We start from the raw sequence: 85,275 nt of genomic DNA, 5'->3' as shown, positions 1-85,275 counted from the left end.
TGGTTAACGATTTCCCCGAGATAGCTGGTGCTTTCGCCGTGTTGGTTAACGATTTTCTCAAGATAGCTTATGCTTTCGATGTGTTAGCTAATGATTTCCACAAGATAGCTTATGCTTTCGACGTGATAGTGGACTCTCAGAATTACTACATTTGTTTGGAGAGCTGAGGCACTCGAAGTATTGGGGGCTGAGGTTCTCGAAATACTGGGGGCTGAGATTCTCGACATACTGGGGGCTGAGGTTCTCGAAGCCCATCTTTTTGAGTAACCTCAGGGTTCGGGGAATAATTATATACTGGGAGTATATGGAGGATTATAAAACGATAAAAGCAATACTCGATAAACATTAGTTTATGGTTTTTTAAATTCTTGAGGGAAATAAGAAGGATCAAAATCCCAAAAAAAAGGTAACAGATAGTAGGTAATTAATACTATAAAAACAACAGATATAATATTTAACCAAAATCCTTTTTTCATCATATCCGGTATGGTTAAATACCCGGAACCAAATACCACTGCATTTGGTGGAGTGGCTACAGGAAGCATAAATGCACAAGATGCTGCTATGGTTGCACCTGCCATTAAAATAAAAGGGTGCACATCCAGAGATAATGACATAGATGCCAACACGGGTAATAGCATAGATGTGGTGGCGACGTTAGAGGTAATCTCGGTTAAAAAATTTACTGCGGTTACTATAAAAATTAATAACGTAATTAAATGTACTCCTTGCAATAAAGACATTTGTGTACCTATCCATACGGCTAGTCCGGATTCTTTAAAACCGGCAGCAAGGGCAAGTCCCCCGCCAAAAAGCAACAATACCCCCCAAGGCAGCTTTACGGCAGTTTCCCAATTCATTAAAGGTTTCCCTTTTTTGGTGCTTGGCAAGATAAAAAGGAGTAGTGCCGCCGTTATTGCGATTATGGTATCATCTATAGCAGAAAATATAGGCTGTAATAAAAAAGATCTGGTGATCCAGGCAAAGGCAGTAACTATAAAGACAGCAAGAACCAGTTTTTCTTCAAAAGATATTTTACCCAATGCTTGTAATTGTTTTTTAACTTCTTGTTTTCCTCCCGGAAATTCTTTTTGCGGAAATGAAAATGCTATGTGTACCAAATAATACCAGCATACAAAAAGTAATAGCAGGGCAATTGGTAATCCTATTACAATCCAATCGGTAAAAGTTATTTCAAATCCATAAATCTCTTTTACCACACCTGCCAGAATAAGATTGGTAGGGGTGCCAATAAGTGTGGCAATACCCCCGATAGATGCACTGTATGCAATACTTAACATTAATGCTTTTCCGAAAATTTTATTTTCATCGGCTATGGTATTGGGATTATCGGTAAGCTGTGTTATAATTGCAATTCCTATTGGTAGCATCATTACCGAAGTTGCCGTATTAGAAATCCACATAGATAAAAAAGCAGTGGCTACCATAAAACCAAGGATCATGGTTTTAACATTGGTGCCGATTATGGTGATAATACGCAGGGCAATACGTTTATGAAGATTCCATCTCTCTATCCCTATGGCTAAAATAAATCCACCAGCATATAAAAAAACATTAGGATTGCCAAATGCAGCAGTAGTGGTTTTTATATCCAGCCCACCAGATAACGGAAAAAGAATAATTGGTAGTAATGAAGTAGCAGCAATTGGTATGGCTTCTGTAATCCACCATACCGCAATCCATAAGGTACTTGCCAGTATTGCATTGGCTTCTTTGCTCAATCCTTCCGGGTGAAAAAACAATAATACCAAAACAAAAATTGCTGGGCCAGATACGAGCCCTGTTTTTTTAATATTTACAAACATATATAACAAATGTAAGTTAATGTATTACAGATTCTATAATGAATTTATGAGTAATTCTGATGAAAAGAACTGTACATCCAAAAGTACTAGAAAACTTTTAAATATATATACTACATAAATTTTGAAAAGTATATGCGGATAGTATTTAAAAACTATTTCGCTTATAATACCATTTTAGCTTTGAAATCGTGCGTATAGAAATTGAATTTATTTTTTAAATATTCAAGGTAAAAAGCTAGTGCCAGACTTGATGTGGTATTAAGCATAGCCGTAGCTCAACGCTATTAAGTTAAGAATTTAAACTATTGACTTAAAGTTTGTTAATGGTGAGTTCCGTTCTTCAACGGAATGACAAAATAACCAAAACACAATGCTTTCTGCTTATCATTCCAGCCCTTCAACAAGTTCAGGATAAACTAAAGGCTGGAATCCATTTTTAATCAAAAAGTCATATTGAGCGTAGCCAAATAGTAATCAAAGGGGAAAACATAGTATTGACTCCGCCCAAAATGACCTATAGATTTTTTATTGTACCTTAAAAAGGTAAAAACAATTTTATATAAAGTGTTTATTGCATTAAACAATATACTATGTTATGGTATTAGCGTTTTAGAATTATCTGCACTTCGTATAGAGATAAGCTTAAAGTTTTTATCTACTTTAATAATAAAAATCTTACCGGTACTTAGATTAACCATTTTCCATCGAAAACCATAAGATGTTTCGAAGATTTCAGATCTTGCTGTTTTTCGCAAATCTACTTCATCGATATTTTCGATAATTTGATTTGCCATAAGATCAATACCCCTTTGTTTTACTTCTTCAGCAGAAAGTTTGCGATCTCGGGGATTTTGATCAGATACAGATATAGTATAATTCTGCTTTTGAACGATATTTGGGTATGCTAAAAAAGAAGAAAATACTAATAGAAGGAGTATACAATTTTTCATAATCTAACGATTTTTTACAATTGTATACTATGTTACTTACATATTATACAATTACATAAGGGTTTACGTTTATTTTCATATATGTATATGCTATGTGCTTAAACAATTAAATATTCTTAAAAAGAGGGGTACTATAAAGTTAGCGTTTAAATCTCCTTATATACTTAATTATTATGTTAAAAAAAACATAATAAATCTTAAAATTTTGTGCTTTGTTTCTTTTCGAAGCTTAGTTTTTTTGAAATAACGAATAATTCTCTGTGAGAAAGAAAAAAGATATGAAAGGTTGGTAATGGTGCTAATTATTACTATTAGATTATCAAAAACTAACAGAATCAGTGTAAAGCTTTTACATTACATTTCGATAAATGTAATGTAAAAGCTTTACACTATGATTAAGATCTTTTCTTTTTATAGTCCTGCTTTGTCATCTTATATATTTTTTATTTAATTTTTAGATTTACCATTAACATCCCTCTAAATCTATCTTCAAAGGGAGACTTTTACTCCTTCCTTTGAAGGAAGGTTGGGATGGATGTATTTTTAAATCTAAGATGACAAAAGGAATAGGTTACTTATTATTTTTGATATAATTTCTTGCCTGCATCATAATATTTATCCCCTTCTGTCCAGAACGGAGTTTCTGGGTTATTAGCAATATTTCTGCAAGCTAAAACATAAGATTGAAAAAATTTGAAGAGGTATTCATAATCTAAAGTATCCGGATTATCGGTTACCTGATGGTAATATTTGGTTATTTCTTCGTCAAATGCTGTAAACCCCATACTAAAAGTAGGAGCAGGAATGCCTTTTGCCGCAAAGTGCACATTATCTGAGCGATCAAATAATCCTTGCTCTGGTGCAGGGTCATCTATAGCTTTAAGTCCAAAAGCAGCAGCAGCATCGACAATATCTTTTTGTGCAGTGGTTCTGCCCAAACCAACAATAGTAGCTATCGAGGTATCATTATAACCACCATTGTCACTATTAAAACAATATACCATTTGATGAAGCGGTAATACAGGATGGTTTACGTACCATTTACTACCTAAAAGTCCTTTTTCTTCTCCGGTAAAAAGAATAAATAAAGCAGATCTTTTGGTAGGGTATTTAGCAATATTTTCTGCGGCAGAAAGCACAGTAACTGTTCCTACTGCATTATCTCTGGCACCATTGTAAATAGAATCATTATTTACAGCTTTACCAATACCTACGTGATCGTAGTGTGCAGAGTAAATAACATATTCGTTTTTAAGAACCGGATCAGAACCTTCAATATATCCCACTACATTTTGTGAGAGAACATCCCTTTTTTGAATCCCTTCTACAACTATTTCCATATCGATCTCGTTTTTTTTATCAAAGGCAGCACTAATTTCTTCCTTTTGGTCATTAATCCAAGTGTGAGAAAAAGTACCAGAATCTTCATTTTCCCCTGCAACATCCATTTTATCTCCATTAAAGTAATGTTCCATTCTACCCCAGGTAGCATCATCCACGTTACAAATTTCGATAAATCCAACAGCACCTTTTTCTTTGGCCAATGCCATTTTTTCTTTTGTTTTAGAAAAAGCAGATCTAATATCTTTATTGTCCTTGGTACCAACAATAGAGATTACATATTTTCCAGTAACGTCTATATTTTTATAATCTTCTTCCAGTCCGTGATTTAAAAAAACAGCTTTTCCTGTATAGTTGGTATTTACCGATGCAATGGTTAGTATTTTATCCAGATGTAAGGTACCTGCTTTAAAAATGGTTTTTGTTGCGGCAGAAGTTTTTTTAAGTAGTACTGTTTGAAAATAACTGTTAGTATCTTTAATTTGTTTTACTCCATAACCACGTAACATATTGGCTAGGTATTGTGCAGCAATTTTATTTTCGGCAGACCCGGTTTGTCTTCCCTTTAATTCATCTGAAGCAAGAAAATAAATGTGCCCTTCGATTTCACTTTTTGAAACAGTAGATTTCACTTTGTCTACCTCAGATTGAGCAGAAATAGAGATTGTAAATATCAAAAATAATGCAGATAGAATAGATTTTTTCATAGATAAGATCGGATATAAATTGTAATAAAAAAGTCTTTTGGATGGTAGGTTACGGTTTTCCATCCTTATCAAAGATAGTAATTAGTGATTTTATACAATAACAAATGTAACAAGGGTTGGGTTTTCTCCAAAACAAATGTTAATTCTAATTTCTTATACATGGTATAAGTTCCTATCTTATGCAAAATGTGCTAACTTTATCTAGTAAAATCTATATGCGTTTTTTTTTAAAAGAAAAGTAAGGACTTAAAAAAGAATGACACTATTAAGTGTATAGAAAACATATAGCTAATGGAAAAAGAAAAAAGAGTGTTTAAAAAAGGTTTTGCGTTTAAAGTATTTGAGGCTCCTGAGCAGTCTCCTTTTGATAAACTTTTTGATATTTTTCAAGAAATTATTACACATACTTCTGGAGATTTGGATGAGGCTTTAGATTGGATGAAAGAGCTGGATAAAGAATATCAATTAACCGATGAAGAATATACATTAGACGATTTCGTAGAGGATTTAAAAAAGAAAGGATATATAAGGGAAGAAATAAAGCCAGATGGTAAAGGAAGTATGGCTATTACAGCTAAAACCGAACAAGCTATTCGTAAAAGAGCATTAGATCAAATATTTGGAAAATTAAAACGTAGCGGATCGGGAAACCACAGAACCAATTATATTGGTAAAGGCGATGAACACTCCGGAGAGTTTCGGAATTATCAATACGGGGATTCTTTAGAACGAATATCCATGACAGAAAGCTTTAAAAATGCACAAATTAATCATGGTATCGGGGATTTTAATTTAACAGAAGAGGATCTTGTAGTCGAAGAAACCCGTTTTAAAGCACAAATGAGTACCGTTTTAATGATCGATATTAGCCATAGTATGATATTATATGGCGAGGATCGTATTACTCCTGCCAAAAAGGTAGCAATGGCGCTGGTAGAACTTATTACTACCAAATACCCAAAAGATACTCTGGATATATTGGTGTTTGGTAACGATGCATGGCCTATAGAGATCAAAGATTTACCATATCTGCAAGTCGGGCCTTACCATACCAATACCGTAGCGGGATTGCAATTAGCCATGGATATGCTGCGCAGAAAACGTAACACCAATAAGCAAATTTTTATGATTACCGATGGTAAACCAAGTTGTCTTAGATTACCAGACGGGCAATACTATAAAAACAGTAATGGTTTGGATCGCCATATTGTAAACAAATGCAATATGATGGCACAACAGGCCAGAAAACTACATATACCAATAACTACTTTTATGATTGCAAAAGATCCTTATTTAATGCAGTTTGTAAGAGAGTTTACCTATGCAAATCAGGGCAAAGCATTTTACACAGGTCTAAAAGGGCTTGGTGAAATGATTTTTGAGGATTATGAAACCAATCGAAAAAAAAGAATTAAAGGATAAATTAATTTCAAAATTTTGAACAGGAAGCTTACATGACTTCTGTTTAGAAATAAAAGAAAATATGAAGGAACAAATAGATATTAAAAGCATAAAAACATTAGGTCAGTTAAAAAAATCGGGATATAAAAGTATATCTATAAAAGATGAGCTAAGAAATAATTTAAGGACTAAAATAAGTAATAAAGAAAAAACTTTTACAGGAATTCATGGATATGAAAACACCGTAATTCCAGAGTTAGAGAGAGCTATTCTGTCTCGTCATAATATTAATCTATTAGGATTAAGAGGGCAGGCAAAAACACGATTGGCAAGACAAATGATTACCCTTCTGGATGAATGGATACCGGTAATTGAAGGGTCTGAAATTAATGATGATCCTTTTCATCCAATTTCCAGATATGCAAGTAATTTAATACAAGAAAAAGGAGAAGATACACCTGTAGCATGGGTGCACAGATCCCAGCGTTTTGCAGAAAAATTAGCAACACCAGATGTAACGGTAGCAGATATTATAGGAGATGTAGACCCAATTAAAGCAGCCAACTTAAAGTTAAGTTATGCAGACGATCGTGTTATTCATTTTGGAATGATCCCCAGAGCTAATCGCTGTATTTTTGTAATTAATGAATTACCAGATTTACAAGCCCGAATACAAGTGGCATTGTTTAATATATTACAAGAAGGAGATATCCAGATTAGGGGATTCAAATTACGGTTACCATTAGATATGCAGTTTGTGTTTACTGCAAACCCCGAAGATTATACCAATAGAGGTAGTATTGTTACCCCGCTAAAGGACAGAATAGGGTCACAAATCTTAACACACTATCCCGAAACTATACAAACAGCAAAAACGATTACCCAACAAGAAGCAAAATTAGACTCCAGACAAACCGATCTGGTTTATGTTCCTGATTTGGCAAAGGATTTATTAGAACAAATTAGTTTTGAGGCCAGAGAAAGTGAATTTATAGACCATAAAAGTGGTATAAGCGCAAGAATGAGTATTACTGCTTATCAAAATTTATTGAGTACAGCAGAGTACAGGGTATTGCGGTCTGGCGAAGATAAAACAACCTTGCGATTAAGCGATTTTATAGGCGTTATACCTGCTATAACCGGTAAAGTAGAACTTGTGTATGAAGGAGAGCAGGAGGGAGCTGCATCTGTAGCATACTCTTTGATTGCAGATGCAATTAAGACACTTTTTGAAGACTATTTTCCAAAGATAGAAAAACTACAAAAAGAAGAGTATCAAGATCCATATCAGGATTTGACAAATTGGTTTTTTGAAGAAAGTGGATTTGAACTGTTGGAAGATATTACAGACAAAGAGTATAAAGAAAAACTGGAAACAATAATACCGCTTAAGGTTTTGATAAAGAAGTACCAACCAGAAGCTAATCCTGAAGATCAGTATTTTATGATGGAGTTTTTGTTATGGGGATTGGTAGAATATAAAAAACTAAGTAAATACAGACTGTCTGAAGGTTTTCGGTTTAAAGATTTGTACGGGAGCTATATAAGTGATTTGTAAATTAAAAATAATCCGGGTTTAAAGAGTGCTAAAGGTTTTTTGATGATATTCTGTTTTAGTCATCAAAATGACCTGAAAATGTGTTATTTCATGCTATTAATATAATTTTTTTTATAGATTTTTTGTCTATCCATATCTTGCTTAAGGATTCATAAATGATATACAAAATATTTGTATTCTTAAAACTTAACATCATGAAACACAAACTCAATTTTTTACTCACAGCATTTTTATTGCTTAATTTTTTTGTTTATTCCCAAACGTTTATTCGGGATTTTGGAGGCGAAACCACAAAACACCAGATTAAAATGAGTTTTGCCCCAAAATCATGGGGAGTTGTAGATCTTTTGATCGAAGTAAAAAACACCGGTCAAAATAATATTAGTGCTAGAGGGGCTAAAATTCAATTTCTATCCAACCAAGTGCCCAGTTTGGTCAATTTTATTCCCAACGGAAGTATATCGTATCCCAAAGCTGTAAATATGAAATCAAATCCTGATGGAAGTAATTACTTAAATACGATTACTATAGATCTTGCCAATGAACCCTGGGTAGATTATAAATTATCTGCAGGAGAGAGTTTTAAAGCTCAAATTGATCTTAAAGCAGTAACCTCATCACTAGAGGATATAGCAAATACTTTTCGGTTTTATCCAGAAAATGGAGAACCTTCCTTATTTACAAATGTAACTACTACTATAACTGGTAACGACTCTAATGCTGTTGAGGTTACTTATAAAAACGCAGAATTTAATACCGAAGTAACAAAAACAATTACTACAACAGAGACTGGTTTATTGCGAATTAATAAAGAATATACTATATGGGCAAACGATTTTATCTCGGGCACTTCTATATACAAAAGCGCATACCCAGAAACAGCGCCTTTATCTTTTGTGCCATCAAGTACCAACACCACAATTTCGATACCATATACTAAGTCTGTTATTAAAAAAGAAAATCTAACAGTCAATGTAAAAGGACTTCCCGATGGAGTATCGACAACCATAGATTTAAAAAATAAAGACATAAATACCGTTACCAAAAATGAAAAAATTGTAAATGGAAAAAATACTATTGCCGAAGTTATGGCAGGAAATTATTTGGTAACCATTTCTACTTATACAGATACTGCCAATGATATAATATATGTGCCAAGGTATAATAGCAATATTACCATAGTAGAAGATAAAACAAACACATTTGATGTTTCTTTTGCAGGTTATCCTGTTAAAGAGTTTACCGTAAAAGGATTTCCAAAATATTTATCTCATGGAACTGTGACCAGTGCTTCAGATGCTATTGATAAAGATTTGAAGAAGGCTGAGCTAAATGTATTGTTTAAGTATTCTGGTTTGGATGGAGCAGGGGACAGAGGAAAAATCCCTGATATGACCGCTACTATCAATACCATTAAGCAGGCAAGACGGTTAGAGGCATTTCAGGACGGAAAAACTATACTTCCCGTAATGGTTCATTATACAGCTAATGCAAGTGGTGGTGGATCAGGAGAAGCTATAAAAGATATGACAGAAAATAAAAACCTGTATTATCATTACAGAAACTTGATTCAGGAAATTAAAGTAATGTTAAGTTATGAAGATGCAGATCACCCTAATCCGGGAGCTTTTGTTATAAGTCCGGATCTTATAGGAGCGATTCAACAAGATGTTGTTTTTGGGCATGATCTTAATATAAGAACTATAAAAATTGAAGTGAATAAAGATATTAAAAAAGCTTTTGCAGATGAAAACTTAAACAATACCGATCTTCCTGCTTTTTCTGAAGACTTAAAAGGATATTTTCAATCCATTAATTTTTTGATCCATCATGTAGGAGAGTGTAAAATCCCGTTTGGTTATCAACAAAATGTGTGGGCTGCCGGATCTGCAAGATGGGTATATGAAAAGGCAAACGAATTTAATAGCCCTGTTAATGAGGCTATAGAAGTAGCAGACTTTATGAATGAATTAGAGCTGTACACAGGAGATTGGAAACCTGATTTTATTGCTTTTGACAGATATGAGCGTGATTGTTTTGGTCCGGTTTCTATAGATAGCTACGCATGGACTGCAAAACATTGGGATAAATATTTGATTTTTTGTAAAGAAATAGCACAACGAATAGGAAATGCACCTATCATGCTATGGCAAATTCCCGGGGGGCACATGCCAACTGTAGATGAAAATATAGTAAATTTTGATGTTGCCAATCATTCTTCTGCTTCTGCACCTTACTTTTTTGGAGATAGCAGAATAGGAACAGATCTTGGTAAAATACATTCTGATGTAAAAAATATAAAACTAACACAACCCCATTATGCTGCCAAAAATATAGGAGAGCATCTTAGCAATGATAATGGGTATGACTGGGGTACTTCTAATATGCAAAAACTGGCAGATATGAATGTTTTTAGTATTTTATGGGGCGGGGGGTCTACAACAGGCGCAGCTCCTATAGGTACTAATGGAGATGACGACGGGTGGCTGGCTTCAAAAATAGCTGAATATTCTAAAAAACCGGTATTTAAGACTATTTCGATAGTACCATATCAGGATGCATCGTATTGCCAGAGTACCTCTTCTTCAGTAAATAATAAAAATAATAGAAATAATACAATAAACTTAGAAATATATCCTGTTCCCGCAATCAATCAATTGCATATAGAAAGCTCTTCATTGAATAGTCAATTTATGATAATTGTCTATGACCTGCATGGCAAAAAAATAACAGAGTATAAAAATCAAAAAACCCTGGATATTTCGGGTTTATCCAAAGGTGCTTATATATTAAAAGTACAAGATCTAAATGCTTCTGGTAAAACAGCGTCTAAGCTATTTTATAAAAAATAATACATAGTTTTTACCACCAAACGATAAAAAATCGTTGATAAAAATCTTCGTTACTTTTCATCCAGAGTAACGGAGATTTTTTTTGAGATAATAATACCTCTATAGGTTCAATAATATCCTTAAAAGAGAACCAGGTATCACAATGTTTAGGAGCAATCACCCAATCTTTTTTTTGTGGTATATAAAATTGGTAAGAACCATATTCAATTAAAGTAAAAGCCTTTATGGGTATCCAATAGCCCACTATACATTGGTTGTTGATGTATGGAAAAGTAGTTTTTTTAAGAGAAAGAGGAACAAAAAGATTGGCAAGATAGCATACTTGTTGCTCTATGGTATATGGATCGATTTGTGTTTTTTGTAATATAGCAAGTGTTTCTTCCTGATATAAGAGAGGGAATTGTTTATGTATAAGTTTTTGTATTTTTTGGAATAAAGAATCTTTTCGGTTTGGTCCTGTCCATTGTTGCAATTCTCCATGTATAGCAGGATCCAACAGATAAAATTTATACACAAGTTCTACATGGATCACTTTGTTTTTATGTAGATCTTTTAATAAAAAATCCAATTCTCCGATGGTTGTTTTATCTTTAAATATCTGTATGTTTTTTGCAATAATACTATACTGCCCCGAGTTTGTAATACAGTATTCAAAAAAGCGCTCTGCCCGTTTACCAAGGACTTCATTTTTTGAGATGTTTATTTTTATGTGTTGATCTATACAATAATCGGATTTTGCTAAATCTACAAAGTTAAATGGTATTATGGGCAAAAATTTTTTGTTGATATATAAAGAATTGCTTTCCAAAAAACCCAGATATTCATTTATAATTGGCATTTAGGTAAGTTTGGATTTAGAAAAGACAGAAAAATATTTGTTGATGATAGGTTTTAATATTTTTCTATCTATAGGTTTGGATACAAAGTCATCACAACCAGCATCCAGTGCTTTTTGTATATCTTCTTCTGTAGAGTAAGCAGTTTGTGCTACAATAGGCAAGCCGGGCCTTATTTTTTTTATCTTTTTTGTAGCAGTATATCCATCCATTATAGGCATTCTTATATCCATTAGTACTAAATCAATTCCTTTGTTTTTTTTGCATATTTCCACAGCTTCTTTACCATTTTCTGCACGATAAATTACAAACTTAAATTCTTTCATATTATGCAGAATAGTTTTTAAGTACAAAAAGTTTATTTCCCCATCTTCAACAATAAGGATTACTTGTTTAATAGAAGAGGTATACGGTATTATGTCTGTGTCTATAGATATATCCCGGGGTATAGTCGTAAAAACCGGATTATATGGTATGGTTAAGATAAAGCTGGAACCTTTGTCGGGCATAGAAGAAAAAGAGATGTTACCACCAATTAGCTTGGCATTTTTTTGAGCTATAGATAAACCTAATCCTAGCCCGTCATAGCTTTTGGTTACTTCTTTCTCAGATTGCGTAAAGTTTTTGAATATTAATTCCTGGTCTTCCGGTTTTATTCCTATTCCGGTATCTTTTATGCTAATAACCAAAAAACTTCCTTTTACTTCGCAATAAATTTCGACCATGCCTTTGGTAGTAAATTTAATAGCATTGTCGATGAGGTTACGTAATATTTTAGTAATTTTTAATTTATCTATTAATATAAGACCCTGTTTATTTGTTAGTTGACTGTCAAGATGTATAGCTATATTTTTACTAATCGCTTTGTTTTGAAAATCTGAAAACAGTATATCCAATATCGTATTAAGATTTACTTCTTCAAATCTAACTTCTACCTGATTGGTTTCCAGTTGAGAAATTTCTATAATATCATCTATAATATTTATTAATTGATTACTGCTTTCAATAATAATTTTAGAATATTTTTTTTGATCTTCGCGAGTAATTTTCGGATCATTTAGTAATTCAGAAAACCCTATAATACCATTCATAGGAGTTCTTACTTCGTGGGATATGTTATGGATAAAGGCTGTTTTAAGCTTATTGCTTTCTTCTGCTTTTTTTTTAGCAAAGTTAAGCTCTCTTGTTTTTTGTTGGATTAAATACTGTAAATACCTGTTAAGGGAAAGAATTATTATTAGTAATAGTAATGCCATTGCGGTAAGGGTAATCCAAAAGTTGGTTTTTTTATAATACGGAACTACAGGATTATACAACCAATTATCAAAAATAACTTGTTTTTCGCGATCCGTAATACTACTGGTAGATTTTAAAATAATTTGGTTAAGATATGCGTTACTTTTTTGAACGGCTAAACTTGGAGTATAGCTATATTTTATTTCTGAAACAATTTTAAGACCGTCCAGTTTTTCTGTTTTTATAAGATAATTGGCCACGGCTTTTGGCCCGATATATGCGTGGTATTTTCCAGAAAGAACTTGTCTTAAACAGGTAATGTCATCTATTTCGGTAGATATACTAAGGTTTTTTTCTTTTTCTTTTAATACATCATGTATGGCATAATCCTTAGGTACAGTTATTATTTTATCGTAGTAATCCTTCAGGGTTTTTCCATAATCAACATCTTTTCGGGTAACAATAGTATGACTGGATTCAAAAAGTTGGGAGTAGAAGTTAAGATAAGAATCCCGTGGTGCAGTTTTTTGTATTTCTAATATAATTTCAATTTTATTGTTTTTTGCATCATTTAGCAAATCTTCCCAATTGGTATATAATTTTTGTTGAAACTTATGATTTGTTTTTTTTTCGATAAGAGAAAGGTAATCAATTAAAATACCGTCTATTTTTTCATTTTCATTGATAAATTGATACGGTGCATAGTAAGGAAAAACACCAACAGTAATGCTATCGTTGTTTTGAAGCCATTTTTTTTGTTGATCGGTAAGTGTTGCAGAATTGGAGCAAGAAAAAAAACCTAACGTTAAAATAAGTGCAAAGGAGATATAAAGTAGTCTTTTTACCATAGCTTTTACTGGTTATCCTTTACTTTTTTATCCCCTATTAATAAAGATAGTATATAAAAGCTACACTTTCAAGAAACAACCTTCTTATTTTTAGAATTTATTAAGATTTTAAATAAGTTTTTAAAGTTGGATTAACTGTTTTGAACAGAATGAGTGGGTAAATATTTATGTAGTATTGTTTTTATTGCTTTTGGATCTATAGGTTTTGAAACAACGTCATCACATCCTGCATTAAAAGCATTTTGGATATCCTTATCATTAGTATATGCTGTTTGTGCGATTACAGGAAGATCAGGGTGTATGTTTTTGATCCGTTTGGTGGCGTCATAGCCATTCATTTCAGGCATTTTGATATCCATAAACACCAGATCTACAGCATTATTGTCTTCGCAAAAAAGAGTAGCTTCTTTACCATTATTAGCCCGATGGATAATCAAATTATAATCTTCTGTTTTGAGTAAGATGGTTTTTAATACTAAAAAATTCACATCACCATCTTCGGCAATTAAAATAGTGTAGGGTTTTGCTTTTGCAGTATATAACGTAAGGATTGGGGGATCGTTGTAGTTTTTAGCGATAAATGCGGTAAAAGGTATTTCGAGCCGAAAAGTGGATCCTTTATCAGGAATAGAAGAAAAAGATAATTTGCCGTTCATTAATTTAGTATTTTCTTTTGCTATGGTTAACCCAACCCCAAGCCCACCATATTTTTTTGATATTTGGTTTTCAGATTGCAAGAAACTTTTGAATATAAGTTCTTGATCTTCTGGTTTTATTCCTATACCAGAGTCTCTTACTGTTACCATTAAAGAACCTTTATGAATTGCACAAGAAATAAGTATAGCTCCTCTTTTTGTATACTTGATAGCATTTTCAACCAGTCTTTGGATTATTTTATTAAGCTTTGATTTATCTATATATATAAAGCGATGATGATCTGCAATGCTGTTGTTGAGCAATATTACTATTCCTTTTTCTTTGGCTTTGGTTTCATATATAGAAAAAATGGTATCAAAGAGTTCATGTAAATCAGTTTTTTCAGGGTTAAGTATAACTAGTTTGGTTTGTAGTTCTGAAATTTCAAGTATATCATTCATAGTATTCATTAATTGTTTACTACTTTTTGATATAATTTCAGAATATTTTATTTTTTCCAGGGCATTCATTTTTTCTTCATTTAAAAATTTAGAAAACCCAATAATACCATTCATAGGTGTTCGAATCTCGTGGGAGATATTCTGGATAAATGCAGATTTTAATTCATTGTCTTTTTCGGCTTCTTCTTTGGCTATTTTTAGCGACTTTGTTTTTTGTTTTACGACATAACCCAAATAAAAATTCATACTTAATATAGTAACCAATACGGATAGCACAAAAAGCACAGAAGGTATCAAAAAACCGGCTCTTTTATAAAAGGGTTTTGTTTCTGTATAAAGCCAGTTTTCCAGAATGTTCTGGTTTTCAGAATCAGAAATAGTAAGGATAGCCTTTTTAATAATGTCATTAAGAACCTTGTTTTTTTTATCTACAGCAATTAAGGGTTTATAGGGTATATCTGTTTCTGAGGATATTTGCAGGTTATTTAATTTTTTGGCATTAATAAGATAGTTAGCAATTGATTTAGGACCAATATAAGCATCATATTTTCCTGAATTCAGGTTTTGAAGACAAACCAAATCATTTTTATTATCTGTAAAAATAATATTGGGATATTTTTTTTCTAAAAGTTCTAAAATGGCAAAATCTTTTGGAACTACTATTTGTTGTTTATTAAAATCAGTAATTTGTTTGTTATGGGTAGCATCTTTTCGGGTAACAATAACATGATTAGATTCAAAGAGGCGAGAATAAAAATTGAGGTAGGTATCTCTGGATGGAGTACTTTCTATTTCTATAATTATATCTATCTTATTACTTCTGGCATCCTCCATTAATTTTGGCCATTCAGAATAGTATTTCCTTTTAAACTTATGGTCTATTTTGTCTTCAATTAAGCTTAAGTATTCAATAAAAATACCTTCGATAGAATTATTATCATCTATAAACTGATAGGGAGGATAATAAGGACATAATGCAACAATAATAGAATCATTTTGTTTTAGCCAATTTGCTTCTGTATCTGTTAAAATCTTTTTCTTTACACACGAAAAGGACAGAACAATATACAGAAAACACAGAAGAGGTAAAAGAAATGTTTTTCTATTACACATTTGTATTGAATAAAATAATTATAGAACTATAATGATGTTAAAAATGTTTTATATAATTATATATTGAAATTAAAGTTAATGATTATTTGCTTTTAATAAGGAAGTTGTGTGTTATTTTTTTATTTCGGTGCCATCCGGATAAAGAGCGAACCTACCTATATAGGGATCATGAACATGATCATAACCAGACCATGGCCAACCACCAAATTCTGTTTGTTGGTATTCATGTATGGCTTCTCTGATTTCTATTTGGCTATTCATAACAAAAGGACCTTGTTTTACTACAGGCTCGTTAATTGGTCTGCCTTGTAAAAGTAAAAAATGTGCTTCGGCACTTCCATTTTTTATGGTTAGTTCCTTATCGGCGTTTAGTATTATTTCATGGTTAACGGGTATGGTATATCCTTCGCTAATTAGGTCGTTCCCTTTAAAAAAATATAAAGATCTGTTTATTCCTTTGGATGCGCCAGAAAAAGTAAATGTTGCATCGGGATCCATTTTTATGGTCCAGATAGCTATTTCATTTTTGGGATCTGCAGCCCAGGAATCTGGTGCAGGTGCGGGGGCTGTTTTATCCTTAAATTTTCCTGCAATTAAGGTAATTTGAGTGATTTTTTCAGAATCATCTTTAGTTTTAATGATCGGAATTTCGTCACTCCATAACATCTTAAAATGTGGATCTGTCATTTTTTTATCTCTTGGTAGATTAAGCCAGATCTGAAACAATAAAAAGGGATTTTCTTTTTTGGTATCCAATAGTGGAAACATTTCAGAGTGTTGTACGCCTTTACCAGCGGTCATCCATTGCACATCTCCATTGCCAAAACGTCCTGCAGCACCCAAAGAATCTGAATGATCTACTAATCCTTTTTGCACAATTGTAACGGTTTCAAAACCACGATGGGGATGTGCAGGAAATCCGGGTACATTGGTGCCATGATACATTCGCCAACCATCTTTTAAAGTAAAATCCTGACCTATATTTCTTCCTTCGAGTGAGGCATCTGGCCCTAATTTTCCATTTCCTTTTGGATATTGATCTTCGTGATATGCACAAAACAAAAAGGGATCACTGGTTTCCCAAGTAAAACCTAAAGGTCTAATTTTAATAATTGCAGACATAGTTTAGTATTTTGATCCTTTGCTAATATTAGCAGAAGATTTTGTTATAAATGCTCTAATATCATCGTTGGCTTTAATTAAATCTTCGTTACGCAAATACATCATGTGTCCGCTACGATATCCCTTAAAACTAAGGCGATCTGTAAGTTTACCATTGGCATTAAGCTGCCACATCACATATTTTGCATTAAAATAAGTAGTAGCACCATCATAATAACCAGATTGTATCATGGTATGCAGATTAGCATTCATAGCCATCGCTTTTCTTAGGTTTTCTCCTGTTTGGTTACCTTTTGTTCTATCCCATGGTCTTACAGGTCCAAACATATTATATTTAAGATCTGTTTTAAAGTTAAGTTCTTGACTGTAATAATAATTTATAGCAGGAGTAAATGCATGTAACCATGAGGTTAACTCACTATTGTAATCTGGTGTGTCTCCTGCTTCTTTTATATCCATTCCTTTATAGCGGGAATCTAGTCTGCCAATAGTATGTCCATCTTTATCTCTTAAAAGATCTTTCCAAAAATAAGCTTTTGGTACTTCGAGGTTATGTTGGCGTATTGTTTTTTTAGAAAGTCCGGAGTAGTATGCCATTTTATCAATAACATTTTCCTTTTTGTCTTTTTCAAGATATCCGCTTTTTACAATCGCAGGTAATAATTCATTAATAGTATAGTTCTCCACTTCTGGTAATATTTCGCTTAGATCTTTATTTTGTAGTTCTGGAGGAAGCATTTTATGATACCATGCTGCTGCTGTAAAATATGGTAACCTGTTAGCGACCTCTACGGGGCCATCAAACTTAAATCCAATTTCCGTTGGTGAGACTAATATTACCCCGTTAAGGTACATCCAGTGTTGGTCTTGTAACTCTAATGCCAAGCCAGATACTCTGGTTGTTCCATAACTCTCACCAATAAGGTATTTAGGAGATCTCCATCGATTATTTCTGGATACAAAAGTGTTAATCCAACCTGCCAGATATTTTACATCTGCTTGTACTCCAAAAAATAGTTCTTTGTCAGGCATTTTTCCATCACTGCCCGGGATCATTCTGGAATATCCGGTATTAACAGGGTTTACAAAAACGATATCTGCAATGTCTAAAATAGAATTAGGATTTGCTTTGATACCGTAGGGTTGTACAGGAAACCCTTCGTCATCAATTTTAAGAATGCGGGGCCCTGTATATGCAATATGCATCCATACAGAGGCAGAGCCGGGACCACCATTAAATGAAATTACCAAAGGTCGCTTTTCATCATTTTTAATATCAGACCTTTTGTAGTAGGTATAAGATAAAGAGGCAATAGGTGTGCCAGATTCATCCCAAACGGGTTGAAACCCCGTAGTAGCTCTGTAAGGAATTGTTTGTTGCTTTATAGTAGTAGTATGATTAGTAACTATAGTAGTATCTATAGGAACTTTTACATTTTGAGCTTTTAAAGAAAGTACAAAGGCAAAAACCAAAATTAATAAAGAAAATATTTTTTTCATCTGTTCAGGATTAGGATACTACTGGATTTTAATTCCTTAATTAAGGGATATAGTTGATTTTACTTTTTAGGATACATACCTCACAGGTTTGTAAAGCCTGCAAGGTATGTATTGAATTTATATTTTTTAATTATGCCCGATATGACATCCACATCCTGGTTGCATAAAACTATTGGATTCCTGATGCCAGGGAAATGCTTGACTATAGTTAACATTCTCCCACCAAAATTTTGTTCTGTTTTTTTGGGTGTTACCTATTTCGTTCATGGTAGCGGTGTCAAATAATCGTCCGTTAACCATGGTATATTTTACGGTTTCTGTATTTCTAATATCTTCCAGAGGGTTTTTATCCAGAAGGATTAAATCTGCCAGTTTCCCTTCTTTAAGAGATCCTATATCGTTTCCTGCCCCAATATATTGTGCGCCATTAATAGTCGCAGCTCTTAAGGCTTCCATATTGGTCATCCCTCCTTGTTGCAACAGCCATAACTCCCAATGTGCTCCCAAGCCTTGTAGTTGTCCATGAGCTCCCAAATTTACTTTAACTCCTGCATCAGTTAATGCTTTACAGGTTTTTGAAACCAATATATGCCCGTTTTCATATTCTTCATCAGGTATCATTGTTCTGTGTCTGGAGTTGGCATCAATAATGGCTCTTGGGGTGTATTTAAGTAGTTTTTCATTTTCCCAAACATTATCATTTTGGTAGAAATAGTATTCTCCATTTACTCCTCCATAATTTACAATAAGTGTAGGTGTGTATCCGGTATTACTGGTTTTCCATAATTCATTTACATCTTTATATACTGGAGCCACAGGGATATTGTGCTCTACACCAGTATGCCCATCCATAATCATGCTCATATTATGGTAAAAAGTGGATCCTCCTTCAGGAACTACATTAATCTCTAATTCTCTGGCGGCTTGTAGTATTTGTTGGCGTTGATCCCTACGTGGCTGGTTATAACTTTTTACAGATTTAGCTCCAAACGCTTTGGTTCTTCTAATAGAGGATCGCGCATCTTCTAAATTATTTACCACAGCTTTAAAGTCACCGTCTGCTCCATATAAAATAATACCAGTAGAGTAGAGTCGTGGTCCTACCATTTCTCCTTTTTTAATCATCTCGGACATTGCAAATACAGACTCTGTATTTGCAGATGGATCATGAGATGTCGTTACCCCAAATGCCAGATTCGTATATAGCTGCCAATGTTTTTGAGTAGTTAAACCATCTCTAAAAGCACCTATATGTGCATGTGCGTCTACAATACCGGGCATAATTGTTTTGCCTTCTGCATTATATACTTTTGCGTCTTCTGGTACAGATATATCAGAGGTGTTTCCTATTTTTTCGATACGATTGTCTTTAATAATTATCGTTCCGTTTTCAATTACCTGATCTCCCTCCATAGTAATTATTCTTGCATTGGTAAAAGCAATTCTACCTTGTGGTTTGTCTGTTTTTACCTTTAAATCAATTGTAATGCCTTTGGTAGTAATTTCTCCTACTTTTTCTGGTGAGTTTGGTAAAAATGTAAAACGATCTTTTATGTTATTTACAAAGTATTCCTCCCCAAGGGTCCAAAATATTTTTTTGCTATCTACAGACCAATGCAGATTAATTCCTGCATCTTTAGAGATTTGAGAAACAGGTACAGATTTAGTACTGTTATCCAAATCTATTTCTGTGCCGTTAAGTACCAATGGTGCTATAAAAGCTTTATGCAGGTTGGTAAAAGCAATCCATTTATTATCCGGACTTGGAACTAAACGATTGGCATATTTAGATTTGATATGTGTTTTTTGATCTTTTCCGTTAAGGTCCACAGATTTTAATTCTTTGGTTAGTGTACCAAAATATGTGCCTCCTGTTTGGTAAAAGATTCGGGTATTATCTGCCGAGAACATTGGGTATTCTCCTTCTTCTGTTACCAGTTTGTTATTTTCTCCGGAAGAGGACATGGTATAAATACCTGTATTTTTACTAAAACTAAGCCCTTGGTCGCTATTTCCTTCTTCTTTTTTATATATTATTAAAGTATTAGAAGAGTTAAAGGAAGGGGTTCGGTAAATTCCTTTTTGAGTGGTCAATTTGGTGGCAGTACCTCCCGTTGCGGGTATTTTATATATTGCTCCCAGGTTTTCATCATTCCAGGTTACATATACAATTTGTTTACCATCGTTAGAAAAACCAGGTTCGAACTCTAAGTCGTTAGATTGTGAGGTAAGTCGTTGTGGTTTACCATTGGGTAAAGATTTGCTCCAGATATATCCCAGAGCACTAAATATAACTGTTTTACCATCCGGAGAGGTAACAGCATTACGGATTACTTTGGCGGTAAATTCCTCTGGAGCTACAGGGGAATTAAAATGTACGGTTTCTGCTATTTTAATAGTTGCATCTACGGTAAAAGGTATATTGGTTACTTGCTGGTTTTCAATATTTATTTTATTTATTTTTCCGCCAGACCAGAATATAATTTCTTTATTATCAGGCATCCAGTTATAGTTTGGGTATACACCAAATATAGCCCAGGCTTCTTGCTGATCTTTATTTAAGGCATCATAGATTGGCCACTCTTCACCTGTTTCCAGATTATGTATATATAATACTGTTTTGGTACGTACTCTTTTTACAAATGCAAGCATTTTACCATCTCTGGATACTTGCGGTCTTGCCGCTCCACCGGGACCGCCTGTTATAGTAGTCGTTTTGCCAGTTTTAAACTCATATCGTTTAATAACATAGATTTGTTTATTTGGGTCTTTGTTATATTGAAAAAAACCTCCGGGGTACATATCCTCTGCATAGTACAGGTATTTGCCATCGGCAGAGATATTGGGTTCGTTAACATCTTGTTGGTCGTTTTTTCTTTTGGTTAATTGTACACCAGATCCTCCTGTAATATGATATTGCCATATTTCGCCTGCTCCAAGAGAGCGTTCTGAAGTAAAGTGTTTTCTGGCTACCAGATAATTACCATCTGGCATCCACACAGCATTGTTTAATAGTCTAAAATCTTCTTTAGTTATTTGTGTGGCAGAGGAGCCGTCGATATTCATAGTCCAGATATTGTCTCCTCCAGTTGCATCGCTGGTAAAAGATATTTTTTTTCCGTCCGGACTAAATCGTGGTTGTATTTCAAAAGGAATACCGGTACGCAGCGCTTTTGCTTTTCCACCAGATACAGGGATGCTGTAGATATCTCCCAAAAGATCAAATACAATCGTTTTACCATCCGGACTAACATCCAGGTTCATCCAGGTTCCCTGATCGGTACTAAAGGTATGAGCTTTATAATTAAATCCGCCTTTAGGATTAGAAATATCCCATTTCTCCTCTTCCTTTTTATTTGTCTTTTGAGAATTAAGATTAAAAGTTAAAAATACCCCGATTAAAAGGGTAATGACAATATGTTTATGCATGTTGAGTGAATTTAGATGCTACCAAAATAAGGATTTATCTCATAATATATCTTAAAGTGATGTTAAGGGTAATTTGCTGTGTTTTTGCAGAAACAAGATATTATATACGGATTGTTTTACCTTATAAAACGTTTTACTCTTAATTATGGAAGCCTTGTTGTATAATAGGGTAAGATATATCCAAAAGGTCTAAATGTTTATAAATTTGAAATTTAAAGGATTTCAATAAAAAAGCGGAGAAAACTCCCCGCTTTGTATTTAAAATTATAAGATACTTGTTTGTATTAATATACAAATCGTAATGCTGTTCTGTCTGAAGCTGTAAATGGTCTGTCATTTCCGTTGCTACAAGCTAACATCCATGAACCGGCTTCTGCTCCTCTTGGCGTTCCTGGTACATATAATGCGCCAAGACGATCTTCACTATCAAATCTTCCTCCACAACTAAAGGAACGGTCTTGATAATCTGTGTGACGAAAACCTATGGCATGTCCGATTTCATGTGCTATAACGGTAGCAGTGTCTGCTCGCAAATTAGCACCACCAAATACACGAGAGTTAAGTACTATTGGTGTAGCAGGTCTGTTATTTCTGGGAAAACCGGCACTACGACCTAAAACAACTCCACCTTGTGGTGTATTAGGAATGTTTTCTGAAAGGATAGCTATATCAGAATTAGCGCGTTGAAAAGTTCTTCTAAAAGAAACATTTAGATTTAATTCGTTGTAACGATTTAGTGCATCATTAAAAGCAGCTCCCATAGTGGCATTAAATGCATTATCCAGATATACATCTATAACAACCGCCCGGTCTCTGGGCAATAAATTAGGGGTTACATAATGTTTTGATGATATTTCATCTGGGCCTCCTTCTTTGTTGTTTAATAAATCACTAATCATTTCTTTGTCCAGAAAAATATCCCCTTCTACTACAAAGCCATTTTTTCCGTTCATTTCGGCTTCATACATGTAATCTGTACTAAAACCTAAAGATTTAATCTGAGTGTTAATTAAAGATTGTTCTGTTTCTTGCTGAAGATCATTTTCTGATTGACAAGAAGTTAAACCTAGCACAGCAATGCTCAGGCATGTGTAAAAAACATTTCGTTTCATAATGTATAAGTTGAGTTTGTTATTTCAAATGTATATTAAACTTTGGTGAACAAAATTTAATAATTGACTTAACGCACAGTTTTTAAGCACGTTGTAATAACTTAATGATGTTATGGTTAATACGTAATTCAGTTTGCGGTATTGTACTTACTTAGGTATGGTTATAAAAAAAATATCTATTTGATTATAACTATACTAACTTGTTAAAAAAACATCTTTTTAGTGTTAAATAATTTTTATTTTTTTTGAAGGAAAAAAAGCACAAAAACTAAATCTAAGTTTGCTTTTTGAACCTTAAATTTTAACATTTAAGCCTTAAATTTAACTTTTCATTATGTTAATTATTGTGAAAATGAAGTAGCCTATGAAAGAGGATTTGGTATTTTAAGGGGGTTACTATTCAATATTAAAAGATTTAATATGGTTAAAATACTTAGATTTTAGAGGTTTACCTTAAAACAATATATATTGAGAGCAGGTTTTGTTTTCACTTATTTTAGGGTTATTGATTTTACCAATTATTTCTGGACTTTACATTAGCAATACAGAGTTTAATGATTTCATCGATACGTTTATCCCTTGTTTCTTGCCGTTTGGCCTGATTAAGCCAATACAAGTAACTTTTGCGATATCCCTGGGCAAAACTTTGGTAGTTTTTAAATGCATTTGGAGTTTTATCAAATACATCTTGAAGGTCTTTTGGTATAATTCCGTTTTCTACATCGTCTATAGCAATCCAGGAGCCATTTTTTTTTGCAATTTCAATACTAAGCAAACCACTGCTGTGCATAAGATCGTTTTGTATAAGATCTGTGATATAGGTTTTATTGACTTTGCTCCAAACACTTTTAGGTTTGCGCGGACAGAAATATTGCCTACGGCGTTGTTCGTCGATTTTTTTTACGGTAGAGTCTATCCATCCATAGCATAAAGCTACTTTTACTGCTTCTTCCCAACGCATACTGGGTTCAGCGCTTTCCACCTTATAAAATATAAGATATACACCTTGGTATTGATCGTGGTTTTTATGTAGCCACACACGCCACTCCTGATCGTTTTTAAAATATAACTCTGGTTTATGGATCATATTTTTCTGGAAACTATCTTTTCGGTTTTATTTATTTATTTTTTGAATTTTATATCATTTTCTTTAACCGCAAAATAAAAGGTATTTTCAACATTTTGATGCCCTTCCCAAATTAATTTAACCTTATTAGCTTTTAATGCATTGGCGCATAAAAAATCGGGTACAAGCGCCATTCCTTTATTATGGCTTATACATCGTATGATAGAAAGGATATCGGGAACAATATAGTTGGGTTTAAATACTTGCTTTTTATTAAAATTATAAGACCAAAAAGTTTTTGAATACTCCATAACGTTATATGAGCAATACCAAGTCTGATTGGCAAGCTGTTCTTCGAGTTTTTTCCATTCTTTATTTTAGATAGATAGTTCCAGATTTGAAGTATTTGTTTCTGTACCTGCAATGAGCTGGATTTTTTCTTTAAAAAATGGAGTATATATAATAGCAGTAGTATTAATTTTTTTGGAGTTATCACCAAATCCAAAATACCTTCGTTTAATTCCTTTATCATCTGTGGATATTCTCCAAAATGTGCTATAATATCAAAACCTAATTCTGCTATATAGGGCTCAAAAAAGTACTGAAAAACCTCAGAGCACATCCCAATACTTACTGTAGGGGTGTTATCCAAACCTTTTTTTCTAAAATGTTGTTCTGCTTTTTCTAATTTTTTTAACGCATCAATAATATAATCATACATCATTACCCCTCTAACTGTAGGAATCATTTTTCTAGAAGTCCTTTCAAACAATTTATATCCTACATAAGATTCTAAAGAGCTTATATGTAGACTAACCCCGGGTTGGGAAGAGTATAATACCTCAGGCTTTTGTTAAGTTGCCTTCTTCATAAACAGCCTTAAATGTTCTGTACCATTCTAGATTAACCATGCTATTATGATACTAATGTATGATTTGTATTATTTATATAATATAAAAAAGCAAAATACTTTTACATACTAATTTAAAAACGAATACAATGAAAAATATTTTGATAATTAATGGTTGGCACTCTTTTTCAGATTCTAAAGGTTTGTTTAATAAGTCTTTGTTTAATATTACAAAAAACTTTTTTATAAGGTTAGATTATTATTCTGTAAAAGAAACACACATAGATAAAAGGTATAAGATAAAAGAAGAGGTATCTAAATATATTTGGGCAGATATTATAATCTATCACACCCCTGTATGGTGGTTTTCAATACCATTTAAGTTTAAAAAGTACTTTGACGAAATCTTAGCAGCAGGTTATCATAACGGGATTTGGATGAGTGATGGAAGGAATCCTGAGAATCCTGAAATGAATTATGGAACAGGCGGACTGTTGCATGGCAAAAAGTACATACTTATATCAATTATACTTTGAATTTACCGCAATAAAACACCCTTTTTCCCTTTCTGTTTCATCATAAAATGAAACCGTAACTAAGGCTATGCTTTAATTTTCTAATTTATAAAAAGAAAAAAATCATTATTTTCTTTTACGGTAAATTCAAAGTATAATTGGTATTACTATAAGTTGGAATGTCCCAAAAGGTACTTTTGCTTTATCGGGTGAATTTTTTAAGGAAACTGATTCTGACCAAAGTGTCTTATCGGGTTTTCATGCAATGAATAGATATATAGGATTGGGTTTAATAAAATCTATACCATTTTAGGATATAGAAAAAAATGCGGATATACCTAAAGAACTAAAAAAATATACCACATTTTTAGATAATGAATTTAAAAAAGAAGAAAGTTTTTATAAAGGAAGATAAAAAAATGGGCTAAGAGAGATAGTCAGTGTTGTTTTATAAATCTGTATTATAATTTATTCAACAAGATTCGGGTTTTATAGAAATAATGCCAACACTACTTTTACGGTCATAAAATTTGATTTTGATGAACGAGCAAGCATACCTTAATTACAATCGCATAGCAGAAGCTATTCAATATATACAACAAAATTTTAAAGAGCAACCTGGTCTTAAAGAGATCGCTGATAAAATTAATCTAAGTCCGCATCACTTTCAGCGTCTTTTTACCGATTGGGCAGGAGTAAGCCCAAAAAAGTTTTTGCAATATATTAGTATTCAACATGCAAAACAAATTCTGAGCAATTCACAAGCTACTTTGTTTGAAGCAGCTTATGAAACAGGACTTTCAGGCACAGGAAGATTACACGATTTATTTATAAAAATTGAAGGAATGACTCCTGGAGAATACAAAAACAAAGGAGAAAACCTTTCTATCAATTATAGTTACTATGATACCTTATTTGGAAAAATATTAATTGCATCTACTCATAAAGGAGTCTGCTATATGGGGTTTTCAGATAAGAACAATGAAGCTTTGTCTGAATTAAAAGAACGTTTTCAAAAAGCTAAACTTGTTTTTCAAACAGATGATATTCAAGAAAATGCGATGATATTTTATACTAAAGACTGGAGTAAGATGAAACAAATAAAATTACATTTAAAAGGAACAGATTTTCAGCTAAAAGTTTGGGAAGCTCTTTTGAAAATTCCAACAGGAAATTTAACTACCTATGGTAGAATTGCTAATACTATTCAAAAACCAAAAGCTTTTCGCGCAGTAGGTACTGCTATAGGAAATAACCCTATCGCCTTTATAATTCCCTGCCATAGGGTTATTCAATCATCAGGAGTGTTTGGTGGTTATATGTGGGGAGTAACGCGTAAAACTGCCCTTATTGGTTGGGAAGCTTCTAATAGTATGATCCAAAATACAGGCGTAAAATAATGAAAGAGCTGATTACTAAACTCAATAAGGTTGATTGGCAATTGGTAACAGAATCCGTGAACAAAAAAGGCTATGCCCTTATTGCACATATAATATCAGATAACCAATGCCTGCAACTTATCAACGAATACAATATGGAAGATTTATACCGAAAAAAAGTAGTCATGGAGCGTTACCGTTTTGGTTTTGGAGAATACAAATATTTTGCATATCCCTTACCAGAAATGATTCAGGCTATTAGAAAAACAGTATATCCCAAACTGGTGCCCCTAGCGAACCTTTGGATGAAAGTTTTGAAAATAGACAAAATCTTTCCGGATATATTTGATGAGTTACAAACACTTTGCCATCAAAATAATCAATCAAAACCAACACCCTTAATCTTAAAATATGGCAGGGGAGGTTTTAATACCTTGCATCAGGATTTATATGGAGAGGTGTTTTTTCCTGTACAAGCTGTTTTGTTTTTGAATGAACCAGATAAAGAGTATACAGGTGGCGAATTTGTACTCACCGAGCAGGCTCCAAGAGCACAATCCAAAGTTATTGTATTAAAACCAAAAAAAGGTGAGATGCTTATTTTTACTACCAATTTTAGACCTGTTAGGGGAGTAAAAGGATACTACAGGATGAATATAAAACACGGAGTTAGTGAAATACATAGTGGAAAACGGCATACATTGGGAATCATTTTTCATGACGCAGCAAATTAATTAACAGGAATAATAAAACTATGGGTAGACAAAAAAAGAATAGAGTGTATTACCAAATTTATTAATGGTGATGATGAAAAGTGACATACTGTTTTTTTTTGGTTCATTACTTAGTAAAGGATTGCTCTTCTTTATATAGCACAGGTATAAATACCCTGCCAATAAGTAATTGAAAACAATAAATAACAGCAGATAGTATGACAGAAATTAAAACAGTGTAGTCCTTTACCAAAACAGATGTTAAACAGTGTTTTATATATCCTGAAATCCCGTTATAGGCATCCACATGTTTCAGATTATGAATATACTCGAACACCAAAAAAGATAAAATCAATATCCAGTAAAAGGCAAGGAGCACATAAAAATGTTTTTTATAGTTTTTTATTTTATGAATCATAAAGGGAGCTACCCACGAAATAATAAATGCAGAAATAAGGTACATCAAATCAAAATATACAGGAATCCTGATAAGGAATAAATAGTCGATATTTTCAGCAATTAAGCTATGTATAATCATAAGCACTCCTATAATAGAAGCGTTTAAAATACTACTGGCAATATGAAACTTAATTATGCTTTTCATCAAATATAAAAATAGGTGTTCCCTTTATCCTCTAATTCGCGTCGTCCTTCAATAAACCATTTATGACTGTCGCACTTAATCATCCCTAAATCGTTCTTTTCTTGCCCTCTGCCAGCACCGATAGAACAAAATCCATCATCTGCAAAACGATTTTTTTGTATTTCTGTTATAATTTCTACATGTTTAGGGATTCCTGCATATTTAAACACAACAATATCCCCGGCTTTCACTTCTTTATAACTATTTCTTTTTCTTAAAAAAGATTGCCCACTATGTATCTGGCAGGGATCAAAGTAGTGTTTGTTCCCCGAAGTAAAATCACTGCCATTGTACAGGTATATGGCATCTCCTATAAAAACATTACAAAGCCACAGCCTTCCACTTCCCTCATTTGCCAAAAAAACACTGTATAAATCATCTCTCCATGTACTAAGGCCATCTTTCAATTTTGATAAATGCGAAGTATTGCGGATAACATCGGTAGCATCGTTTTTAAAACCTGCCAAGGTAGACAGGGTCATTTTTTGTTTTACAGATAACCTGTCCCAGCTATTCCAGCTATCCAAAGAAGAAGGTTTTCTGGTTGCCTGATCCAGGTTGGGATTTGGAGAAAAAAACCAATTTTGTTCCCGCTGCTGATACTTCCAATAGGAGTCGATAATATCGGGATCCCGACCCAATTTTTTAGCTGCGGTGATTAAAAGTAGATTCATTTTGTGTTGAGTTCATTTGCGGCATCTAAGCTAGGTAAATTATATCTTTTTTGTTTACGGTAAAACCACAATATTTTTGCATTGTTTTGTTAAGCTATTTGATAATTAGTAATGTAAACCATATTACAAAGATTGTTTTTGAACAACACCTCTGTGACATCCCCTTGAAACTCTCCTGACTCCTGACTTTGATCCCGCGATAATAGTGAGAACAAGAATATTCCTCCGACCTCCGACTCCCGACCCCCTAACTCTTTGATAATCTATATACAGGTAGTAACCCTTATAGTATGAGAGCTTCTGCTAGCGTTACCACCAGTTATTGTACTGCAACATATATTTCTGCTTCTCCGTTGGTTGGGTCGGCAGCCTTTATGCCATACATTTCAAAATCGGTAGTGTAGGCTCTTTGTATATTCATTGCACAAATTTCTTCCCATTTATTAATAACCGCAGTGTCGGTTAGATCTCCTTTGGCAATAAATTTATGATACGTTGCAGGTTCTATCGTTATACCTACCAGACCTTCTGGTATTTTGTCTAAACTGTGTACCCTGTAGCCTATAATGGTAGTGTAAGGCTGAGTATGGTCTCCCTCATAATCGGTATAAACGGCATAGATGGTTTCATCTGTTATATTCGGGATTTTTTCGAGTATATTTTCAGACATAAACTTACCCCAAAGTTCTCCTATATCTTTTTTTGATTTTTCATTCTGGTTAGTGGTTCGTACCGAAATCCCGATTACCTTAAAAGAATGCATTTGTAGTTTTTCCATTTTGTATGATTTTAGTTTTACAATTTTTTCAAAAGTAGAATTGCATAATGACAGGAGTATGTCAGGAGAGCCTTTTTTATTATTTCATTATTTTAGTAGGTGAGTATTTTTTATACCTGCAAGGACAAGTAATGTGTTAAAGATTAAAACGTTCTTTTAATGCAGTTTTTACTCGTTCTAATCCTGCCAAAATGTATTCTTTACGTTCACCTATACCAATTCTAAAGTGATAATCCATACCATAGCAGTCTCCTGCAAGTATAAATACACTTTTTTCGGTGCGCAGCCATTCTGCTAATTCGGTAGAGTTTATATCCAGATTATATTTTATGAATAACATTCCGCCACTTTTTGGAGGTACATATTCAAATAAATTTCCATATTGGTCAAGCCATTTTTTTACTACTACCAGATTTTCATTAAGCATAGTTCTGTTTCTGGTTAGTATTTCTTTACGTTTTTCGGGTTGCAAAGCTATCTCCCCGATGTAGTGACTCATAATTCCGGCGGTTATAGAGGTATAATCATGATATGCCCAAGTATCTGCAATGATTTTTTCCGGGCCAATTAGCCATCCTAAGCGTAAACCTGGTAAAGCATAGGCTTTGGATAAACCACCGTTTACCATAACTTTATCATACATACCTATAAAGCTTTCTATGATTTTACCGTCCAGTTCTGCTCCGCGATATACCTCATCACAATACACCCAGGCATCTACACTTTTTGCAATGGCTACAATTTGTTGCATTTCTTGGGTAGATAGTGTATATCCTGTTGGATTATTAGGATTGCATAATGCGATCATTTTTGTGTTTGTACTAACCAAAGATTTTAGTTCTTCGATATCTGGTTTCCATTGGTTTTCCTCACGTAAGTGAAATGCTTTTGGGATGCACCCCATTTCTTCAGCAATACCCCAGATCTGCATATAGTTGGGTACCATCATTACGACTTCGTCTCCTTTTTCTAAAAGGGTATGACAGGCAATAAAATTAGCTTCAGATGAGCCATTGGTGACTAATACATTTTCTTGATTAGTGCCATTGTACATAGCACTAATTCTATTACGCAAAGGTATAGAACCGTTGGTTTGACCGTATCCTAATACGGTATTGGTTAAGGTGTTTATCTGGTCTTTATCTAGTAACTCTTTAAGAGTATAAGGGTGAAAACCACTTTCGGTTAGGTTATAATCTACAGTGTTTTCGAATAACGATTGTACTCTTTCGAGTTCAAAAATTGGAATGTTCATAAGGTTATGTTTTATTTAATGTTGTTAATTTTATAGTGTTGGTATACTGCGGTTGCGATTTTAATATCTTGTACAGCAACACCTGTAAGGTCTACTATGGTTATTTGAGTATCGTTGGTGCGTTGTAAATTGGGATTTTGAATGGCAGTCCCCAGTTCGGTTATTTTTTTTACAGAAATAGCTCCATCTTTGACCGCATGATATATTTCGCCCCGACTTTTGCTTTGTGATATGCTATCTGCAATTACCAGATCTGCTTTTTGCAGTATACTACTTTCTAACTCTTGTTTGTTTGGGGTATCTGATCCTACTGCTGTAATATGAGTACCTGGTTGTATTTCTGTTGAAGTAAGCAGTACAGTATCAGATGGGGTAGTAGTTACTATTAGATTACAATGTTTTGCTACCTCTACCGGAGTTTTGGCAATATGAACATTAAAATCATTGTTTAGTTCAGTTTTAAATTTTTCTGCATTTTTAAGTGTTCTTCCCCATACCCAAACAGTTTTACACGGGGTGTTTTTTTGTAAAAATTGTAATTGTAATTTGGCTTGAATCCCTGTGCCTAATATACCAATTGCATTTACTTTTTTGGGAGCAAAGTATTTGGCCGCTACTGCTCCGGCTGCGGCGGTACGAATGTCGGTTAGGTACCCCTCGTCTAATAGTATTGCGGTTGGCTGCCCTGTTTTTTGATTAAAAAGTAACATCATGCCCTGACTGGAAGCAATACCAAGCTTTGGGTTATTATAAAAACCAGATGCTATTTTGATGACATAAAACTCTTCTTTTTTTATATAACCATATTTAATATGTACATCTCCGGGCGGATCTTCAAATAATAGTTCCCCTACTGGCGGGACTACCGTTTGCTGATTACTATAGGCTACAAAACCATTTTCTATAGCTGCTATTACATCTATGTTTTTTATACTATTTTTTATGTCTGTTAGATTAATAATAGTTGCCATATTGTGTTGTTATTTGATGTATTAATTCTTTATTCACCTTTTTACCGGTTAATACCAAAACCACATTTTTACCTTGGTAACGATTATTTTGAAGAATTGCAGCTATTGGTAGCGCGGCGGTAGGTTCAATTTGTATTTGGTGGTGTTTTATCATAAAGGCTACTGCTTTTTTTAGATCTTCTTCTTCAATAATTTCAAAACCAGAAAGGTGTTTTTTACAGAGGTCAAAAGTGATTGCATTTTCTTCAATCCCACCTGCTGCTGCATCTGCAATGGTAGATAGTGTACTGGGTGCTACGATAGTATTTTGTAATATAGATTGGTACATCTCTGAAGCATTTTTAGGTTGGCACCCAATTACGGAGACTGTATTGTTATTTTTAAAATAACTACTTATTCCTGAAGCCAGACCACCGCCTCCAACAGGAACCAGGATGATATCTGTTTGGGGTAGTTGTTCCTGGATTTCGATAGCGATAGTGCCTTGCCCTTTTATTATTTCTATATCGTTATAGGGGTGTATTAAAACGCCGTCGATTTGTTTGGCATACATAGTGGCTTTTGCTTCGGTTTCTGCACTGTTTGTACCATAAAAGATAATTTGTAAGGGGTATTGCTCTATAGCCTTAATTTTTACCAAGCTAATGGTCTTTGGAAGAAATAAAACACCATTGAACCCAAATTTTTGAGAGGCATAGCCAAATGCAGCAGCATGATTACCGGTAGAGGCCGCAACAAAGGTTTTATCAAAATCGCTTTTGGTTATACTATTTAGTTTACTTAAAACACCACGTATTTTGAAGGTGCCGGTATATTGCAAAAATTCCATTTTAAGATATACGTTTGCCCCAGAAATTATACTTAATTCAGGAGCGTATACCAAAGGTGTTTTTTGTACCCCTTTTATTATGGTAGCATAAGTGTTTTGTATATCTGTAGGGTCTATCATTATTTTGTAACCGGAAAATTTTGATCTATTTTTTCAATAGATTGTTGAATTAGTAGCACTACATTTTTATAAAACTCGGGGTTGATTTTTTCAAAATCATCGGTTGCTTTGTGATAATCGGGGTGATCCTCTTCGCTAAAAGTGATGTTAGGGATTCCTTTTTTGAAAAACGGGCCGTTATCAGAGGAGTTCATCCAATAATCCTTTGTTTTGTCTTTTGGATTATCATGCCCGTATAAAACGGTTAAGGGGCTGTCTTTTGCAAGCTCTTCTATAAAAGGTTTAAATTGAGGGTAGGGATGGGTACCTACAACATAGATTTCGTTATTGGGGTTACGGCTTATCATATCCATATTGATGTTAAGGATAATGTTAGATAATAAAACGGGTGGGTTGTCCACAAAGTGTTTAGAGCCAAACAATCCACATTCTTCGGCATCAAAGGCAGCAAAGATGATAGAATGTACGGGAGGATTTTTAGAAAAATGTTTTGCCAAAACAAGCAGGGCTGCAGTACCAGAGGCGTTATCATCTGCACCGTTATAAATAGTATCATTTATAATACCAAGATGATCATAATGCGCCCCGATAACAATATATTTTTCAGGATTGGTTTTACCTTTTATATATCCCACAAGATTGGTTCCTGTTCTTGGTTTTTTAAGTATAAAGGTAAAAGGAAAATCATAGTCCCTGTCTATTTTTTTTAGGTTAAGGGTTTTAAAATAAGATCTTATAAAATGTTGTGTTTTATGATTATTTCCTACACCTCGTCCTGAATATTCATTAGAGGATATTTGTTTTTGAATCTCTAATAATTCTGGTGTTTCCATTCCAGAATTGGTAATGATACCATATTTTTCTATTTCGTTTGCGGTCATCCAATATATACTATCTGCTGGTGCAGCTTTCATAGTATACCAGTAAAACTCTGTTTGAATATTGATTTTTGAATAATAGTCCAGATATTTTTTATGTTTCTGGTGGTTTTCAGGAAAATACAAAGCCATACTATCTTTGCTTATCCAAGAGTGTATACCTATTTTTGCAGTAGGGTGTATATCTCGTTTTTTACCTGCCAAAAACATATTTGTTCCACCAGATGTAACTATTCCATTTTTTGGAATATAGGTATTGATATTATGTTTTTTTATCTCTAAGGAAGCTAAAATATTGATATCATTGTCTATAGATCCCGAAACATTTTCCATAACCAATGTAGTTATTTGTGGATTTTGCTGTATAGTTTGTTTAATATCTTTTAGGGTATTAGAACAAATAACCCCTTTCATATAAATACTATCTCTGGCGGTTTGTTTTTTTTTAAAGTAAAATCTGGCTACTTTGTTCTTATCTGTTTTTATGAGTGCTTTTTGTTTGAAAGGTGTATTGGATAATACTTCGGGATACAAAAAAGGAGTAGCAACAGAAACTATAATAACTATTATTAAAGCAATACTAATTTTTTTCATGATTGTATTTATAAATTAATAATTAGTGTAACAAAAAAACCTCCGTATACCTTAATCAACTACTGTTGATTAAGGTATACGGAGGTTTTCCGTAAGAAATGCACTTGTTTTTCCGATGTTCTTCCTTAAGTTAAAAAACAAGCGTGTAACATACTGTTACTATATTTCTACTTTTACAAATATATAAAAAATAATATATTAGAATGTTCATTTTTAAGTATAGTATTAAGCGTCCCGAAACTTCAAGAGAAATAATAAGAGCGGCTAACTAATATAAATTTTCTCTTTAATGTTTCGAGACGCTTAACAATATACAATATTTGTATATAGTATTAAGACGTATTATATCTTAAGGTGTTACAGTAAATTAATTTTTACTCTTAAGGGACTTATCCCGAAAATAAAATATGTTTTTAGAAGAAAACCTGAAGAGCTAGCTCTTAGAATATTGTTTTTTTAGAGTCTGGAGTCATCCTTAAATATCGTTCGGGCGATTATTTTTTTCAAGAATTTCGTTTTTTAATTTAATGATTTCTAAAAGAGTGTGCATTTCTTTTTGGATGCTTTTTCTTATACTAATAAAAGGGATAATTGCGCCAATAATGTAAGAACCATCTATTAAAATCATTTGCCAGATAGAAAAATGTATACTAAACTCTGGAGTAATCATATAAAAACCAATAGTATACAGAGCTATTATTGTAAGAGTAACAGGACCATGTATTTTTTTTCTGAAAGTATAAAAAGCTAATGTATTATTGGTAGTTTTTAAAGCATCATCAACAATATCTATTTTTTTAGATTTTAAAATACTTATGTATTCTATTAATATCCTTAAAGACAGGCTGCCTATCATTAAAAAGACACCAATCCTGCTTATTGTTTCCTTTACTGGTGCGATATAGTAAAAAAAGGATACAATACCTAATACAACAATAGACAGGACAGTAATGTTTCCGTATAGAAAACGGATGTTTGACTTTTTTTTTGCAGTTATGCTAGCAAGCATTTTATCTGTTGCTTCGAGATCATTTTTAATACCCTGCTTACTTTTTTGCCATTTACGTTGCAATTCTTCAAATTCATGATTCATGTTCCATTATTTTTTTAAGACGTTTCTTAATTCGGTGAATTTTTACTCTAACATTAGTGGGTTGAATACCTATAATATTAGATATAGTGTCATAATCCTGTCTTTCTAAAACCATCATTATAATTAATCTATCTAATTTTTCTAGTTTACCAATTGCTGCATATAACTCTTGTTGAGGATTGTTTTCCGGATTATGATTTTCTTGTACTAATGCATATTCTATTTTTTCAACAGATAGATTGGTTTTCTTTTTTTCTTTTCTAATGTATTGCAGACAGGTATTTACTGTGATTCTATACACCCATGTTTTTGGAGTTGATTTCCCTTTAAAATTCCCAATAGCATTCCAAATATTTATAAATACTTCTTGAGAAAGGTCATTAGCTAAATCTTTATCTCCTTTCATAAAACCCATACATATTTGTAATACCATAGGATATGATTGCTGGTATATTGTTTCAAACAATTGCTGGTTCTTTTTACTCATTGGTTAGAAAAGCATTTATTTTTTTATAAAACCACTCTGGCTGATCAAACATGATAAAGTGTTTGCTATCCGGTACCATTTCTATTGTTTTGTTGGTCAGATTGGTGTATTGTTTTTCATAATTAGACTTTGCAATTTCTGTGTCAGGAAAAGAGGCTCCTAAAATTAATGTTTTTGCGGTTACTTTATTTAATATAGGTCTTAGATCTAATTTTAATAAGTCGGTATATCCATATACATAAGTTTTTCTATCTGCTTCTAGAATCCACTGTATAAGGGTGCCTACTTTATCGTTGGTATTTGTCATGTTTTGTGCCATCATAGTTGCATTTTGCTTAAATTGCTCTTCTGGCATTGCCAACATTTGTTTGTTATAAGGATTGTCGTATTGTATTTGGCTATCAGGTACTCCTGGCATCATTAATTCGCGCATACATGGTATGGCATCTACAATTAGTATTTCTGTTATTGTATCTGGTAATTCTGCGGCAAGATCGACAGCTATATTTCCGCCCATACTATGTCCTACTATTTTTAAGTTGGTTAGTTGTTTATTTTTAATGTAGGTTAATAGTTCTTTTTTAATAGTAGCATACCATGGCATTTCTATGGGAGGGATGCTATTAAATCCTGCATAGGAGATTAAATGTGCTTCGACTTTTGGATTTATGTTGTTTATAGTTTCTTTCCATATAGATCCCGGAGTAGTAAAACCTGGTAAAAATAATACGGGATTTCCTTTTCCTATTATTTCAGTTTTAAATGCAGGCTTTTGTGCATACCCTAAACTTACTATTACTACGATTAATACAAATGTGATTTTAAATGTTTTCATGTTCTTGTTTTTCCCTTTGATGCATAAGTTTGTAAATTGTTACAAGAGGGATAAAAAAAGAAGCTTCTTTATTTTTTATAAGAAGTAGTATAGACTGAACTCATCTTGACTTTTTGTTTTTAACCGAAAATGAGTTGAAATTTGACCAGATGAGGCACTTTTTGAAAGCCATAGCAGCGCTACGGGTAAGAAAAGTAACGAAATATGGGTGAATTTCAGCCATTTTTTTTAGGAAATAGAAAAAGTCAAGATGAGTTCACTAAAAAGAAGTTTCTTTAGATTGTCAATAAGGAACTTTTTTTTATAAAATTTAAAATAATTCTAAAGAAAAAATGCTATTGTCCGGATTGTCGTTATCTGTTCTGTATTCTATATGATGAAAACCATTATTAAGTAATAAATTTATGGAAGCTTCATTGTTTTTATGGGTATATGCTTCTATAGTTTTCAGATTAAGTGATTTAAGTCCATAATTAATAATACAGGATAAAGCTTCATTCATAATACCTTTTTTATGAAATTCAGGGTGAAGATCATATCCTATTTCGGCAATTTTTCGATCTTTAGAAAAATTCCATAAACAAATAGTTCCTATTACATTTGGGGAATCTTCTAAAGTAATTCCCCAAAAAATCCAATCTTTTTCTATAATCCCGGTATTAATTTTATTTATAAAATCGATAGCATCTTGTATAGTATCTGTTTGTGGTCGTTTAACATACTTGTTCACTGTAGCATCAGATCGTAAAAAGAAAATGGCATTAGCATCTTTTTTATCTAATTGTCTTAGTAGTAATCTATCGGTTTGTAGGTTAGGGAAAGGAATAAAATTCATTTAATGTTAGATTTAATCTCTTAATAAACTTTTTATAACACAATTTCCACTAGCATCTGAAAGTTTTTATTTACTTTCCTCTTAGATGTCAAACTGAGCTTGTCGAAGTTCTTAAGCCTATGATTTTCAATTGGATTTCGACAAGCTCAATCTGACAATAGAAATTATATAGAAAAACAGGAACAATACCTATCTAAGTAATAATACCTTTATAATTAACTGTTTATAATGTTTAGGTATCAATTTTATGTAAACTTTCGGGTGCTAGTGACACATTTCAGGAATATTTTATTGTGTTTGTCAAAATCATAGAGCATTTATATTTATATAAAAATTAGGGTCGACAGTAATTTTATCTCCTTTAAAATCTATCGTTTGCCAGGAAGCATTTGGTTGTATCCACTGTGAACTATCATTTGTAAAAACACGTATTGGCATATCAAACCCTTGTATACTATTTGTATATCTGTATTTTAGTTTTCCTTTCTCTAAGCTATATTCCAGGGTAGGAATTTTTATAGTTCTAAGATATTGATCAAAAAAAGTAGTAAGATCGATTTTAGTTTTAGTGCAAAGATATTCTTCGATTTGTTTTGTGGTTACTGTTTGATGATAAAACTCTTTGTTGAGGCCTCTTAAGATAGCTCTCCATTTTTCATCATCATCTACAAGTTGACGAAGTGTATGTAGCATATTTGCTCCTTTATAGTACATATCTCCGGAGCCTTCTTTATTTACATTATAGGTACCAATAATAGGGATATCGTTTTGAATAATTTTTCTGGTTCCTATTACATATTCTGAGGAGGCTTTTTTACCATAGTAATAATCCAAAAACAGGTTTTCAGAATATGCGGTAAAACTTTCATGCACCCACATGTCTGCAATGTCCTTATTAGTGATATTATTTGCGAACCATTCGTGACCGGATTCATGGATAATTATAAAATCAAATTTCATGCCCCATCCTGATCCTGACAGGTCGTTTCCTAAATATCCGTTACCATATTTGTTTCCGTAGGTAACAGAACTTTGGTGCTCCATCCCGAGATAAGGTACTTCAACCAGTTTAAAACTATCTTCATAAAAAGGGTAGGGGCCAAACCAATGCTCAAAAGCTTTCATCATTTTTGGGGCATCTTTAAATTGTTTTTTAGCTTTTTCCAGATTGTCTCTAAGTACATAGTAATCCATGTCCAAAATTCCTTTTTCCCCTTTATATTTTTCTCCAAAACGCACATAATCTCCAATATTAATATTTACGCCATAATTATTAATGGGGTTACTTACAAACCAATGATATGTTTTGGTATTATCATTATGATCTTCCGTTTTGCGTAATCTTCCATTAGAAACGTTTATTAAATCTTTAGGGACATTAACACTTATCAAAAGGCTGTCTACTTCATCATACATGTGGTCTTTATTGGGCCACCATACACTGGCACCCAATCCTTGGCAGGAAGAGGCAATAAAATGCTTGTTATTTGTGTCTTTTTTCCAGGAAATACCTCCATCCCAAGGAGCATTAACTGCTTCACGAGGTTTACCACTATAATAAACATCTACTGTATGTATAGCGTCTTTTTTTTGAAGTTCTGTAAGTTTTATAAAATAGGCGTTACCGATAGAGGTTATTTCGAGTTTTTTATCATTTTGTAGTGCTTTTTCAATCTTTAAAGGAGATTGAAGGTCAATTTGTAGCACATTATGCTCTTTTAAAACTTTGTATTGTATAGTGTTTTTTCCTGATATTGTTTTTTTATCCGGATCTACTTTGATATCCAGATGATAATAGATTAGATCCCACCATTCTCGTTCTGGAGTTATAGATCCGCGCAGGGAGTCTTGTTTTGTAAATTGTAGTTCCTGGGCAAATAAAAATTGTATTTGAGTTGTGAGAAATAAAAAAAGGAAAAATTTATGCATTGTTTTTAATATGTTTATTTTGTTTTTGTATTGAATTAGTATAATTTATATTTTGTTTGTCAAATTAGCTTTTGTGCTAAACTAGTAAATAATTTAATGTATTTAGTTAACGTTTTTTACAATTAGTTAATAGTTTCTACAGCTTAGTTGGTGCTTTCGCCATGATAGTTGATACTTTCTCTAACTTAGTTAATAGTTTTTACAGCTTAGTTGGTGCTTTCGCCATGACAGTTGATACTTTCTCTAACTTAGTTCATAGTTTCTACTAAATAAGAGGATGTTTTTTATCAAAAACAAAACATCTTTTATTGTGATTGTTTTAAAATACTTCTGAGGGGAATACTACAGGGCTTTCATGTCCATTTTTTCCTACAGTGGCAATTCCGAAAAAGAAATTATCAATAACAATACCATCTAATATAAAATTATCAACATTACCTACAAACCTGCTATGATCCCAGATAGGAGAGGTGGTATCCCTCCAATATATTTTATATCCTAAAATATTGGGGTCATTAATTTTTTTCCATGTAAACTTTACAGAAGGTTCTACAATTCCCCCAATTTTAACTTCGGAAGGAGCAGGAGGGGCCCATGCTATGCTGGCAAGATTAATAGCGTTAACAGCAGTTAATTTTGCGGCATAGTCAAAATTAACATGTTCTACGACATCCCCGTATTGGATTCCGTTTTCTTCTCTTATGTTTTGGTGTTGCTGGGTATAGTTTTCATGTGCTTCCATAATTCTTATGCCTGCATACCCGGCATCATTAAATGGTCTGTGATGCCCACCCCGCCCAAAACGATCTAATCGGTATACCATCATGGGGTTCATTTCTGGCATATAGGTTTTTACATTTTTGTGGATATATCTGGCTAGTTGTCTGGAAATACCGTCTACTTCGCCACCATAAAATCGTCGTGATTTTCTTTGTTTTTCGGTTTCTGAGGCAGGAACCGGCTCAGAAAAAATTCTAAAAGTTCTATTATCAATAACCCCATCTACTCCTTTAATATTACCGATCATATCGTTATTCATAATCCCAATGACATCCCAATTTTTTTGTTTGGCATACTTTGCCAAGCCTTGACCACCAAATAAGCCTTGTTCTTCTCCGGATAAGCCTACATAAATGATACTGTTTTCGAATTTATATCTGGATAGTACTCTTGCGGCTTCAATAGCTCCTGCCATACCTGTGGCATTATCATTGGCTCCCGGAGAATCTGAAGTGTAATCTGCAGGGTCTGTAACCCTGGAGTCTATGTCCCCACTCATCATGATAAATCTATTTGGGTATTTTGTTCCTCGTTGTATGGCAACAACATTTACTACCCATACATCTTTTGTAATACGTTGGTTTGTACCTTGCTTAACCAGGTCTTTTTGATAAAAAACTTCTAAGCAATTATTACATTCGTTAGATATTTTATCGAGTTCTGATTTTATCCATCGTCTGGCAGCACCAATCCCCCTTGTAGTGGAAAGCGTATCACTAAGTGTATGACGGGTACCAAAACCGGCTAATATTTTTATGTCTTTTTCTATACGTTTTGAAGAGACATTCTTAACAATATCATATATTTTAGAGTCTGTTTGTGCTATTAAGGCAGTAGAAAGCAGGAATAGGGTAGTAGTAAAAAATATTTTCATTACAAGTGATTTAATTTCTCATTAAGAGTTCTAATTACCAGAGGTATACTCTCGAAAATGAGATATATTTTTAAGAGAATATTAGTTATTGATTTGTCGAATTTAATTAAAAGAGGTAATTAATATACTAGTATTAACATATTTATAAGAATAGGGGTTATCTTATAAAAGTTACTTTAGTAATTTTATTGTTTACTACTTCGTAAATAGCAATGGCACTATGATTTTCTCCATTAATGGTTAAAAATTCTTTATCTATAACTGTATTGCCCATCACAATTCTATTTTTAATTTGACAATGTAGATCAGGAGTATTTTTAAAGAAACCGGCATACTGTTTTTTCATTTTTTCTTGACCTTCATATAAAAGTTTGTTTGGGAAATCATACACTTTTACATCCTTAGCATACGTATTCATAAATCCATCAATATCCCTGTTGTTATATCTGTCTAATTGCTTTTGGACTATTTTTTCGGCATTTTTTTCGATATCATCGTTAGCGTTTTCTTGCGGTCTTATAAAAGTTACTTTAGCAATTTTTCCATTTTCTACTTCATAGATGGGAGCTACTTTTACATTTTTATCTTTGTAGGTAACATATTCTTCATCGATCACTTTATTTTGATATACGATACGTTGTTTTATTTCACAATTCAAATTAGGTTCTTCTTTGAATTTTTTTTCATAATAAGGATGCATAGCTTCCTTATTTTCATACCGAGGAGTATTAGGAAAGGTATAAATAGAAGTTTCTTTAGTATAAGTAGCCATAAAAGCTTCAATATCACGAGAGTTGTATGCTTCTATTTGTTTTTGCACAATATGCTCAGGAGAAATTTCAGATACTACCGTGAGCTTATTTCCATTGCTGTTTGTTGCCATTCTTGAAATGTTTCCGATTTCATTATCCATAAAAGTATAAAAAGTACTCCATCCTGAATCTGTTTTTGGAGTAAATTTGAATATCCTGTTTCCTTTTCCCATTAAGATAGTGCCATCTGGTAGCCAACACATATCTTCTGCTTTGGGAATTGTATGTATAATCGTCTTTGTAGACTTTGCAACAGGGTCTAAAGATTTAATTTCCCAAATTTCATTTTCTTTACTAATGTAGCTAATCAAATTTGAATTTGGAATTTTATGTAGCGACCTGCCAACTTGTTTTTGAATGGTATCGTTTGTATTGTTGTTTAAGTTAGATATTACTAATGATAACCCATCCTTTTCCAGAACCGAAGAAATAACTATATTATTTGAAAACCAGGTATGGTATCCTACTTTTAGATCAGGTAATAGTACTTTAGAATCCCCTGTTTTATAATTGTACCTATAGAGTAATTGTTTGCCGTCTTTGTCAAGACGAATGGCAGAAATATCATTTGTATCAGGGATTTTTACAGGAGAGTACTCGCTTCCGGTTTTAGTATTTGTAATCCAGTTTAATTTTGTCTGTTGGATATTATATGCGGCTATATCTGTTTGGTTGTTTCTGGTAGAGGAAAATAAAACGATAGAGTCCCCTATAATGTATGGTTGATTATCATACCCATTGTTATTAGATATATTTTTTTTATTAAGCAGGATCTGTTTTTTTCCTTCTTTAAGGATATCAAAAAGATATATTTCTGTATTGGTTTGCGCTAGAGAAGTAAAGGTTATTAGAGTAATTAAAAAAACTAAAATATTTTTCATTGTTTTTATTTTCTAAAGTACAAGGAAATATAGATTTTATTCTTAAGTAAATGTTAATGTGATATTTGTTTTTATACTGTGGTATTATAAAAAATGAAAAACCCAGAGAGTTACCTCTGGGTTTTCGCAAGTTGAGTTAGAAAGGCTATTGTGGGGAACAATAGTTTTTTGTCTGTTTATGGTTACTTTATGAATTTAAAATGTAATTTCATAAAGTCTTCTTAAGAGTTACATTAATTTCCAAAGAAAAGACCATAAATTCTTAAAGTAGGATTCTCTAAACTGGTAAATGAAGCTGAAGTATTTGTAAAATTGCTAGTATTAGTTTCAAAACGTCCATGGTTTTCAAAGTACAATCCATTAGAACTTGCAAAAAAATCAAGCATTGGCTGTACTTTAGCTTCATAATAATTACCATTGCCATTTCCTGTTCCTAAATAGGTTAGATATAAAATTTTATCTCTTATAATGGCTCCAAACCGATAATTGGCCCAAAAGCCAGTATTTGTATTATTACCACGCATATTAATCCAAAGGTTGATAATTCCCGGATTACCAGTTCCTGTTGTGTTCGTATTTTCTAATTGTATTTCAAATCTATTGTAACTCTCATCATCAGGTATTAGGTTATTATTAACTTGTTCTATTAGATTGTTGAAGCCTAAAGACGTACGAGGACTTGTCCCCCATGAAACACGGTGTGAGAATGTTCTAAATCCAACAGTTGTTAATTTATCAATATCATCACGAATAAATGGAGGTTGATTAATAAAACCAATTATTGCTTTATTTCCACCTACTACAGAAACATAAGATCCCGATGTGGTGTCAAAAATAAAGTTTTCATAAGTATTTCCTCCAATTTCTATTGCGGGGCTTACTACAAGCCCTTCTGTAGTATAAGCTATTCCATAAGAAACTTCTTTAATACTACCATCTGATTGATTTTGGGATTTAGCATAAAGACGCAAGCTATCGTAATCAAACGTATATACTGTTTTATTACCTGAAGCATCTTCAATGGTTAAGGCTTGATAAACTGAAGTAGTTGATGTAGGTAAAAGGCTTGATCTTCTCCCTAAAGTAATATTAACGTTGTCCCATTCTGCTGCTGTTACTGGTTCGAAAACTATAATAGCATCGTGTCGAGGTTCTTTAAATATAATTTTTCCACCTTCATTTTTAATGTATTGGAAATTTGAGTTTCCTTCAAATCCAGATCCGATAAGACCAGGGGTGTTACTATCTGATACTTTATGGATGTGATTACGTGTAGAAAAAAACAATTCTGTGGTAGACCCCATCTTTATTTCGTATTTACTAGAAGTAATTGCAGTTTCAATATCAACATCAGAGGTCATATCTACAGTGCCATTACTATTAAATTTCATATAAAAAGTAAATCCACCATATTTATCATTTTTAGTGAAATAAACAGCTTTATATCCATCAGGAGATGTTAGAAGTAAATTTTGAAGCTCTGTTATGCGTCCTTCAATTCTACTACTAGGTGTTCCTTCAAATAATACTTCATTGTCATCATTACTACAAGAGAAAAAAACTAGTAGCAATGACCAAAACCATATTTTATTTAATGCTTTTATAACCATTTTTTCTTTATTTTATTAATTAACAATGTCTAAAGTATTTTGATTTACTAACTCTTGCAGTTCATATATATCTATATTAAATTCATCGTTAAAATATTTAACAACAAATTGTTCTTTTGTTCTTATAAAAGCTTTGCCTTCAGCACTTGTAATACCATCAACAATGGCATCAAATTCAGTTTTTGAAGTTGTTAACATAGTAGCTACCATTTCTGCAAAATCTTCAGTGTCAGAACTAGATGCATAATCGGTAATATATCCTAGTTCTCTTGCTTGAGCAATACTTCTGTTAAACCATTGAGCAGTATAATTTTGAGGATTTACCTGTCCATAGTCAGGATCAAACGGTTTTGTTTGATTTAAAATGTGCGCATATTCATGTTGGATAGTTTTAAAGTATCTTCTTGTAAGAGCAAGATTTGTTAAATCTAATTGATCTACATTAAACAATGTGATTTTAGTTCCTGCTTCTGCAATACCCAGAGTAATTGTTCCGGTCTGATTATAATTAAAACCACCAATTAGAGTGAACTGTCTTGGTGAAATAAATTTAATAAAATTATCTCCTCCTAAAGTTGTATAAGGATCAATCCATACAGCTTTAACAACTTCTAATAGAGGTTGTACATTTTCTTCTGTTGGAGGGTATAAATATCGATTTAAGTCTATCTCATTTTCATTCCACTTATATTGGATATCTATATTATACGGATCAACAAAATTTTCTTTTATCCAAGAATCCAGACTAGATAATTCTGGAGCTTGTGTACTGATTTGAGAAGATCCAACACTATCACCTTTGTCGCAACTTATAACTATTACTATGATTGCAACTATGGTTATCCATTTTACTATTTTTTTCATAATCATATATTCTTAAAATTATTTAATATTATCTAGGATTTGGTTGCAAACCAAAGCTTTGAGCATCTACAGGAATCTGTAATTGTTTTCTGTTATCCGTTTTAGTAAGAGTGCTTTTATTGTCAAAGAAATCTTCATGAACGACTGATAGATTAAATCTTCTAATGTCAAACCAACGTAATCCTTCATTCTGAAATTCTCTTCTTCTGTATTCTGATATACCATTTATTAGGGCAAGTTTTTCTGCTTCAATAGTATAAAAAGGAGTATAAATACCTTCTGCAACAGAATGTATGGTATTAAGTTGATCTAATGTCAATACATCGGTAGAAGCATCATAATTTCTCACTTTTTTTGATAAAAACACATTAATATCATTTACAGCATTATCCATTTGACCAAGCATAGTGTATGCTTCTGCTCTATTTAATAAAACTTCATCTGTAGTTAATAGTACAGAATTAAGAAAAGCAAATCCAATATTAGCTGCTGCATTAGTTGTTCTGAAATATTCAACATATTTAGGAAGGTTAAGAAATAAGTCATTACCAAATACACGGTAACCCCATCCTTTACCATTAACCTGAGATCCATTAAAGAAAAGATTGGTAGCCAAGTCTGATGATAACTGATATCTGGAACCAGAATAATTTCTTGCATATAGTGAATTTCCTGATACAATTAATAGGTTTGCAACTTCTGTTGTTGAAGAATACTCATTACCGATCTGAGCAAAAGTTAAACTTCTGTATTTACCATTCCAGTCTCTTAAAAGATCTGCTGGGGCATCACCTAATACCTCATTACTATGTTTTACCACTTTCTCCCAGTCTCCTTTATATAAATAAAATCTAGAAGCAAAAGCATTTGCTGCTTTTTTTGTAAAGTGAAATTTAGGGATTTTATAAGCATTAGTAACCAAAGGTAATCCTGCTTCGATATCAGCTTCTATTTTTTCATAAACCTCTTTTACAGTTCCTCTTTTATAGTCTTTAATTACTATGTTTTCTGGTTCTATAACATAAGGGATTCCCAAATCAGATCCTGCTGTTGCAGGGTCATACGTTTTGGACCAGATATTCACTAGCATAAAATGAGCATATGCTCTAGCTATTAAAGCTTCTCCTTTTAAATGATTAAACTCACTACCACCTCCTAAATCTTCGATAGCCTGTAAAGCATGATTAGCTTGTGATATGGCTTCATAGCACTCATTCCAATAATCGGTAGGAAAATCTGTATCGTTATCATTTACATCTCTCCAAAAATACATTTCTGTATTTACTCTTCGTTCATTTGCTGTAGGGCCTTTATCATCTGCATTATCGGTCATTGGGGCTAAAAAAGGCGCATAGGTACCTGCTGGATAAGCAAGTGTAATTAATTCTGCAATTTTTTCAGCAGTATCAATTTGTGTTCTATTATCTGGTATTTCATCTAATGAATCCTCACAAGAAGATATTATAAATAATGTTAATAGACTTATACCAATTAATTTGATGTTTGTTTTCATAATCATTTCTTTTTAAAATCCAAGATTTAATGATACAGTATATTGTTTAGCAATTGGGTAAGCAACACCTCCCGCTCTAAAGAATTCAGGATCCTGACCTTTTAATGCGTCATCAGAATAAATCAAGAATGGATTTGTTGACTGAAACGTCATTTTTAGATTTGATAACCCAATTCTATCAATAGCAGTTTTTGGAAAAGTATAGGATAAAGAAATGTTTTTCATTCTTATAAAATCCCCATCAGCAATTCTTTCTGTAGAGAAATTATATGCATTATATGCTCTCCCAATTTGATTAATTCCAACTTCATTTGCCAATCTTCTTGACGGTATAACTGGGATGTTTGTAGTGTTTTCATCTCCAGGGGATAGCCATCTATTCGCAAATTCTGTAGGGAAAACAGATAAATCATTATAAGTAGATGAATAGTAAGGATCTAATCTGATTTTGTTTCCAGCAGAGAATGTAACGAAGAAACTTAAATCCCAATTCTGATAAGTGAAATTGTTAGCAAGTCCACCTGTTAAGTTTGGCTCAACAGATCCTTCAAACTTAAGATATTCCTGAATGTCTTCTACTTCTTGGAAATCAACACCAGAAACTGGATCTCTATCATCATTAAAAACATAAGTTGGTAACCCTCTATCATCTAGTTTGTCAAACTGAAACGAAAATAAAGATCCTCTTGGAAAACCAATAGCATTACCTCCTGTGCTTGATACTAAATCAAATACATTTGGTTTTTGTTCTAATTCAGTAATTTCCTGTTCAAAATAAGCAACATTAAGAGTTGTTTCCCACTTGAAATTAGGAGTAATAATGTTCTGAGTATTTAGCTGGAATTCTATACCATTAGTATTCATAGAGGCGTTGTTGGCAAGTTTAATTGATTGCCCGCCAATTCCTGAAGTTCTGATTTCATCAATTAGGTCTTCACCTTTTCTAAAATATACATCCGTAACCAAAGAAATTCTATTGTTAAAGAAACCAGCTTCTAAACCAAGGTTAAGCTCGAATGTCTTTTCCCAAGTTAATTCTGTGTTTTGTAAAGCATCTATATTTATTGCATTTTCACGTGTATTAGGATTTAAACGATCCGTAACTACATTTTTGAAAACGGCTAAGTTATTACTAACATTATCGGCAAGTAATCCAACAAGTCCATAACTAGGTCTAAAAGCAAGTTTTGAAATCCAATCTATTTTTTGAATAACAGGTTCTTGATCAATATTCCATTTAGCACCAATATTATAAGTAGGTAGCCATCTAGCACTAGATGATTTACCAGCTCTGTTTGACCCTTCATAGTTACCTGTAAGATTTAAAACGTACTTTTCATTAAAAGAATATGTTGCTGTAGCAAAGAAAGTAGCTCCTCTTTCTCTGGTCTGTTCTAAACCAAAATAGTTACCACCGTCTAATATTACTTTATCAATTATATTAGGATTTGTAAATGGGGTACCGCCTTTATCGAACTGATAACCAAATCCACGACTAAGGCTTTCTTCTCTGTTGGTAAATCTAAATTCTTGTCCTAGATATACTCTAATATCACTTTTTTCGGTTATATTTTTTGTATAATCTAGTGTGTTTCTGAAATTGTAAGAGATGATCTTATTGTCTCTTCTGGTATAAATACCCCCATAAGGTAATACTACCTGCGGTCTTGCATTAGGTTGATCAGGGTCTTGAAATAGAAAAGTGTTGGCATCCTCTACAATTGTAGTTTCATTAGCTCTGTATGCAGCTGCAACGTTAGAATTTTCTGTTGCTTTATGCTCATTTGCAGAAGTTGCATATCTTGATGTACCTAAAAAGTTATACTTTAGATTGTCATTGATTTTGGCTTCAAACTCTCCTTGAATTTTTAAATCAAGTACTGTTAATTCTGTAGTATTATTTTCAATTTCATTTATGATATTAAACGGAGCCCAGTTATATCTGAAAAATTCAAGATTCCCATCATTATCTCTTGGCCTAAGGGCACGACTCGTATTAAGTGCATAACTGAATGGGTTAATGTCAAAATCTCTATCAAACCCACCATTTACAACATCAGACAACCTGTCAAATGCACCTGGTGCATTTTGATCTCTATATGATCCCTGTACCAAAGTAGTTACTTTATATCTGTTTCCAAGATAATATGTGTTTCTGATGTTTCCAGTAAGTCTTCTTACACGATCGGCAATGGTCCATCCTGGATCAGTAAAATATCCGATAGAAGAATAATGAGAAGAACTTTCACCACCTCCTGAAAAACTTATGGAGTGATTTTGAGTTAAGCTTTCTCTAAATAATGTTTTAAACCAATCTGTATTGGCTAACTCATATTGTTGTAAAAATTGAGATTTAGCTTGAGAAGTATTGGCAAGTAGAAAAGAGTTAGTTTCTGGATTAAAAGTATTAATCGCTCTATACATTTGATTATATACACCCCCAAATCTTCCTTGTAAACTGGATGCAAGACTTAAATATCCTTTAGATTCTAGTTCTCTGTAAATAGAAACGGTTTCCTGAGAATTTAGTAAATCAAATTGCCCATAGGTTGGTCGTGACCTTACAGAATATTCGGCAGAGTAGCTAACAGTTGTTTTTTCATTTCTCTTCCCTGATTTTGTAGTGATTACCACAACACCATTTAATGCCCGAGCTCCATATAATGCAGTTGCAGATGCATCTTTTAATATTTCTATGCTTGCAATATCAGAACCATTTAATCCAGCAACTGCGGAACTTAATAATGTACTTGAATCTCCTGATACTAGATCATTTAAAGATACATTTACTATTTCTTCCTGAATAGCGCCATCTATAATCCAAATTGGTTTTGTATCTCCAAGAATAGACGATGATCCCCTGATTGTTATTCTTGGTGTAGCACCAAAAGTACCAGTAACGTTTTGTATTGTAACACCCGCTGCTCGTCCTTCTAAAGATCTAGAAATATCTGGTACACCTTCTAGTTTAATCTCTTCAGCTTTTAGAGATTGAGAAGCACCAGTGAAAAATTTCTTTTGAATGTTTTGATACCCAGTTATCACTATTTCTTCAAGATCTTCAATATTTTGAGTTAATACTATATTGAAATCATTTTTGCTTTTATCTTTGATAGTAATAGTTTGTGTTTCAAAACCAAGACTTTCTATTTTAAGAACATCTGCTACAGAAACCCGCATGTTAAAATTACCATCAAAATCGGTAACTACACCTTTTGTTGTACCCTGTATAGATACAGTAGCACCAGGAATAGGTAGTCCGTTTTTATCTACAACTTGTCCTTTAATCTCAATACCTTCTTGTGGTTTTACAAGAGCAGTTTGAGGTTGCTTTTTAATAGGAATAGTATAATTAGTATCGATAGGTTTTTTTATTAATACAATTTGTTTATCTACTATTTTATAGGAAACATCCGTGTTTTTAAAAATTTTATCTAAAATATATTCTACTCTCTTGTTAGAAACCTTAAGAGATATTTTTCGCTGAGTATTTACCTCGGCACCTTTAAAAAACACCTTGAATTCTGTTTTTTTCTGAATTAAATCAAACACTTTTTCGATTGTAAAATCTTTTACATCCAAGGTTATCTTAGTGTTTTGAGAATAAGTATTTGCATTTATTCTAAATAGAGACAAAATAATAAGTAGTATCGTGAGCCTCATTTTTAAATTAAATATTAATTTTACCGCACCATTTGTACGGTTCTGTCTATTTTTTTTCATATTTTTAATATGATTTAATGATTGAACCATTGTTAAATTACGCTTACTCTAAAATCGGGAGATGTTGCAGCATTTCTCGATTTTTATTCTTATAGTTATTCTATAACCATTCTTTTTTGATTTTTAAGGGTTAATAATTATTTCATTTTCTTTGATATTAAAGTTAAAGAAAGTGTTGCTTTTAAATGTTTTTAGCACATCTTCTATACCCTCTATATCGAACCGACCTGTGAACTTTTCCGTTTTTATTTTTTGATAATTGATGATTATTTTTTTGTCATAAGCTCTTTCCAGTTTTTTCATAATATTTTCAAAACTCTCGTTTTTAAATAATAATACTCCATCTACCCAGGCTATATAATTTTCTGTTTTTACTTCAGAAATCGCTAAGTCTTTATTTGATTTTAAAAGGCTGGCTTTTTGATTAGGTTTAAGAAAAGTATCATTTTTCTTATCAAACCTCTTCTTATCTTTAAAGACCCCAACACTACCCTCTACAAGAACAACTTCAGAAAAAGGATCATTTGCATAAGAGGAAACATTAAACTTTGTTCCAAAAACTTCTGTCTTAATTCCATTGGTAGATACAATAAACGGATCTTTTTCATTTCTAGTGACTTCAAAGTATGCCTCCCCGGATAATTCAACTTCACGAACTCTTCCAGAAATGAACTGTGTAGGGAATTTTAATGTAGAACCAGCGTTTACATGAACAATTGTGCCATCAGACAATACCAATTGAAATTTTTTACCGTAAGGAACTTTTAAAGTATTGATACTTAATTTTGTTTTGGCTAAACTATCTTTTTCATTTTTGTAAACGATTTTGTTTTTTTTCTGAACTCCTAAAACAACTCCGTTTTCATTCTTGATCTCTTTAAATAAATCATTTTCTTTAATGGTTTCCATACTTCCATTGTCTTGTTGCAATGTAACCTCATTAATAATTTGATTATTGTCTAATAAAATATTGTTATAAAAATATAAAGAGGTGCTAATTAAAATCCCCACAAAAACAGCTGCATATTTTAAGTAATTATTACGTTTATTTTTATGAGTATTAGTAATGGTTTTTGTATTTTGTATTTGCTCGTGAAGTAACAAGGATGCTTTTTGATAATCAAAATCTTTTTTGCTTAATTGAATATAATGATCCGTAATGGTATACTCTTTTAACAGGTCTAGATTTTTTTTATCTTTAAGAAGTTTCTCAAACTCGATTTTTTCGAGTTGAGACATCTCATTATTTATGTATTTTAGTATTTGATCTGTATCCAAACCTTTATTTTTTATTTTGAATTATTGGCTTATTTATAGGTAAGACTTAAAAAAAATGAAATACCCTTACACTAGAGAGTGTTTTTTTTATTATTTATGCAAAGTTTGTGTTAATTATTATAGGATAGAGTTTAAAAATGAGTTAAAAAAAGGTTGCTATAAAGAATACTACCCAAATAGAAGAACTTAAAAAAGGAAACGAATTTGTATATAGGTATTTATATGAAATGCACTATAACGAGTTGTGTAGCTATGTCTTTACTTTATCCAGAGATAAACTGCTGGCAGAAGATATAGTTCAAAATGTTATGCTTAAGATTTGGAAAAACAGAGAAAAATTGAATATTACTACCTCTGTAAAAAATTACCTGTACAAATCTTGTTATAATGAATTGATAGACACATATAAAAAAAACAAAAAAGAGTTTAATTATATACAACAAGTTCAAAAAGAAGCTTTAGATGTTTTTATAGAAGAAGATGAAGATTTTGTTGCTTCTCAAATCAATCGCGTCCAGGTAGAAATTGATAAGCTTCCTCCCAAATGCAAAGAGATTTTTTTACTTAATAAAATTCAGGGGTTTAAGTATCGGGAAGTAGCAGAACAGTTGGATATATCTGTTAAAACTGTAGAAGCACAGATGTCAAAAGCCATGTCTAGAATTAAAGAAGCATTAGAAAAAGCATAACTTCTTGAGAAATTAAAATTTACTTCGTAAAGCATATACACCTAAAATAGGACCTATACATAAAATTATGTAAACTAAGGGATTATCAAATATTTCTGTTAAAAAAGAGAGAAGCTGAATACTTATAATAGTTATAGCAAATCCAATACAATTAACTATGGTTAATGCAGTACCTCTTAGTTCTGGAGGAGCAGAAGCGGCTACCATGGTAGAAAACTGAGGAGAATCTGAAATTACAAGCATACCCCATATACACAATGAAGCCAGAAACAATTCAGGAGGCAATTGAAAAAGCAGGGGAGAAATAAGACAAAATAATCCAGAAATTAATAACGAATTGTACGCTATTTTTTTACTTCCTGTTTTTAAAGAAATCAATCCGCCAAGTATACAAGAAACTACTCCGCCAGCTATTATAATAAATGACCAGAAAGAAATTTGAAGCTCTATAAATTGGTTATTTGCATAGGTTTTAAGCATTAAAGGAACAAATCCCCAAAAGGCATATAGCTCCCACATGTGACCAAAATATCCAAAGGCAGCCTTTTTAAAACTAGATATATTAAAAAGCTGGGTTACGATACCAAGTTGAAATTTTGAAATTAATTTTCTGTAAGGACCATCAGGAACCAAAAGCCACATGGTTAAACCACCTGTAAATGCTAATACAGATGTGCTTATGATAACAGCTCTATAATCACTACTCCAGGAAAACTCATTTATTAGGTGAGGAAATGCAGTTCCTAAAACTAAAGCCCCAACCAGATAACCCAACGCTTTTCCTAAACCATCTTTATAATAATCTGAAGCTATTTTCATACCAATAGGGTATATTCCTGCCAGAAAAAAACCAGTGCCAAATCTGGCAGTCAATAAGTTAAATACGGTTATGTCGGGAATCAACAAAAATAAATTAGATAATCCACCCAAAAAAGCACAAATCATAAATATCCTGGATGGAGAAAACCGATCGGCAAGTGAGGATAAAGCAAAAGTAAGCGTACCTGTTATAAAACCAAATTGTACAAACGATAAAAGATACCCAAGTATATTAAAACCAACATTAAATTGAGAAGCGAGATCATCAATTACCGCATTGCCTGCAAACCAAAGTGATGTGCAAAAAAATTGCGAAATAATGATTACAGGTAATATGTAAAATTTAGGCTTCAATAGGTTATTCTTTTAAGATTATAGTACCAAAAACATCTGCATTAATGCCTGCTAAATTTTTTTCTTCTCCGGGAATAAAAACAGAGCCAATATAATTTTCTCTTTCATTACTGCCATCATTATCATTATAAGCAATAGCAAACCCCATTTTTTGATCTTTTTTTAGTATAAGAGGGTCATTTATTTTTTCTTCGGTATACGTATCATCATAAATAACAACTTCAAACTCCCATACCGATACATCATCATTGGTTTTTCTTTTAGAATTTACATGATTGTTAAGCAGTATAGGTTTTTTATTTTTGTCTGAGTCTACTACATTACCATCTAGAGCGATGTGATAAGCAAATGCATTGTTAGAGTATTGGTGGTTTCCGCCAGAATTATCTGCATCAATAAATATATCTATGCAATCATCGTCCCACCATAATTTTAAAGGATCTTTATATTGATCGTATAAAACATCATCTTTAATTTCAACAAGTATATATAAAGCTTCAGGAGTCCAGGTTATTTTATATCTCCCAAAAAAATCATTAAAAGTATAGGCTTCTCCTAACCATTTTTGATCAAAACTATACCAAATAGCTTCTTTCCATGCAGGATCGTTCATTTCACCATCAAGTTTAGGTACAATTATCGCCTGATGGATTTCTCTAATCTGATGATCCACTTTTTTAATAGGCACTACTGCTTTTGTATCAGAAATTGCAAGTAGGTTTTGTGTAAATGGAGGTTGATTTTTTTTACAACTGAAAGTAATACATAATAAAACACAAAAAAAAGATATTCTTTTCATAGGTAAGATGTAATCTTATAATCCAGATAAAAGTAAGGAACATAATTTAGAAATAAGATATAGAGGGTAAATAACTAATTGATATTTATTAAACTCATCTTGACTTTTTCTATTTCCTAAAAAAATGGCTGAAATTTACCCATATTTCGTTACTTTTCTTACCCGTAGCGCTGCTATGGCTTTCAAAAAGTGCCTCATCTGGTCAAATTTCAACTCATTTTCGGTTAAAAACAAAAAGTTAAGATGAGTTCATTATTATAATTAATAATTTCTGGGGTAAATCCAAAATAACTGTTTCTTGATCTACTGTATAGAATATCTCGTTAAAGGAGGCTTGGATTGAAGAAAAAATATTTTTAGAAGTGTATTTTAAACTAAGGAACAATTTTTTTTACAGCATAATAAATTTCATACTTCATTATAGAATGAAATGAATAAAAACGATCTGTTTTACTTTTACAATAAGAAAATCAAAAAAACATTCAAAATCCATAGAAATCTAAATGAAGCATTCAGCAAAAATATTTTGGAAGAAACAAAAGCAGGAAATATTTAAAGATGGAAAATATAGCAGAGTACATAAGTGGTTTTTTGATGGAGGGATAGAATTGGCAGCTTCTTCTTCTCCAGAAATTGTTCCTGTTCCTATGTCTAATGCCTCTGCGGTAGATCCAGAAGAAGCTTTTTTAGCATCTGTTTCGAGTTGCCACATGTTGTTTTTTCTTTCTATTGCGGCACATAAAAATTATAGTGTCGAGTCGTATACAGATACCGTTATAGGGACTACAGGTCAAAACAAAAAAGGAAAAATGGCAATTCACCAAATTATATTAAATCCAAAGGTTGTTTTTTCAAGCTTAGAAATACCTTCTTCAGATCAAATAGAAAAAATGCATCACGTAGCTCATTCCAGATGTTATATAGCAAATTCGATACAATCAAAAATTAGTATACATCCAATAATTAAATAAATATATTTTAAAGTATGAAAGATTTAGAAATACAATTAGAAAACCATCCCGGAGCTTTAGCAAAAATGGGAGAGGTATTAGCAAGTGCCCGGATAAGTGTTGAGGGAGGAGGTGCATGGATAGCTGGTGACTCGGGAACAGCTCACTTTCTTTTTGAAGATGCAGCTAAAGCAAGAAAGGTTTTAGAAAATAACAATATTAAAGTTATAAAAGAAAATAAAATATTGATACAACGATTAAAACAGGACCAACCAGGGCAATTAGGAAAAATAACTCGTATCATGCAACAGGCAGGGATTAATATACAAGTTTTATATAGCGATCATGATAACCAATTAATACTTGTGGTAGATGATTATGAAAAAGGGAAAGTTGTTTCTGATAATTGGAGTAAAGGAATATATAACTAATATCTGATCGGAAATACAGCAAAACCAAATTGGATTCTTTTTGCAAAATTTATGCTTTTTTAGTTATTTGATAATAAAGTATTTACTTTCAGAAATAAAATAAAAATTTTATCAAAAATCTTTCAAATCCTGAAATTCGTCTATTTCCGACCAAACACTAAATAAGAAATTTTATGAATTCTATTCAAGTTATAGTATTAAATTTTACCGAGACAAGAAGACGAAGTATTAAACTATGGAAAAAAATACCAAAAGATTATTTATACTGGAAACCGGATAAAGATGCATTTACTAGTATCCAAATGATAAGACATGTGCTTGAAAGTGAACATTTATTTCATAAAATAATTGATAATAGAGGTAATTTGGGCGATTATATATCCCCGTGGACTGACTTAAAGTATATAGACTTAGAGTTTGAATTAGAAATGGCTGAAAAATATAGAAATAGTTTTTTACAAATGATATATGGGCTTGCAGAATCTGATCTCGAAAATATAAAGATAGAAAGAACAGAAGTAGGGCAGAGTAAAAAGCTTGGAGATTACCTTAATAGAATTGCATTTCATGAATCTGTGCATATCGGGCAGATGTTAGGATATTTAAGGACGTTAAGGATGGAATGTTCTGTAATATGGGATTAATAATAGGATAGAGAAGGAACTAAACTTACTGTGGATCATTTTGCACCTTTAGTGGAAGATCCGAAGTTACTGTGGGTCATTCTGCACCTTTAGTGGAACATCAAAAGTTGCTGTGGATGATTCTGGGGCTCTAGTGGAACATCAAAAGTTACTGTGGATCATTCTGCACCTTTAGTGGAAGATCTGAATTTACTGTGGATCATTCTGCACCTTTAGTGGAACATCAAAAGTTACTGTGGATCATTCTGCACCTTTAGTGGAACATCAAAAGTTACTGTGGATCATTCTGGGGTTCTAGTGGAAGATCTGAAGTTACTATTAATAATTCAAAGAATCTATAAGGGTTGTATATCTGTTTTTAGGTATTAATGAAGTAAAAAATATTAAATTACTTAGGTACTTTATAATAAATACTATAGGTTTAATATATGGAAGAATTTGAAATCAAATTTTCTGAAATAGCTTCTCTTTTGGGAGATAAGTCTCGTTCTGCCATGCTTTGGTGCTTACTAGATGGCAGAGCATATACAGCAATGGAACTTTCTACCTGTGCAAATGTTTCAGCACAAGCTGCGAGTAATCATCTTAAAAAGTTAATAGAAGCAAATATATTACAGGTAGAAAAACAAGGAAGGCACAGATATTATAGATATGCAAGTTCTGAAGTTGCTCAGGTTATCGAATCTATGGCAAGTTTAGTATCTGTGAGTGAAAAGGTTAAAAAAACTAAAAAACCAGAACAAAATGATATTACTTATGCCAGAACCTGTTATGATCATTTAGCAGGGGAGGTTGGTGTTAAAATTACAGATGCTTTACTTGCTAATGGAATCATAGACCTTTTTGAAAAAACATACAAAGTAACTTCCTTAGGAAAATCTTGGTTTGATTCTGTAGGTATTGATATGGATCAATTAATTTTACAAAAACGATCTTTTGCTCACCCTTGTATGGATTGGAGTGAACGTAGGCATCATATCGCGGGAGCAGTAGGAGCATCATTACTAACTATTATGATAGAAAAAGACTGGATACGTAAAATAAAAAATTCTAGAGGAGTAGTGTTTACAGCAAAAGGAAGAGCAGAGATTAAGAAATATTTGGATTTAGAAATTTAAAACTTGTCTTAGAAGAATTCTTTTATACTCTCTATAAAATAAATACAGAGGTTGAAAAACCTCTGTATTTATTTTTAACTATTGTGATTTGAAAATTTATTTCTTAATTATTTTTTTCACTATAACTTTATTATCTACTATAATTTTAACAAAATAAACTCCTTTAGGAATTTTATTTAAATCAAAACTTAATGACTCATTATCAATTATTGTTTTTTCAACAGAGAATTGTTTTCCACTTGCTGAATATATATATATTCTGGAATCATTTTGGTTTTCTACTCCTTTAATAGTCAGCTTATCTATAAATGGGACTGGGTGTATTTTAACAATGTTTTTTAAATCATTATCATTAGAACCTTTGTTGCAAAAACTTGTGAAATAAGTAAGAGTATCTTTGTTAGTGAAATTTTGGTTAGCATAAGCTATGTCATCTACACATATTTTAGCATTAGGAGCGATATTTCTCATATAAAACCCAATAACCCTTGTGTTGTTGGTATTTTTAAAATTTACAAATGCCAGGTTTTTATTATTATCACCATGTAAATAAATTAGCTTATTTTGTTTGGACAGGTCTAATTCTTTAAGAAGGTTAAATCCGCAGGTTAAAGAAGTTAAAAGGATGTTTTTAGAGATATCTAAATCGGTTAGTTTGTTAGAAGAACAAGTTAATACTTCTAAATTTGTAAGTGCAGTAATATCAATAGATGATAAAGAATTATTATTACAGCTCAATTTTTTTAAACTATTTGAGGAAGGTAATATTAAAGAAGTTATACTATTATATTCGCATCCTAAAGTTTCTAACAGTGTATTTTTTGAAACATCTAATTTAGTAATCATATTCTGATTACATAACAGATATGTTAAACTAATATTTTTGGATAGATCCAAATCTACTATTAGATTGTTATAAATTACTAAACTTTTTAGACTAGTTAATTTGGTAACATCTAGACTACTTATTTTGTTTTTGGCAGCATAAATATATTCTAAAGAAATAGTATTAGATAGGTCTAAGTTTTTGATATTATTATTATCACAAGAAAACACCTTTAAGGCAGTGTTTTTTGAAAGATCAATATTTATAATATTATTATCATTTATATGTAATGAAGTTAACTTTGTATTATTTGTGATATCAATAATAGAAAGATTATTTTGATTTAATCCTAGTCCTGTTAATGCAGTGTTTTTAGAAATATCGATTTTAGAAATATGATTCGAAGAAGCATTTATACTCGTGATATTGGTAAAAGCTTCAATCCCTGTTAAATCGTAAATATCTTTATTATATAAATTTAACCCTCCTGTAAAAGCAATGGCTTCTTGTACCTGTATTTCGGTATCTCCATTAGTGTTTATTTTTACATTATCAAGAAGAGCTTTTTTAAATTTAGCATCAGGGATATTTACAATATCTTCTTTTATACATAAATCAACAAAAGTTGTTGTTATATCAATATTTGTAAAATTTTGGTTAGCATAAGCTATGTCATCTACACATATTTTAGCATTAGGGTCAATATTTCTTAGATAAAATCCAGTAACTCCAGTGTTGTTGGTATTTTTAAAATTTACAAATGCCAGGTTTTTATTATTATCACCATGTAAATAAATTAGCTTATTTTGTTTGGACAGGTCTAATTCTTTAAGAAGGTTAAATCCGCAGGTTAAAGAAGTTAAAAGGATGTTTTTAGAGATATCTAAATCGGTTAGTTTGTTAGAAGAACAAGTTAATACTTCTAAATTTGTAAGTGCAGTAATATCAATAGATGATAAAGAATTATTATTACAGCTCAATTTTTTTAAACTATTTGAGGAAGGTAATATTAAAGAAGTTATACTATTATATTCGCATCCTAAAGTTTCTAACAGTGTATTTTTTGAAACATCTAATTTAGTAATCATATTCTGATTACATAACAGATATGTTAAACTAATATTTTTGGATAGATCCAAATCTACTATTAGATTGTTATAAATTACTAAACTTTTTAGACTAGTTAATTTGGTAACATCTAGACTACTTATTTTGTTTTTGGCAGCATAAATATATTCTAAAGAAATAGTATTAGATAGGTCTAAGTTTTTGATATTATTATTATCACAAGAAAACACCTTTAAGGCAGTGTTTTTTGAAAGATCAATATTTATAATATTATTATCATTTATATGTAATGAAGTTAACTTTGTATTATTTGTGATATCAATAATAGAAAGATTATTTTGATTTAATCCTAGTCCTGTTAATGCAGTGTTTTTAGAAATATCGATTTTAGAAATATGATTCGAAGAAGCATTTATACTCGTGATATTGGTAAAAGCTTCAATCCCTGTTAAATCGTAAATATCTTTATTATATAAATTTAACCCTCCTGTAAAAGCAATGGCTTCTTGTACCTGTATTTCGGTATCTCCATTAGTGTTTATTTTTACATTATCAAGAAGAGCTTTTTTAAATTTAGCATCAGGGATATTTACTGTTTGAGAGAAAATAGGAAATGCAAACAGTACTAAGGTTAATAAAAGATAGGTTTTTTTCATGTAGGAATTTTTTAGTGTATATAGCAAATGTACAATTATTCCTGTAGTACTTTGTTTTTTTTATAGTTATGATAAGTTTAAAACAATAGTTGAAAGGGAGGACTACAAAATGATAATAATTTGTAATGAGAAAATTTAAAAAATGAATGATAATAAAAAATGAATTTTTGAAGGGTATTTACATATAGAAATTTAAAAAACCGCCTTTACACATTAAAAGGCGGTTTCTAAATGAAATTTAAACAACTCCCTGGTTTAAAGCCTTAGGGAGGGCTATTCATAAAGTATATACTACTTTATATAGAATTATTGACCAATGAAATACCCATTTTCTTTGGCAATTTTATCTGCTATTTTAGTTCGTAAAGCAACTACGTTTGGTTGATTAGCATACTTCGTAAAACGCTTAAGACCCATTAACATCATTCTTTGCTCATCTCCTTCAGCAAAAGAAACAATTGCTTCTTTTCCTTTTTTAATAATAATATCTACAGCATTGTATAGGTATAATTGAGACATTGCAATTTGAGTTTCTTGTTTATCCTCACCAAAACGCTTTGCATTTTTTTCGGTACGTAAGATGGTAGACTCTGCCATATATATCTCAATTAATATATCGGATGCAGCAAGTAATAATTGTTGGTGATCTTCTAATTGAGGACCAAATTTTTGCACAGCAGATCCAGCAACCATTAAGAATACTTTTTTAAGTTTAGCAAGAAGTTCTTTTTCTTCAGAAAATAATACAGAATAATCTGGAGTATCAAAAGAAGGAATCCCTGTAAGTTCATCTGCAACTTTCATAGCAGGCCCTAGTAAGTCTACATGACCTTTCATTGCTTTTTTAACCAACATTCCTACAGCCAACATACGGTTGATCTCATTGGTTCCTTCATAAATACGAGAAATACGGGCATCTCTCCATGCAGATTCCATTGGGGTATCTGCAGAGAATCCCATACCACCAAATATTTGTATACCCTCATCGGTACAACTTTGTACATCTTCAGAAACGGCAACTTTAAGAATCGAACATTCGATAGCATATTCTTCTACTCCTTTAAGCTCAGCTTCCTGGTGTGTGTTTCCTTCTGCCTGGCGGATAGCAATTCTGTCTTCGATATTTTTTGCAGCTCTATAACTTGCAGATTCATCTGCATACGTATTTGTTGCCATTTCTGCGATTTTAGCTTTAATGGCTCCAAAGTTCATAATCGGAGTTTTAAACTGTATGCGCTCATTTGCGTATTTAGTAGCTTCTCCAATTACTCTACGTTGTGCATCTAAACAAGCTGCGGCAAGTTTGATACGACCTACGTTTAAAGCATTCATTGCAATTTTAAAACCATTACCTCTTTCAGATAACATATTTTCTACAGGTACTTTAGTTTCACTAAAGAACACCTGGCGAGTAGAAGAGGAGTGGATACCTAATTTTTTTTCTTCATCCCCCAGAGTAATACCGTTAGAAGGATCGTTTTCTACAATAAATCCTGTAATATTTTTATCATCTTCGATACGTGCAAAAACAATAAATAGGCTACAGAATCCTGCATTAGAAATCCACATTTTTTGACCAGAAATAGAGTAATGTTTTCCATCGTCAGAAAGAACCGCTTTTGTTTTTCCAGAATTTGCATCAGATCCTGCTCCTGGTTCTGTTAAGCAATATGCTCCAAACCACTCTCCGGTAGCTAGTTTAGGAACATATTTTTTCTTTTGCTCTTCATTACCATACAGGGTAATTGGCATGGTGCCAATACCAGTATGTGCTCCAAAAGCAGTACTAAAGGATCCGGTAGCTCCAGATATGTAATCACATACCAACATGGTAGATACAAATCCCATACCTAAACCATCATACGCTTCTGGTACAGCAACTCCTAAAAGTCCAAGTTCTCCGGCTTTACGCATACATTCTTCTGTATATGCATAATCTTTATGTTCAAATCTTTCCCAATTAGCCCATAATTCGCGATCTACAAACTCTTTGGTGCTATCTCGCATCATTTTTTGCTCCTCAGAAAAATCTTCTGGAGTAAACACATCTTCACTTTTAGTTTCTTTAACAAGGAATTGTCCTCCTCTAAGAATATCTTTGTTTTTTATTTCTGTACTCATTTTTTTATAAGATTTTAGTTTTAAATAGAAAATAGAAGAAAGAAAAAAGAAACTTTATGAGTTTAATCCATTTTGGAATCCCATCGTCATTCTCTGCCATTCTTCAATTTTTTCTTCTAGTTTTATTAATGTATAATTGTCAATATATTCTCTATGATGTGCAATCAAAAGTTGTGTTCCTAATTCGAAAGAAGAACTCAGAGAATAATCAATAAAATTATTAAATGACTTATTGGTTCTACCTGAGCCTTCAGCTATATTACTTGGTATTGAAACAGAACATCTACTTATTTGTGAACTTAAATCATATCTTTCATGCTTAGGAAAAGAGAGCAAAATATCGGATATATCATTAGCGATTTCTAATCCTAATTTCCAAATTTTTAGATTTTTATAATTGTGTCTTTTCCTCAAAATTGGATTTTCTTTGTTCTTTCTTCTAAAATCTGTTTTCTTATTTCAGGAACTCATAAATTCCCGCAGCTCCTTGTCCGGTACCTACACACATGGTTACCATTCCATATTTACCTTTCATGTCACGTTTACGCATCTCATCGAACAATTGAACAGAAAGTTTAGCACCAGTACATCCCAGAGGATGGCCCAATGCAATGGCTCCTCCATTAACATTCACAATATCCTGATTAAGACCTAACTCTCGCATTACTGCCAGAGATTGAGACGCAAAAGCTTCATTAAGTTCTATTAACTCAATATCTCCTTGTTTTAAACCTGCTTGTTTAAGGGCTTTTGGGATTGCTTTTACTGGTCCGATACCCATAATTCTTGGTTCTACACCTGCTGCTGCATAGTTTACAAGTCTTGCGATTGGTTCCAGATTTAATTCTTTAACCATTTCTTCGCTCATTACCATTACAAAGGCAGCACCATCACTCATTTGTGAGGAGTTACCGGCAGTAACGCTACCGCCTGCTTCAAATACTGGTCTAAGACTAGCCAAAGCCTCTATACTGGTTCCTGCACGAGGACCTTCGTCTTTGGTTACTGTATACGATTTGGATGCTTTTTTTCCATTTTCATCTACATATATTTGCTCTACATTTATGGGTACAATTTGATCCGCAAACTTACCTTCGGCTTGTGCTTTTAATGCTTTCATGTGGGAGTTATATGCAAACTCATCCTGATCTTCACGAGATACTTTAAATTGATGTGCTACTGCCTCGGCAGTATTACCCATCCCCCAGTAATAATCTTCGTGACCAGATTTTGCTAAATCATAGTTCAATTCGGTTTTATACCCTGTCATAGGAACAGAACTCATGCTCTCTGCACCACCAGCGATAATACAATCTGCCATACCTGCTTGTATTTTTGCAGTTGCAATACCTATAGTCTCAATCCCTGAAGAGCAAAACCGGTTAACGGTTACCCCAGGTACATCTACAGAGTTTAATCCCATAAGTGAAATTAAACGTGCCATGTTTAATCCTTGAGATCCTTCTGGCATAGCATTACCAACAATAACATCGTCGATACGGGACTTATCAAAATCCGGAAGTTCCTTCATCATATACTCGATAGTCTCGGCAGCTAATTCATCTGTTCTTTTAAATCTGAACACACCGCGGGGAGCTTTTCCTACGGCGGTTCTGTATGCTTTTACTATATATGCTGTTTTCATTGTTTTATAGTATTGAGTATTGAGATGTTAGTATTGAGATTTATAATCTTTTTTGAAATGAATAATTCATTTTCTGTATTTCAATACAAAATTCAATTACTGGTTGTACTTTTTCTTTACTTATTATATTTAATTCTATTACTAATATTAATTGTGTATGAAGTTCATAACAGGAACCATTAGCAATACTCAAAAAATGTTTAAATTCTTTATTTGAATTTCTTCCTGCACCTTCAGCTATATTTGGAAGAAACAGAAATAGAACTACGTTTTATCTGAGAAATTAATCCGTATTTTTCATTAGATGGAAGTTCTGCGGCAAGTTGGTATACAGCTTTAGCCAAGTCAATTGACTTTTTCCATATTTTTAAATCCTCAACTTTGTGCATGATTTATCTAATTACTCAATACTAAATTCTCAATACTAATTACGTAACGGTTTTCCTTTTTTAAGCATGTGTTCGATACGCTCTAAAGTTTTACGTTCTGTACAAAGGGATAAAAAAGCTTCACGTTCCAGATCCAATAAGTATTGTTCTGTAACCAGGGTGGGTTCTGATAAATCTCCACCTGCCATAACATATCCTAGCTTATTCGCAATTTTGTGATCGTGTTCAGAAATATATTTACTGGCTTCCATAGAGTCTGTTCCTACCAAAAACATTCCCAGAGCTTGTTTACCTAATACTTTTATATCTTTACGGCGTACAGGTTGTGTATATCCCTGTTCTGCCATTAACATAGCATGCGCTTTTGCGGTAGCAATCTGGCGATCTTTATTTACTACAACGATATCTTTTCCTTTTTGAAGTATATTGGTATCGTAGGCTTCATAAGCCGAAGTGGAGACTTTTGCCATACCAATGGTTAAAAAATGTTCTTGAAGCACATTAAGTTCTACATCATCTTTCTTAAAGGTGTCTGAAGCTCGTAATGCCATCTCTTTGGATCCACCACCACCAGGAATAACACCAACTCCAAACTCTACCAGTCCTATATAGGTTTCTGCGGCAGCAACAACTTTGTCTGCATGCATAGATAGTTCACAACCTCCGCCAAGTGTCATGCCATGAGGAGCAGCAATGGTAGGGATTGCAGAATAGCGCATGCGCATCATAGAATCCTGAAAGTATTTAATAGCCATATTAAGCTCGTCGTACTCTTGCTCTACAGCCATCATAAATATCATTCCGATATTTGCTCCTACAGAAAAGTTTGCAGCTTGATTACCAACGACTAGTCCTTGAAAATCTTTTTCGGCAATATCAATAGCTTTATTCAGGCCTGCTAATACATCGCCTCCAATAGTGTTCATTTTACTTTGAAACTCTACATTAAGAATCCCGTCACCAAGATCCTCTACTACAACGCCGCTATTTTTAAATACTTCTGAAGATTTACGTATATTATCTAAAATAATAAAGGCATCTTGTCCTGGTATCTTTACTTGCTCTTTTTTGGGAATATCATAAAAATAAGTTGCCCCGTTTTTAACGGTATAAAAGGAGGTCCTTCCAGAAGCAATCATGTCTTTTACCCATGCAGCAGGTTCATAGCCTTCGGTTTTCATTATTTCTATCCCTTTTTCGACACCTACAGCGTCCCATATTTGAAAAGGGCCATGCTCCCAGCCAAAACCAGCTTTCATTGCATCATCAATCTTATACAGATCGTCTGTAATTTCTGGAATACGGTTGGATACATAAGCAAATAAAGCAGATAAGTTTTTACGATAAAATTCTCCTGCTTTGTCTTTTCCGGATACAAGTACCTTAAAACGATCTACTACTTTGTCTATCGTTTTTGTCATTTCTAAAGTAGCAAAAGATGCTCTTTTGTTAGCTCTGTATTCTAAAGTATTTAGATCTAAAGAAAGAATTTCTCTTTGTCCATCTGCCCCTACATTTTTTTTATAAAATCCTTGTCCTGTTTTGCTTCCTAACCATTTGTTATCCATCATGGTACCTATAAAATCAGGAAGTTTAAATAATTCCAGGCGCTCATCATTAGAACAGTTATCGGCAATACCATTAGCTACATGTACCAGAGTGTCCAGACCAACCACATCTACTGTGCGGAAGGTTGCCGATTTTGGGCGGCCAATTACAGGTCCTGTAAGTTTATCTACTTCTTCTATGGTTAAGCCCATATCTTTTACTACATGAAATAAACTCATAATGCTAAAAATACCAATTCTGTTTCCTATAAAGGCAGGGGTATCTTTTGCTACTACAGAAGTTTTTCCAAGGTATTGTTCTCCATACCCATTAAGAAAATCCAAAACTTCCTGAGATGTGTTTGGACCAGGGATAATTTCAAATAATTTCAGATAACGCGCCGGGTTAAAGAAGTGTGTTCCACAAAAATGTTTTTGAAAATCATCACTTCTTCCTTCGCTCATAAAATGAATAGGGATACCAGAAGTGTTAGAGGTAATTAATGTACCTGGAGTTCTGTGTTTTTCCAGATTTTCAAAAACCATCTTTTTGATATCCAGTCTTTCAACAACCACTTCTATAATCCAATCTGCATTTGCAACCTTTGCAATATCATCTTCCAGATTTCCGGTAGTGATACGGTTGGCAAATTTTTGATGGTAAATAGGAGAAGGTTTAGATTTAAGAGCAGTTGTAAGGGAATCATTTACTAATCGATTACGAACTACTTTGTCCTCAAGTGTTAGTCCACTTGCTTTTTCTTTGTCGTTTAGTTCTCTGGGAACTATATCTAATAATAGCACTTCGACTCCGATATTAGCGAAATGACAGGCAATACCAGATCCCATAATTCCTGAGCCGACAACAGCAACTTTTTTAATGATTCTTTTCATTTTTTAACTTCGAGTTGTTAAGGTGTTATAGATTCTTGTTTTGAGTAAATTTTTTTGGATGATATTAAATCATTTATGGTTTGAAATACTTCTAAAAAAACATCCAGTTTTTCTTTTGGAACGTGTTTTTTTACCATATTATCAAAAGTAAAGACTACTTCTTTAGAGAAATTTCTCATTTCTACTCCAAAGGGGGTAAGATAAATTAATACACCACGACCGTCCTGAGGATTTTTTTTTCTATAGATCAACCCTTTTTCTTCCATGGTTTTTAAAGTACGTGATAAACTTGTTGCTTCCATTCCCATTTTGGGGCCTAATGAAGTAGAAGCCGTACCATTTTCCGGATCTATACTTATAAGGGCAAATCCTGTAGCCATTGTACTGCCTTTTTTACTAGCTTCTTCATTATACATCTTAGCTACAGCCATCCAGGTAGCCCTAAGTGCATAATCTATTGTCTTTTCTCTCATTTAAAATAATTATGAAGGTAAAGATAATGAAATTTATTATGCACGCATAGCAAATAAAGTGAAATTTTTTAGAAAGGATGACGAAATGTACGGTTTTATATTTGATTAATAAAAAAACTCCCCATAAAATGAGGAGTTTACTGATTAACAGTTAAAACTTATCGCGTTTAGTAATGCAATAAGTACATTGAATTAGCCATAAATCTTTGTATATAAGTCTTTATATTTTTCTTTAATTATTTTTCTTTTTAATTTCATGGTAGGGGTTAGATGGCCGGCATCAATACTCCACTCATCTGGAGTTAATTCAAATCTTTTTACACGTTCCCATTTCCCGAATTTTTCATTATGAATATCTATTTCTTCTTGAAAACGATTGATTATTTCGGGATTATTAATTAGTTCCTGATTAGAAGTTCCTGTTTTGATTTTTTTACGATCTGCCCATTCCTTCAAAAATTCAAAATTTGGTTGTATAAATGCTGCTGGCATTTTTTCGCCTTCACCAATGACCATAATCTGTTCAATAAAGCGAGATTGTTTCATTGCATTTTCAATTAACTGTGGTGCAACGTATTTACCTCCAGAAGTTTTAAACATTTCTTTTTTACGATCTGTAATACATAAAAAACCATCTTTATCCACTTCGCCAATATCACCAGTATGAAAATACCCATTTTTTAGGACTTCATTGGTTTTTTCTTCATCTTTATAGTACCCAAGCATTACCTGGGGTCCTTTTACCAGTATTTCCCCGTCTTCGGCAATTTTTACTTCGGTATAAGGAATCATTCTTCCTACTGTTCCTATTTTAAAACCTTTATTTTCTTTTTCGTTTACAGAGATCACAGGAGAGGTTTCGGTTAGACCGTATCCTTCCATTACTCCAATCCCTGCGGCATTAAATATTCTGGCTAATCTGGGTTGTAATGCAGCACTTCCAGAAGCAATAAGTTTTAAGTTGCCTCCTAATGCTTCTTGCCATTTACTAAAAATAAGCTTTTTTGCAATACCCAGCTTTTTTTCATACCACCAACCGTTAGCTCCATACGGCTCGTATTGTAAACCAAGATTTACTGCCCAAAAAAATAGCTTCTTTTTAATTCCTGTTAAGTCTGTACCTTTGGCAATAATTTTGTCATAAACTTTTTCTAATAACCTGGGTACTGCTGTCATAACCTCAGGTTTAATTTCTTTTAAGTTATCGCTAATAGTTTCTAAGGATTCAGCAAAATAAATACTTACTCCTCTGTATTGATACAGATACATTAGCATTCGTTCATAAATATGACAAACAGGTAAAAAGCTTAATGCTTTTGTTTCTCCATCCACAATAGGAAATCTGGTCGAGCTGTTTATGGCATTACTTACTACATTTTTATGACTTAGCATAACACCTTTGGGTCTTCCTGTGGTGCCAGAAGTGTATATAAGAGTAGCAAGGTCATCTTCTTTTACAGAAGCCATAATAGTCTCTACTTCTGGTTGATTACTATCGTCTTTACCTAGTTCTAATACTTCATTCCAACTCTTGCACCCCGAAATATCATCATAAGAATAGACTTCTTTTAGCGAAGGGACATTGTGTTTAATGTTATTAACTTTTTGAAATACTTCTTCATCTGAAACAAAACAATATGTTGCTTCTGAGTGGTTTAAGACATATTCATAGTCTTCTTGAGAAATAGTTGGATAAATAGGAACATTTTGTGCTCCAATTTGAAGAACACCAATATCGGTTATGTTCCATTCGGTTCGATTATTTGAGGAAATAATAGCTACTTTGTCATTAGGTTTAACTCCTAATCTAAGTAGTCCCCGGCTAATTTGATTTGCCTTTTGTACATACTCTTTGGTAGATGTAGCAATCCATTCGCCATTATATTTAGTTATTAAGGCCTTGTCTAAATTAAATTTTTTTAGTTGATAATGTGGAAAATCAAAAAGTCGAGTAATTGTCGTCATACGTTATTTTAAAATATTTTTTATAGTCTCTAAATATTCTTTACCAAAATAATATCTAATTTTTCTAAAAAGAAACACTTAACAAAATTAAATATGTCATTACTTAAGAACTAAAAAAACTATTATGCGTGCATAGTTTGGCAAAATATAAAAATTATTATAATATGTAACCCTAATATATAAAAAAAAGGCTCTGTAATTTGTTAACTCCTCACTATTTTATTGTTTTTGTTGAAAGATTTTTTGTTTAACTATATAAAAACGGTTGTTGTTGTATTTGTTTAGATCTTATAACAAGTTGCCTCTTACTATGTCTTATGTGTTTTTTACACATGTTACATTTGTACTGTATTATGTTACATCTGTCCTGCTGGTTTTAGATCCTACCATCTAATTTTACTTCGATAATTTGATGTTTGTGATAAAATAATGCCCAAAAAAAGAATCTATAGTTACGAGGGGAAGTTGAGAGAATTTTCTTCAAAAAAAATATATCTCAATGTAAACTATCTTCAAGAAGGGAAATATGAACTCAATATTATTCATAAGGAAAAATTGATCAAAAAAATAACATTTAAAAAAAAGTAATCATGAAAAAAGTAAAGGGCTTTTCTATTTCAATTATGTGTATCGTGACAATGATGGTCATAGTTATATCGTGTGATAAAGATAAAGATGAGGATCCGGTAATGGTTCCAAATGTAGATTTAAAAGCAGAAGGTATTTCTTACGAACTGGCTCCAAATGGAGAAGATTGCCAATGCTCCGGATTAGTGCGCCTTACAGGAAGGGTAAAGAATATTGGCAAGGATAACTTTAGTTCCTCTAATGGTCAACAAGTTATTTATCTTATTAAAAAACCTTTGGGTTCTACACAAGAAACCATTTTGGCAGAAGTACGGTTTAACGAATTGGCAGCGGGTCAGGAATTAACAGTTACTACTGTAATACGATGGGATGTAGCTATAGAGTTTCAACCTGAATTTATTTTGAGAATTGCGTATGATCCGGATATCCTTATTGATGGTAATCTTAATAATGATGATGGGGTATCAAACAATAATTCTTTTACACTTTCGGGCTTTGATATCAATCAGTTATTCGAAAAACTTTCAATATAAGAAGAAAGCACAGATATGAAACAGTTATATATAATACCAGCAATTTTTTTTGTTTTGGTTATTTTATCTTGCAGTAAAGATGATGATAGTCAAACCCCTGTAACTCCATTAGGTTCGGCTAAGCAAATTACTCAATTCAGGTTTCTGGCAGCAGACAATACGGCACTTGCCGAAGATATAACAGGAACTATTAATGAAACAGCAAAGACTATTGCCGTTACCGTGCCCCATGGTACAGATGTTACTAATCTGACAGCAAAGACAAGCATGTCTGATGCAGCCACCATATCCCCAACAGAGGCACAAAATTTTACAGAACCTGTAACGTATACAGTAACTGCTCAAGATGGCAGTACAACATCATATTTGGTAACGGTAACCATTAAACCTGTACTTCTTACCGGTTTTCAAATAGGGGAAATGTTATTTTCGTATACCTATAATGAGAACTACCAATTGACTTCTTTTGAAGGCTTTGGAGGAGGAAGTATAATCGATATACCTGTTGCCAGAAACCCTAACGGCACAATTGCCAGTATAGGAGGGGTAACATATACTTATAATTCAAATAATATGCCTGTTATGATTGATGATGGTTCCGGACATGGATCTACCATATTAGGATATGACGATGCAGGAAAACTGGTGCGCCAACATACACTTAACAATACCCTGCCGGGAGGGCCTTTTAATGAGATTAAAAACTTTACCTACGATTCTAACGCAAGATTGATCCAAGTGGATATGACTACATCATCCCCAACAAATATTGGCTATACAAGGGTTTTTGTATATTATAACGCTCAAGGCAATATCAGGGAGTTGGTTTTTTCTCAAAGCAATGACGGGGTAACCTACTCTTTGGTCGAAAGAAGAAATTATGTATATGATGATAAAATAAACCCCTTCAAAAAGATTACCAGCGAACAACTGGGGCTTGCAGATTACTATATAGACACTTCGTTGCGATATTTATATTCTACTACAGAGATAAAATCTTTTGTTAAATATCCTTTACGATGGATTAGTAACAACAATGTATTGAGTGAAGAGGTTATTTCAACTTTAGGGACTTCAACATATACCTATACCTATACATATAATAGATTTAATCTGCCGGTAAGTATTGAGCAGAGAGGGATTTTGGCATCAGGAGGGGGAACACCAACTATTTATAGCACGTTAACCTATAATCTTTAAATAATAAAAACATGAAAAAGATACAATTTGTAATAACCCTATCATTATTCTTTTCGATTACGATTGGTAATGCCCAATTCCTGGAGAAGTTGGGAAAAAAAGCAGAAGAGGCAGCAAAAAGAACGGTAGAACGCAGGGTAGAAAAAGAATCTTCCAAAAAAACAGATAAGGCTATTGATGGTATTTTCAACAAAAAGGAAAAGAAGAAAAAAGATAAAAAAAACACGGCAATTATTTCTTCCAAAAAAGATGGGGCAGAGGCAGGTTATGGTAATACACAAGATATTGTTAGTGGTAGTAGCTTTTTTCCGGATGGCACAACCATGTATGAAGAAAAATTTGTAGAAGATGCACAAGGTGATTTTCCTGCAAATTGGGAAACTACCTCGGGTGGGGAAATCATTTTGATAGGCAAGGAAAAAGCACTTAAATTTTATCCTAACAGCCTTTGTATGGCAAAGACTGGCGAACTGCCAGAAAATTATGCTTTGGAATTTGATTTTACAACTGCCAATCTGGATTATAAAGAGTTAAGCGGTTCAGAATTCAGGCTGCAATTTGTAAATGAGAATAAATGGAATAAAGATCTCAAACAACGTTCTGAATTTCATTTTTCTCTTTGGGAAGGAAGTGCCCTGCCCAAAAAAATACATGTCGAAAACTTTGGAACCAGCTCCAAAATCAATAATAATATCGATTTCGACATGAACCAAAAGTTTAACAAAACTGTTCATTTTACCTGTGTGGTAAACGGAAAACGCTTAAGGGTTTATATAGATAATGAAAAAATAATAGATCTTCCTTCATTTTTACAAGATAATGTTGGGCGTTATGTACAGTTTTATTTAAAAGGGACAAAACCCCAGATGGGGCATACCATGGCAATATCCAATATCAAAATAACCGAAGAAGGCGAGGATATTCGTTCTATGATATTAAAAGGAGGGTTTAGCACTACCAAAATCTTATTTGATAGTGGGTCTGATACCTTAAAAAAGGAATCTTTTATTTTTTTGGACAAAGTAGGAAAGGCTTTAGAGAGTGATACTTCTCTAAAAGTCATGGTTATCGGGCATACAGATAGTGATGGGGACAGTAAAGCAAATCTTTTGCTTTCTCAAAAAAGGGCGGTATCTGTAAAAACGTATTTAATAACCAATTTTAATATAAAATCTGGCAATCTTCAAACCAATGGAAAAGGGGAGAACGATCCTGTAGCAGATAACAATACTTTTGACGGGAAAGCTAAAAACAGAAGGGTAGAGTTTAAAAAAGTGTAAATATGGTAAGGTATTTAAGTATTATAACCCTGTTTTTTACATCCAGAGATACATTATACCATTTTAACTTTGAAATAGTGCGTATAGAAATTGAATTTATTTTTTAAGTATTCAAGGCAAAAAGCTTGTGCCTGACTTGATCTGGTATCAAGCATAGCTGTAGTTACGGTTATATTTTTTAACGTAGAAATTCGATTTTTTACTAGTAAGATTAATGTTATTTTATGCTGATTTAGCTATAGTTATCCGTATAGAAAATGATAATGGTACGGCAGAGCTAGAACGTATTGAAAACATAAATATCTCTTTCCGGGGAAATGCCTATCGTAAAAGGGAGGATGTTTTGCAAGAAGAGGAACACCAAAACCGATCTGTCAAAGAAGATGTATTTGAAAAAAAACAAGAATATATCCATAGGATGACCAATAATAACAGAAGTACACGCAACAAGGAACAGGAAATCCTGAATTTGGAAAAGGAAAGAGAAGACAAGCGTAAGCGAGCTATGAACAAATATATTGAAGATGGCGCTCCGGAAGAGAAAAATTCTAAACTATGCATTAGAGGGATATGATCCTAAAGATGAAATTGTTGTTCAGAAATTAGAATGTGAAAAACGTACCCTGCAAATCAATAAAAGCCTGGAACGAATGTCTGGCAATAACAGGGATTATTCGAGATTAACAGAGGATAAAAAATGTCAGGAAGAAAAAATAATAGCATATAAAAATGCAGAAAACGAAATGATTGCTATCCAAGACCGTTTTGGAGACAATCTACTTGCCACCAATAAAGATAAAATGAATTATTATTTTACAGAGGTCGTACCTAATATAATTGGTAAAAGGTGCTCATTTTTTAATAATTGATTTAATGAGATTAAATTTTTATATCATTTTTTTGTTCTTCCAAAACCATAAATAATTTGTTTCCAAAAGTGTTTGGGGATTTGTTCGTCTCCGGGAAAACCAATCTCGATAGTACCACTGTCTTCGGGTATATAATTGGTTTTGAATATATAATCCCATATACTCAGGCTAATACCAAAATTTACCCCATAAGAGTTTTTTGGTAAAATGTAGGCATGATGATAAAGGTGCATTACAGGATTGTTTAGAAGATATTTTAAGGGACCCCAGGTAATTTTAATATTAGCATGATTAAAATGTCCAATCATAATTGAAAAAAAGTGCACTATATAAGCTTGTTCTGGTTCAAAACCGCCCAAAACCATTACCCCAATGGTTTTTAAGGGTTTATAAAAAATATTTTCCATCCAGTGATACCGTAAATGCGCTGCAAATCCCATTTCTTTAACAGAGTGGTGTATTTTATGAAACCTCCACAAAAAAGGATATTTATGAAGCAAAACATGTGTAAACCATTGTACAAAATCCAGAACAATAAAAAATACAAGGAGTTGTACCCACATTGGTAAAGTAGAAATATCAATAATTGTCAGGCTTTTTACTGAAACCCCAATGTTTTTAAGAAAAATTTCCAAGAGTTTGTAAAACCCGCTAATGACAATAGCAAAAACAAAAAAATTGAAATACATATAAAAGCTATCCAACCAAAAGTCTTTTCTGAAAACAGACTGGTTTTTTCTCCAGGGAAAAGCAATTTCTAATCCCCAAACTAACAGAGATATAATAGTCAAACCCCAAAAATAGTTGGTAAACCAAGGGACTTCAAAAATTATAGATTTTACAGTCCAATCTATGCTATCTGTAAAGGCATCTATAAATGCAATACTATATTTTTTCATCAATAATTATATTTCTGTTTTTTTAAATAATGCCTTGCACATAGAGCTTGTTTTTTAATCAAGCTCTATAGATAGCAATGCTTTTATGCAAAGTAAGGAACTTTTTTTGGTTATAATCAATAACCATAGAGCAAGCTTACAAGGTATGTTTTTGAAAAATACATTTTGTTTTGGATACAAGTGCTTGGTAACAATATCTTTAATAAAGAGATTTAAAAACCTGTTTCACACTTCTTTTCCTTTCAGTAATTTATTCCAATATAAATAAGGTAATATATACTTTTTCAAAATCCAAAGTCTCCAGTGCTCTTTTGAAGAATCTTTGATCCACATTTTTTTTAATTTGGGATCCGGGATAAACTTTTTGGTATAGTCAAATTCTGCTAATACCATTTTGCCATATCCTGTAATAAAGGGACAAGAAGAATAACCATCGTACTTTGTAGTGCCCAGTTTTTGAGATGTAATCAATTCCAGAATATTGTTTACAACAACAGGAGCTTGTTTTCTTATAGAAGCTCCGGTTTTGGATGTGGGTACATTGGTAACATCCCCCAAGCCAAATATATTAGGATACTCTTTGTGTTGCAAGGTATATTGGTCTACATCCATCCAACCGGTTGAATCACTTAATACAGAGTTTTTTATAAAATCAGGAGGCGTATTTGGGGGCACAAGATGTAACATATCATACCGGATTCCAATTAATTCGTTTTCTTGAAGAATATCCAATTCTACAGGGTTATGTTCTATATAACCGGCACTTACTTTAAACCAGGCTATTTGTTTATCGCTTTCTATTTTTTTAAGCTCGTGGTTAAATTTTATACCAATCCCTTTTCTGTCGATAACCTTCATCAGGGTTTTGGCAATTTCTGACACTTCAAAAATACTATCTGAGGCACTTGCATATACTACCTTAGTGTTTTTTTTAACGCCATTTTTTGCAAAATAATCATCAGCCAGGTACATTATTTTTTGTGGAGCTCCACCACATTTATATGGTTTTGGAGGTTGTGTAAATAAAGCAACGCCTCCTTTAAAATTTTTTATAACATTCCAGGTATGATTAGGATTGGTATAGTTACTACAAACCACTCCTTTATCGATACTTTTGGGCAATCCTTCGACCAGAGAGGTGTCTAATTTTAATCCCGGAGCAACAATTAGATAGTCATACGTATATTTTTTGTTAGATTTTGTAACCACGCTATTTTGCACAGGATCTACAGAAACGACCCTGTCTTTTATCCATGTTGCATTTTTGGGAATTACAGATTGCATGGATCGTTTGGTTTTGTCAAAGTTGTAAGTCCCTCCGCCAACAAGTGTCCATGCTGGTTGATACCAATGTGTTTGCGAGGGTTCTATAATCCCTATGTTAAGTTTTGAGTTCTTTTTAAGAAGACTACTTGCGGTCATGATCCCCGCAGTTCCTCCTCCAATAACAAGTATTTGATAGTGTATATCCATTAGTCCAGTTTTAGATCTTTTTTTGCCAGATAAAAGTCTATTTTTTCACAAGAGGTATCTTCGATTCTATTTTTCATTTCGGTTAAGGTTTTTGGAGGAGGAACAATTACTTTATCGCCTTTTTTCCAGTTTAGGGGTAAAGCTACTTTGTGCTTGTCAGATACTTGTAAGGCTTCTAATACTCTTAAGATTTCATTCATGTTTCTGCCAACATTAAGCGGGTAGTACATGATAAGTCTTATTTTCATATTTGGGTCTATAAAAAATACGGCTCTTACTGCAGCGGTTTCACTTTCATTAGGTTGTAGCATACCATATAATTTAGCAACTTTCATATCGATGTCTGCTATTATCGGAAAATCAAAGTATACATTGGTTTTTTCGTGTACATTATTTACCCAAGCCAAATGTGAGTGGATACTATCGATACTAAGACCGATAAGTTTTGTGTTTAAAGAGGTAAACTCTGGTTTTTTTTCAGCAAAACCACTTAATTCGGTAGTACATACGGGAGTAAAATCTGCGGGGTGAGAAAATAGAACCACCCATTTTCCTTCTGCAAATTCAGATAATTTTAATTTACCGTGTGTTGTAATTGCTTCAAAATCCGGAGCATCATCTCCTATTCTTGGCATTGTGTATATATCTGTTGGTGTAGTTTCCATAATTTTATTTTTTAAAATGGTTTGTTATAGCATTGTTGTAGGAGAGGTATATTCTGAAAATTTAAACTTTTTGGTGTCTTTGATTGCCTGGATTCCTCCTTTTACATCAATTAGGTTCTGATATCCTTTGGATTTTAGGATAGATACAAAAACCATAGATCGATATCCGCTTCGGCAGTGTACATAATATGTTTTGTTTTTATCGATCTTTTGAATACTGTCTTCCAGATAATCCAAAGGAGTATTTATTGCATTTTCTATATGCTCGCTATTATATTCACTAGCTCTGCGCACATCTAATATGTGTATGTTTTCTTCATGCATTTTGGCAGCCAAATTTTCGGCAGTAACAGAGGTAATGGTTTCTGTTTGTTTTCCTGCATTTACCCACGCATCAATTCCCCCTTTTAGATATCCCAGAGTATTGTCAAAACCAATTCTGGCTAAACGGGTAGCGACTTCTTGTTGGCGACCTTGCTCTGCAATAACAAGCAGGGGTTGTTTTGTGTTGATAATAGTGGTACCTACCCAATTAGCAAAGCTTCCGTCGATACCTATGTTATATGATCCGGGAATAAATCCTTTTGTAAAATCTTGGGGGTCTCTGGTATCTATAAGTATTGCTTGTGTTTTTTTTGCGATAGCTTCAAAATCATTTGGATCGAGGGGCAACGTTCCTTTTTTAACAACGGCATCAATATTTTGATACCCTTGTATGTTCATTAAAACATTTTGAGGAAAATAACCGGGAGGAGGGGTTAATCCTGTTAAAACAGCATCTGTAAAATCATCCTTGGTCATATCTGCTCTTAATGCATAATTTGTTTGTTTTTGATGCCCCAGGGTATCTGTAGTAGCATCGCTCATCATTTTACCACAAGCACTTCCTGCTCCGTGCCCGGGATATACAATAATATCATCACTTAATGGCATTATTTTATTTCGTAAAGAGTCAAATAAATGCCCTGCTAATTTTTCTTGTGTAAGTTCAGATATTACTTTTTGAGCAAGATCGGGGCGACCAACATCACCTATAAACAAAGTATCCCCGGTAAAAAGAGAGGTTTCTTTACCGTTTTCATCGATCAAAAGGTAACAACTACTTTCCATAGTATGTCCGGGAGTATGTATTAGTTTAATGGTAATATTTCCTAACTTAAATTCTTGACCGTCTTTGGCTGTAATTTTACTAAACCCTGTCTCCATAGTAGTTGGTCCATATACAATATCTGCTCCTGTTTTCTTAGCCAAATCAATATGTCCAGAAACAAAGTCTGCATGAAAATGTGTTTCAAAAATGTATTTTATGGTGGCATTTCTATCCTTTGCCATTTTAATATAAGGATCAACTTCTCTTAAAGGGTCGATTATTGCTGCCTCCCCATTGCTTTCTATGTAATAAGCACCTTGTGCTAAACAACCTGTGTAAATTTGTTCTATTTTCATCGTATTTATCTTTAATTCTATCCTAAAATTACTGTGTATGTATATAGAATACAGTAACTTTTGTTACACAGTAGCTAAATTGGAGGGTGTTTTTTTGAAATTATCAGATAAAAATAGATATGTAATAAGGTAAGTAAAATGATAAAAATCACCTTTATAGCTTTATTTTAAAGTAGAAAACAGCGAGATGAAAATCAAGCACAAAAAGTTTTTATTATAAGTTTGTTGCTATAAGGTTTCGTTAATTTTATTAAGTTTGTGTTTAATGAAAAATGGTCGGTTAAAAAATAGTATTACCTATCTGTTCCTTGTACTTTTTCTTTCCATGAAAATTGCAGGGCTTCATGTATTACTACATACAGACGATAAGGATAATGCTATACATTGTACTGTTTGCGACCATGCTATTACGCACAACTTAATTCCTGCACTTACTCCTGATTTAAGTGGTTTCACGATTAATAATATTGATATTATTGTACATAGAGAGATAACTAAAAACTATAGTTTTATTATCTCTGGTACTATTGCTTCAGATCAACTCTTATCTCGTCCACCTCCTTCTTTACTATAATTTTCTTTACAATTTCAATTAGCAGAGAGAAAGTTAAAATTTTATATTATTTATTTTCATATTAGTTTTTAAGGAGCAATTTAATCTCCTCAAAGATAAAAGTTGAAATTTATAATAATGTCAGGTTTTAATAATTTAAGGTTCATTGTTGTACTACTACATATTATATATGGGATTTAATTACTATTTTAAATTCTCTAAAATAGTTTGTTTTTTAAGGTTTTTTGTATAAATAATCCTAGAAAGACTTTTGTACTTCGAAATGACTTCTATCTCTTTACTTCTTGCTTTTAACCCCTTATTGGGAGGCGAGACTTGTCTCGAAAACAAAATATATTTTGAAAAGCATACCTCGTGAGATTTTACCGGGGCTGTTGATTACAAAATACATATTACCAAAGTTAAATCATAAACATAATAGTTTGTAAATAATAAACTGAATACATGAAAAAACTACCTGTAACCGTATTGAGTGGTTTTCTGGGCGCTGGAAAAACTACATTATTAAATCATATACTACACAATAAAGAAGGCTTAAAAGTAGCTGTTATTGTAAATGATATGAGCGAAGTGAATATTGATGCTCAATTTATCGAAAATGAAAATACACTCTCTAGAACCGAAGAGAAATTGGTGGAAATGTCTAACGGTTGCATTTGTTGTACACTACGTGAAGATCTTATGGTAGAAGTTGAAAAACTAGCTAAACAAAATAAATTTGATTACCTACTAATAGAAAGTACTGGGATAAGTGAGCCTATTCCTGTCGCTCAAACCTTTACGTTTGAAAGTGAAGATGGTAATATAGACTTAAGTCGTTTTAGTTATGTAGATACTATGGTAACGGTAGTGGATGCCTTTAATTTCTTAAAAGATTTTTCTAGTTCTGATTATCTTACAACAAGATCACTTACCGATATTGATGGAGATGAAAGAACTATAGTTAATTTGCTTACCGATCAAATTGAATTTGCTAATGTTATTATTATTAATAAAATTGATCTTATAACCAAAGAGCAACTTAAAGAGCTTTATGCTATCATCCAAAAATTAAATCCCGAGGCTCTAATCATTTCTGCTAGTGAATCAAGGGTTGAGCTTAAAAACATCATCAATACAGGCCTGTTTGATTATGAAAAAGCAGAGGCTTCTGCCGGATGGATAAAAGAACTTGAAAACGAACATACTCCTGAGACCCAGGAATACGGTATTGGTTCTTTTGTATTTAAGAGTAAAAAACCATTTCATCCCGATCGTTTTTTAAAGTATTTGAATGAAAGTTTTCCTCAAAACATTATTAGAAGTAAAGGGTTGTTTTGGTTAGCTTCAAGATCTGATCAAGCTTTAATTTGGAGTACCGCAGGAGGATCTTTTAAAGCCGATAGTGCAGGGGTTTGGTGGGCATCTATGCCTTTTGTAGAGCGAGTTAGTTATGCTGCTTTTAATGAAAATAGAGATCAAATAGAATCAGAATGGCATACCTTATATGGAGACAGAAAAATAGAATTGGTATTTATTGGGCAATATCTTCAAAAAGAAAAAATTATAAATCAATTGCAGGATTGTCTGCTTACAGATTTGGAAGTACAACTTTGGAACAAACAATTATTCCCAAAAGAAGACCGTTGGCCTATAGCAAGATAAAACACGAGATTCTACAAAATTTGATATGATACAAACAGATAATCTTACATTTTATTATAAAAAAAAGGAGAGAACTTTTCGATTCCCAAACATAGATTTAAAGCAGCAGGAAAACTTACTTATTTTAGGTAAATCAGGAGTAGGAAAAACAACTTTTTTGCATCTTCTGTCTGGTTTGTTAACACCAGTTAAAGGAAAAGTAGTGATTGATGATGTAGATATCAATTCATTAGCTAACTGGCGATTAGATAGGTTTAGAGGGCAGAATATTGGGCTTGTATTTCAAAAAAAACATGCGGTACAGTCTTTAAGCATTATGGATAATTTAAGAGCTCGTCTTTTTTTTAGTAAAAGATCTGTTAATGATGCAGCGATAGATGCTTTGTTAAAACAATTAGATTTGAGCGATTGTAAAAAAAATAAAGTTAATGAGCTTAGCGAAGGTCAATTACAACGATTGGGGATAGCATTATCAGTAATACATAACCCGCAGATTATTCTAGCAGATGAACCTACATCAAGTTTAGATGATTATAACTGTAAAACAGTTATTAAACTGCTTATTGCACAAGCAAAGCGAACTAATGCTAATCTAATAGTTATAACACATGACCATAGGATTAAATCATTATTTTCAAATTCAATCCAATTATGACTATTTGGAGGATCAGCCTGCAAAATATAAAAACCAAGGCACTAGACGCTTTTTTAAGTGTCTTTACGTTATCATTAAGTATAGCTCTTCTTTTAGGAATCCAACAATTAAAAATTTCATTTAAACACCAAATGGAAAATAATTTAGGGGAGATTGATTTGGTTATTGGAGCCAAAGGAAGCCCGTTACAGTTGGTTTTGGCTTCTGTACTGCATTTGGATAATCCCACAGGAAATATTTTATATGAAGAAGCAAAGAAAATAAGTAAAAGCCCTTTGATAAAGACTGCGGTCCCTATTTCTTATGGAGATAATTATAAAGGGTATAGGATAATAGGAACCAACGATAATTTTACAGCTATTTACAATGCTGAATTAGAAAAAGGACGTGGAGTAAAAAAATCTATGGAAGTTGTGCTAGGGAATACCGTTGCAGTACAACTACATCTAAAAATAGGAGATACTTTTTTTAGCTCTCATGGGTTGGTAGAAAATGATATAGATGTGCATTCTGAGTACCTAACTGTAGTGGGTATATTACAACCAACTCAAAAAGTAATAGATCGTTTAATTATTACTAAGTTAGAAAGTATGTGGGATATTCATCACCATGCACATCAAAAAGAAGAAAACCACACCAAACATCATGAAGAAAAGGAGATAACCTCACTGTTGATTTCTTTTAAAAATCCTTCTGCTTTTTTAATATTTCCCAGAAGAATCAATGCGCATACAAATATGCAAGCAGTATTACCAAAATATGAGTTGGATAGATTATATCAATATACAGGTATTGGATTTAAAACAATCTCTTGGATTGCTTATATAATTCTTGTTATTTCTTGTATCATCATCTTTATTGGTTTTTATAAAATGGTAAAGGAACGGGCCTTTGATTTGGCACTGTTACGAACCTATGGGGCCAGTAACTTTCAATTGATACAGATGGTGGCTTATCAAGGGGGGATAATTATACTCGTTGCTTTTATATTTGGATCTGTTTTATCAAAAGCAGGACTATACTTTATGTTTGAAATTATAGAAAAAGAGTATAAACAAAACATACTTCGAGAGCTGCCATTATACGAATTCTTACCAATAGGGGCAATGGTGTTTGTTATGATAATACTTTCTGTTTCATTAGCCATATACCCCATTATAAAAATGAATATATCAACTATTTTGAGCAATGAAAAATAAAATTTTGATTATAGTTTTCTTTTTATCGTATTATCTGTGTTTTAGCCAACAGAAGATAACTTGGAAAGATCTAACACAGGTAAAATTTACAGAGAAGTTTTTTCCTGCTTATGGAGAATCTTTTTTGTATCCGGAATTTTTGCCTTCAGTAAAGGATTTGGAAGGAAAGAAAGTGACGATTACGGGTTATTTTTTAAATGTAGATCCTAAGGAAAAATTATATATTTTATCAAAAGGACCTATGTCTTCTTGTTTTTTTTGTGGAGTTGGTGGTCCAGAAACTGCCATAGAGTTACAATTTGCTTATAAACCAACCTTTAAAACAGATGCTATAGTATCTATAACAGGGGTTTTAAAGCTGAATGCCGATGATATAGAGCATTTTAATTATATTCTTGAAGGATGTAAAGGACAACTGATTAATAAAAATAATCTCTAATAACCTATCATTAAAAACAGAAATCAAGATTGTATTATGATAAATCGGGTTAAAAAAAATAATACAAATAGGTGTTTTTACAAAACAAATTTATATACTTAAAAATAATACTCAGGCTAAATTTATTTAGCGTTTTTTTAACTAAAAATCCTCGTACATTTAGTGCGGTTTTGAAGAGATTAAAGTTGTAGTATATTTTAATTTAAACCTTCAATAACTATATGGTATGGCACTCTATTAGTCAAACTTTTTTATAGCTAGAATCTTCGTTTAGCTATTTATTACAGATGTACAAAATAAACAAAACAAAAAAATAATAGCATAGTTTAAATCGCTATAAAATATTAACAATTTAATTATAAGTAAATAATGGATATTTTTTTCATTACTATTTCTGTACTGCTAATTTTAGCAATTTTTGTACCTTTCTTATTGTTTAACAAAGCAGGGGTAGATTTTGTTAAGGCGATGACTCAAAAGATTGATAAAGAAGCAAAAAATAATGATTTAACAATAACCCAACAAGAATATTGGGCGAATAATTTTATAGGCCTGGATGCCGAAAAACGAAAATTACTTTTTATGAAATTTTTCGAAACAGAAACCCAGACAATAATATTACATCTTGATAGTGTAATACAATGTGAGGTTATACAAAATGTGAAAAACATAAAAAGAAATGGAAAAAGAGAGTCTTTGCTATTAAAGGTGGATGTAAAGATTACCATTGTTAATAGTACTAAAGAACAAGAAATTCTCAATTTTTTTGATATCAATGTAACGTCCAAAGAGGATTTAGAAATGAAAAGAGCAAAAAAATGGGCTTCTATAATCAATAGTTTTATAAATACGGATACTCCTAAGTTGGCAGTTTAAGGTCGTTTATGTTTTTAATCAGGATTTTGTACTATTAATATTAGGCAAGGCAAGTGGTTATGAATTGCTTTAGTTCCGGTTTATTATTGATTTAAGAGTCACTGAATCTCCTTAGGTCGATTTCAAAATTGTATTTTTATATAGGATTCACAGGAGCGTTGTGTTTATTGATACCTATCTCTGGGTTGTGAATTGCTTTCAAAATTGTATTTTTATATAGGATTCACAGGTAATGTAGTGTCTTGATTAGAAGCTGGAAAGTTGTGAATTGCTTTAGTTCCGGTTTATTATTGATTTAAGAGTCACTGAATCTCCTTAGGTCGATTTCAAAATTGTATTTTTATATAGGATTCACAGGGTCTGTCATCCCATAGTGGACAGGAAGTATGTTGTGAATTGCTTTAGTTCCGGTTTATTATTGATTTAAGAGTCACTGAATCTCCTTAGGTCGATTTCAAAATTGTATTTTTATATAGGATTCACAGGAGCGTTGTGTTTATTGATACCTATCTCTGGGTTGTGAATTGCTTTCAAAATTGTATTTTTATATAGGATTCACAGGTAATGTAGTGTCTTGATTAGAAGCTGGAAAGTTGTGAATTGCTTTAGTTCCGGTTTATTATTGATTTAAGAGTCACTGAATCTCCTTAGGTCGATTTCAAAATTGTATTTTTATATAGGATTCACAGGAGATATTGAAATAAGTAGATTAAGTTACTTGTTGTGAATTGCTTTAGTTCCGGTTTATTATTGATTTAAGAGTCACTGAATCTCTTTAGGTCGATTTCAAAATTGTATTTTTATATAGGATTCACAGGTCAAGTGAAAAATTGGGGGAAACCTTTAGGGTTGTGAATTGCTTTAGTTCCGGTTTATTATTGATTTAAGAGTCACTGAATCTCCTTGGGTCGATTTCAAAATTGTATTTTTATATAGGATTCACAGGAATTTTAGCGATACTATTATGTATATCCTGGTTGTGAATTGCTTTAGTTCCGGTTTATTATTGATTTAAGAGTCACTGAATCTCTTTAGGTCGATTTCAAAATTGTATTTTTATATAGGATTCACAGGTACACTTTGATCTTAATGCTGATGATTCAGTTGTGAATTGCTTTCAAAATTGTATTTTTATATAGGATTCACAGGTTGTCTATTCAGTATTATTCTATCCTTTATGTTGTGAATTGCTTTCAAAATTGTATTTTTATATAGGATTCACAGGGCCACAGCATTTAATTGCTATTCTTGGTCGGTTGTGAATTGCTTTCAAAATTGTATTTTTATATAGGATTCACAGGTGGCAAAAGATACAACCGATGCAGCCGTAGTTGTGAATTGCTTTCAAAATTGTATTTTTATATAGGATTCACAGGTCACACTTCTTACGGATAACATCCCTAAAGGTTGTGAATTGCTTTCAAAATTGTATTTTTATATAGGATTCACAGGGAAGAAAAAGAAAAGCTAAAAGCTACTAGTGTTGTGAATTGCTTTCAAAATTGTATTTTTATATAGGATTCACAGGCGTGGTCGATAGTTCCAGAAAGTACCTCTAGTTGTGAATTGCTTTCAAAATTGTATTTTTATATAGGATTCACAGGAATCTGCCTCGTTTAAATTGTACTTGGTAAGTTGTGAATTGCTTTCAAAATTGTATTTTTATATAGGATTCACAGGACGAAGGGATAGAACAAAAACAATTAAAAGGTTGTGAATTGCTTTCAAAATTGTATTTTTATATAGGATTCACAGGGTCCCAGTGGCAGGTAAACAAGGAGGCTTAGTTGTGAATTGCTTTAGTTCCGGTTTATTATTGATTTAAGAGTCACTGAATCTC

Annotated in this window: 66 protein-coding genes and 1 pseudogene; 22 read left to right on the top strand and 45 right to left on the bottom strand. The window is 32.6% G+C overall.

Annotation, left to right across the window (positions count from 1 at the left end):
* Positions 1–350 precede the first annotated feature (350 nt).
* The 3 genes from ACZIYX_RS10525 to ACZIYX_RS10515 all read right to left on the bottom strand — a co-directional run bounded on the left by ACZIYX_RS10525 (position 351) and on the right by ACZIYX_RS10515 (position 4,824).
* The gene (locus ACZIYX_RS10525; RefSeq protein ID WP_462682190.1) at positions 351–1,826 is read right to left on the bottom strand and encodes an SLC13 family permease; all 1,476 of its coding nucleotides are present in this window, start codon (positions 1,824–1,826) and stop codon (positions 351–353) included.
* Positions 1,827–2,419: 593 nt separating this feature from the next.
* Positions 2,420–2,776, bottom strand: a complete 357-nt coding sequence (locus tag ACZIYX_RS10520) for a hypothetical protein (protein WP_462682189.1) — start codon at positions 2,774–2,776, stop codon at positions 2,420–2,422.
* Positions 2,777–3,354: 578 nt separating this feature from the next.
* Positions 3,355–4,824, bottom strand: a complete 1,470-nt coding sequence (locus ACZIYX_RS10515) for a M28 family peptidase (RefSeq protein WP_462682188.1) — start codon at positions 4,822–4,824, stop codon at positions 3,355–3,357.
* 291 nt (positions 4,825–5,115) lie between these two features.
* Here ACZIYX_RS10515 and ACZIYX_RS10510 point away from each other — a divergent pair, with 291 nt between their 5' ends.
* The 3 genes from ACZIYX_RS10510 to ACZIYX_RS10500 all read left to right on the top strand — a co-directional run bounded on the left by ACZIYX_RS10510 (position 5,116) and on the right by ACZIYX_RS10500 (position 10,635).
* Complete coding sequence (locus ACZIYX_RS10510) at positions 5,116–6,246, top strand: vWA domain-containing protein (RefSeq protein WP_462682187.1); 1,131 nt, start codon at positions 5,116–5,118, stop codon at positions 6,244–6,246.
* Positions 6,247–6,319: 73 nt separating this feature from the next.
* The gene (locus ACZIYX_RS10505; RefSeq protein WP_462682192.1) at positions 6,320–7,783 is read left to right on the top strand and encodes a magnesium chelatase; all 1,464 of its coding nucleotides are present in this window, start codon (positions 6,320–6,322) and stop codon (positions 7,781–7,783) included.
* A 194-nt stretch (positions 7,784–7,977) separates the two neighbouring features.
* Positions 7,978–10,635 carry a T9SS type A sorting domain-containing protein gene (locus ACZIYX_RS10500; RefSeq protein WP_462682186.1) on the top strand — a complete coding sequence of 886 codons (2,658 nt, stop codon included), beginning with the start codon at positions 7,978–7,980 and terminating at the stop codon, positions 10,633–10,635.
* Between the two features lie 10 nt (positions 10,636–10,645).
* On the opposite strand, the gene ACZIYX_RS10495 is transcribed toward ACZIYX_RS10500, so the two are convergent.
* From ACZIYX_RS10495 to ACZIYX_RS10455, 9 genes are all read right to left on the bottom strand, one after another.
* Positions 10,646–11,473, bottom strand: a complete 828-nt coding sequence (locus ACZIYX_RS10495) for a DUF1853 family protein (RefSeq protein ID WP_462682185.1) — start codon at positions 11,471–11,473, stop codon at positions 10,646–10,648.
* A complete protein-coding gene (locus ACZIYX_RS10490) occupies positions 11,474–13,555 on the bottom strand; it encodes a response regulator (RefSeq protein ID WP_462682184.1) in 2,082 nt (693 codons plus the stop codon). It abuts the gene before it with no gap.
* 131 nt (positions 13,556–13,686) lie between these two features.
* Positions 13,687–15,765: a response regulator gene (locus ACZIYX_RS10485; RefSeq protein ID WP_462682183.1), complete on the bottom strand. Its 2,079-nt coding sequence runs from the start codon at positions 15,763–15,765 to the stop codon at positions 13,687–13,689.
* A 111-nt stretch (positions 15,766–15,876) separates the two neighbouring features.
* Complete coding sequence (locus tag ACZIYX_RS10480; protein ID WP_462682182.1) at positions 15,877–16,887, bottom strand: pirin family protein; 1,011 nt, start codon at positions 16,885–16,887, stop codon at positions 15,877–15,879.
* A gap of 3 nt (positions 16,888–16,890) precedes the next feature.
* A complete protein-coding gene (locus ACZIYX_RS10475) occupies positions 16,891–18,387 on the bottom strand; it encodes a S10 family peptidase (protein WP_462682181.1) in 1,497 nt (498 codons plus the stop codon).
* Positions 18,388–18,513: 126 nt separating this feature from the next.
* Positions 18,514–21,816 (bottom strand): amidohydrolase family protein, encoded by a 3,303-nt coding sequence (locus tag ACZIYX_RS10470; protein WP_462682180.1) that lies wholly within the window; start codon positions 21,814–21,816, stop codon positions 18,514–18,516.
* 284 nt (positions 21,817–22,100) lie between these two features.
* Positions 22,101–22,928 (bottom strand): M57 family metalloprotease, encoded by an 828-nt coding sequence (locus ACZIYX_RS10465; protein WP_462682179.1) that lies wholly within the window; start codon positions 22,926–22,928, stop codon positions 22,101–22,103.
* A gap of 511 nt (positions 22,929–23,439) precedes the next feature.
* Entirely contained in the window at positions 23,440–24,015 is a 576-nt protein-coding gene (locus ACZIYX_RS10460) for a YdeI/OmpD-associated family protein (protein WP_462682178.1), read from the bottom strand.
* Between the two features lie 187 nt (positions 24,016–24,202).
* The gene (locus ACZIYX_RS10455; RefSeq protein ID WP_462682177.1) at positions 24,203–24,742 is read right to left on the bottom strand and encodes a hypothetical protein; all 540 of its coding nucleotides are present in this window, start codon (positions 24,740–24,742) and stop codon (positions 24,203–24,205) included.
* Positions 24,743–24,993: 251 nt separating this feature from the next.
* Between ACZIYX_RS10455 and ACZIYX_RS10450 the strand changes: the two genes are divergently transcribed.
* The 3 genes from ACZIYX_RS10450 to ACZIYX_RS10440 all read left to right on the top strand — a co-directional run bounded on the left by ACZIYX_RS10450 (position 24,994) and on the right by ACZIYX_RS10440 (position 27,472).
* On the top strand, positions 24,994–25,380 hold the full coding sequence (locus ACZIYX_RS10450) for an NAD(P)H-dependent oxidoreductase (RefSeq protein ID WP_462682176.1): 387 nt from the start codon (positions 24,994–24,996) through the stop codon (positions 25,378–25,380).
* Between the two features lie 518 nt (positions 25,381–25,898).
* Positions 25,899–26,759 carry a bifunctional helix-turn-helix domain-containing protein/methylated-DNA--[protein]-cysteine S-methyltransferase gene (locus ACZIYX_RS10445; protein WP_462682175.1) on the top strand — a complete coding sequence of 287 codons (861 nt, stop codon included), beginning with the start codon at positions 25,899–25,901 and terminating at the stop codon, positions 26,757–26,759.
* Complete coding sequence (locus ACZIYX_RS10440; protein WP_462682174.1) at positions 26,759–27,472, top strand: 2OG-Fe(II) oxygenase; 714 nt, start codon at positions 26,759–26,761, stop codon at positions 27,470–27,472. Before ACZIYX_RS10445 ends, ACZIYX_RS10440 begins: the two co-directional genes overlap by 1 nt.
* Before the next feature lie 106 nt (positions 27,473–27,578).
* On the opposite strand, the gene ACZIYX_RS10435 is transcribed toward ACZIYX_RS10440, so the two are convergent.
* The 19 genes from ACZIYX_RS10435 to ACZIYX_RS10345 form a co-directional block, all read right to left on the bottom strand.
* Entirely contained in the window at positions 27,579–28,055 is a 477-nt protein-coding gene (locus ACZIYX_RS10435) for a hypothetical protein (RefSeq protein WP_462682173.1), read from the bottom strand.
* Positions 28,055–28,768, bottom strand: coding sequence for a hypothetical protein (locus tag ACZIYX_RS10430; protein ID WP_462682172.1), 714 nt, complete (start codon positions 28,766–28,768; stop codon positions 28,055–28,057). Before ACZIYX_RS10430 ends, ACZIYX_RS10435 begins: the two co-directional genes overlap by 1 nt.
* A gap of 319 nt (positions 28,769–29,087) precedes the next feature.
* Positions 29,088–29,546 (bottom strand): GyrI-like domain-containing protein, encoded by a 459-nt coding sequence (locus tag ACZIYX_RS10425; protein WP_462682171.1) that lies wholly within the window; start codon positions 29,544–29,546, stop codon positions 29,088–29,090.
* A 136-nt stretch (positions 29,547–29,682) separates the two neighbouring features.
* The gene (locus ACZIYX_RS10420; protein WP_462682170.1) at positions 29,683–30,801 is read right to left on the bottom strand and encodes an aminotransferase class I/II-fold pyridoxal phosphate-dependent enzyme; all 1,119 of its coding nucleotides are present in this window, start codon (positions 30,799–30,801) and stop codon (positions 29,683–29,685) included.
* Between the two features lie 11 nt (positions 30,802–30,812).
* Positions 30,813–31,772 carry a Rossmann-fold NAD(P)-binding domain-containing protein gene (locus tag ACZIYX_RS10415; RefSeq protein ID WP_462682169.1) on the bottom strand — a complete coding sequence of 320 codons (960 nt, stop codon included), beginning with the start codon at positions 31,770–31,772 and terminating at the stop codon, positions 30,813–30,815.
* Positions 31,756–32,721 carry a threonine ammonia-lyase gene (locus tag ACZIYX_RS10410; protein WP_462682168.1) on the bottom strand — a complete coding sequence of 322 codons (966 nt, stop codon included), beginning with the start codon at positions 32,719–32,721 and terminating at the stop codon, positions 31,756–31,758. The genes ACZIYX_RS10415 and ACZIYX_RS10410 overlap by 17 nt, the downstream gene beginning before the upstream one ends.
* Complete coding sequence (locus ACZIYX_RS10405; protein ID WP_462682167.1) at positions 32,721–34,193, bottom strand: M28 family peptidase; 1,473 nt, start codon at positions 34,191–34,193, stop codon at positions 32,721–32,723. Before ACZIYX_RS10405 ends, ACZIYX_RS10410 begins: the two co-directional genes overlap by 1 nt.
* 475 nt (positions 34,194–34,668) lie before the next feature.
* Positions 34,669–35,286, bottom strand: a complete 618-nt coding sequence (locus ACZIYX_RS10400) for a hypothetical protein (protein ID WP_462682166.1) — start codon at positions 35,284–35,286, stop codon at positions 34,669–34,671.
* On the bottom strand, positions 35,276–35,773 hold the full coding sequence (locus ACZIYX_RS10395) for an RNA polymerase sigma factor (protein ID WP_462682165.1): 498 nt from the start codon (positions 35,771–35,773) through the stop codon (positions 35,276–35,278). Before ACZIYX_RS10395 ends, ACZIYX_RS10400 begins: the two co-directional genes overlap by 11 nt.
* Positions 35,766–36,608 carry an alpha/beta fold hydrolase gene (locus ACZIYX_RS10390; protein ID WP_462682164.1) on the bottom strand — a complete coding sequence of 281 codons (843 nt, stop codon included), beginning with the start codon at positions 36,606–36,608 and terminating at the stop codon, positions 35,766–35,768. Before ACZIYX_RS10390 ends, ACZIYX_RS10395 begins: the two co-directional genes overlap by 8 nt.
* 310 nt (positions 36,609–36,918) lie before the next feature.
* Positions 36,919–37,443 carry a GNAT family N-acetyltransferase gene (locus ACZIYX_RS10385; protein WP_462682163.1) on the bottom strand — a complete coding sequence of 175 codons (525 nt, stop codon included), beginning with the start codon at positions 37,441–37,443 and terminating at the stop codon, positions 36,919–36,921.
* Positions 37,444–37,749: 306 nt separating this feature from the next.
* A complete protein-coding gene (locus ACZIYX_RS10380) occupies positions 37,750–39,372 on the bottom strand; it encodes a M1 family metallopeptidase (RefSeq protein WP_462682162.1) in 1,623 nt (540 codons plus the stop codon).
* A 319-nt stretch (positions 39,373–39,691) separates the two neighbouring features.
* Positions 39,692–41,026 carry a M28 family peptidase gene (locus tag ACZIYX_RS10375; RefSeq protein WP_462682161.1) on the bottom strand — a complete coding sequence of 445 codons (1,335 nt, stop codon included), beginning with the start codon at positions 41,024–41,026 and terminating at the stop codon, positions 39,692–39,694.
* Between the two features lie 157 nt (positions 41,027–41,183).
* Complete coding sequence (locus ACZIYX_RS10370) at positions 41,184–42,719, bottom strand: nuclear transport factor 2 family protein (protein ID WP_462682160.1); 1,536 nt, start codon at positions 42,717–42,719, stop codon at positions 41,184–41,186.
* Between the two features lie 233 nt (positions 42,720–42,952).
* Positions 42,953–44,329 carry a DUF4302 domain-containing protein gene (locus ACZIYX_RS10365; RefSeq protein ID WP_462682159.1) on the bottom strand — a complete coding sequence of 459 codons (1,377 nt, stop codon included), beginning with the start codon at positions 44,327–44,329 and terminating at the stop codon, positions 42,953–42,955.
* A 15-nt stretch (positions 44,330–44,344) separates the two neighbouring features.
* Positions 44,345–45,193 carry a zinc-binding metallopeptidase gene (locus tag ACZIYX_RS10360; RefSeq protein ID WP_462682158.1) on the bottom strand — a complete coding sequence of 283 codons (849 nt, stop codon included), beginning with the start codon at positions 45,191–45,193 and terminating at the stop codon, positions 44,345–44,347.
* 28 nt (positions 45,194–45,221) lie between these two features.
* Positions 45,222–46,706, bottom strand: a complete 1,485-nt coding sequence (locus tag ACZIYX_RS10355) for a RagB/SusD family nutrient uptake outer membrane protein (protein WP_462682157.1) — start codon at positions 46,704–46,706, stop codon at positions 45,222–45,224.
* Between the two features lie 12 nt (positions 46,707–46,718).
* Positions 46,719–50,429 carry a SusC/RagA family TonB-linked outer membrane protein gene (locus ACZIYX_RS10350; protein ID WP_462682156.1) on the bottom strand — a complete coding sequence of 1,237 codons (3,711 nt, stop codon included), beginning with the start codon at positions 50,427–50,429 and terminating at the stop codon, positions 46,719–46,721.
* Between the two features lie 123 nt (positions 50,430–50,552).
* Complete coding sequence (locus ACZIYX_RS10345) at positions 50,553–51,707, bottom strand: FecR family protein (protein WP_462682155.1); 1,155 nt, start codon at positions 51,705–51,707, stop codon at positions 50,553–50,555.
* 158 nt (positions 51,708–51,865) lie between these two features.
* Here ACZIYX_RS10345 and ACZIYX_RS10340 point away from each other — a divergent pair, with 158 nt between their 5' ends.
* Positions 51,866–52,396, top strand: coding sequence for an RNA polymerase sigma factor (locus tag ACZIYX_RS10340; RefSeq protein ID WP_462682191.1), 531 nt, complete (start codon positions 51,866–51,868; stop codon positions 52,394–52,396).
* 12 nt (positions 52,397–52,408) lie between these two features.
* Here ACZIYX_RS10340 and ACZIYX_RS10335 read toward each other — a convergent pair whose 3' ends face one another.
* Together ACZIYX_RS10335 and ACZIYX_RS10330 are read right to left on the bottom strand one after the other, a co-directional pair.
* Positions 52,409–53,569, bottom strand: coding sequence for an MFS transporter (locus ACZIYX_RS10335; protein ID WP_462682154.1), 1,161 nt, complete (start codon positions 53,567–53,569; stop codon positions 52,409–52,411).
* Between the two features lie 4 nt (positions 53,570–53,573).
* Entirely contained in the window at positions 53,574–54,368 is a 795-nt protein-coding gene (locus ACZIYX_RS10330) for a sugar-binding protein (protein ID WP_462682153.1), read from the bottom strand.
* A 503-nt stretch (positions 54,369–54,871) separates the two neighbouring features.
* On the opposite strand from ACZIYX_RS10330, the gene ACZIYX_RS10325 reads away from it, so the two are divergent.
* From ACZIYX_RS10325 to ACZIYX_RS10310, 4 genes are all read left to right on the top strand, one after another.
* A complete protein-coding gene (locus ACZIYX_RS10325; RefSeq protein ID WP_462682152.1) occupies positions 54,872–55,339 on the top strand; it encodes an OsmC family protein in 468 nt (155 codons plus the stop codon).
* 14 nt (positions 55,340–55,353) lie between these two features.
* Positions 55,354–55,749: an amino acid-binding ACT domain-containing protein gene (locus ACZIYX_RS10320; RefSeq protein WP_462682151.1), complete on the top strand. Its 396-nt coding sequence runs from the start codon at positions 55,354–55,356 to the stop codon at positions 55,747–55,749.
* Positions 55,750–55,922: 173 nt separating this feature from the next.
* Positions 55,923–56,393 carry a DinB family protein gene (locus ACZIYX_RS10315; RefSeq protein WP_462682150.1) on the top strand — a complete coding sequence of 157 codons (471 nt, stop codon included), beginning with the start codon at positions 55,923–55,925 and terminating at the stop codon, positions 56,391–56,393.
* Between the two features lie 428 nt (positions 56,394–56,821).
* A complete protein-coding gene (locus tag ACZIYX_RS10310; RefSeq protein ID WP_462682149.1) occupies positions 56,822–57,511 on the top strand; it encodes an ArsR/SmtB family transcription factor in 690 nt (229 codons plus the stop codon).
* Positions 57,512–57,607: 96 nt separating this feature from the next.
* Here the strand turns inward: ACZIYX_RS10310 and ACZIYX_RS10305 are convergent, their stop codons facing one another.
* The 8 genes and pseudogenes from ACZIYX_RS10305 to ACZIYX_RS10270 form a co-directional block, all read right to left on the bottom strand.
* Positions 57,608–60,061 (bottom strand): leucine-rich repeat domain-containing protein, encoded by a 2,454-nt coding sequence (locus ACZIYX_RS10305; RefSeq protein WP_462682148.1) that lies wholly within the window; start codon positions 60,059–60,061, stop codon positions 57,608–57,610.
* Between the two features lie 306 nt (positions 60,062–60,367).
* The gene (locus ACZIYX_RS10300; RefSeq protein ID WP_462682147.1) at positions 60,368–62,182 is read right to left on the bottom strand and encodes an acyl-CoA dehydrogenase family protein; all 1,815 of its coding nucleotides are present in this window, start codon (positions 62,180–62,182) and stop codon (positions 60,368–60,370) included.
* Positions 62,183–62,236: 54 nt separating this feature from the next.
* Positions 62,237–62,596, bottom strand: coding sequence for a four helix bundle protein (locus ACZIYX_RS10295; RefSeq protein WP_462682146.1), 360 nt, complete (start codon positions 62,594–62,596; stop codon positions 62,237–62,239).
* A gap of 40 nt (positions 62,597–62,636) precedes the next feature.
* Entirely contained in the window at positions 62,637–63,827 is a 1,191-nt protein-coding gene (locus ACZIYX_RS10290; RefSeq protein ID WP_462682145.1) for an acetyl-CoA C-acyltransferase, read from the bottom strand.
* 40 nt (positions 63,828–63,867) lie between these two features.
* A pseudogene (locus tag ACZIYX_RS10285) lies at positions 63,868–64,216 on the bottom strand (four helix bundle protein).
* 35 nt (positions 64,217–64,251) lie between these two features.
* Positions 64,252–66,657, bottom strand: a complete 2,406-nt coding sequence (locus tag ACZIYX_RS10280) for a 3-hydroxyacyl-CoA dehydrogenase NAD-binding domain-containing protein (protein ID WP_462682144.1) — start codon at positions 66,655–66,657, stop codon at positions 64,252–64,254.
* A 17-nt stretch (positions 66,658–66,674) separates the two neighbouring features.
* Entirely contained in the window at positions 66,675–67,130 is a 456-nt protein-coding gene (locus ACZIYX_RS10275; RefSeq protein WP_462682143.1) for a MarR family winged helix-turn-helix transcriptional regulator, read from the bottom strand.
* A gap of 192 nt (positions 67,131–67,322) precedes the next feature.
* Positions 67,323–69,095, bottom strand: a complete 1,773-nt coding sequence (locus tag ACZIYX_RS10270; RefSeq protein WP_462682142.1) for an AMP-dependent synthetase/ligase — start codon at positions 69,093–69,095, stop codon at positions 67,323–67,325.
* Positions 69,096–69,685: 590 nt separating this feature from the next.
* On the opposite strand from ACZIYX_RS10270, the gene ACZIYX_RS10265 reads away from it, so the two are divergent.
* The 5 genes from ACZIYX_RS10265 (at position 69,686) to ACZIYX_RS10245 (ending at position 73,565) form a co-directional block, all read left to right on the top strand.
* Positions 69,686–70,216: a hypothetical protein gene (locus tag ACZIYX_RS10265; RefSeq protein WP_462682141.1), complete on the top strand. Its 531-nt coding sequence runs from the start codon at positions 69,686–69,688 to the stop codon at positions 70,214–70,216.
* Positions 70,217–70,231: 15 nt separating this feature from the next.
* Complete coding sequence (locus ACZIYX_RS10260) at positions 70,232–71,416, top strand: DUF5018 domain-containing protein (protein WP_462682140.1); 1,185 nt, start codon at positions 70,232–70,234, stop codon at positions 71,414–71,416.
* Between the two features lie 11 nt (positions 71,417–71,427).
* A complete protein-coding gene (locus ACZIYX_RS10255) occupies positions 71,428–72,696 on the top strand; it encodes an OmpA family protein (RefSeq protein ID WP_462682139.1) in 1,269 nt (422 codons plus the stop codon).
* 214 nt (positions 72,697–72,910) lie between these two features.
* Complete coding sequence (locus ACZIYX_RS10250) at positions 72,911–73,270, top strand: hypothetical protein (RefSeq protein ID WP_462682138.1); 360 nt, start codon at positions 72,911–72,913, stop codon at positions 73,268–73,270.
* Positions 73,221–73,565, top strand: a complete 345-nt coding sequence (locus ACZIYX_RS10245; protein WP_462682137.1) for a hypothetical protein — start codon at positions 73,221–73,223, stop codon at positions 73,563–73,565. Before ACZIYX_RS10250 ends, ACZIYX_RS10245 begins: the two co-directional genes overlap by 50 nt.
* 23 nt (positions 73,566–73,588) lie before the next feature.
* Here ACZIYX_RS10245 and ACZIYX_RS10240 read toward each other — a convergent pair whose 3' ends face one another.
* The 4 genes from ACZIYX_RS10240 to ACZIYX_RS10225 all read right to left on the bottom strand — a co-directional run bounded on the left by ACZIYX_RS10240 (position 73,589) and on the right by ACZIYX_RS10225 (position 78,048).
* Complete coding sequence (locus tag ACZIYX_RS10240; protein ID WP_462682136.1) at positions 73,589–74,464, bottom strand: sterol desaturase family protein; 876 nt, start codon at positions 74,462–74,464, stop codon at positions 73,589–73,591.
* Between the two features lie 225 nt (positions 74,465–74,689).
* Entirely contained in the window at positions 74,690–75,937 is a 1,248-nt protein-coding gene (locus ACZIYX_RS10235) for an NAD(P)/FAD-dependent oxidoreductase (RefSeq protein ID WP_462682135.1), read from the bottom strand.
* Entirely contained in the window at positions 75,937–76,602 is a 666-nt protein-coding gene (locus tag ACZIYX_RS10230) for a peroxiredoxin (RefSeq protein ID WP_462682134.1), read from the bottom strand. The genes ACZIYX_RS10235 and ACZIYX_RS10230 overlap by 1 nt, the downstream gene beginning before the upstream one ends.
* A gap of 24 nt (positions 76,603–76,626) precedes the next feature.
* On the bottom strand, positions 76,627–78,048 hold the full coding sequence (locus ACZIYX_RS10225; protein ID WP_462682133.1) for an MBL fold metallo-hydrolase: 1,422 nt from the start codon (positions 78,046–78,048) through the stop codon (positions 76,627–76,629).
* A 265-nt stretch (positions 78,049–78,313) separates the two neighbouring features.
* Here ACZIYX_RS10225 and ACZIYX_RS10220 point away from each other — a divergent pair, with 265 nt between their 5' ends.
* The 6 genes from ACZIYX_RS10220 to ACZIYX_RS10195 all read left to right on the top strand — a co-directional run bounded on the left by ACZIYX_RS10220 (position 78,314) and on the right by ACZIYX_RS10195 (position 83,435).
* Positions 78,314–78,622: a hypothetical protein gene (locus tag ACZIYX_RS10220; RefSeq protein WP_462682132.1), complete on the top strand. Its 309-nt coding sequence runs from the start codon at positions 78,314–78,316 to the stop codon at positions 78,620–78,622.
* Positions 78,623–79,066: 444 nt separating this feature from the next.
* Complete coding sequence (locus tag ACZIYX_RS10215; protein WP_462682131.1) at positions 79,067–80,266, top strand: GTP-binding protein; 1,200 nt, start codon at positions 79,067–79,069, stop codon at positions 80,264–80,266.
* Between the two features lie 25 nt (positions 80,267–80,291).
* Positions 80,292–80,921, top strand: a complete 630-nt coding sequence (locus tag ACZIYX_RS10210) for an ABC transporter ATP-binding protein (RefSeq protein ID WP_462682130.1) — start codon at positions 80,292–80,294, stop codon at positions 80,919–80,921.
* Entirely contained in the window at positions 80,918–82,120 is a 1,203-nt protein-coding gene (locus ACZIYX_RS10205; RefSeq protein WP_462682129.1) for an ABC transporter permease, read from the top strand. Before ACZIYX_RS10210 ends, ACZIYX_RS10205 begins: the two co-directional genes overlap by 4 nt.
* Positions 82,110–82,559 carry a hypothetical protein gene (locus tag ACZIYX_RS10200; protein WP_462682128.1) on the top strand — a complete coding sequence of 150 codons (450 nt, stop codon included), beginning with the start codon at positions 82,110–82,112 and terminating at the stop codon, positions 82,557–82,559. The genes ACZIYX_RS10205 and ACZIYX_RS10200 overlap by 11 nt, the downstream gene beginning before the upstream one ends.
* 369 nt (positions 82,560–82,928) lie before the next feature.
* Complete coding sequence (locus tag ACZIYX_RS10195) at positions 82,929–83,435, top strand: hypothetical protein (protein ID WP_462682127.1); 507 nt, start codon at positions 82,929–82,931, stop codon at positions 83,433–83,435.
* Positions 83,436–85,275 lie beyond the last annotated feature (1,840 nt).

The organism is Aquimarina sp., assembly GCF_977115655.1.
This window is presented reverse-complemented; position numbering and strand designations above follow the sequence as displayed.

What these genes read in the sequence shown, in the direction of transcription:
- ACZIYX_RS10525 (WP_462682190.1), bottom strand. Translation starts at nt 1,826, where the DNA reads ATGTTTGTAAATATTAAAAAAACAGGGCTCGTATCTGGCCCAGCAATT.
- ACZIYX_RS10520 (WP_462682189.1), bottom strand. Translation starts at nt 2,776, where the DNA reads ATGAAAAATTGTATACTCCTTCTATTAGTATTTTCTTCTTTTTTAGCA.
- ACZIYX_RS10515 (WP_462682188.1), bottom strand. Translation starts at nt 4,824, where the DNA reads ATGAAAAAATCTATTCTATCTGCATTATTTTTGATATTTACAATCTCT.
- ACZIYX_RS10510 (WP_462682187.1), top strand. Translation starts at nt 5,116, where the DNA reads ATGGAAAAAGAAAAAAGAGTGTTTAAAAAAGGTTTTGCGTTTAAAGTA.
- ACZIYX_RS10500 (WP_462682186.1), top strand. Translation starts at nt 7,978, where the DNA reads ATGAAACACAAACTCAATTTTTTACTCACAGCATTTTTATTGCTTAAT.
- ACZIYX_RS10495 (WP_462682185.1), bottom strand. Translation starts at nt 11,473, where the DNA reads ATGCCAATTATAAATGAATATCTGGGTTTTTTGGAAAGCAATTCTTTA.
- ACZIYX_RS10490 (WP_462682184.1), bottom strand. Translation starts at nt 13,555, where the DNA reads ATGGTAAAAAGACTACTTTATATCTCCTTTGCACTTATTTTAACGTTA.
- ACZIYX_RS10485 (WP_462682183.1), bottom strand. Translation starts at nt 15,765, where the DNA reads ATGTGTAATAGAAAAACATTTCTTTTACCTCTTCTGTGTTTTCTGTAT.
- ACZIYX_RS10480 (WP_462682182.1), bottom strand. Translation starts at nt 16,887, where the DNA reads ATGTCTGCAATTATTAAAATTAGACCTTTAGGTTTTACTTGGGAAACC.
- ACZIYX_RS10475 (WP_462682181.1), bottom strand. Translation starts at nt 18,387, where the DNA reads ATGAAAAAAATATTTTCTTTATTAATTTTGGTTTTTGCCTTTGTACTT.
- ACZIYX_RS10470 (WP_462682180.1), bottom strand. Translation starts at nt 21,816, where the DNA reads ATGCATAAACATATTGTCATTACCCTTTTAATCGGGGTATTTTTAACT.
- ACZIYX_RS10465 (WP_462682179.1), bottom strand. Translation starts at nt 22,928, where the DNA reads ATGAAACGAAATGTTTTTTACACATGCCTGAGCATTGCTGTGCTAGGT.
- ACZIYX_RS10460 (WP_462682178.1), bottom strand. Translation starts at nt 24,015, where the DNA reads ATGATCCATAAACCAGAGTTATATTTTAAAAACGATCAGGAGTGGCGT.
- ACZIYX_RS10455 (WP_462682177.1), bottom strand. Translation starts at nt 24,742, where the DNA reads ATGATTCCTACAGTTAGAGGGGTAATGATGTATGATTATATTATTGAT.
- ACZIYX_RS10450 (WP_462682176.1), top strand. Translation starts at nt 24,994, where the DNA reads ATGAAAAATATTTTGATAATTAATGGTTGGCACTCTTTTTCAGATTCT.
- ACZIYX_RS10445 (WP_462682175.1), top strand. Translation starts at nt 25,899, where the DNA reads ATGAACGAGCAAGCATACCTTAATTACAATCGCATAGCAGAAGCTATT.
- ACZIYX_RS10440 (WP_462682174.1), top strand. Translation starts at nt 26,759, where the DNA reads ATGAAAGAGCTGATTACTAAACTCAATAAGGTTGATTGGCAATTGGTA.
- ACZIYX_RS10435 (WP_462682173.1), bottom strand. Translation starts at nt 28,055, where the DNA reads ATGAAAAGCATAATTAAGTTTCATATTGCCAGTAGTATTTTAAACGCT.
- ACZIYX_RS10430 (WP_462682172.1), bottom strand. Translation starts at nt 28,768, where the DNA reads ATGAATCTACTTTTAATCACCGCAGCTAAAAAATTGGGTCGGGATCCC.
- ACZIYX_RS10425 (WP_462682171.1), bottom strand. Translation starts at nt 29,546, where the DNA reads ATGGAAAAACTACAAATGCATTCTTTTAAGGTAATCGGGATTTCGGTA.
- ACZIYX_RS10420 (WP_462682170.1), bottom strand. Translation starts at nt 30,801, where the DNA reads ATGAACATTCCAATTTTTGAACTCGAAAGAGTACAATCGTTATTCGAA.
- ACZIYX_RS10415 (WP_462682169.1), bottom strand. Translation starts at nt 31,772, where the DNA reads ATGGCAACTATTATTAATCTAACAGACATAAAAAATAGTATAAAAAAC.
- ACZIYX_RS10410 (WP_462682168.1), bottom strand. Translation starts at nt 32,721, where the DNA reads ATGATAGACCCTACAGATATACAAAACACTTATGCTACCATAATAAAA.
- ACZIYX_RS10405 (WP_462682167.1), bottom strand. Translation starts at nt 34,193, where the DNA reads ATGAAAAAAATTAGTATTGCTTTAATAATAGTTATTATAGTTTCTGTT.
- ACZIYX_RS10400 (WP_462682166.1), bottom strand. Translation starts at nt 35,286, where the DNA reads ATGAATCATGAATTTGAAGAATTGCAACGTAAATGGCAAAAAAGTAAG.
- ACZIYX_RS10395 (WP_462682165.1), bottom strand. Translation starts at nt 35,773, where the DNA reads ATGAGTAAAAAGAACCAGCAATTGTTTGAAACAATATACCAGCAATCA.
- ACZIYX_RS10390 (WP_462682164.1), bottom strand. Translation starts at nt 36,608, where the DNA reads ATGAAAACATTTAAAATCACATTTGTATTAATCGTAGTAATAGTAAGT.
- ACZIYX_RS10385 (WP_462682163.1), bottom strand. Translation starts at nt 37,443, where the DNA reads ATGAATTTTATTCCTTTCCCTAACCTACAAACCGATAGATTACTACTA.
- ACZIYX_RS10380 (WP_462682162.1), bottom strand. Translation starts at nt 39,372, where the DNA reads ATGCATAAATTTTTCCTTTTTTTATTTCTCACAACTCAAATACAATTT.
- ACZIYX_RS10375 (WP_462682161.1), bottom strand. Translation starts at nt 41,026, where the DNA reads ATGAAAATATTTTTTACTACTACCCTATTCCTGCTTTCTACTGCCTTA.
- ACZIYX_RS10370 (WP_462682160.1), bottom strand. Translation starts at nt 42,719, where the DNA reads ATGAAAAATATTTTAGTTTTTTTAATTACTCTAATAACCTTTACTTCT.
- ACZIYX_RS10365 (WP_462682159.1), bottom strand. Translation starts at nt 44,329, where the DNA reads ATGGTTATAAAAGCATTAAATAAAATATGGTTTTGGTCATTGCTACTA.
- ACZIYX_RS10360 (WP_462682158.1), bottom strand. Translation starts at nt 45,193, where the DNA reads ATGAAAAAAATAGTAAAATGGATAACCATAGTTGCAATCATAGTAATA.
- ACZIYX_RS10355 (WP_462682157.1), bottom strand. Translation starts at nt 46,706, where the DNA reads ATGAAAACAAACATCAAATTAATTGGTATAAGTCTATTAACATTATTT.
- ACZIYX_RS10350 (WP_462682156.1), bottom strand. Translation starts at nt 50,429, where the DNA reads ATGAAAAAAAATAGACAGAACCGTACAAATGGTGCGGTAAAATTAATA.
- ACZIYX_RS10330 (WP_462682153.1), bottom strand. Translation starts at nt 54,368, where the DNA reads ATGAAAAGAATATCTTTTTTTTGTGTTTTATTATGTATTACTTTCAGT.
- ACZIYX_RS10325 (WP_462682152.1), top strand. Translation starts at nt 54,872, where the DNA reads ATGAAGCATTCAGCAAAAATATTTTGGAAGAAACAAAAGCAGGAAATA.
- ACZIYX_RS10320 (WP_462682151.1), top strand. Translation starts at nt 55,354, where the DNA reads ATGAAAGATTTAGAAATACAATTAGAAAACCATCCCGGAGCTTTAGCA.
- ACZIYX_RS10315 (WP_462682150.1), top strand. Translation starts at nt 55,923, where the DNA reads ATGAATTCTATTCAAGTTATAGTATTAAATTTTACCGAGACAAGAAGA.
- ACZIYX_RS10310 (WP_462682149.1), top strand. Translation starts at nt 56,822, where the DNA reads ATGGAAGAATTTGAAATCAAATTTTCTGAAATAGCTTCTCTTTTGGGA.
- ACZIYX_RS10305 (WP_462682148.1), bottom strand. Translation starts at nt 60,061, where the DNA reads ATGAAAAAAACCTATCTTTTATTAACCTTAGTACTGTTTGCATTTCCT.
- ACZIYX_RS10300 (WP_462682147.1), bottom strand. Translation starts at nt 62,182, where the DNA reads ATGAGTACAGAAATAAAAAACAAAGATATTCTTAGAGGAGGACAATTC.
- ACZIYX_RS10290 (WP_462682145.1), bottom strand. Translation starts at nt 63,827, where the DNA reads ATGAAAACAGCATATATAGTAAAAGCATACAGAACCGCCGTAGGAAAA.
- ACZIYX_RS10280 (WP_462682144.1), bottom strand. Translation starts at nt 66,657, where the DNA reads ATGAAAAGAATCATTAAAAAAGTTGCTGTTGTCGGCTCAGGAATTATG.
- ACZIYX_RS10275 (WP_462682143.1), bottom strand. Translation starts at nt 67,130, where the DNA reads ATGAGAGAAAAGACAATAGATTATGCACTTAGGGCTACCTGGATGGCT.
- ACZIYX_RS10270 (WP_462682142.1), bottom strand. Translation starts at nt 69,095, where the DNA reads ATGACGACAATTACTCGACTTTTTGATTTTCCACATTATCAACTAAAA.
- ACZIYX_RS10265 (WP_462682141.1), top strand. Translation starts at nt 69,686, where the DNA reads ATGAAAAAAGTAAAGGGCTTTTCTATTTCAATTATGTGTATCGTGACA.
- ACZIYX_RS10260 (WP_462682140.1), top strand. Translation starts at nt 70,232, where the DNA reads ATGAAACAGTTATATATAATACCAGCAATTTTTTTTGTTTTGGTTATT.
- ACZIYX_RS10255 (WP_462682139.1), top strand. Translation starts at nt 71,428, where the DNA reads ATGAAAAAGATACAATTTGTAATAACCCTATCATTATTCTTTTCGATT.
- ACZIYX_RS10250 (WP_462682138.1), top strand. Translation starts at nt 72,911, where the DNA reads ATGTTATTTTATGCTGATTTAGCTATAGTTATCCGTATAGAAAATGAT.
- ACZIYX_RS10245 (WP_462682137.1), top strand. Translation starts at nt 73,221, where the DNA reads ATGGCGCTCCGGAAGAGAAAAATTCTAAACTATGCATTAGAGGGATAT.
- ACZIYX_RS10240 (WP_462682136.1), bottom strand. Translation starts at nt 74,464, where the DNA reads ATGAAAAAATATAGTATTGCATTTATAGATGCCTTTACAGATAGCATA.
- ACZIYX_RS10235 (WP_462682135.1), bottom strand. Translation starts at nt 75,937, where the DNA reads ATGGATATACACTATCAAATACTTGTTATTGGAGGAGGAACTGCGGGG.
- ACZIYX_RS10230 (WP_462682134.1), bottom strand. Translation starts at nt 76,602, where the DNA reads ATGGAAACTACACCAACAGATATATACACAATGCCAAGAATAGGAGAT.
- ACZIYX_RS10225 (WP_462682133.1), bottom strand. Translation starts at nt 78,048, where the DNA reads ATGAAAATAGAACAAATTTACACAGGTTGTTTAGCACAAGGTGCTTAT.
- ACZIYX_RS10220 (WP_462682132.1), top strand. Translation starts at nt 78,314, where the DNA reads ATGAAAAATGGTCGGTTAAAAAATAGTATTACCTATCTGTTCCTTGTA.
- ACZIYX_RS10215 (WP_462682131.1), top strand. Translation starts at nt 79,067, where the DNA reads ATGAAAAAACTACCTGTAACCGTATTGAGTGGTTTTCTGGGCGCTGGA.
- ACZIYX_RS10210 (WP_462682130.1), top strand. Translation starts at nt 80,292, where the DNA reads ATGATACAAACAGATAATCTTACATTTTATTATAAAAAAAAGGAGAGA.
- ACZIYX_RS10205 (WP_462682129.1), top strand. Translation starts at nt 80,918, where the DNA reads ATGACTATTTGGAGGATCAGCCTGCAAAATATAAAAACCAAGGCACTA.
- ACZIYX_RS10200 (WP_462682128.1), top strand. Translation starts at nt 82,110, where the DNA reads ATGAAAAATAAAATTTTGATTATAGTTTTCTTTTTATCGTATTATCTG.
- ACZIYX_RS10195 (WP_462682127.1), top strand. Translation starts at nt 82,929, where the DNA reads ATGGATATTTTTTTCATTACTATTTCTGTACTGCTAATTTTAGCAATT.